104 protein-coding genes, 1 tRNA gene and 1 pseudogene (1 of these 106 cut by a window edge) are annotated in these 115343 nt (G+C 45.7%); 47 read left to right on the plus strand and 59 right to left on the minus strand.

What is annotated here, in order from left to right; genetic code table 11:
* Together QUB68_RS10930 and QUB68_RS10935 are read right to left on the minus strand one after the other, a co-directional pair.
* Nucleotides 1-245, minus strand: partial view of a calcium-binding protein gene (locus tag QUB68_RS10930; protein WP_332992145.1) — the start only. It extends 1114 nt beyond the left edge of the window; 245 of the gene's 1359 nt are visible here — the first part of the coding sequence; it begins with the start codon at nt 243-245; its stop codon lies off the left edge, out of view.
* 356 nt (nt 246-601) lie between these two features.
* Entirely contained in the window at nt 602-1972 is a 1371-nt protein-coding gene (locus QUB68_RS10935; protein WP_332992148.1) for a calcium-binding protein, read from the minus strand.
* 135 nt (nt 1973-2107) lie between these two features.
* Here QUB68_RS10935 and QUB68_RS10940 point away from each other — a divergent pair, with 135 nt between their 5' ends.
* The 4 genes from QUB68_RS10940 (at nt 2108) to QUB68_RS10955 (ending at nt 4730) form a co-directional block, all read left to right on the plus strand.
* Nucleotides 2108-2317 (plus strand): hypothetical protein, encoded by a 210-nt coding sequence (locus QUB68_RS10940; protein ID WP_332992151.1) that lies wholly within the window; start codon nt 2108-2110, stop codon nt 2315-2317.
* A complete protein-coding gene (locus QUB68_RS10945; protein ID WP_332992154.1) occupies nt 2317-2832 on the plus strand; it encodes a GNAT family N-acetyltransferase in 516 nt (171 codons plus the stop codon). The genes QUB68_RS10940 and QUB68_RS10945 overlap by 1 nt, the downstream gene beginning before the upstream one ends.
* A 196-nt stretch (nt 2833-3028) precedes the next feature.
* Nucleotides 3029-3775, plus strand: coding sequence for a HEAT repeat domain-containing protein (locus QUB68_RS10950; protein ID WP_332992157.1), 747 nt, complete (start codon nt 3029-3031; stop codon nt 3773-3775).
* Nucleotides 3776-3830: 55 nt separating this feature from the next.
* Nucleotides 3831-4730 (plus strand): Rpn family recombination-promoting nuclease/putative transposase, encoded by a 900-nt coding sequence (locus tag QUB68_RS10955; RefSeq protein WP_332992160.1) that lies wholly within the window; start codon nt 3831-3833, stop codon nt 4728-4730.
* 94 nt (nt 4731-4824) lie between these two features.
* Here the strand turns inward: QUB68_RS10955 and QUB68_RS10960 are convergent, their stop codons facing one another.
* The 7 genes from QUB68_RS10960 to QUB68_RS10990 form a co-directional block, all read right to left on the minus strand.
* Complete coding sequence (locus tag QUB68_RS10960) at nt 4825-5598, minus strand: class II aldolase/adducin family protein (RefSeq protein WP_332992163.1); 774 nt, start codon at nt 5596-5598, stop codon at nt 4825-4827.
* 48 nt (nt 5599-5646) lie between these two features.
* Complete coding sequence (locus QUB68_RS10965; protein ID WP_332992164.1) at nt 5647-6327, minus strand: hypothetical protein; 681 nt, start codon at nt 6325-6327, stop codon at nt 5647-5649.
* Between the two features lie 144 nt (nt 6328-6471).
* The gene (locus QUB68_RS10970) at nt 6472-7740 is read right to left on the minus strand and encodes an NAD(P)/FAD-dependent oxidoreductase (protein WP_332992167.1); all 1269 of its coding nucleotides are present in this window, start codon (nt 7738-7740) and stop codon (nt 6472-6474) included.
* A gap of 12 nt (nt 7741-7752) precedes the next feature.
* On the minus strand, nt 7753-7911 hold the full coding sequence (gene rd, locus QUB68_RS10975) for a rubredoxin (protein WP_332992170.1): 159 nt from the start codon (nt 7909-7911) through the stop codon (nt 7753-7755).
* A gap of 321 nt (nt 7912-8232) precedes the next feature.
* Nucleotides 8233-9000 (minus strand): ChaB family protein, encoded by a 768-nt coding sequence (locus QUB68_RS10980; protein ID WP_332992172.1) that lies wholly within the window; start codon nt 8998-9000, stop codon nt 8233-8235.
* Nucleotides 9001-9177: 177 nt separating this feature from the next.
* Nucleotides 9178-9546: a DUF5615 family PIN-like protein gene (locus QUB68_RS10985; protein WP_332992174.1), complete on the minus strand. Its 369-nt coding sequence runs from the start codon at nt 9544-9546 to the stop codon at nt 9178-9180.
* Complete coding sequence (locus QUB68_RS10990) at nt 9543-9836, minus strand: DUF433 domain-containing protein (RefSeq protein ID WP_332992175.1); 294 nt, start codon at nt 9834-9836, stop codon at nt 9543-9545. The genes QUB68_RS10985 and QUB68_RS10990 overlap by 4 nt, the downstream gene beginning before the upstream one ends.
* A gap of 80 nt (nt 9837-9916) precedes the next feature.
* On the opposite strand from QUB68_RS10990, the gene QUB68_RS10995 reads away from it, so the two are divergent.
* Both QUB68_RS10995 and QUB68_RS11000 read left to right on the plus strand, forming a co-directional pair.
* Entirely contained in the window at nt 9917-10591 is a 675-nt protein-coding gene (locus QUB68_RS10995) for a polysaccharide deacetylase family protein (protein ID WP_332992176.1), read from the plus strand.
* A gap of 190 nt (nt 10592-10781) precedes the next feature.
* Entirely contained in the window at nt 10782-12263 is a 1482-nt protein-coding gene (locus QUB68_RS11000) for an S-layer homology domain-containing protein (protein WP_332992177.1), read from the plus strand.
* Nucleotides 12264-12455: 192 nt separating this feature from the next.
* On the opposite strand, the gene QUB68_RS11005 is transcribed toward QUB68_RS11000, so the two are convergent.
* The 3 genes from QUB68_RS11005 to QUB68_RS11015 form a co-directional block, all read right to left on the minus strand.
* Nucleotides 12456-13631 (minus strand): sulfotransferase family protein, encoded by a 1176-nt coding sequence (locus QUB68_RS11005; RefSeq protein ID WP_332992179.1) that lies wholly within the window; start codon nt 13629-13631, stop codon nt 12456-12458.
* Nucleotides 13632-13746: 115 nt separating this feature from the next.
* A complete protein-coding gene (locus QUB68_RS11010) occupies nt 13747-14598 on the minus strand; it encodes a hypothetical protein (RefSeq protein WP_332992181.1) in 852 nt (283 codons plus the stop codon).
* A 199-nt stretch (nt 14599-14797) separates the two neighbouring features.
* Nucleotides 14798-15460, minus strand: coding sequence for a glycerol-3-phosphate ABC transporter substrate-binding protein (locus QUB68_RS11015; protein WP_332992182.1), 663 nt, complete (start codon nt 15458-15460; stop codon nt 14798-14800).
* Nucleotides 15461-15664: 204 nt separating this feature from the next.
* Here QUB68_RS11015 and QUB68_RS11020 point away from each other — a divergent pair, with 204 nt between their 5' ends.
* The gene (locus QUB68_RS11020) at nt 15665-16339 is read left to right on the plus strand and encodes an acetoacetate decarboxylase family protein (protein WP_332992184.1); all 675 of its coding nucleotides are present in this window, start codon (nt 15665-15667) and stop codon (nt 16337-16339) included.
* Nucleotides 16340-16382: 43 nt separating this feature from the next.
* Here QUB68_RS11020 and QUB68_RS11025 read toward each other — a convergent pair whose 3' ends face one another.
* The 4 genes from QUB68_RS11025 to QUB68_RS11040 form a co-directional block, all read right to left on the minus strand.
* Nucleotides 16383-16862, minus strand: coding sequence for an orange carotenoid protein N-terminal domain-containing protein (locus QUB68_RS11025; protein WP_332992186.1), 480 nt, complete (start codon nt 16860-16862; stop codon nt 16383-16385).
* Between the two features lie 461 nt (nt 16863-17323).
* Nucleotides 17324-20461: an MFS transporter gene (locus tag QUB68_RS11030; RefSeq protein ID WP_332992188.1), complete on the minus strand. Its 3138-nt coding sequence runs from the start codon at nt 20459-20461 to the stop codon at nt 17324-17326.
* Nucleotides 20462-20913: 452 nt separating this feature from the next.
* The gene (locus QUB68_RS11035; protein WP_332992190.1) at nt 20914-21855 is read right to left on the minus strand and encodes a hypothetical protein; all 942 of its coding nucleotides are present in this window, start codon (nt 21853-21855) and stop codon (nt 20914-20916) included.
* A gap of 66 nt (nt 21856-21921) precedes the next feature.
* Nucleotides 21922-22236: a hypothetical protein gene (locus tag QUB68_RS11040; RefSeq protein WP_332992191.1), complete on the minus strand. Its 315-nt coding sequence runs from the start codon at nt 22234-22236 to the stop codon at nt 21922-21924.
* 86 nt (nt 22237-22322) lie between these two features.
* Between QUB68_RS11040 and proS the strand changes: the two genes are divergently transcribed.
* Together proS and QUB68_RS11050 are read left to right on the plus strand one after the other, a co-directional pair.
* Nucleotides 22323-24128, plus strand: coding sequence for a proline--tRNA ligase (gene proS / locus QUB68_RS11045; RefSeq protein WP_332992192.1), 1806 nt, complete (start codon nt 22323-22325; stop codon nt 24126-24128).
* 140 nt (nt 24129-24268) lie between these two features.
* Nucleotides 24269-27244, plus strand: a complete 2976-nt coding sequence (locus QUB68_RS11050; protein ID WP_332992194.1) for an adenylate/guanylate cyclase domain-containing protein — start codon at nt 24269-24271, stop codon at nt 27242-27244.
* Nucleotides 27245-27326: 82 nt separating this feature from the next.
* Here QUB68_RS11050 and rpmB read toward each other — a convergent pair whose 3' ends face one another.
* The 10 genes from rpmB to QUB68_RS11100 form a co-directional block, all read right to left on the minus strand.
* A complete protein-coding gene (gene rpmB / locus QUB68_RS11055) occupies nt 27327-27563 on the minus strand; it encodes a 50S ribosomal protein L28 (protein ID WP_332992196.1) in 237 nt (78 codons plus the stop codon).
* Between the two features lie 209 nt (nt 27564-27772).
* Nucleotides 27773-29761: a molecular chaperone HtpG gene (htpG, locus tag QUB68_RS11060; RefSeq protein ID WP_332992198.1), complete on the minus strand. Its 1989-nt coding sequence runs from the start codon at nt 29759-29761 to the stop codon at nt 27773-27775.
* A gap of 307 nt (nt 29762-30068) precedes the next feature.
* Nucleotides 30069-31421 (minus strand): two-component system sensor histidine kinase RppB, encoded by a 1353-nt coding sequence (gene rppB, locus QUB68_RS11065; protein ID WP_332992200.1) that lies wholly within the window; start codon nt 31419-31421, stop codon nt 30069-30071.
* Nucleotides 31422-31603: 182 nt separating this feature from the next.
* A complete protein-coding gene (gene rppA, locus QUB68_RS11070; RefSeq protein WP_332992202.1) occupies nt 31604-32293 on the minus strand; it encodes a two-component system response regulator RppA in 690 nt (229 codons plus the stop codon).
* A gap of 300 nt (nt 32294-32593) precedes the next feature.
* Complete coding sequence (locus tag QUB68_RS11075) at nt 32594-33064, minus strand: DUF2808 domain-containing protein (RefSeq protein WP_332992204.1); 471 nt, start codon at nt 33062-33064, stop codon at nt 32594-32596.
* A gap of 172 nt (nt 33065-33236) precedes the next feature.
* Nucleotides 33237-33734, minus strand: coding sequence for a hypothetical protein (locus tag QUB68_RS11080; RefSeq protein ID WP_332992206.1), 498 nt, complete (start codon nt 33732-33734; stop codon nt 33237-33239).
* A 95-nt stretch (nt 33735-33829) separates the two neighbouring features.
* Entirely contained in the window at nt 33830-34315 is a 486-nt protein-coding gene (locus QUB68_RS11085; RefSeq protein ID WP_332992208.1) for a hypothetical protein, read from the minus strand.
* 80 nt (nt 34316-34395) lie between these two features.
* Complete coding sequence (locus tag QUB68_RS11090; RefSeq protein ID WP_332992210.1) at nt 34396-37536, minus strand: efflux RND transporter permease subunit; 3141 nt, start codon at nt 37534-37536, stop codon at nt 34396-34398.
* A gap of 43 nt (nt 37537-37579) precedes the next feature.
* The gene (locus QUB68_RS11095) at nt 37580-39499 is read right to left on the minus strand and encodes an efflux RND transporter periplasmic adaptor subunit (protein ID WP_332992212.1); all 1920 of its coding nucleotides are present in this window, start codon (nt 39497-39499) and stop codon (nt 37580-37582) included.
* A gap of 380 nt (nt 39500-39879) precedes the next feature.
* Nucleotides 39880-40593 (minus strand): DUF305 domain-containing protein, encoded by a 714-nt coding sequence (locus QUB68_RS11100; protein ID WP_332992214.1) that lies wholly within the window; start codon nt 40591-40593, stop codon nt 39880-39882.
* 243 nt (nt 40594-40836) lie between these two features.
* On the opposite strand from QUB68_RS11100, the gene QUB68_RS11105 reads away from it, so the two are divergent.
* From QUB68_RS11105 to QUB68_RS11125, 5 genes are all read left to right on the plus strand, one after another.
* A complete protein-coding gene (locus QUB68_RS11105; protein ID WP_332992216.1) occupies nt 40837-41031 on the plus strand; it encodes a heavy-metal-associated domain-containing protein in 195 nt (64 codons plus the stop codon).
* Between the two features lie 36 nt (nt 41032-41067).
* Nucleotides 41068-43320 (plus strand): heavy metal translocating P-type ATPase, encoded by a 2253-nt coding sequence (locus QUB68_RS11110; RefSeq protein WP_332992218.1) that lies wholly within the window; start codon nt 41068-41070, stop codon nt 43318-43320.
* Nucleotides 43313-43576 carry a hypothetical protein gene (locus QUB68_RS11115; protein ID WP_332992220.1) on the plus strand — a complete coding sequence of 88 codons (264 nt, stop codon included), beginning with the start codon at nt 43313-43315 and terminating at the stop codon, nt 43574-43576. The genes QUB68_RS11110 and QUB68_RS11115 overlap by 8 nt, the downstream gene beginning before the upstream one ends.
* 74 nt (nt 43577-43650) lie before the next feature.
* Nucleotides 43651-44046, plus strand: coding sequence for a lactoylglutathione lyase (gene gloA / locus QUB68_RS11120; protein WP_332992222.1), 396 nt, complete (start codon nt 43651-43653; stop codon nt 44044-44046).
* 125 nt (nt 44047-44171) lie between these two features.
* Complete coding sequence (locus tag QUB68_RS11125; RefSeq protein WP_332992224.1) at nt 44172-44822, plus strand: Uma2 family endonuclease; 651 nt, start codon at nt 44172-44174, stop codon at nt 44820-44822.
* Between the two features lie 241 nt (nt 44823-45063).
* On the opposite strand, the gene QUB68_RS11130 is transcribed toward QUB68_RS11125, so the two are convergent.
* Both QUB68_RS11130 and QUB68_RS11135 read right to left on the minus strand, forming a co-directional pair.
* Complete coding sequence (locus QUB68_RS11130; RefSeq protein ID WP_332992226.1) at nt 45064-46032, minus strand: SGNH/GDSL hydrolase family protein; 969 nt, start codon at nt 46030-46032, stop codon at nt 45064-45066.
* 5 nt (nt 46033-46037) lie between these two features.
* Nucleotides 46038-47453, minus strand: a complete 1416-nt coding sequence (locus tag QUB68_RS11135; RefSeq protein WP_332992228.1) for an MBOAT family O-acyltransferase — start codon at nt 47451-47453, stop codon at nt 46038-46040.
* A 250-nt stretch (nt 47454-47703) separates the two neighbouring features.
* Here QUB68_RS11135 and QUB68_RS11140 point away from each other — a divergent pair, with 250 nt between their 5' ends.
* Complete coding sequence (locus tag QUB68_RS11140; protein ID WP_332992230.1) at nt 47704-50670, plus strand: ATP-dependent Clp protease ATP-binding subunit; 2967 nt, start codon at nt 47704-47706, stop codon at nt 50668-50670.
* 179 nt (nt 50671-50849) lie between these two features.
* On the opposite strand, the gene QUB68_RS11145 is transcribed toward QUB68_RS11140, so the two are convergent.
* Nucleotides 50850-51080 carry a photosystem II protein, Psb35-related gene (locus tag QUB68_RS11145; protein ID WP_332992232.1) on the minus strand — a complete coding sequence of 77 codons (231 nt, stop codon included), beginning with the start codon at nt 51078-51080 and terminating at the stop codon, nt 50850-50852.
* A gap of 433 nt (nt 51081-51513) precedes the next feature.
* On the opposite strand from QUB68_RS11145, the gene treS reads away from it, so the two are divergent.
* A complete protein-coding gene (gene treS / locus QUB68_RS11150) occupies nt 51514-54903 on the plus strand; it encodes a maltose alpha-D-glucosyltransferase (RefSeq protein ID WP_332992234.1) in 3390 nt (1129 codons plus the stop codon).
* Between the two features lie 185 nt (nt 54904-55088).
* Here treS and QUB68_RS11155 read toward each other — a convergent pair whose 3' ends face one another.
* A complete protein-coding gene (locus QUB68_RS11155; protein WP_332992236.1) occupies nt 55089-55409 on the minus strand; it encodes a 2Fe-2S iron-sulfur cluster-binding protein in 321 nt (106 codons plus the stop codon).
* Between the two features lie 155 nt (nt 55410-55564).
* A complete protein-coding gene (locus tag QUB68_RS11160) occupies nt 55565-56212 on the minus strand; it encodes a sigma-70 family RNA polymerase sigma factor (RefSeq protein WP_332992238.1) in 648 nt (215 codons plus the stop codon).
* 221 nt (nt 56213-56433) lie between these two features.
* Here QUB68_RS11160 and QUB68_RS11165 point away from each other — a divergent pair, with 221 nt between their 5' ends.
* Complete coding sequence (locus tag QUB68_RS11165) at nt 56434-57162, plus strand: DUF5131 family protein (RefSeq protein WP_332992239.1); 729 nt, start codon at nt 56434-56436, stop codon at nt 57160-57162.
* A 63-nt stretch (nt 57163-57225) separates the two neighbouring features.
* Here the strand turns inward: QUB68_RS11165 and tcmP are convergent, their stop codons facing one another.
* The 3 genes from tcmP to QUB68_RS11180 all read right to left on the minus strand — a co-directional run bounded on the left by tcmP (nt 57226) and on the right by QUB68_RS11180 (nt 63287).
* On the minus strand, nt 57226-58524 hold the full coding sequence (tcmP, locus tag QUB68_RS11170; protein WP_332992241.1) for a three-Cys-motif partner protein TcmP: 1299 nt from the start codon (nt 58522-58524) through the stop codon (nt 57226-57228).
* A 98-nt stretch (nt 58525-58622) separates the two neighbouring features.
* Complete coding sequence (locus QUB68_RS11175; protein ID WP_332992242.1) at nt 58623-62369, minus strand: hydantoinase B/oxoprolinase family protein; 3747 nt, start codon at nt 62367-62369, stop codon at nt 58623-58625.
* A gap of 54 nt (nt 62370-62423) precedes the next feature.
* The gene (locus QUB68_RS11180; RefSeq protein ID WP_332992245.1) at nt 62424-63287 is read right to left on the minus strand and encodes a M20/M25/M40 family metallo-hydrolase; all 864 of its coding nucleotides are present in this window, start codon (nt 63285-63287) and stop codon (nt 62424-62426) included.
* A gap of 47 nt (nt 63288-63334) precedes the next feature.
* On the opposite strand from QUB68_RS11180, the gene QUB68_RS11185 reads away from it, so the two are divergent.
* The 3 genes from QUB68_RS11185 to QUB68_RS11195 are packed head-to-tail and all read left to right on the plus strand — an operon-like array spanning nt 63335 to nt 65545.
* Nucleotides 63335-64531, plus strand: coding sequence for an AAA family ATPase (locus tag QUB68_RS11185; RefSeq protein ID WP_332992246.1), 1197 nt, complete (start codon nt 63335-63337; stop codon nt 64529-64531).
* A 1-nt stretch (nt 64532) separates the two neighbouring features.
* Complete coding sequence (locus tag QUB68_RS11190) at nt 64533-65204, plus strand: phage tail protein (protein ID WP_332992249.1); 672 nt, start codon at nt 64533-64535, stop codon at nt 65202-65204.
* 50 nt (nt 65205-65254) lie between these two features.
* On the plus strand, nt 65255-65545 hold the full coding sequence (locus QUB68_RS11195; protein ID WP_332992251.1) for a hypothetical protein: 291 nt from the start codon (nt 65255-65257) through the stop codon (nt 65543-65545).
* A 127-nt stretch (nt 65546-65672) separates the two neighbouring features.
* On the opposite strand, the gene QUB68_RS11200 is transcribed toward QUB68_RS11195, so the two are convergent.
* Nucleotides 65673-66743, minus strand: coding sequence for a DMT family transporter (locus QUB68_RS11200; protein ID WP_332992253.1), 1071 nt, complete (start codon nt 66741-66743; stop codon nt 65673-65675).
* A 300-nt stretch (nt 66744-67043) separates the two neighbouring features.
* Between QUB68_RS11200 and sppA (QUB68_RS11205) the strand changes: the two genes are divergently transcribed.
* The 4 genes from sppA (QUB68_RS11205) (at nt 67044) to QUB68_RS11220 (ending at nt 69323) form a co-directional block, all read left to right on the plus strand.
* Entirely contained in the window at nt 67044-67862 is an 819-nt protein-coding gene (gene sppA, locus QUB68_RS11205) for a signal peptide peptidase SppA (protein WP_332992255.1), read from the plus strand.
* A 202-nt stretch (nt 67863-68064) separates the two neighbouring features.
* A complete protein-coding gene (gene aroH / locus QUB68_RS11210) occupies nt 68065-68472 on the plus strand; it encodes a chorismate mutase (protein WP_332992257.1) in 408 nt (135 codons plus the stop codon).
* A 115-nt stretch (nt 68473-68587) separates the two neighbouring features.
* Nucleotides 68588-68977 (plus strand): DUF433 domain-containing protein, encoded by a 390-nt coding sequence (locus QUB68_RS11215; protein WP_332992259.1) that lies wholly within the window; start codon nt 68588-68590, stop codon nt 68975-68977.
* The gene (locus tag QUB68_RS11220; RefSeq protein ID WP_332992260.1) at nt 68964-69323 is read left to right on the plus strand and encodes a type II toxin-antitoxin system PemK/MazF family toxin; all 360 of its coding nucleotides are present in this window, start codon (nt 68964-68966) and stop codon (nt 69321-69323) included. The genes QUB68_RS11215 and QUB68_RS11220 overlap by 14 nt, the downstream gene beginning before the upstream one ends.
* 210 nt (nt 69324-69533) lie before the next feature.
* Here QUB68_RS11220 and crtR read toward each other — a convergent pair whose 3' ends face one another.
* Both crtR and QUB68_RS11230 read right to left on the minus strand, forming a co-directional pair.
* Entirely contained in the window at nt 69534-70424 is an 891-nt protein-coding gene (gene crtR / locus QUB68_RS11225; RefSeq protein WP_332992262.1) for a beta-carotene hydroxylase, read from the minus strand.
* A gap of 155 nt (nt 70425-70579) precedes the next feature.
* The gene (locus tag QUB68_RS11230) at nt 70580-70753 is read right to left on the minus strand and encodes a hypothetical protein (protein WP_332992264.1); all 174 of its coding nucleotides are present in this window, start codon (nt 70751-70753) and stop codon (nt 70580-70582) included.
* A gap of 99 nt (nt 70754-70852) precedes the next feature.
* Here QUB68_RS11230 and pyk point away from each other — a divergent pair, with 99 nt between their 5' ends.
* From pyk to QUB68_RS11255, 5 genes are all read left to right on the plus strand, one after another.
* Nucleotides 70853-72640, plus strand: coding sequence for a pyruvate kinase (gene pyk / locus QUB68_RS11235; protein ID WP_332992656.1), 1788 nt, complete (start codon nt 70853-70855; stop codon nt 72638-72640).
* Between the two features lie 94 nt (nt 72641-72734).
* Nucleotides 72735-72806: transfer RNA gene (locus tag QUB68_RS11240), tRNA-Thr, on the plus strand.
* Nucleotides 72782-72946: a hypothetical protein gene (locus QUB68_RS11245; protein WP_332992265.1), complete on the plus strand. Its 165-nt coding sequence runs from the start codon at nt 72782-72784 to the stop codon at nt 72944-72946. Before QUB68_RS11240 ends, QUB68_RS11245 begins: the two co-directional genes overlap by 25 nt.
* Nucleotides 72947-73209: 263 nt before the next feature.
* Nucleotides 73210-74268, plus strand: coding sequence for a hypothetical protein (locus tag QUB68_RS11250; RefSeq protein WP_332992266.1), 1059 nt, complete (start codon nt 73210-73212; stop codon nt 74266-74268).
* Nucleotide 74269: 1 nt separating this feature from the next.
* Complete coding sequence (locus QUB68_RS11255; RefSeq protein WP_332992268.1) at nt 74270-74635, plus strand: hypothetical protein; 366 nt, start codon at nt 74270-74272, stop codon at nt 74633-74635.
* 145 nt (nt 74636-74780) lie between these two features.
* Here QUB68_RS11255 and QUB68_RS11260 read toward each other — a convergent pair whose 3' ends face one another.
* The 8 genes and pseudogenes from QUB68_RS11260 to QUB68_RS11295 form a co-directional block, all read right to left on the minus strand.
* The gene (locus QUB68_RS11260; RefSeq protein WP_332992270.1) at nt 74781-74939 is read right to left on the minus strand and encodes a hypothetical protein; all 159 of its coding nucleotides are present in this window, start codon (nt 74937-74939) and stop codon (nt 74781-74783) included.
* Between the two features lie 81 nt (nt 74940-75020).
* Nucleotides 75021-76079: a potassium channel family protein gene (locus QUB68_RS11265; RefSeq protein ID WP_332992272.1), complete on the minus strand. Its 1059-nt coding sequence runs from the start codon at nt 76077-76079 to the stop codon at nt 75021-75023.
* An 86-nt stretch (nt 76080-76165) separates the two neighbouring features.
* On the minus strand, nt 76166-79021 hold the full coding sequence (locus QUB68_RS11270; protein ID WP_332992274.1) for an AAA-like domain-containing protein: 2856 nt from the start codon (nt 79019-79021) through the stop codon (nt 76166-76168).
* Nucleotides 79022-79040: 19 nt separating this feature from the next.
* Nucleotides 79041-79571, minus strand: coding sequence for a type IV pilin-like G/H family protein (locus tag QUB68_RS11275; protein ID WP_332992276.1), 531 nt, complete (start codon nt 79569-79571; stop codon nt 79041-79043).
* 106 nt (nt 79572-79677) lie between these two features.
* Nucleotides 79678-79938 (minus strand): annotated as a pseudogene (locus QUB68_RS11280) (type IV pilin-like G/H family protein); the annotation flags it as partial.
* Between the two features lie 12 nt (nt 79939-79950).
* A complete protein-coding gene (locus QUB68_RS11285) occupies nt 79951-80193 on the minus strand; it encodes a hypothetical protein (RefSeq protein WP_332992278.1) in 243 nt (80 codons plus the stop codon).
* Between the two features lie 177 nt (nt 80194-80370).
* Nucleotides 80371-80931: an SPFH domain-containing protein gene (locus QUB68_RS11290; RefSeq protein WP_332992280.1), complete on the minus strand. Its 561-nt coding sequence runs from the start codon at nt 80929-80931 to the stop codon at nt 80371-80373.
* Nucleotides 80932-81048: 117 nt separating this feature from the next.
* A complete protein-coding gene (locus QUB68_RS11295; protein ID WP_332992282.1) occupies nt 81049-81591 on the minus strand; it encodes an NfeD family protein in 543 nt (180 codons plus the stop codon).
* A 174-nt stretch (nt 81592-81765) separates the two neighbouring features.
* Between QUB68_RS11295 and QUB68_RS11300 the strand changes: the two genes are divergently transcribed.
* Complete coding sequence (locus QUB68_RS11300) at nt 81766-83577, plus strand: AAA-like domain-containing protein (protein ID WP_332992284.1); 1812 nt, start codon at nt 81766-81768, stop codon at nt 83575-83577.
* A gap of 7 nt (nt 83578-83584) precedes the next feature.
* Here QUB68_RS11300 and QUB68_RS11305 read toward each other — a convergent pair whose 3' ends face one another.
* Complete coding sequence (locus tag QUB68_RS11305) at nt 83585-84145, minus strand: Uma2 family endonuclease (RefSeq protein WP_332992286.1); 561 nt, start codon at nt 84143-84145, stop codon at nt 83585-83587.
* Nucleotides 84146-84436: 291 nt separating this feature from the next.
* Between QUB68_RS11305 and QUB68_RS11310 the strand changes: the two genes are divergently transcribed.
* From QUB68_RS11310 to QUB68_RS11320, 3 genes are all read left to right on the plus strand, one after another.
* The gene (locus QUB68_RS11310; protein WP_332992288.1) at nt 84437-85000 is read left to right on the plus strand and encodes a type IV pilin-like G/H family protein; all 564 of its coding nucleotides are present in this window, start codon (nt 84437-84439) and stop codon (nt 84998-85000) included.
* A gap of 23 nt (nt 85001-85023) precedes the next feature.
* Nucleotides 85024-86328, plus strand: coding sequence for a sterol desaturase family protein (locus QUB68_RS11315; RefSeq protein ID WP_332992290.1), 1305 nt, complete (start codon nt 85024-85026; stop codon nt 86326-86328).
* 176 nt (nt 86329-86504) lie between these two features.
* The gene (locus QUB68_RS11320; protein WP_332992292.1) at nt 86505-87605 is read left to right on the plus strand and encodes an iron-containing redox enzyme family protein; all 1101 of its coding nucleotides are present in this window, start codon (nt 86505-86507) and stop codon (nt 87603-87605) included.
* 84 nt (nt 87606-87689) lie between these two features.
* Here QUB68_RS11320 and QUB68_RS11325 read toward each other — a convergent pair whose 3' ends face one another.
* The gene (locus tag QUB68_RS11325; protein ID WP_332992294.1) at nt 87690-88409 is read right to left on the minus strand and encodes a methyltransferase; all 720 of its coding nucleotides are present in this window, start codon (nt 88407-88409) and stop codon (nt 87690-87692) included.
* Nucleotides 88410-88660: 251 nt separating this feature from the next.
* Here QUB68_RS11325 and QUB68_RS11330 point away from each other — a divergent pair, with 251 nt between their 5' ends.
* The 6 genes from QUB68_RS11330 (at nt 88661) to QUB68_RS11355 (ending at nt 91976) form a co-directional block, all read left to right on the plus strand.
* Complete coding sequence (locus QUB68_RS11330) at nt 88661-89314, plus strand: hypothetical protein (RefSeq protein WP_332992296.1); 654 nt, start codon at nt 88661-88663, stop codon at nt 89312-89314.
* A 1-nt stretch (nt 89315) separates the two neighbouring features.
* Nucleotides 89316-89471 (plus strand): hypothetical protein, encoded by a 156-nt coding sequence (locus QUB68_RS11335; protein ID WP_332992298.1) that lies wholly within the window; start codon nt 89316-89318, stop codon nt 89469-89471.
* Between the two features lie 697 nt (nt 89472-90168).
* The gene (locus tag QUB68_RS11340) at nt 90169-90801 is read left to right on the plus strand and encodes a hypothetical protein (RefSeq protein WP_332992300.1); all 633 of its coding nucleotides are present in this window, start codon (nt 90169-90171) and stop codon (nt 90799-90801) included.
* Between the two features lie 44 nt (nt 90802-90845).
* Nucleotides 90846-91271 carry a hypothetical protein gene (locus tag QUB68_RS11345; RefSeq protein WP_332992302.1) on the plus strand — a complete coding sequence of 142 codons (426 nt, stop codon included), beginning with the start codon at nt 90846-90848 and terminating at the stop codon, nt 91269-91271.
* Nucleotides 91272-91402: 131 nt separating this feature from the next.
* The gene (locus tag QUB68_RS11350; RefSeq protein WP_332992304.1) at nt 91403-91759 is read left to right on the plus strand and encodes a DUF4142 domain-containing protein; all 357 of its coding nucleotides are present in this window, start codon (nt 91403-91405) and stop codon (nt 91757-91759) included.
* A gap of 88 nt (nt 91760-91847) precedes the next feature.
* Entirely contained in the window at nt 91848-91976 is a 129-nt protein-coding gene (locus tag QUB68_RS11355; protein WP_332992306.1) for a hypothetical protein, read from the plus strand.
* 44 nt (nt 91977-92020) lie between these two features.
* Here QUB68_RS11355 and QUB68_RS11360 read toward each other — a convergent pair whose 3' ends face one another.
* Entirely contained in the window at nt 92021-92389 is a 369-nt protein-coding gene (locus tag QUB68_RS11360) for a Lin0512 family protein (RefSeq protein WP_332992308.1), read from the minus strand.
* Between the two features lie 308 nt (nt 92390-92697).
* On the opposite strand from QUB68_RS11360, the gene QUB68_RS11365 reads away from it, so the two are divergent.
* On the plus strand, nt 92698-93612 hold the full coding sequence (locus QUB68_RS11365) for a branched-chain amino acid transaminase (protein ID WP_332992310.1): 915 nt from the start codon (nt 92698-92700) through the stop codon (nt 93610-93612).
* 251 nt (nt 93613-93863) lie between these two features.
* On the opposite strand, the gene fghA is transcribed toward QUB68_RS11365, so the two are convergent.
* Nucleotides 93864-94718 (minus strand): S-formylglutathione hydrolase, encoded by an 855-nt coding sequence (gene fghA, locus QUB68_RS11370; RefSeq protein WP_332992313.1) that lies wholly within the window; start codon nt 94716-94718, stop codon nt 93864-93866.
* Between the two features lie 154 nt (nt 94719-94872).
* Nucleotides 94873-95982 carry an S-(hydroxymethyl)glutathione dehydrogenase/class III alcohol dehydrogenase gene (locus QUB68_RS11375; protein WP_332992315.1) on the minus strand — a complete coding sequence of 370 codons (1110 nt, stop codon included), beginning with the start codon at nt 95980-95982 and terminating at the stop codon, nt 94873-94875.
* A 78-nt stretch (nt 95983-96060) separates the two neighbouring features.
* On the opposite strand from QUB68_RS11375, the gene QUB68_RS11380 reads away from it, so the two are divergent.
* The 3 genes from QUB68_RS11380 (at nt 96061) to sppA (QUB68_RS11390) (ending at nt 100050) form a co-directional block, all read left to right on the plus strand.
* On the plus strand, nt 96061-96744 hold the full coding sequence (locus QUB68_RS11380) for an SDR family oxidoreductase (RefSeq protein ID WP_332992317.1): 684 nt from the start codon (nt 96061-96063) through the stop codon (nt 96742-96744).
* Between the two features lie 287 nt (nt 96745-97031).
* Entirely contained in the window at nt 97032-98081 is a 1050-nt protein-coding gene (gene fni, locus QUB68_RS11385; protein ID WP_332992319.1) for a type 2 isopentenyl-diphosphate Delta-isomerase, read from the plus strand.
* 148 nt (nt 98082-98229) lie between these two features.
* Nucleotides 98230-100050, plus strand: a complete 1821-nt coding sequence (gene sppA, locus QUB68_RS11390) for a signal peptide peptidase SppA (protein WP_332992321.1) — start codon at nt 98230-98232, stop codon at nt 100048-100050.
* A gap of 237 nt (nt 100051-100287) precedes the next feature.
* Here the strand turns inward: sppA (QUB68_RS11390) and QUB68_RS11395 are convergent, their stop codons facing one another.
* On the minus strand, nt 100288-100563 hold the full coding sequence (locus tag QUB68_RS11395) for a GlsB/YeaQ/YmgE family stress response membrane protein (RefSeq protein WP_332992322.1): 276 nt from the start codon (nt 100561-100563) through the stop codon (nt 100288-100290).
* 298 nt (nt 100564-100861) lie between these two features.
* On the opposite strand from QUB68_RS11395, the gene QUB68_RS11400 reads away from it, so the two are divergent.
* Entirely contained in the window at nt 100862-102049 is a 1188-nt protein-coding gene (locus tag QUB68_RS11400) for a tetratricopeptide repeat protein (protein ID WP_332992324.1), read from the plus strand.
* Nucleotides 102050-102365: 316 nt separating this feature from the next.
* On the opposite strand, the gene QUB68_RS11405 is transcribed toward QUB68_RS11400, so the two are convergent.
* Nucleotides 102366-103076, minus strand: a complete 711-nt coding sequence (locus tag QUB68_RS11405; protein WP_332992326.1) for a carbonic anhydrase — start codon at nt 103074-103076, stop codon at nt 102366-102368.
* 219 nt (nt 103077-103295) lie between these two features.
* Between QUB68_RS11405 and QUB68_RS11410 the strand changes: the two genes are divergently transcribed.
* Entirely contained in the window at nt 103296-104111 is an 816-nt protein-coding gene (locus tag QUB68_RS11410) for an MOSC domain-containing protein (RefSeq protein ID WP_332992328.1), read from the plus strand.
* 143 nt (nt 104112-104254) lie between these two features.
* On the opposite strand, the gene QUB68_RS11415 is transcribed toward QUB68_RS11410, so the two are convergent.
* From QUB68_RS11415 to QUB68_RS11425, 3 genes are all read right to left on the minus strand, one after another.
* On the minus strand, nt 104255-105868 hold the full coding sequence (locus QUB68_RS11415; protein WP_332992329.1) for an adenylate/guanylate cyclase domain-containing protein: 1614 nt from the start codon (nt 105866-105868) through the stop codon (nt 104255-104257).
* Nucleotides 105869-105931: 63 nt separating this feature from the next.
* Entirely contained in the window at nt 105932-106798 is an 867-nt protein-coding gene (ylqF, locus tag QUB68_RS11420; RefSeq protein WP_332992330.1) for a ribosome biogenesis GTPase YlqF, read from the minus strand.
* Between the two features lie 328 nt (nt 106799-107126).
* Nucleotides 107127-107537: a universal stress protein gene (locus QUB68_RS11425; protein ID WP_332992332.1), complete on the minus strand. Its 411-nt coding sequence runs from the start codon at nt 107535-107537 to the stop codon at nt 107127-107129.
* 184 nt (nt 107538-107721) lie between these two features.
* Between QUB68_RS11425 and QUB68_RS11430 the strand changes: the two genes are divergently transcribed.
* Both QUB68_RS11430 and QUB68_RS11435 read left to right on the plus strand, forming a co-directional pair.
* Complete coding sequence (locus QUB68_RS11430) at nt 107722-108921, plus strand: phosphoglycerate kinase (RefSeq protein ID WP_332992334.1); 1200 nt, start codon at nt 107722-107724, stop codon at nt 108919-108921.
* A gap of 314 nt (nt 108922-109235) precedes the next feature.
* A complete protein-coding gene (locus tag QUB68_RS11435) occupies nt 109236-109964 on the plus strand; it encodes a pentapeptide repeat-containing protein (RefSeq protein ID WP_332992336.1) in 729 nt (242 codons plus the stop codon).
* Nucleotides 109965-110112: 148 nt separating this feature from the next.
* On the opposite strand, the gene QUB68_RS11440 is transcribed toward QUB68_RS11435, so the two are convergent.
* The 4 genes from QUB68_RS11440 to QUB68_RS11455 all read right to left on the minus strand — a co-directional run bounded on the left by QUB68_RS11440 (nt 110113) and on the right by QUB68_RS11455 (nt 115136).
* Nucleotides 110113-110781: a response regulator gene (locus tag QUB68_RS11440; RefSeq protein WP_332992338.1), complete on the minus strand. Its 669-nt coding sequence runs from the start codon at nt 110779-110781 to the stop codon at nt 110113-110115.
* Between the two features lie 313 nt (nt 110782-111094).
* Complete coding sequence (locus QUB68_RS11445) at nt 111095-112438, minus strand: EAL domain-containing response regulator (RefSeq protein ID WP_332992339.1); 1344 nt, start codon at nt 112436-112438, stop codon at nt 111095-111097.
* A gap of 434 nt (nt 112439-112872) precedes the next feature.
* On the minus strand, nt 112873-113142 hold the full coding sequence (locus QUB68_RS11450; protein WP_332992341.1) for a hypothetical protein: 270 nt from the start codon (nt 113140-113142) through the stop codon (nt 112873-112875).
* Between the two features lie 80 nt (nt 113143-113222).
* Complete coding sequence (locus QUB68_RS11455; protein WP_332992343.1) at nt 113223-115136, minus strand: serine/threonine-protein kinase; 1914 nt, start codon at nt 115134-115136, stop codon at nt 113223-113225.
* Between the last annotated feature and the right edge of the window lie 207 nt (nt 115137-115343).

Raw genomic sequence — 115343 nt, forward strand, 5'->3', positions numbered from 1 at the left:
TCTGAGTTGGCAGCATCGTCTACAAGCGAGTCGGTGCCGCGAAATACTAAAACGGGGGGTTTGTCTGGGGTGGTGGAAATTAAGCCGATCGCGTGAAAGCCAGTTATCGGATCGTCAAAAGTGCGATCTATTTGGTAGCCAGCAGCCGTCAAGCCAGTTTGAACTAATGTTTGAGACTGGGGATTGTTATCTAGGTAAACAAGTTGCTTGGCGATAGTTTCGTAAGCGGCGGGGGAGGACGGCATATTTTTGATTTTTCCTGTTGTTTAACTGGGAATTGCTTTTTAAGCTAGTTACCTCATTTTACAGTAAGCTGCGTTTATTAACAATATTTATTTTTCTTATTTCCTTGTGTAAAATCATCAATGATTCTGCTTTGTACGGGCGGGTTTAGCCAACAATGTTTGTGAAAAAAAAACTCTTAGGAATGAGAATTAAATAACTTAAAATTTGATGATTCTTGTGGGATGGGCGTCCCGCCCGTTCTTTATGGACGGGCGGGACGCCCATCCCACAAACTTGTGTAAATTATTTAATTTGCGATCCTTAGTACAAAACCCGCCGAGTTTTAGCGCTAACCAAACTACAAACTTTTTTGCACTTAAAGCTGCACAAAATCCTGCCGCGTAATATCGCTCGTCGTCACGCCTGTGAGAGTAGCAAGAATTTCGCCAGTAACCGGGATAGTAATTAAAGCTCCGCCAGCACCTTGGCTGACTCTAATTTGAGCAAAAGTTAGACCCCGCGACAGTGCAATTAAATCTTCACCTTTTGTAAAATCGGCAATCACATCTGCTCCGCCGCCGGATTCCAATACAAAGCGATCGCGCCCTGCGCCGCCAATTAAATAATCGTTGCCAAACTCGCCGGAAATCAAATCGTTTCCCTCGCCGCCCTCCAAATAATCGTTATCTCTGCCGCCGTACAAGAAATCGTCGCCAGCGCCGCCGCTGATGCTGTCATTACCTCGATTTCCTCGGAGAGTATCGTTACCGCCGTTGCCGATAATGGTATCCTCTCCAGGGCCGCCGGTCGCAGTATTATTGCGAGCGTCGCCTAATAAATAATTCGGTTGGAGGGGAGCTAAACCGAATTGCATTTGTCTGATTAAGTCCACAAAAGAAAATTCGGGGGCTGTTCTCAAGCTCTCTGCACCCGCTCGGCTTCTAATTGCCACTGACACGTTGGGTAGGGGAAGATTTAGTGCAGCGATAAATTCGTTAAAATCTGAGTCGTTGTTGCTATAAGTAAAGCCGGGACTGTTTAAGTCTTCGAGGGAAATTTGCCTCTGTACAAAATCGGCGGGTGGAGCAGTTAACAAATTTTCGGTTCGATGTTTTGCTAAAACAGTTAAGGGGTTTATGCTGGGGTCGATAAAACTTTGGAAAAATACTTTTCCCTGTATAAATGCTTCGCCAAACAAGCTGACAATATCTCCGCTGACAATGTAGTGACTGACATTTTTGTTGCCGGCTCTGCTGAGGTTTCTCCGAAAATTGTTGGCGATAGTCGCTGAGACTCCGGGAGAGTTGAAAGTAAAGATATCGCCGGTTATAGATGTGTATTCGCTGGCTACGATTTGAGCGATCGCTCCGCCCCAACTGTGACCGACGACATCGGGCAATAATTTGCTGGGGTTTTTAGCAGGATCTTGACCGATTTGTGTGAGCCAATTTTTGAGATTATCTTTGTTGCTTTCAAATTCGGGCAAGCCAATGTCGCGGGAGGCGGAAAACATCGCGTCGCCGTCGATGAAGTCTGTACCTCGAAATACGAGGACTGGCGCTTTTTTGGGGTCGGAGGAACCGAAGCCGATCGCGTAAAAGCCTGTTTCTTTGTCGTCGAATACGCGATCGATGTAGTAGCCGTTAGTATCCAGGAAACGCGAAACTTGATTTTGCGCGTTCGGCTTTTGATTCAAAAAAACAATTGACTTAGCGAGAGTTTCATAAACAGCAGGCGAGGCACTCATAATATTATATTTTTTGTTTGTTGGTATTTGCGAAAGCGAGATTGTGAGCTAGTTGTCCAATGGCCGCCATTATAACGGACAAGATTTGTATGGTACACTTGATAAGATCAACTCAAGAATCATTTTTTTGCGGTTATGGCTATCATTCGTCAATACATTGCTCCATTTATAGCGATATTAGTATTTTTTGCGGCTCTGGTAGCAGTCAGCGCTCGCATCTTTTTGCCGGCTGACATGGCGGCCCCAGCACCGATTGAGGAAGCGATCCCCCAAAAGCAAGCCGCAGGAGTGAATCCGATTTTCTTGGGGCTAAATTATTCCCCTCTCCGTATCCGTATCCGCTGATGTCGCTTGGGCTGATACCGGGCTACTGGCTGCGATCGGGTTCTGGACTCGATCGCGCAAAACTACTAAAGTTCCTGCACCATACTTACCGAGAGCTTTACCCCGATCGGGAATTGGGACATTTGGCTCAAACTGTCGAGCAGTATTTTTCTAAACAGACGCCGCTTTGGTGGGTAGAGTGCCAGAAAAACAACCCCTTGGAGGCAGAAAGTTTGTCCGCCCTGCCTTCGGGATCTCTAAATCCCAAATCGGTTGTGGGATGTTTGTGGTTGGGAAATGCGATCGACCAAACCACCGGAGAACGCCACGGTCACATTTTTCTGCTCTACATAGCACCGGAACACCGCCGTCAGGGACTCGGTGCAGGTTTAGTTATTCATGCGGAAAATTGGGCGCGTTCCAGGGGCGATCGGCAAATTGGTTTGCAAGTTTTTTTGAGCAATCAGCCTGCGATGAATCTCTATCAAAAATTAGGCTATGAGAGTCATTCTGTGTGGATGATCAAATCTCTTTGAAAAACCAGAGGTATTTGTTTGCAGTCAGGACTTTAGTTCGGATTCATCCACATTATGAGGAGTCTTCGTCCTGACTGCGAACAATAGGAGGACGAAGAGTCTTGAATCGGAATCCTTTTATTGCCCGGAATGCTAATTTATATTGACCGCTGACTGAGTTGCGCCCGTAGCATCCTCTGTGCGGTAAAGTTTTTTTATGAACAATAACGACTACCCCAACGCCCTAGATCTTGATACGGAACTGGAAAGCCCTTTGGATCAATTTGACGAATCCGAGCCCCCGCTACCAGATCCCCAGGAAATGCTGCCTTTGCTGGAATCGCCGGAACCTCAGCACCGGATGATGGCGGCGCGGGCTTTTTGCGAATTGCAGGACGATCGCGCGATTTCGCATTTAATTAATTTGTTGAGAGACGGTTGCCCCTTGGTGCGGGTGAGTGCGGCTTATGCGTTGGGGCGAAATCCGAGTCCCGATGCTGTGGAACCGCTGATTCTTCAGCTCAACCGCGATTGGAACGGTTACGTTCGCAAAGGGGTAGTTTGGGCCCTGGGAAATTGCACGGATCACCGCGCTTTAGCGCCCTTAATTGATGCTCTGAGAACTGATATTTCGGCGGTGCGTTTGTGGGCGGCGAGTTCTCTGGGTCAAATGGCAAAAGTTGGTTACTATGTGGTGATTGCAGCGATTCCGCCGTTGATTGAATCGCTGCGGGGAGATGCTGTATCTGCTGTCCGCAGTAACTCCGCTTGGGCGATCGGGCAACTGGCGCGCGAATTGCCGAATAATGTAGTGTACGCTGGGGCGATCGACGCTCTGATTGAATCATTAGAAGAAGATCCAGATATGGGCGTGCGCGAAGATGCTAAATCTTCCCTATTACGAGTCGGCGATCCGCGAGGCTTGCAGATAATTGAAGACTTAGAAATGGAAGGACTGTTATGATTAAAATTTCCCAATTAAACACCGTTTACCAATTACCCTTTACCCGTTACCAATTATGATATTCATCAATCCCAAGACAGATTTTGGCTTCAAAAAAATCTTTGCCTCGCCCCAGCACAAAGAAGTTTTGATTAGCTTCCTGAATGCCATGCTCTACAACGCAGAGCCGACAATTCAAGACTTAGAAATCATCGATCCCTACGCCGCACCAGCCATTACTGGTTTAAAAGACACTTACCTGGATGTCAAAGCCAAAATTACAGGCAACAAAACTGTAATTATCGAAATGCAGGTAATTAATGTAGAAGCTTTTACGAAGCGCGTCATCTATAATGCAGCCAAAACCTACGCAACTCAACTCAAACCGAGAGAAGGCTACTCAAAATTAAATCCTCTGATTGCTTTAACAATTACAGATTTTGTTTTATTTGAAAATACCGAGAAATTTCTCACCCATTTTGTGTTTAAAGAAGTCGAAGAAAACATCGAGTATTACAGAGAAATAGAGTTAGTTTTTCTGGAGCTTCCCAAATTCAACAAAAGATTAGAAGAAGTTGAAGGTTTGATTCAAAGTTGGGCTTATTTTATCAAAAACGCTCCCGATCTGGAGGAAATACCAGAAAAATTTGCATCTGTACCAGAAATTCAAACAGCTTTTAACATTGCTAATAGGTCTAGTTTAAATCTTGAGGAATTAGGAGCCTTAGAAAAGCGGGAAATGTTCTTTGAAGACCAACGCGGTGCTGTGATTAAAGGTGTCAAAGAAGGTCGGATTGAGGGGCAAATAGCATTGATTTTGCGTCAAATCGCGCGACGTACTGGTGAGATTTCGCCGGAAATTCAAACTCGCATCCAGCAGCTATCTCCCGAACAATTGGATGATTTAGGTGAAATTTTGCTAGATTTTACCAGTCAACAGGATTTGATTGCTTGGCTTGAATCGGTGTCAGCGTAAATTTCTAATTATGTCCGGCAAAAAAGACACGGTAGTGCCGTTTCCCTGCGGATATTAGGACACGGCAGTGCCGTTTCTCTACGGATATCATGTGTTAATCTAATAGGTCGGGTTCCCGGTGCACAATCATGTCATACAGCGGTTGAAAGCTAAACCATCCCATGCGGTGCGAGCCTACTTGCTGCTGCGTTAAACGCGCGCATTCCGGTTTGATGAGAATGGGTTTTCCCGCTGCTTCGGCCATTAACTGCGCTTGACAAGAACGTTCCATCGCAATAAACCACCAAGCCGCTTCATCTACTGTTTGACCTACTGTTAATAGTCCGTGATTTTGTAAAATAATTGCTTTTTTGTCACCTAACGTTTTGGCGATGCGTTTAGCTTCTTCGATTTCCAAAACAACTCCGGTGTAATCGTCAAATAAAGCTTGGTCTTCATAAAAAGAACAAGCATCCTGAGTCAGCGGGTCAAGCAGGCGGCCCAAACTAGACCAACTTTTGCCGTAGGGAGAATGGGCGTGGGCTGCTGCAATTACGTCGGGGCGGGCGCTGTGTACTTGGGAATGAATGGCAAATGCTGCTTCGTTTACGGGTTTATTTCCCTCAACAACTTCGCCTTTGTGGTTGACTAAAATTAGGTCGCTGACTCGAATTAAACTAAAGTGCATTCCAAAGGAATTTACCCAAAAGTGATCGAGGTGTTCGGGGTCGCGGACGGTGATGTGTCCGGCAATTCCTTCGCTAAATCCGAAGCGGGCAAATAATCGGAGTGCGGCGGCTAAACGCTGTTTGCGGTGGCGACGTTCTTCTTCTATTGAGTTGAATATTGGGGGTTGAAAAGTAACTTTGGGAACTTTTACTGCAATCATAGCTGTTTGGTAACTGGTAACTGGTAATTAGTCAGTAGTCAGTAGTCATTAGTCATTAGTCATTGTTTCATATTCGCTGAGGCGCAGGCCTGCTATATTTTTGCAGTCGAAAGTGGCGTTGTTTCCCGGGTGCCGTTCGATTAATTCGATGATTTGTCCGGCGGGATTTTGCAGAAACCACTGGGTTAATGAGCCGTAGTTTAAAGGTCGATCGGACAGCGGTAGAAAGTTTTTGTTTTGCCATATTGTAGCAGCATTCTGCACGTTTTCGACTCGAATCGCGACGTGGTGAACTGCTGTCAATCCCCTTTCTTGTTGGAAGCGGTTTTTTTGGTCGCCTGTGGCGTGGGGCGCATCCAATACTACTAAGCCGCCGGCTGGCATTAATAAGGTCATTAAATGCAGCCACAAATCTGAGGGAATGTTGATGTTTCCGGTACAAAAGTTAATGGGAAACAAGTCTGGCCCTTCAACTATTTTGGCGCCGAAAGGGCGGAAAGATGCGGCGTAGTCTTCGAGTTGAGTGCGACTGGGAAATGTGATGACAAAGTGGTCGATCGCAACTGGTTCGTAGTACAGTTGTGTTTCAAACGTCCAGGTTGTTAAAAATTCGGGAGTGATAAATTTGGGGTTGAATTCCAGCAAGCCATTTTTTTCGATGAAAGGTGAGTCAAGATGGCTGTCAAGGTTGTTGTCTAATTTTAGGGTTGGTAGATTCAAGTTTTTCATGTCTCTCACCCGATGTTACCTCCGCAAAACTGCGAATTTTGTCTGCAATATGAAGTTGACGCACATTGAGTGCGCCTTAATTCAAACGTAACACAAAACTTAATATTGGCAAGCCGATCGCCCGATCGAACTCTCAAACCTCGATCAAAAATCGGCTGATTTGCCGATCGCCATTCCCGCCAACCACGCCGTAGTCCAAGCACTTTGGAAGTTAAAACCACCCGTCACGCCGTCAATATCCAAGATTTCTCCAGCAAAGAAAAGTCCGGGACAGCGGCGGCTTTCCATTGTCTTAAAATCAACTTCTTTGAGGCTGACACCGCCGCAGGTGACGAATTCTTCCTTAAATGCGCCTTTTCCTGAAATCTGATATTCGCCTTGAACGAGCTCTAGCAAGAGGCGATCTAGGGCTTTATTCGATAAGTCAGCCCAGCGTTTTTGCTCGTCAATGCCGATCGAACTTGTCAAACGATCCCAGAGGCGGCGCGGCATCGGAAACGGACAGCTAGAGACGATCAAGCGGTGCGACAACTGCGATTTGACCGCTACCAGTTGCTGCCGCAAAACCTCCCCATTGTACTGAGGAAGCCAATTAATCAGCACAGATGTTCGATAATGGCGATCGTGCAAAAATCTTGCACCCCAAGCCGAAAGTTTGAGTACAGCAGGCCCGCTTAAACCCCAGTGAGTAATTAGCAAAGGCCCGCTTTGTTCTAATTTTGCTCCCGGCAATTTGACCTTAGCATTAGGAACAGAAACTCCGGCTAAATCTTTGATTCTGCCATCAGCAATATTAAAAGTAAATAGAGAAGGAACAGGAACTTCTACGGTATTACCTAACTCTTTTGCCCACTTATAACCCGACGGATTGCTGCCTGTAGCGAGAAGAATGCGATCGGACTTCAATATCTCCCCAGATTTCAACTCAACTTCAAACGTAGGGGCGGTGGATGGTGCGTGCCCGCCCTCTTCTGCTGTTAATTTCTTTACTGAAACAACTGCATCACCCGTGCGAATTTTTACACCTGCATCCTCAGCGGCGCGGATCAAACAGTTAACAATTGTCCCCGAATCATCTGTGATTGGAAACATTCGCCCGTCTTCTTCTGTTTTCAATTTCACGCCGTGACTGGCGAACCAATCAACAGTATCGCGGGGTTGAAATCGAGTAAAAGCACCGCGCAGAGCTTTCCCTCCTCTGGGGTAATTCTGCACTAAAACACCGGGGTCAAAACAAGCATGAGTGACGTTGCAGCGTCCGCCGCCAGAGATGCGAACTTTTGCCAGAAGTTGGCGGCCCGCTTCTAGTAAAGTGACGCGGGCTTGCGGGTAGGTTTTAGCACAGGTAATTGCACTAAAAAAACCCGCTGCACCGCCACCTATGACTGTAATTTTGAGGATTCGATCGGACAAATTTTTTCTCGCTTATTCTGGTTCAAAATCGGATTTTGCCGCCCCGCAAGTGGGACAAACCCAATCGTCTGGGATATCTTCAAAGGCTGTACCGGGCGGTATGTCTCCGTCGGGGTCGCCTACTGCTGGATCGTAGACGTAATTGCAAGTTGTACAAACGTATTTTTGCATTTGCTAATCCAATTTTATATTGTCAGCCTATAGATTGTACTTGACAAAGCGACTTAGTGCAATACCAGAAAAATTAAATCTTTCACAAGTTACAATTCACAATTATAAAATAGACAAGATTGAAAAAATAAATAGGACGGGCTAGAAGCCCATCCCACAATTTTTTTTCTTGTGGGATGGGCTTCTAGCCCGTCCCAAAATTTGATCAAAAGGACTGTTGCAATCTTGTCTAATCTATATAATCTAAAATAATACAAGCCTCTAGAACTTCGGTTCTAGAGGCTGCATTCTATCTTTTATTAGTTTACTACTGTCAGGGTACTAGACTTTCGCTAAAGGCTTAGTCCAAACGCCGCTTTCATCTTCTTCGTACTGCTTGTGAATGGCGTCCCAAGCGGTGTGTTCCGCTTGTATCGAGTCGTTGCTTTCATCAAATGCAGCGTTGTAGGATTCCATAAAGGTTTTTTGTGCTGCTTCCGACAGGTGCGATCGCACTTCAGGAGACAAATCTGCCGGACTATTGCAGCGACCTTTGACGGCGCGCGGCAGCGTCATTTCGCTAACTGAAACTTCTTCACCGCCGGCACTTTCTAGCAAGAGTTGAAATTCGCCCGATTTATCGGCGGGAACTTCTGCCATCACGAGAAATTCGCCTGCTTCGACGCGGGTTTGATAGATAGTTGCTTTGTCTTCGGGCATTCCCAAAGCGACTAATGCCGAAACTAAGCCCGCACCGGCCGAACCTGCGATCGCGCCGCTAGCTGCACCCAACAATACAGCACCCAGCGGGCCTGCGGATACTACTGCACCGACAAAGGGAATAAACAGCACGCCGACGCCAGTTAGCAAGCCCAAAAAAGAACCGAATAAGGAACCAAAAATCGCCCCGCTTCTCAGGCCACCTAAAATCACATCTTTTTTAGTCAGAAAGCCGGCAATTTTAGTTTTGGACTGAAAGTTTTTGCCCATGACTGAGATGTGGTCGCGGGAGACTCCGCGATCGAGCAACCGCCGAATTACGCCGTCTAATTGTTCTTCTTCCTTAAATACGGCTGAAACTGTGCGTTCTGCTAGATATTCCTCTGTCATTGTTCCTCCTTGATGATTTATCAATTATTTATGCTTGTTTTTAGTATAGGAGGACACCGTAGGGCGATCGCATCGATCTTGAGATAGAGGTGAGTGCGATCGGAGATAGTTTGAAGCTCTATCAAAAGAGTTAAATAATTTTGAAATTTGCGATCGCTCATCTCTTACAGACAGTTATTAAGGTCTAATATAACCTCCCATAAACTCCAATTGATTTATCATTTCTTCCGCTGACTTGGCAGCCATCAAATTCAAAATTCCTCGCCATTGAGCGCCTATTGAGTAACTTTGTCGCGTTGCAACAATAATTCCTGAATGAGTCATCTTTAGTTCAGCAAAAGTTCTGTGCAAACGGCAGAAATCTCCCATATTAGCAGTGTAAATGACCCGCCCTTGCTCAGTTGCCCAGATTAGCTGCTCCTCATCTGAAGAGCTAAGTTTGTTCGCGTCTGGAGTAGTCATCACATCTACACCAGAATTCCGCAAAGATTCTACCAACGACAGGTTGCCAGAATCTTCATCAATATAGAGACGAATTTGACTCACGATAAATTACCTGCCATATATTCAGCTTCCCAATACTTGCACTCTTGGTAGTACGCTGCTATATCAGCCTCGATTTCATCTTTATTAGCATGATAATAAGCCAATCCAGCATAAATTTGTGCTAAGGTCAAGTGCGGAAATTCTTCAGCGATTTTTTCAGGAGTCATTCCCGCTTTATAGTCAATGGCTATGCTTTGCACGGACATTCTTGTACCTGCGATGCGGGGGCGGCCGCCGCAAGTTCCCGGCGTGCTGACAATTAGCGTTCCAATATCAACGGCAGTTGTCATATTTACCTCAATTGAGTTAACTTTATTCTATTGTAACGCAGCTTCATTTCTACCCGATCGCACTTTCGCAACATTAACCAATGCCACTAGCACCCCTGTTTCCTGTCGTTCATCCCTTTCTCAAATCTGCTTTTCCCAGATGTCTGTGGACGGGAGATATCAACAGCCGAGAAATAGCCCTGACATTTGACGACGGGCCCCACCGGCAGCACACACCTCAACTGCTAAAAGTTTTAGATAAATACGACATAAAAGCGAGTTTTTTCTGGCTGGGTTTTTGCGTGGACAGGCATCCAGAAACGGCTAAGGAAGTGTGCGATCGCGGCCACTGGATCGGTCTCCACGGCTACCAGCACGTATCGTTTGCAAAACTCAAAACCCACGAACTAAAACACAGTTTAGAAGACACGCAAAAAGCAATTAGCAAAGCTTGCGATTTAGACCCAAAATTAATCCGCGACGTGCGGCCGCCGAACGGCATTTTTACGCCGCGAACATTAGAGTTATTGCAACAGTGGGAATATCGCCCTGTAATGTGGAGTGTCGTCCCGGAAGATTGGGTGCGGCCGGGGGTGATGAAAGTTCTTAGTCGCGTCGTGCAGCAAACAGAAAACGGTTCAATTATTGTATTGCATGACGGCTTTTGCGGCGGCGAAGATGTTGCCGCATCTGCTGATAAAATCATTCCCTTGCTTTTGTATAAAGGTTACAAATTTGTAACAATCGATCGCCTGTGGCAACAAATTTCTGTGTGAGTATGTCAGTGCGATGCTAAGCAAAGCAATCGCCAAGGTTTGAAATTGCTTGGCTTGGGTGCGGAATCATTGCGTGGCTGTGAATGAGCAACTCCTGAGTATGTCAATAGGAACAGGGTAAAATACCTGGTATTGTATAAATTTTACTTCGGTTTCGATCGCAAAGAAAGCAAGTAGAGGAGGCTGTGGTATGGTTCGATCGCACAAACGTCAAGCTGTCATCGCTTTAGTGGTAGCCCTGGGGATAATCATCGGGAATTTAGTATTTCCAGGGCTGAATGTAGCCCCGGCATTTGCTGAAGCCAAATTTAAGGATGTCAAAGACCATTGGGCTCAAGCCTGCATCGAAGAATTAGCCGAGAAAAAAATCATCAGTGGCTACTATGAAGACGGCAGTTTTCGCCCGAACCGCCCAGTCAGCCGCGCTGAGTTTGCGGCGATGCTGCGTAGGGCTTTTCCCGATGCGAAAACCGTCCGCAATCCGATCAATTTTGTAGATATTCCCACGAATTACTGGGGTTATAAACCAATCCGGGAAGCTTATCAGACGGGCTTTCTGTCCGGTTACAGTGGCAGTATTTTTAACGCGACTTTAAACATTCCCCGCTGGCAGGTTTTGGTAGCCTTAAGCAGCGGTTTGAAATATACACCTGCTGGTTCAGCGCCTGAGATTTTAGATGCGACTTTTGAGGATGCGCGAGACATTCCAGAATTGGCGAGAAATGCGATCGCCGCCGCAGCAGAAAAACGACTGGTTGTCAATTATCCCGCCGTCAAACAGCTAGAACCTACACGCAATGCGACACGCGCCGAAGTAGCAACTTTCTTGTGTCAGGCGATCGCCAAACCAGGACAAACAGCCTTAGTTCCCTCGCAATACATCGCGCAAGTTCCGCCGGATATCGGCCCGCCGAGAACCACAGAAATCTCGGAGTCAGGGAAAGTTCGGGCGGAAGTTTCTTTCGTGAAGGAAGCAGAAAATGCTAAAAATATCCGCATCAAAATTATCCGCAACGGTCAAATTTCATTAGAAGAACCAGTCCTAATTCCGACTCGTTCTCTAGCAGACAATCCCGACAAAAAAGCCAGCGACGAAGTATCGGAAGGGCGTTTGTTGTCGGTACGAATCCGCGATTTGGATGGCGACAAGGAACCGGAAGTGCTGGCAGATTTAGTCTCAATCAAAAGTGGCGTCCGCTGCTGCAATTATTCGTTTATTTACCGCTACGACTCAGCGGCGAAGAAATACACTCACATCAAGCATTTCTGGGGCAATGTGAGCTACGAAATTGTCGATTTTGGCAAAAATGATATCCCGGAGTTCAAGAGTCAAGACGGGCGATTTGCCGAGGCTTTTACCAATTATGCTGATTCTCGCTTACCGCTGCAAATTTGGCAGTACCGCCAAGGTAAAATGGAAGATGTTACCAAGCAGTATCTCGTGGAAGTATACACGAATGGTGCTGAGCTGTGGCTGGAATCTCGGAAGCGATCGAGCGAAGATGGAGAGGTAAAAGGCGTTTTGGCGGCCTTCATGGCGAGCAAGTATGTCGCGGGCCAGGAGGCGGAAGGTTGGCAATTATTGGACAAGGTTTATCAAGGAGGCGATCGCACTCAATTTTTTGGGAAGTTGCGCGAGTTTTTGGTGAGCAGGGGTTATGCGAGTAAGTAGATAAAGATCCCCCTAAATCCCCCTTAAAAAGGGGGACTTTGAAAACTCTTGTTTTTGCCTCAATAAAGGGGACTGTGAAGACTCTTGTCCTCCCCTTTTTTAAGGGGGGTTAGGGGGATCGAGCCGTGTTAACGATCGAACCTAATTATATCAGGTGCGTCAGAAGCTGACGCACCCTACAATACATGATACTTACCATCCAAATTCTTTATCCGCATATTCGGCTAATTCTCGATTGTGCGGCTGAAAATACTCGCGCAATCGCTGGCTGACAGCATCATCCGCAGGCTGATAATTCCCGCCGTTATATTGTTTGTAATCGCTGAGTTGATAATCTGGCAAATCTAAAAATTCAAAAACTTGTTTGAGTGTCGCAGCCGGATTGGCATAAAATTCTTCACTCTGCAAAATCAAAAACTGTTCTCTGGGAAAAAGTTTCATCCACTGTTTGAGGCTGCAAGCATAAAGACTCTTGTAAATGTAGTGACAATCTTTCCAAGAACTTTTATCTGCTAAACTAATTTCGGTTGCGCCAGCTAGCAATTGCAACTCGGCATCGATCGCCTTTTCAAACGTCCTGCATTCCGTACCGCGCCTCACCAGCATTTGATAGTGCGAAAAAGCGCGATCGACTGGATTTCTCAAAATCGCAATCAGCTTGACTTTTGGCAAACATCCGTGCAATCTTTCCGCAGCTAGCGGGTGAGTTAGATAAGTCGGAGTTGCTTCTCCCGTCAAAAAATGATGCGCTTCTATTTGCGGCGGAAAATGCGCTTGATACCAAGCTAATCCTTTGTTGAAATGTTCTGAAAAAAAACAGATTTCTTTATTGGCAGCGGGTAAAATCTGAGGGTGCGAAGTGATATATTTGTAGAGAGAAGTTGTGCCGCACCTCGGAGAACCGATGATGATAAAATCGGCTTCACGAGCTTTTGTTGAATTCCATTCTACTTGTGACAGTTCCGGGCGAGATGCTACAGTTTGCAGACGGACTGCGGTTTGAAAAAGGGATCTCGACTCCTGGATTTTTCCCTGCTTGCTCAGCGCCACTGCCAAGTTAATGTAGGCTAAGGGAAAATTTGGCAAAATCTCGATTACTTCGCGGTAAACAGCCACTAAACCATCAATCAGAGGAGAATCTTTGGGCAGGGGCGCGTACATTAATGGGAAGTAAGCGGCGGTAAAGTTTGGTTGCAAGAAAATGGCTTTTTGGTGACAGGCGACGGCTTCGGCAATTTGCCCGTTTTGTTGCAGGGCTTTTCCTAAATCGTGGTAAGCTGAGGGCGAATTGGGATTTTGGGCGATCGCTTGTTCGTAAAGGGCGATCGACTCCTGCAATTTTTCGCGATCGTTTAAGCTGTGCTGCATTTAAATTGTATGTTAATAAACAATCAAATTCTTGTGGGGTGGGCTTCTAACCCGCCCTGAATATGCAATTTTCCCCCATAGTTTAGAGTATCTGTAAAAGTGCGAACGGCAAAACTCATACTGGAATCCTGTAATAACCGCGCATCATCACCTTAACATCCAAATGCTTCATATCTGCCGTTGAAGCATCGTGAATCATATTTTCAGTCGGTGCAATATAAGCCTCGCCCGGTGCAATTCTCAACTTCACCACCGGATATTCTGGGTAGCGCTGCATAAACTCATAAGTTAACTGTCTCGTCCAAGGTTTCCTAATATCGGAATCAGAACATCCCAACATTTCAAAAATGTCAATTTCAGTCAAATTCACAAACAAAAAGTAACGGCTTTCCCGCCCTAAATTCACACAAATCCGATTAGTAGCCTCCTGCTTTTTCGCCAGCGGCAGATTGTCCCAACTATCAGTATGCAAACCGTTGCGACAACCGCGTTTGTTATCAATTGTCGCCGTACTCAATCCCGGCTGTCGGCCTCCCATACCGCTGATAACTGGCGGCGAATCCGACAGACAAAAAGGCTTAAAATAGTCAATTAGTCGATCGAGTATCTGCCCGCATTTTTCCTGAGATTTAAACTCAGCCACCTGTAGGGGAGTCCTTAGCGAAGCGATAGCAGCATCAGCCAACAAAGCCAAAACATCCGCAGGTAAGCGCACAATTCCAACACCAGCATAGGGGGGCGGCGGTTCGTCTGTCCAAAGCAGTGCCGACTCTGCCAGTGTCGGTTCCCTCCAAGGTTCTTTGGGCATAAAAGCACCTTCACAATACTCAAGGCGATCGGGCGCAGTGTCAACAGCTAGCTGCGTGCCCGCACTCAGCCACAATCGGGGAATTTCGCACTCTTTTGTAGTTTCTAACTCCCCATTGTGACAGCGATAAATTACTATACTTTGACGGAGATTGCACATTATTTAATATTGATTAATCGCAATTATTAAAAACCCCGTTCGATCCTTCGGACTTTAGTCCTTTGTCCTAAGTTTCCAGTTCATAGTAAGGACTTTAGTCCTTTCTTTTGAGTTCGCAAAGCAAGGACTGAAGTCCTGACTGCGAACTTTTTAGGACTGAAGTCCTGACTGCGAAATTTTTACACTTTGACAATCTTGCCTAATGAGTGCAATGGGTGCAGTGAGTGCAGTGAGAACACATCGCCCCTACCTCAAACCCTTCAGCATTCGGAAACTGCCAGAGAGTTTGTGTTAAAGTTGTGCGATCGACATTCTGCCGGGGAACAGAAGAAAAAGTCAAGACACGGGCTGCGTCGTCTGTGCTTTCCACCAAAATTTCGCCCTCAGCAACCTTAATTGCGTCTCGGTGCAAAATGCTGATTCCGAACATACCAGTCATTCCCAATTGTGACAGTTTACCTGCAATTTCATTGAGAAAATTCGAGTTATTGACAACTGCTTTTGACCGTTCAACTGCTGCCGATACAGCTTCAGTAACTCGGACAAATTCTAAGGGAAACCAAACCCATTCGCCTGATATTTGATTTTGTTCCACCTTCCACATATACGGAATAGCATCGCCGTATTCTGCGGTCGGCTTGACATAAGCATTGTTGCCGTCAAACTCTTCAACCAACCTCTCGTTATTCGACAGGTCAAAGTGTTTGTGAAGCAAGCAGATACCAACCTGTTTTTGCAAGCCGTGACTGCGGATAATTGCACCGAGTTCGGTCATGTTGTCTGGGGCTTGTTCCAGCAGGTCTCTGGCTGTGAAAAAATGCTCTAAACAATCGAAAACATCTGGTTTGTAAGATGTCAGCATACAGGTTTAGGTTCCCTTCTAAATATTCACTAAGTAGACGATATTTAACTTTTGCTCAAATGTCAACTAATTGCTAGCTGTTCACAGATTAATCTTTCTTATGCGTAGATTTACCAAGATTTTATGAATAACTACCAAAACCTGTTGCTGTTTTAGAGCCTAAGCTAAAATAAATATAAAATATCAGACATAAAATCACTTAAAATGGTATATTCACCTGCTCCTTGGCACCTGCAAGGTTATGCTGTTCAGACTTTACAGTTGGTAGATGTGGCACGAGTGCGCCCCTTGGTTCCCTCTGAGTTAGAAATTGTCTGTTTATTGCCAGGAAAAACCCTAGGCGGCATTTATATATCCTCCTACGGGCTGGGTTCCGTGATGGAGTACAATGAGTTAATTGTCGTAAGTGCGATCGCCAGTTATGCAGGAAAATGGGGCGCTTGGATTTCCCACATCTACGTAGACAACCCTAACTCAGCAGCTGGCGGGCGCGAAATTTGGAAACTTCCTAAAGAATTAGCTCAATTTAGTTGGGAAGGCAGCGATTCAGTAAAGGCATCACCGTTAGGCTACCGCGTTACAGTTAGCCAAGGAAATCTTCAACTGTGCAGTCTCAATTACAGCAAACAGAGTTTTGCCTTACCCGTACCTTTTAGCGGCAATGTTTTTAGCGCTGGTTGCAGCAATTTGCTAATGTTTAAAGGAGAATTTCAGTCTCGCATCGGCTCGATTAAAGGCGAAGTAGAAATACCTGAAGAGAGTAATTTTGCCAGTTTAAAGTTAGGTCAGCCATTGCTTACATTTGGCTGCGAAGATATGCGTTTAATTGCAGGTGCGCCGCAAATTGTCGGGAACAGAGCCGCTGAATTCAGTTATTAGCTGGAATCGGTAGGTGGGCATTGCCCACCTTACTTTACTCAAATTAAATGCCAGCGCCCGGAGCGGCTTCGGCACCCATTTCTAAAACTGTACCGCGCAGGAAATCAATTTGCTGCTGAAAGTCCATGCCTTGAATCTTTCCTAATAAAGCTTTTGCAGCTTCGGGAAGTTGATAGTCTGGAGGCACGGGAATAATGGTGCCTTCGTCCATTCCTACTGCCAGGAAATACCAAAAAGCCAACTTGGTTTCTGGGCTCATCGAGCCGTACATCCGGCTGATTTCAGTATTGGCTTTTGAGGCAATGTCGCGCATTACTTGCAGTTGTGCTTCGTGGGGCAGCGGCTTGACTTGATCGAACAAACCCTGAGCGATTTCGGAACCGGAAGCACCGGGAGCCGCTGGGGTTATTGACTTGCCCAGTTCAGTGTAAACAAACCACAGCAAACCTAATTGGTCGTCTACACTCAAGCTTTGAATATCAGCTTTTCCTTGGTCGTAAGCGCCGGCAGTAGTAAATGCCATTGAAGCCTCCAAAATAATATGTATTGCTCAGTTTTCTTATTGCGAAAACTTTTTTTGCTACTTAATAGAAGTTACCGAATAAAGACCGAGGCTAGAATCTTGCTGAAGGTAGAGATGATCCCCGACAGTAATTCGTGGTGAATGCTAGGAAGGTGTGGCAAAGTTTACAACTAAAGGATGATGCGATATGTCTCAGATTAATTAATTTAAGATCGCACGGGTTCGATCGTTCGGACTTCAGTCCTAATTAATTTTTGCGGACTAAAGTCCTCACTACAAGCCTTACTGGTAATCAAGGTTCGATCGTTCGGACTTCAGTCCTTCTTGATTTTGACGGACTAAAGTCCTCACTACAAGCCTTGTTGTGCTGTGGAAACGGATATCGCAGGATGCCCAAGAAAATAGGCTGGCATACAGCCAGCCTAGAATCAGGAGAACTTTAATGGAAACTTGTGGAAAGTCTAGCTAAACAAACCCGAAATACCGCCGACTGCTATTGCTCCAGCCAAAGCCGAAACAACCACAGAAGTTAGAGCCGTACCGAACAGCCACCAAGCAGCGGTTGCGGCGGCTTCGCGCGCATCTTCTGCTTGCTGCTTGGTCTTGTTTCGGATGTCTTTGATGCGTTTTTTGGCTTCAGTTTGTATGCGTTCTGAGCGCAATAAAACGCTGTCTCGGGCTCCTTCCATTTGGTCAACAATTCGGTGGGCGTCTGTCTCGGAAATATCGGAACGAGAGCTAATGACAGCTACTAAAGTATCGCGATCGAACTCACCCAAACGCTGTTTAATCGCGTCAAATCCCGCCTGCGGATCGTCAAACACTTTGCGGAAGTCCCGCTTGATGCCTTCGTAGTTGAGCTCTGGGCGATCGAGCGAATTGAGGTAATCCCGAATTTTCCCGAAGATACCGTCAATTGTTGACTGGAACTTGTCCTGCACCATTTGAATTTGTTCGACAAACTCGTTGCGGACAGATTCAATGCGATCGGCAATTTTGTTGGCTTCCTCTTCCGAAATGTCTTCCCGCTGCGACAGCAAGGCTACCAACGTACCGCGGTCAAAGTGCTTCAGCCGATCGCCCAAACTTTGCATCCCCGTTCCCGGTTCGCTAAACAGCAACTGCAAATCGCGCTTGATACCGTCTGGATTGAGCTCTTCCTTGTCGGTATTCCGCAAGTAATTTTCCAAACTTCCTTGAAAATCCTTGACAGTTTTTTGAGCGCGAGATGCCAAGCGGCGGGGCGATTTCACGATGCTGCGAAGCGAATCTTGCACGCGATCGATCGTCCGATTGATTTGTTCTTCGCTCAAATCTTCTCGCTGCGAAAGCAACTTGACCAAGGTTTCGCGATCGACCTGAGACAGTCTTTCCCGCAGCGCCAAGGCACCTTCTTTCGGATTTTCAAACAATTTGGTCAAATCCCGATTGATGCCTTCAGGATCGAGTTCTTCCAGGTTGGTATTCCGCAGGTATTCGCCAATCTTTCCAGTAACTTCCTCGTACTGCTCCTTAGCTTTATCTGCAACAATTTGCGGCGCGTGGATAATGTTGTCGCGCACAGATTCGATTTTGTCGATCGCCCCATTGACCTGTTCTTCGCTGAGGTCTTGGCGCTGCGACAGCAGTTGCACTAGCGTATCGCGATCGAATTGAGACAAGCGCTCTGAAAGAGCTTTAAAGCCCGCTTGCGGGTCGCTTAACAGCGTTTGAAACTCGCGCTCGATCGCTTCAGGATTGAGTTCTTCCTGATTAGTATTGCGAAGATACTCTTCTACCTTTTGGCGCACTTCTTGCGCTTTCGATTTCGCTTGCTCTTGCAATTCTTGAGCTTTGGAAATTACGCGATCGCGCGAACTTTCCAGCCGCCCAATTAACTGATCCGCTTCCTCGGGGCTGAAATCCTCGCGCTGACCGAGCAATTGCACCAAAGTATCGCGGTCAAATTGCGACAGGCGATCGCGCAAAGCCTCAAAACCAGCATCGCGATCGTCCAACAGCGCTTGGAAGTCCTTCTCGATACCTTCAGGATTCAATTCTTCCTTGCCAGTCGATCGCAAATAATTCTCAATCCGGCCGCGCAAATCTTGAGACTGTTCGTCACCAGCAGCAGCTTGCACGATTTCCAAAACTTCTTGGCGGACACTTTCAAGTTGTTCGGCAATTTCCGCCGCCTGTTCCTGACTGAAGCCCTCGCGGCGGCCCAGAATCCCTACAAAATAATCAGGATTAAACAGCTCTAACTGGCGCAACACGGCTCCCGGAGAAGCTTCGGGATCGTAAATAACATCCCTAAATTCCTGCTTGATAGTTTCTCGGTTGAGATGCCAAGGTTGAGCATTCAGCAAATAATTTTCCACATCAGCCTTAGCTGTATTGAAAGGCAGTGCAGGCAGTTTATCGCCCACCTTATCAGCCACCGATTTAGCTGTTTCCTTGCCTTTTTCTGTCAGTTGCTGCAACTGACCAGAGATTTTTTCCACATCCAAATCAGACAAATCCGTCCGCGACAAAACAGTGCCGACAAGAGCTTCCACACCCATCTGCATTGCTCGCTTCATGCCGCCGCTGCTGCTGGATGTCGATTTATTTTCTCTACTTTCGAGAATTTGAGATAGTTTGGCGTTAAGTTCGTCAGACTTTAACAAATCGGGAGCCGCAAACTTGAGAAAATCAACTAACTCTAAATTCGGGTCTTTCTTGTCTTGCTGCTTGCCGAAAGTTTGCTTCCATACGCCTTCGAGTTGGTCGGCAACTTGATTGATTTCATCCTTAGAAAAATCACTGCGGCTGCTAATCAAATCCACAAAAGTCTGGCGGTTAACATTCTTGAGAACATCGCTTCCAGCCAGAGATTTGATATCGGCATCGCCCAGCAATTTTTCAAATTGACCGCGAATTTCCTTAACATCCAGCTTCGGCAACTGCAAAGCACCGACATAATCTTGGATTGTTTCGCGAATGCTGTCCGGGTCTACAGCCGAGCCCAACTCGCGGCGCACAGCAGCCACAGATGCTTCTACAGTATTCACCATTTGGTCGCTGGCCATCTTGCCGCCGATCGCAGCACCGGCAGTACCCATCACGCCTTGAATGCCGGAAAAAGCAGTTTTGATCAAGGAACCGATCATCGAACCGACGGCGCTAGAACCGAGCCACACCAGCGTTAAAAAGTACGCCGACCAAATGACCACACCAATAATTGCCGCGCCGTCTACCGAGGCAATTGAAGTTAGTTTGACTGCCAGAAAACAAGCTAAGAATAAAGCTAGGTTAACTGTGACTAAAATCCAACCGCCGACTAAGCCTTCGATCTTGCGAACTTTAGTGCCTAAACTTTCCGACTCATCATCATCGTCAGTGTCGGGTAAAGCCTCATCCCAATTGGAGATTTTGGCGGCAATCGAGAAATTCGTTAACAGGAATTGGAAGCCGAAAGCCATGATGACTCCGGCGATTAATGCCACGAAAAACTGAGGACTCAGAAACATCAGCCCTCCGATATCGGGGTGGTCAAACGGGACATCTATTTCTACTGGCATTTGAGCAATATTGAATTGGGGACTGTACAGCGACATTAATAACTCGCTTTCAAACATAATTACCTCCTAAAGTTTGATGCCGAATTAGGCATATTGAAATTTACCCCTAACTTTTAAGTAGGGGATTTGGAACTTTTTAGATGGTGGTTTGTTTCGTCAGACTTTATCTTGGCTTTATCTTACGGAAGCCTTGATTCGTGAAAGCCGGATAAGTAGTAAATCAGATCTCTAGTTATCTCATCCTTACTGCTGATTATGGCTCTTTAAGCTGAAGAATAAATCCGTCTAAAGTCAGAAATCAGCTTTTCTGCGACTGGTAGCAGCAGAGTTCGCCCAAAAGCGGGAAGTTTGAGGCGGGGGCGATCGCGCTACCAATTATCCATTGATATCTCCCAAAACTCTTGTGGGGCGGGCATCTTGCCTGCCATTGACAGCTTTTTGACTTCAATGTCTGATAGTAGTAAAGTGCGATGCGGCGCACCCTAAATATAGTAGAGTGCGCTACCTAGTTAGGATTCCGTTTGATTTAGTGGCCCAAAACGAGCTAGTAATTCCGATCGCTCTAGCTCCATAATCAGTCGCGTGCGATCGAGGGTTTCTAATTGAATCAAAGGCTCGATTATTTTGGCTAATTCTTCATCAATTTCGCCAAATCTCACTTGTAAAATACTCTCAACCATCAAGCGTTGACTGCGCTGGATACCTTCTTGGATACCTTGCTGGATACCTCGCTGGATACCTCGCTGAGTTGCATCTTCAAGTCGTTGCAAATAGAGGGGTGACAGTTCCATAATTAACTCCCGATCTTCTCGATCTATGTCTTTGCGGACTTCTAAAATCGTTCGCAAGTTGTACAACAATTCTAACGCGCTCAACCGAAAGAAATTATCAGACGGTAATTCTCTCAATTCGGCAATAGCTTGCTTTTGGACGTTTCCCTTCCCCAAAACCCTCAGCCACAGCGTTTCGGGAGTACGGGGGAGTTGGTGAATCGCAATGATTGCTGCTTTCAGAGACGGACTCAGAAAATAAACTCCACTTACCCAATTTTCTGGTTCGGGAATCGCCCCAAATCCAACTAGCATCGCGTCGGAAACCGTCGGCGACAGTATCCAGAGTTGGGGCAAGTCTGCCTCTGCAATCCTGATATTATCTCTGGCTGCGATGCGTTCATATTCGGCGTGGACATCAAAGAGTTTTCCCAGACAACTGCGAATTTCTCCGGTTTGCACTGGACTGCGGAATGGTTCCAACACAGCGGCTTTTACTGCGATTTGACCCAGAATGCCGAGGGCTGTTGGTTCGACATCAGGTTCTGCTTTCGGGGCAAAGAAAACGTCAACCTGTCTCACTTCTCCAGCAATGTCGCGGCTGGTTTCGACTTTGCCGAGAGGCGTTAATAGTTCTTTGAGATATTGTTTTGCGAATTGGTCGTGAATGAATCTGGTCATGAGAATTATCAGCTACAAAATGTTTAAAAACCTCGCTATCAACCGTCAACCGTCAACTGTCAACTGTCAACTATCAACTGTCAACTGTTGGCAGCATTTACCCTCACAGTTGCGCCGGCTGCGAATACAGCCGTACTCCTCAAAACGTTCGCTATGTTTGCGGACAGTAGGATAGGCTACCAAATGTAAAGGAATTCCGATTAGTTTGTACAGCAATCTACCAGCGGCATGAGCAATATCCCAAACCTCACTCAAGTTAGGTTCTCGAACAAATTCTCCTATTTCATCTTTTAAGGCAATCCACTGAGATTGCAGAGTAGGATGGTGACAATTATCAAATGCTGTCATACCTTTTTGGTAATTTTCCCAAATTTTATTCATATATTTATTCAAATCTGGCTCACCTCTGATAATATCAGAAGTTAATCTGAGATTACAATCATCCGGTATTTTAAGGAAATCAGCCAATGCGACTCTCTCAAATGCTTTTCGTCACCCTGCGGGAAGATCCCGCAGAAGCAGAAATTCCCAGCCACAAATTATTACTCCGTGCGGGATACATCCGGCGCATCGGTAGTGGCATTTACGCTTATCTCCCTTTGATGTGGCGAGTTCTCAAAAAAGTCTCGCAAATTGTGCGCGAAGAAATGGACGCTACTGGCGCTCAAGAATGTCTCCTGCCGCAACTGCAACCGGCCGATTTGTGGCGGGAATCCGGCCGCTGGGATACCTACACTCAAGCTGAAGGTATCATGTTTGCGATGACAGACAGGCAGCAGCGAGAAGTCGGACTGGGCCCAACTCACGAAGAGGTAATTACTACAATTGCTAAAGATATGATTCGTTCCTATCGGCAATTGCCCGTACATCTTTATCAAATTCAAAATAAGTTTCGTGATGAAATTCGCCCGCGTTTCGGTTTGATGCGCGGTCGCGAATTTATTATGAAAGATGGTTATTCTTTTCACACTAGCGAAGAAAGCCTGAAAAAAACTTATCAGGATATGGCTCAAGCTTACAGTAATATGCTGCGCCGATCGGGCTTGGAATTCCGAGCAGTAGATGCTGATTCTGGTGCAATTGGTGGCTCTGGTTCTCAAGAGTTTATGGTGCTGGCAGACGCGGGTGAGGATGAAGTTCTTTATACTGAAGACGGTCTTTATGCTGCTAATGTGGAAAAGGCTGTATCGATGCCTGCTGATGCGGAATCGTCGCCTTTTGCAAGTTTTGAAAAGCGGGAAACGCCGGGAACTGAAACCATTGATAAACTTTGCAAGTTTTTGAAATGTTCTCCGACGCAAGTTGTTAAAAATGTGCTTTATCAGGCTGTTTATGATAATGGCACGACTGTTTTGGTACTCGTAAGCATTCGCGGCGACCAAGATGTGAATCAGGTAAAGTTGTTGAATGAATTGACAAAATTAGCGGGGAATTATCAAGCTAAAACTGTTTTGTTTTTGACGGTTCCTGATGCGGAAGCTCAGCGAAAATGGGCGGCTAAATCTTTGCCTCTGGGTTATATGGCTCCCGATGTTGCTGATGATTATATCGCTGGGAGTAAGGAGGTAAATTCTAAGTTTTTGCGTTTGGTCGATCGCACCGCCGTCGATCTGACAAACTTTGTCACCGGTTCTAACGAGTCAGGATACCACGTTGTCGGCGCTAATTGGAATCAAGAATTTCCCCTACCTGCAACCGTTGTGGGCGTTAGAACTGCCGTTGCGGGCGATCGGGCAGTGCACAACCCCGAACAAACCTTGCAAACCGCCCGAGGCATCGAAGTCGGCCACATCTTCCAATTAGGCACCAAATACTCCCAAGCAATGGGCGCCACCTACACCAGCGAACAAGGCGAAGAAATGCCCTTGATCATGGGCTGCTACGGCGTCGGCGTATCGCGGCTAGCTCAATCTGCCGTAGAACAATCCTACGACAAAGATGGGATAATCTGGCCAGTGGCGATCGCCCCATATCACGCGATCATTAGCATCCCCAATATTTCCGAGGCCCAACAAGTAGAAGTCGCCGAAAAACTCTACGCAGAACTCAACAAATCTGGCATTGAAACCTTATTAGATGACCGCGACGAACGAGCCGGAGTTAAATTTAAAGATGCCGATTTGATCGGCATCCCCTATCGCATTGTGACCGGCCGTTCGCTGAAAGTAGGCAAGGTTGAAGTCGTGGAAAGAGCAACTCACAAATCCCATGAAATTCCGATTGAGGAAGTCAATTCTACTTTGAAACAGTGGATTGATGCCGCCATCAAATAAGCCTCGATCGGGGGTTAGGTGCGCCCGGTCGCACCCTACATTTAGGCTCGCTACCCCCACGATCCATCCGTTAAATCCGTTACAGCATCCGTTGCCGAACTTTTTTCTGATGTGAAATTATCTCAAACTTAAAACTCGATATGAATCTGAACCTAAATCAGTTTCTTCGATTCCCTCAATCCCGAATTGGGCGCTACTTAGTCCAAGTAACTGTCGTGGCGATCGCTTACGCCGTGGGGGCGAGGCTAGCATTTGCAATTCAAGGTGTCGATCCCTTTGCTTCTTCCGTTTGGCCGCCCGCAGGAATTGCCCAAGCCGGACTTTTATTGTTTGGCAGAAAAGTCTGGCCTGGGATATTTTTGGGTATATTTTTACTCAATTTAGTTAACCCAAGCGAACAAATATTTGCAATTTGGGTGGGAGGAAACGTCGGAGCTATTTTGCAAGCTGTTTTTGCAGTAACTGCACTGCGTTGGCTCGGGTTTCGTCCCTCTCTAGAACGCTTGAAAGATGTAGTTAATTTAATCTTGTTTGGCGGGATAATTTCTACTCAGATTAGTTGCACTATTGGCGCGCTTTCCCTATATTTAGCAGGCAAAGTAGATTGGGCAGAATATTGGTCACTTCGGTGGAATTGGTGGTTGGGAGACACAATGGGAGTTTTAATCTTAACTCCCTTAATCCTGATATTTTTTCGCCCTAAACTAACGGCAGATCGTTTAAAAAGACAAACAGAGACACCAAAACATTATTTAATTTGGCGGGGAGTCTGGTTGATATTATTAATTGGGGTGAGCTGGCTGGTATTTGAGTCAAAAAATACAGCTTCTATTTCTCGCTATCCCCTGGAATATTTGCCGTTTCCTTTGATAATTTGGGCGGCGCTCCAATTCGGTCAGCGGGGCGCTGTACTGGCATCCTTTATTGTCTCAAGCATCGCTATTTTTGGCAGTTCTCACGGCAGTGGGCCGTTTATAGCCAAAGCCGAAAATATCAGTCAGGCAATTTTATTTTTGCAAGCTTTCATGGCGGTAGTTACGATTACGTCGTTGTTATTAGCAGCGACGGTAGCCGAACGTGCCGAGGTAGAAAATTCCCTGCGAGAAAACGAAATTAAATATCGAGAGTTGGTGGAAAATTCTAACAGTATTATTGTCAAGTTAGCTCCCGACGGCACAATTACTTTTTTTAATGAGTTTGCCGAAATATTCTTTGGATACAATCAGGAAGAAATCATTGGTAAAAATGCCGTGGGAACAATTATTTGCCTGACCGACATCGAAGGAAATAACTTAGAATTAGTTTATAATAAAATTATACAAAATCCCGATCGCTTTACCAGCTATGAAAATGAAAATATCCGGCGCACTGGCGATCGCGTTTGGGTATCTTGGGCAAATAAACCGCTGGTTGATGCAGCGGGAGAACTCTTGGGCATCCTCTGCATCGGCACAGATATCACCGATCGCCGCAAAGCAGAAATAGCCCTGCAAAAGCTGAATGAAGAGTTAGAAATCCGAGTCAAAGAACGGACAAATGCCCTGAAACAAAGCGAACTTCAGCTACAGAAACAAAAATCGGCATTAATCGATTTAGCCAAAAATAAAGCGCTGAATCAAGGCGACTTAACCAAAGCGCTTCAAGAAATCACTGAAACTGCTAGCCGTACTCTTGAAGTTTCGCGATCGAGCGTCTGGCTGTACGATCGCACAAAATCCAAGATGGAGTGCCTGGATTTGTTCGATCGCGCCCTCAACCAGCACGACTACGGTTTGGAATTAGGAGAATCAGAGTATCCTGTCTATTTTCAAGCACTGCGAGAAGAACGCGCAATTGCTGCCTTTGACGCGCAAAAAGATTTTAGAACTAGAGAATTTGTGGAATCTTACCTAATTCCATTGGGCATCACTTCCATGCTAGATACGCCGATTCAAATAGGCGGAGAAACAGCAGGAGTTCTCTGTTTAGAACAGGTAGGAATGCCCCGCTATTGGACTATTGAAGAACAAAGTTTCGCTGTTTCTCTAGCAGACTCTGTAACTTTCGCAGTAGAAGCGCGAGAACGCCAGCGCGCTGAAGCAGCGCTGCGACAAGCTGAAGCCAAATACCGCAGCATTTTTGAAAATGCGATCGTCGGCATTTTTCAAACTACTCCCGATGGGGAATATCTCAGCGTCAACCCTGCTTTAATTCGCATCTACGGCTACAGTTCCTGTGAGGAGATGATGGGAACTTTAACTGATATTAACCGCCAGTTATATGTCTACCCTGAACGCCGCGCCGAAGTCATCACTTTAATGCGAACAAACGGCAAAGTATCGGATTTTGAATCTCAAGTTTACCGCCAAGATGGTAGTATAATTTGGATTGCCGAAAATGCTTATACTGTCTGCGACATCCATGGAAATTTGCTTTATTACGAAGGTACTGTTGAAGATATCACAACTCGGAAACAAGCTGAGGCAGCTTTGCGTTTAGAACAAGAAAAATCCGACCGTCTCCTGCTGAATGTCTTGCCAAAAGCGATCGCCGACAGATTAAAACAAGACCAAAGCATCATTGCCGAGACTTTTGCCGAAGTAACAGTATTGTTTGCAGATATCGTCGGTTTTACCCAAATTAGTTCCCAAATTTCTCCGCCGGAATTAGTTTCCCTGCTTAACGACATTTTTTCCACCTTCGATCGCCTAGCAGAAAAGCACGGATTGGAAAAAATTAAGACGATTGGCGACGCTTACATGGTAGTGGGAGGGCTGCCGACGCCCCGCAGCGATCACGCAGAGGCGATCGCCCAAATGGCGATCGATATGCAGCAGGCAATTATTGAATTCAGCGATACCCACAATCAAGATTTCAGCATCAGAATCGGCATCAACAGCGGCCCGGTTGTCGCCGGAGTCATCGGCATCAAAAAATTTATTTACGATTTGTGGGGAGACACGGTTAACACCGCTTCCCGGATGGAATCTCACGGCTTAGCGGGCTGCATTCAAGTCACATCTGCAACTTATCAGCGATTGCGAGAAAAGTATTTCTTTGAAAGCCGCGGCGCGATCGAAGTTAAAGGCAAAGGCCAGATGACTACTTATTTACTGAAATGCCGAAAATGGCTCTAATCCAGGACGGTTTTTTTGTAAAAGTAAGGGCGATCGCACTTTTAATGTACACGATCGCCCTTTTTTCAATTAACAAGGTTATTTAAAGCTTGAAAAGGTTAATACCAGCTTTCTTCGCCATTACTTCTAAACCCTTGTGTTCCAAGGTTTTAATCGCCTTCGTAGAAAGGTGCAATCTTACCCAGCGCTTCTCCTGTGGCCACCAAATCCGCTTCCACTGCAAATTTGCTTCTTGCAACTTGTGAGTGCGGTGGTGCGAGTGAGAAACCGCAAAACCGTTATTCGCCTTCTTGCCCGTTAGCTGACATTTCCGTGACATATTGCCCTCCAGATTACCGTTTTTTGATGCAGCCTCTCATTATATAGCAACGCCGGACTACCCCCCTAGCCCCCCTTGTTAAGGGGGGAACAAGAAAACCCCTCTAGCCTGCATGGTGAAGGCGGTACAAGAAAATCTGCTGTTTCCGACAGAGACCACAAAAACCAAACTCTAGCTCCCCCCAAAGCATCGGGGGGTTGGGGGGGTTCTTACACTGCACGTTCCGTCAATTTTGTCAACACTTGATTCGAGCGCTCGACAAAATCCTGCATCCCTTCCGCATCGAAACCCTTCTGGGCCATCAAAGCCAAGTCATAAACGTGGTGACAAATCATGCTCGCCAACTGCGCCGACGGAGACTCCCCGCCGCCTTGAATAATCGCACCCTGACTCAAACTCGCCAGATTTTGAATCAGCGGGTGAGACGTATTCACCAGCAAAACGTGTTCCTCGGGGAATTCGGCCGCTTGCTGCTGCAAAAGCGCCGTCATATCCCGCATCCGGCGCAAAGCTTCCGGTAACAGGACGATCGCAGGTGGCGCCCCCTCCGCAGAGTCAGACTTCAAAGCTTCAGTGCGAATGTTCACTTTCGGCTTATTAAGAGCCTTTTGGAACATTTCTTTAACTTGTTCGCTGCGAGTTTTATTAGTCGCCGGATCGACAATTTCCGCTTCTTTTTCTTTGTCAATTAGCGTGTCGTCAATGTCGGAATCAACCCGCGAGAATTTGACATCTGAGTATTCTCGTTCCAAGAAACTGATAAAGTGCGTGTCAATGAAAGAATCCATAAACAGCACTTCTAAACCTTGGCTTTTGTGCAGTGCGACGTAAGTTGCTTGAGACGCAGGTTCCGTGCAGTAAAACACGCGATTTTCGTGACGTGTTTGATTGCGTTCCAAATACTCTTTCAGCGTCGTGTAAGGTTGCGTCGAAGTAGATTTGTCCGACTTCGGAGTCACATCTTGCCACAAATCTCCTTCCTCAGTTTGCACCTGCACTTCTGGCGTTGCAGTTTCTGGCTTTTCTGCTGTTGGCTGGTAAGTGCTGCGGTAGATTAAGATATCTTCGACTTGCTTTTTGAACTTGTCATCGTTGAGAGTTCCAAACTTGACAAAAGTGCCGATATCTTGCCAGCAGCGGATGTATTCGTTGCGGTCGTCGCGGTAAAGTTCTTTCAGGCGATCGCCCACTTTTTTCGCAATATAATCAGCGATTCTCCGCACTGTGCGATTGCTTTGCAAAGAACTGCGAGAAACGTTCAGCGGAATGTCGGTACTATCAATGACTCCCCGCAGCGGCATCAAGAATTTCGGGATAATTTCTTCGCAGTGGTCGCTGACAAAAACCTGATTGCAAAATAGCTTAATATTGCCTTGGGTGACATCGACATCTGGCCGCAGTTTGGGAAAGAAAAGAATGCCGTTGACAATGAAAGGATAATCTGTATTCAGGTGTACCCAAAGCAGCGGTTCATCTTGGAATGGGTAAAGGTAGCGATACAGTTCTAAGTAATCTTCTTTTTGCAAATTGCTGGCTGATTCCCGCCAGATTGCTTTGTGCTTGTTGATTTCCTCTCCCTCAAATTTGATGGGAACAGGCATGAAATCGCAGTAAGTTTTGATTAACTGCTTAATGCGGGTAGCTTCTACATACTCTTGTTCTTCATCTTGGAGTGTCAGAGTAATCGTAGTGCCGCGTTCTGTGCGGGCGGATTCTGATAGTTCAAAAGCGGGAGAACCGTCGCAAGACCAGTGTACTGCTTGGGAGCCTTCTTTGTAAGAAAGGGTGTCAATGTCTACTTTCTTAGCGACCATGAAAGATGAGTAGAAACCGAGTCCAAAGTGACCGATAATTGCGTCGTCGCCACTGCCTTGATATTTTTGAATAAATTCTTCGGCGCTGGAGAAGGCGACTTGATTGATGTATTTTTTTACTTCGTCGGCTGTCATCCCGATGCCGTTGTCGGTAATCGAGAGGGTTTTGTTTTCGTTGTCAATGACAATGTTGATTTGTGGTTCGCCCATGTCGCCGTTGTATTCGCCGGAACGGGAAACCATTTTGAGTTTGGCAATGGCATCGACGGCGTTAGAAATTAGTTCCCGCAAGAAGACTTCGTGGTCGGTGTATAGGGACTTCTTGATAATCGGGAAAATATTCTCGGTATGGATGGAGATTGTTCCCTGTTCTAAAACTGTCATAATTCTTCTCTCTGATGATTGCTGATTGCTGATAAGTAGGTGGTGACAAATAAACATTAGGTGGGGAGGGCGGGTTTCGCACTCATCTTCTGGTTTGTATCATAAATTATTAGCTAAACCCGCCCCTACAAGATACTATGTTTTTTTGCCGTTACCTACTTAGAGGGCGGGTTTTGCACTCATTTTGTCGTTTGTCTCATAAACTATTAGCTAAACCCGCCCCTACTTAATGATTTTGGGTGATCGCGCTACGCTTTACTCAAGGGATTACCCTAAAAAGACGATTCGGTTTCCCTCACATGGTAGCTCACAAAGGCAACCGCAGGAGAAAGGTGCTGCCGAAACCCAATTCGCTGCGGGCGCTGAGGCTGCCGCGGTGCGCGCGGGCGATGGTTTGGGCGATCGCCAATCCGAGTCCCGAACCGCCTGTATGACGCGATCGATCGCTATTAACCCGGTAAAATCGATCGAATATGCGCGCTAAATCTGCCGCCGCTATCCCAATCCCGGTATCTTGAACCTGAATTATCGCCTCTTGGTGACTGCAATCTAAGATGACTGTGACTTTTCCGCCACCCGGAGTGTATTGAATGGCATTCACAATTAAATTAGTAACTAAACGGTAAAGTCGATCGGCATCTCCGACAACATTCAATTGCTGGTGTACGCGGATTTCGGATGTTAGCGCTACCTCGGAGGCGATCGCCAAAGCAGCCAATTCCTCAACTAAATCGCTAACCAAGTCATTCAAACAACAAAGCTGAGGGCGATCCTCTTCGAGGGCTTCGCTAACGGATTTTGGTTGAGAGTCCATCCGCGCCAACAACAACAAATCAGTGACTAACTGAGTCAGTCGGCGGTTTTGGCGATCGACTGTTCGCAAAATTTCCCGCGCTTCTTTCTCATCTAATTGTGGCATCAACAGCGCCGATTCTACTGTAGCTTGAGATGCCGCTAAAGGCGTCCGCAATTCGTGGGCAGCATCGGCTGTAAACTGTTGGATTTGTCGGTAGGAAGAATAAATCGGTTTCATTGCCAATCCCGCCAGCCACCAACTAGAAAAACCCACCAAAATTAAGGCTGTAGGTAATCCCAATTTCAAAATTAATCTCACTGTACTGAGATAATCATTGAAGTCTTGCAAACTCCGCCCTACTTGAAAATATCCCCAATCTTCCAGGGTGTTAGTGTGTAGCGATACAGAAATCTGGTGATAAATATTGCCTTTGCTATCAGCGATTGTTTGCCAGTGTTGCGAGTTAAATGTCGGCGGCAATGCTTCGGGATAAGCGCCTGCTGTTGCAATCAATTTTCCTGAATTGTTAAATAAACGGATATAGTAATAGCTTTGGTTGATCGCGCTTAAAATATGGCGATCGGGTAACTGTTCTTTAACGCCATTAACTCCAATTACGCGAAGATTTGGCAAAAGTTCATTGACTATTGGTTCCAAGCGTCCGGGCTGCTGTAGCTTGATTTCGAGGCTATCGTGGAGTGTCCCCGCTACCGATTCTAGTTCACGATCTATGGCGATCCAGTGCGCGTGGGCGATCGCCCTATATACGCCAAATCCCAACAAGCTTAAAATTAAACCCATTACTGCTGCGTAGGAAATCGCTAATTGCCAGCGAGTGCGGTTAAATAGTTTATTTTGATTCACATTACATAATTGGTAATTGGTAATTGGTAATTGGTAATTGGTAATTGGGCATTGGGCATTGGGCATTGGGCATTGAGAATTGGTAATTGGTAGTTGAGCCTGATGTTTTTTTGTGAACCGCAGAAAACGCAGAGTTTCTGTTTCTTTAGGGGCGGTACTCGTGTCCGCCCTCCGGGTTTCTTTCAATTTCTCATGCGGTATCCTACGCCGTGGACAGTTTCAATTAAATTCGCGCAGCCAACTGATTCTAGTTTGCGCCGCAGCAAGCGCACTTGAGCGGCTACTACATTGCTAAAAGTATCTGCGCTGGCTTCCCATATCTGATTCCGAATTTGGTCGGTGGTGACAATTTGGTTCGGATGTTTCATCAAATATTCTAACAGTTGAAATTCTTTGTTTGTCAGAGAAATTGTCTGGTTTGTGCCGTTTTGATTCAGATGACAAGCAGTTCTATTTCCGCAATCTAAGGCGAGATTGCCGATTTGTAGCTGTTGAGGTTGAATTTGGGGCGATCGCCTTTGCAACGCCCGCAACCTTGCTAACAGTTCCGCCATCCCGAACGGCTTGACCAAATAATCGTCAGCCCCGGCATCCAAGCCCGCGACTTTATCTTCCATCCGGTCTTTTGCTGTCAGCATCAAAACAGGTAAAAAACTATGTTGTGCGCGCAATCTTCGCAGCAATTCTATTCCCGACAATCCCGGAAGCAACCAGTCAAAAATGGCTAGCGTGTATTGCGTCCACTGACTGTCTAGATATTCCCAAGCTTCATTTCCGTCCTGGGCCCAGTCAACTATGTATTTTTCTTGCTTCAAAGTGCGATCGATCGCTTTTCCTAAATCAGGCTCGTCTTCAACTAGCAAAATTCTCATAAAAGTAACCTGTTTTGCATTTGAATTTAACCGTATGGGCGGGCAAGATGTTAAGGTTATGGGCGGGCAAGATGCCCACCCCACGCATAGTTTGAAATGACAGAAATGTACAACAAATTAAATGCGCGAAAGCTGATACCAATTTTCATAATTATTGCAATATTATTCCTAGGGTGTGTCGCCATCCACAATCTATGAATAAAAACGGACAATCTCATAGCGACGCACCTCATGCCAATTATCAAAAATGATGCAACTGTTGCAGAATTTTTGATAACTGGTATTAACTTTAACTTTCGCTCAGTAGGTCTGAATGCCCACTCTACCCAGGGGAATCTCTGCGTTTATCCCCACAATTTTACCAGATATCACGTACCCCCAGTTGTGGCTGTAACCGGGAGCATTAATACCGCCCATATAAATTGAGATGGTAGTGTCAGGCGCGACTGGTTGGACAAAAACTACGGTGGCTTTTTGGTTTTTGACAGATACTTGAGTCTCGATTTTCTGATGGGATTGATTTTTTACCTCAATTCCTCCGCTGATGCTGAGATCGTCTGGAAGGGCGATCGCAATTTCCGAAAGAGCTCTGCCCTGAACGTGAACCTCAAAACGATGGGTAGCACCCTGAAAGCTAGCTTTATTAGGAGTTGCAGCGCTACCAACAAGGTGAGGAATATTAGCATTTTGCATGGCTCCTCCGGCAATAGTAGCGGGGGCATTAGATGCCAGGATGACGGTAAATGCGGCAGCGTAAATTAACTTTTTCATCGCAGTATTCCCTAAAAACTTGACTAATTGTTGTTCTTATTTATTAGCTTGGCTGTCAGGAATGAAATAGCGATGAAATTTTAGATATTTAAAAGTTAATTATTCGATTCTAAGTTAAGAAAAACCCGGTTGATAAAATAAACCGGGTCTCCACAGCTAAATTTAACTCAAACTACCGACTGAAGGTAAATCGACCATCTACCTTTTGACCGCTAATATCAGCAGTAATCTTCATCTGATACTGACCGACAACTTTTCCAGGCAGCAAAGCTGTATAGTGCTGGTCTTTCTGGTCATAGGTGAAGGTAACAGTCTTTTGAGTGCGATCGGGCATCTGAATTTGACTTGTTACCTTAGCATTAGGTATTGTCTGGTGGTTGTCGCCTCTTTGCAAATAGAAATCTAGATGAGTTTTATCAGCTTCTTTTTCGACCACCAACTCTAAATGATAAGGGCCTGATTCTACCACTTGCCCCCCTTTTGATTCCTTAGAATGACCAGTACCAGCTATTAGTGTAGGGGCGGTTGAACTATTTTTGGCGGGAATTTGTGCTAGAAAATCATCGGGTTTGTTAGTGGCATTTGTGGCCTGCACAGTATTGCTATAGGCGGCTAGTAACATCAGTGCTGCACTACCTACAACGATTAAACCTGTCTTCAGAGATTTCATTTGTTTTTGTCCTGTGTTTGTTAGTAATGAACAATGACGGCTCTACAATCAATTTTCAAAGCCAAATTCCTATGCGTTAACAGGAAATAAGCGCTTTACTGAGTGAATGTAAAACGACCATCCACTTTTTCTCCCTTAATATCCGCATTCACCTTCACAGGATACTGACCCGCACCTTTGACTGGAAACACAGCAGTGTAATGTTTGTCTGCCGGATCGTATTTGAAGGCTAGCGTTTGCTGCTTTCCATTCGGCAACTGCACTTGAGCGGACACTTTAGCATCAGCGACTGTTTCCTTTTTATCGCCTTTTTGCAGGTACAAATCTAAGTGAGTTCCGGTAGATTGTTTTTCAGGTACAAACTCTAAATGGTAAGCTCCAGCATTGACAACTTGACCCCCTTTAGCTCCTTTTGCACCAGCAGGAGCGGGCGCGGGAGCGGAAGAGGCAGGTTTTGAAGCAGCAGGAGGGGGTGTGGGAGTGATTTTTGTATCGCTTGCTTCGTCGCCTTTACCGCAAGCTCCCAAAAATAGCAATCCGACACTGCCGAGAATAATTAAACTTGATTTGAGGGTTTTCATGTGCTTTACTTTTTGCTAACAATTACTTGTAAAGTATGACACTTTAAAACAGGGCGTCAAGGAAAATTATCAAAAATTATTCAGCGATTAGCAACATCACTGCTCAAAACTGCTTTAACTGTTTTTCCATCTTTAACAACTGGCTGAGGTTGTTGCGGTCGTAAAAATCTACCGAATTGAGCATACAAAGCTGGTAAAACTAGCAAAGTTAAGGCAGTAGAAGTAAACAATCCTCCCAAAACTACGATCGACAAAGGTTGCAAAATTTCTTTCCCCGGGCCGCCTTCTAAGACTAAAGGTGCTAAACCCAAGGCAGAAGTTAAAGCAGTCATCAGGATGGCGTTGAGCCGTTCCATCGAGCCTTTGACAATAGCTTCTTTAAAGGGCATTCCTTCGGCAAATTTAGAGTTATAGTTGTCTACTAACAGCAAGCCGTTGCGGGTAGCTACGCCGAATAATGTGACAAAGCCAACCAGGGAAGCGACGGAAATTATACCGCCAGTCAAAGCTACAGCAATTACTCCTCCAACTAAGCCGAGGGGCAAATTAATCATAATCATCGCAGTTGAAGCAATTGACTTGACGGACAAGTACATCAATACTGTAATTACCAAAAAGGCGATCGCGCTAAACACCATAATATTCTGCGAAGCCCTTTGTTCCGCCTCAAATTGACCGCCGTACTGAATAAAATAGCCAAAAGGCAACTGCACCTCTCGTTTAACTTTAGCTTGAATTTCATTCACAACCGATCGCAAATCCCTACCTTTCGCATTAGCCGCTGCCACAATCAACCGCGAAACATTCTCACGGTTAATCGTATTTGGCCCAGTACCGTATGTAACAGTCGCAACTTGCGCCAGGGGAATTTTATTGCCGCTGGGAGTATCAACCAACAAATTCTGAATAGTTTCTAGGTTATTTCGAGCTTCTGGCTGCAACCATACAACTAAATCAAAAGTTTGCTGTACTTCCAAAACTTGAGAGACAACTTTGCCATTCAAAGCAGTCTCAATGATTTCCGAAAGTTCTCCAATTTTCAAACCGTATCTACCCGCAGCTTGGCGGTTAAACTTAATTAGAATTTGTGGCACCGGTACCTGCGGTTCGAGTTGCAAATCCACAATTCCCTTAACAGTTTTCATTTGCGCTTCAACTTGAGCGCCGAGGCTGCGAAGCTGATTCAAATCCGGGCCAAATATTTTCACAGCAATTTGACTTCTGACACCAGACAAAACCTCATCCATCCGGTGAGAAATAAAACCGCCGATATTTGGTGCAACTCCCGGCAATTTAGCAAATTCCTGCCGCAGCGACTCCAAAGTTTTCGACCTATTTTTCATCCCTTCCTCACTCAAACCGATATCAATGTGAGCTAAATTCACTCCCGCAGCATCAGCATCGCCCGGAGCTCTGCCCGATCGCACTTGCACGTATTCAAACCTGGTATCCTGCTTAAGTGCATCTTCAATAGCAAAAGCCGCGCTATCCGTCGTCTCCAAAGACACCCCCGGATAAAGCAGAATAGTATTCACCAAAGTTTGCTCCTGAAACTCCGGCAAAAACACCCGTCCAAAGGAAGGCAAAATAACTAATGCAGCCACCATACTAGCAGTAGCTAAAACTAAAATAATCACCGAATAGCGCATTGACAATTGGATGAAAAAATGATAGATGCGCTTGCAAAATCTCGGCAACCAAGGTTCCTCAGCACTCATGCGTTTGCTCGGCAACAAAATAGCACAAAGGGCGGGAGATATTAACAGCGATTCCAGACTAGAAATCACCACAACCACCAAATAAGTAATCCCCATCGGCGTAAAAATTCGCCCTTCTACACCGGGCAAAGTAAAAATTGGCGAAAATACCACAATCCCAATTACCGTCGCTCCAATTAACGAATCGCGCACCTCCTGACTGCCATCAAAAATCACATCCATCACCGGGCGCGGATGCCCAGAAGCCGTGTTTTCTCTCAAATTGCGGTAGGTATTTTCGGCATAGACGATCGCATCATCGATCGCAGTTCCGATCGCCACCGACAACCCCCCCAAAGTCATCGTATTCAATCCCAGCCCCAGCCAATACATCGCCAGCAGCCCAAACAGCCAAGTTAGGAAGAAATCGAGCAAAACCACCGTCAGAGTGCGCCAATTCATCAAAAACGGGATTAGGATGATGGTGACAATGATGCTACCTTCCACTAAAGCCGATCGCACATTTTCCACCGAAGAGTTGATATACTCTTCCTGCCGGAAAGTCACAGTAACTTTAATATCCTTGGGCAGAGCTTGCTGCACCTCAGCCATTGCCGCCTCAACCGCTTTAGTTACCGTCGGAGTATCAGCAACTGGCTGCCTATTTACCATCACAATCACAGCTTTTTTGCCGTTAAAACTGCCGTCCCCCCGCTTGATTGCAGCACCAATCTTGACATCGGCGACATCACCAATTCTGACGGGCGTTCCTTGCCGAGATGCGATCGCCGATTGCTGCAAATCTTCCACAGACTCAATCCTGCCCACCCCCCGAATTAAAGTTTCTTTATCCGGCGTAATTAAATACCCCCCCGGCGCGTTAACATTCGCAGCCTGCGCCGCTTCGGCAACTTGCTGCAACGACACATTAAAAGCTTTCAACTTGGCAGGTTCTACTAATACTTGATACTGCCTCTGATCGCCGCCGTAAGCCACCACTTGAGCAACGCCAGTCACTGCCAAAAGGCGATTTGTGACTTGCCAATCAACCAGACGGCGCACTTCCATCAAAGGAGTAGTTTCTGATGTAAAAGCATAGGTAATTACCAGCCCGACTGGAGAAGTTGTCGGAGAAATTTGCGGTGTTTCTACTCCTGTGGGGAGTTTGCTTTGAGCTTGCTGCAATCGTTCGGTTATTAACTGTCGTGCTTGATAAATTTCTGTTCCCCAATCAAAGATTACCTTAATCGCAGAAAGGCCAACAGCGGAAGATGATCGCACTGCTGTCACCCCTGGAGTTCCATTGATCGCACTCTCGATCGGCAGTGTTACTAAAGACTCGATTTCTTCCGGTGCGAGGCCCGGTGCTTCTGTCTGAATTTCTACCTGCGGGGGTGCAAAAGGCGGGAAGACATCAAGGGACATTTGGGGGACGATATATAATGTCCAAAGACTAACAATAATTGTGGCGAGAACGACTAGCCAGCGGCGGTTTATTACCCATCTCAGAATTGTGCTGAACATTTTATTAGTTATTGGTTATTAGTTATTGGTTATTAGTTATTTGTTATTTGTTATTGACTATCTTAATTTCCGCATCTTCATTTTTAACGTGATGGTTGTCATTTTGTACAAATTCATCGTGCAACATGGGTTCAGAGGTGGAAAAACCATTGTTGGCATGACTTTGAGATGCTGCTATTGTTGGCAATTTGCGCCGATTTCCCCACAATAGCCCGGCGGTGAAAGTCAAGGATGCGATCGCCAATCCTCCCCCGATTCCCGCCCACAAAGGCACGGGTAAATTATTAAAATTAACCTCTGTTGCTTTGGGAGTTGCCTCTTTCTTTTCCTCGCTTGTTGACGGCTTGCTGCCGCCCCGCAACGATTGTGCGTAAAGTTGAGGTGCGCGCTGGGTAACAATCAAATCTCCATCGAATAAACCGCTTTTAACTTCAACTAAATCCCCCGCAGTTTGACCGATTTCAATGTCAACAGCTTGATAGGCATCGCCATTTTGAACGTAAACGGTTTTTTTACCGCTGACATCCACTACCGCTGTACTCGGAATTGCTAAAATATTTGTGGCAGTTTTTTCGGTTAAAATTTCCAACTCAGCAAACAGTCCGGGCTTTAATTCCCCGTTACTATTATCTAGTTCTGCTTTCACCGGTACAACCCGCGTTTCTCCTTGCACGGATGAGCCAATTAAGGTGATTTTTCCTGTGAAAGTGCGATCGGGCCAATTAGCAACTTTTACCCTGACTTCCTGGCCTTGTTTTACCTGATTCAAGTCTTTTTCGTAGATGTTGGCGGTGGCAAAAACGCGGCTGTCATTTAAGATGCTCATCAACGGTTTTTCGGCGTTTACAGACTCTCCTGGGGTGATTTCGCGATCGGCTACCGTGCCAGAAATCGGAGCAATTACGGTGACAAGTCCTCGGTCATTCGCAACAGTCCCTAATTGTTGCAGTCGCGCTTGATAGGCTGCATCGGCTAAACGAATGCGCGATCGAGCGACTTGCACGGCAGTTTTGCCGCGTTTGACCTGATTCTCGGCTTCCAACACTTCCCGGCGGCTCAAAGCTCTGGTGAGTTGAGCTTTTGCTTCTCCTACTTTGCCTTGGGAATCGCGCAATTCTCGCATTGGCAGGTCTACTTCGGCTTGTTTAATTTCGGTTTCGGCTTTGATAACTTCGGGACGGCTTTTTGCCTTCGCAACATTGGCTTTGGCTTCCGCGAAGTGGGATTGCGACTCTAGCATTGTACGCCGCGCGATCGCCCCTGATGCCACTAATTCTTTGTCGCGATCGAACTGTTCTTTAGCCACAGTCAGTTCAGTTTCCGCCCGCGCTATCTCTGCTTGCGATATTTCAATCTGACGCTGATAATTTTCCTTAGCAACTTTGACAACAGAACGCTTATTGACTAATTCTTGCTCTTGCTCGTACTGTTTAGTTGTTGCTGCTAATTGAGTTCTCGCTTGTGCTATTTCAGCTTCAGCTATTTTAATTAGGCGATCGTAATTTTCTGTGGCTAGTTTCAAATCGCCTTGCGCTTGCTGCAAATCCGCCTCAGCTTCCGCTTGTTTCGAGAGAGATTCAACCCGCAACTGTCCTAATTCTGAACTCGACAAAACAGCAACCGGTTGACCTTTTGATACTTTGTCCCCGGGCTTAACTAGCAACTCTACCACTTTGCCAGCCACCGGAGCAGTCACTTCTACCTTTTGGTTGGGTAAAGTTTCAATTTGTCCTGTGGTTTTGATGCCGATATCTAATCGCTGGCGGGCGGCAGGAGAAACTTTAATTCCCAACCGTTTTGCTGTTTCGGCATCCACAGAAATAGCAGCAGGAGTTGGAGTTGTTTCGCCGCTTTGGTGAAATTCATTTCCGTGCCCAGCGTGGGCGAAAACGGCAGCGGGAGAAGCTAGGAATGCGAGGCTGATAATTAACCCAGAAATGCGGTAGAGCTTTATTGGGGGCATGATTGAGTTGGGGCGAATCTGAACTCACAGTTCAGTTTGGCAGATAAATATGAAATCAGGATGAAATAGGTTAAATAAACATCGTTTCTGTAGGGGCGGGTTCACTAACAATACCTACTAATAATCGACAATCTCAAAAACCAGCCCCCACCAAACGATAAATTACTTACGCACGGGTGGTCAGAAACCGGGTTTTTTTACGAAAATACGCGCTGTAGCCTACAGATTAAATAAAAAACCCGGTTTCTTTGGTCTTGATGCGTCCAAGACTGATGTTATCTGTGGTGTGAGGGCGGGTTTATCAAGATTATTTGTGGGAATTACATATTGTTGGTGAACCCGCCCCTACAGATATTGCGATTAATTTATCCAGCCCGTCACTACTGTTTGTACCAAGCTTTGCGCCACTCTTTCATTTGCTGAATTTCTTGCTTTTGCGAAGTCAGAATCTCTTCAGATAATTTCTTCATTTCCGGCCGTTTTGACTTTTTCAAAGCATCTTCAGCCATGACTAAAGCTCCTTCGTGGTGGGGAATCATCGCATTCAGAAATCGCAGGTCAAATTGGTCGTCAGCAGCGCCTAAATCCATGCTCATCATCATGTTTTGCATTTGTTCAGGAGTCATTGCCATCATGTGACCCATTTGAGCATGATAAGCCATTGGCGTATTGTCGGCTTTGGCATACCAAGTTTTTCGCCACTCTTTCATTTGATTGATTTCGCGGTTTTGAGCGGCAATCATCTCATTTGCTAGTTTTTTCATTTCCGGGCGTTTGGATTTATTCAGCACCTCTTTAGCCATGTTTACAGCACCTTGATGGTGTACTGTCATGCCATCAATAAATCGCAAATCGTAGTCGGCATCCGCAGGGCCTAAATCCATTGACATATTATGATTCATGCCACCCATGCCACCCATGCCGCCTTGTGCCGCGTCTTGCTTGTTGTTCGCTTCAGTTGCTGCGGTAACATTTGGGGCTTGAGTTTGGCTTGTGGGAGCTTTTGAACAAGCTGCAAGCACTCCACTGGTTAAAACGGCTGTGGCGGTCAATGTCAGCGCTGCAAAGCCTGTTTTTAATGAAATTGATTTCATAGATTTTTTATCCTTAAAATTGCCATCTTTATTCACTTTCTCACATATAAGTGAAATTAGGATGAAATTATGGATTCTGACTTGTCAACCAATATTGCTGTGCCGCCGGTCAAATAAAGCATGAGTTACAGTAAAACTTAAGAATTAGTTCGGAATTCCCCCTTGACTCTCCTGCTAACTGGAGGCTTTACAATGAAGTTAATTCATTAATTGAGCAGAGTAGTTTCTGCTGAGGTTCCAATTATGACTCTAGAGTTAAAAGTTCCCAAGATGGCTTGTTCTGCTTGTGCGAATACGATCGCAAAAGCAGTCCAATCCATTGACTCAGCAGCCACTGTTGAGGTGGATCTCAAGACAAAACTGGTCACGATTCAAACAGCTAAGCCGGAAAGTGAAGTTAGGAAAGCGATCGCATCTGCTGGCTATCCTGTCAGTTAAACGCAAAAGGTAATTGTCTAATTTAGGAGTGCATTTATGGACAATCTTACACTTAAATTGCGGGGCATGAGTTGTGCTTCTTGTGCTTCCTCTATCGAACAAGCAATCCAATCTGTTCCCGGCGTCATTGAGTGCAGCGTCAATTTTGGGATGGAACAAGCAACCATCCAATATGACTCGAAGCAAACCAATTTAGCAACAATTCAATCGGCTGTTGATGCGGCTGGATACGAAGCTTTGCCGCTGCAAGAAATGGCTACGGAAGATGATGCAGAAAAAGCCGATCGCAAATCCGCATCTCAAAACTTGCAGCGAAAACTCTGGACAGCCGGTATCATCAGCATCCTGCTATTTGTGGGTGGTATTCCAGCGATGACTGGCTTGCACCTGCCATTCATCCCCGCATGGCTGCACAATTATTGGCTGCAATTAGTCCTGACATCACCCGTACAATTTTGGTGCGGCAAATCGTTTTATGTAGGAGCTTGGAAATCCCTAAAACGGCGCGTCGCGACAATGGATACGCTGATTGCTTTGGGTACGAGTGCTGCTTACTTTTATTCGGTATTTGTGACATTTTTTCCCGGTTTATTCACCGCCCAAGGTTTGACTCCCAGCGTTTACTACGAAGTTGCCGCCAGCGTTGTCGCCTTAATTTTGTTGGGGAAAACCCTAGAAAATCGGGCGAAGGGAGAGACTTCGGAAGCGATTCGCAAACTGATGGGTTTACAAGCAAAAACTGCTCGGATAATTCGCAACGGAGAAGAGTTAGAAATGCCGATCGCCCAAGTGGAAATTGGCGACATCGTGCAGGTGCGCCCTGGCGAGCAAATCCCCGTTGACGGAGAGGTAATTGAAGGCTCTTCGACGGTAGACGAAGCAATGGTTACGGGAGAAAGTTTGCCCGCTAAAAAGCAGCTTGGCGACGAAGTGATCGGAGCCACAATTAACAAAACTGGCAGCTTCAAGTTTCGCACTACCAGGGTTGGCAAAGATACATTTTTAGCTCAAATTGTCAAGATGGTGCAGGAGGCCCAGGGGTCAAAAGCACCGATTCAAAAGTTAGCAGACCAAGTAACTGGTTGGTTTGTTCCCGTAGTAATTGCCATCGCTTTAGCTACTTTTATTATCTGGTTTAACGCGACAGGAAACTTCACTTTGGCAACGGTGACAATGGTGGAAGTGCTGATTATTGCCTGTCCCTGTGCTTTGGGTTTGGCGACTCCGACTGCTGTGATGGTTGGCACAGGTAAAGGTGCCGAAAATGGGATTTTAATTAAAGGAGCAGAGAGTTTAGAATTAGCACATAAAATTCAAATTATTGTGTTAGATAAAACGGGAACACTCACGGAAGGTAAGCCGACTGTAACTGATTTTGTGACAATTAAAGGAACTGCCGGCAGCAATGAGTTAAAGTTGCTGCAATTGGCGGCTTCTGTAGAGCGAAATTCGGAGCATCCTGTGGGGGAAGCTGTGGTGAGGTACGCTCAATCTCAAGAGGTAAAGTTGACTGATGTTCAGGATTTTGAGGCGATCGCAGGAAGCGGCGTGCGAGGCGTTTTAGGGGGAAAGTCGATCGCCCTGGGAACACTCAGATGGATGCAGGAACTAGGCTGCGATACTGAATATCTGGAACTGCGCGCGCGAGCTTTGGAAGCTGCGAGCAAAACGGTGGTTTGGATGGCTGTAGAGGGCAAAATTGAGGCAATTCTGGGCATTGCCGATGCCCTGAAACCGTCGTCAGCGCGGGCGGTGAAAGCATTGCAAAAACTCGGTTTGGAGGTGGCGATGCTGACTGGGGACAACCGCGCGACTGCGGAGTCGATCGCCCTTTCTGTCGGTATTACTCGCGTTTTTGCCGGAGTTAGACCAGACCAAAAAGCAGCTCAAATCCAAGCCCTGCAAAGGGAAGGGAAAATTGTCGCGATGGTGGGAGACGGGATTAATGATGCACCGGCTTTGGCCTTAGCAGATGTGGGAATTGCGATCGGCACCGGCACAGATGTGGCGATCGCAGCCAGCGACATTACCTTAATTTCAGGAGATTTGCAAGGCATAGTTACAGCAATTCAACTGTCACGCGCCACCATGCGGAACATCCGCGAAAATCTGTTTTTTGCCTTTATTTATAACATCGCCGGAATACCGATCGCGGCCGGGATTTTGTACCCAATTTTGGGCTGGCTGCTCAATCCAATTATCGCCGGGGGAGCAATGGCTTTCAGTTCGCTTTCTGTAGTAACTAATGCTTTGCGTTTGCGGAATTTTCAACCCAAATCTATTGTATAAATTAGGAGTAATTTTAGAAATGTTTAGCCAGCGTCAAATCTTAGGAAGCGTCGGAAGTTTAGGGATTATGCTCGCAATTGCATCAGGAGTTCGAGCAAATCAAACATCAACTCATCCTGCAAATTCAACCGCTCTATTTCGGCATATCGAACAGCCGTTAAGTTTAAGAATTGGCGTAACAGCAGGCGGATTGACATTAATTGGTTTAGAACTCTGGTGGTTTTTGTTCAGTAAAAAGCAAACTAAAACTAGGTAAAATTTGCGGGCGCGGTTTTTTCCAGTAAGATATCGCTAAAATTGGAGAAAGCTTAAAAATTTGGAGTGAGCTAAATGCAACTACTACACACGATGCTCCGAGTCGTTAACCTGGAAGAGTCCCTCAAATTTTACACCGAAGTGCTCGGAATGAAATTGCTGCGGCAAAAGGACTATCCAGATGGTAAATTTACTCTGGCTTTTGTGGGCTACGGCGATATGTCCGATACTACAGTTTTGGAATTAACATACAACTGGGGCGTCGCAGAGTACAATTTGGGGGATGCTTACGGTCATATTGCGATCGGCGTTGATGACATTTACGGTACTTGCGAAGAAATTAAAGCCCGCGGTGGTACAGTTATTCGCGAACCCGGCCCGATGAAACATGGTTCAACTGTCATTGCTTTTGCACAAGATCCAGATGGATATAAAGTTGAATTAGTTCAACTGGAAAATCCACTCGACTAATCCAAGAAACCGGGTTTCTGCGATATTTTTGGCATCCTCACGAGATTTTGCCAAGAAACCCGGTTTCTGAGGCTCCACACGATCGCTGTTATCATAAAATCACTTCAGAGCAGAAGGGAACGACTATGCAAACCCAAGAAAAACCAGCAATCGCCAAGCAACCACCAACCGAAAAACGCCACTACACCCCGGAGGAATATCTCGCATTAGAAGAAAGTGCGATCGACAAAAGTGAATATCATGATGGAGAAATCATACCCATGACAGGCGGAACAGCAAACCACAATAAAATTGCACTGAATTTTTGCCGAAAATTCCCCTTCAGTGTGAATGGTCAAGATTACGAGACATTTATCAATGATCTGCGCCTGTGGATACCCCTAACTCGCCGCTACGTCTATCCCGATATCATGGTCATTCAAGGAGAACCAGTCTATCAAGCAAGTAACAAAACAATTGTTACAAATCCTCTGCTAATCGTCGAGGTTTTATCGAATTCAACCAAAGACTACGATCGCGGTGGTAAATTTCTCGCCTATCGCTCAATCCCTGAATTTCAGGAATACATTTTAGTAGATAAATATAGCTATCACATTGAGCAATTTGCCAAAAACTCTAACGGGAAATGGGAATTAACAGAATATGATTCAGAGGAATCTCTATTACTCCTAGAATCCGTAGAATTTCAAATGCCACTGAGAGAGATTTATGAACGAATTAACTTTGAAGTTAAAGCAGAGGAAGTAAGCCAGCCAACAAGTAATATTGAAGAATAAGATCGAGTTTGCCCATAGTAGACCTCTTGCAAAAGTCCTTTTAATCAAATTTTGGAACGGGCAAGATGCCCGTTCCACAAGAAAAAATGTTTTTTGTGGGATGGGCATCTTGCCCGTCCTAGTTATTTTTGCAAGAGGTCTAATCCAAGAAATCGGGTTTCTGCGATAATTTTGGCATCCTCACGAAGATTTAGTGAAGAAACCCAGTTTCTGACTCCCAATGGGAACCAGTTATTAAATTTTATGGTTTATTCTTAGGAACCTTTAAGACTTTATCCTTCGCCATTTCGTCAACGATGATGTCGCTAATAATTTGAGCTCCGTGGGAGGTAAAATGCACGCCGTCATAAATTTTTACATAGCCTCGCTTCCCCGATTTATCAGCAACTACTGGAACAAATTTACCTGCTTCTGCAAACGTATCCCAAGTTGAAATAAATTCTATTTTTGCTGAAGATTTGCTCGCATTTTTATAAATATCGTTCATGATGGGAAAAGCTTTGATATAGGAAGATTTGTTAGAGATTGATTGACCTACCCAGTACACTTTTCTCACGGAAGACGAGCCAAGTAACTTGGCATATCTATCTACTCTTTCTTGATAAGCTTTTTGCCATTCTGGTGTCAAAATTGCCCGGTATTTTCCTTGAGAATCAGTGATATCTTGAGTATCATTTCCTCCGAACAAAATTATCACTACATCCGGTCGATAATCCTTAATAATCTCGCTGGTTCTCGCATACCAATCATAATAATCTATCCGATTTAAGCCGCTCGATACTTTGTAGTCAATTTTTGTATCGCCGATATTGTATTTTTCCTTAAGAGTGTACTGGAGTTGAGTTCCTAAGTCGAACATTACGGAATCGCCAATAAATAAAAATTTGCGATAAGGTATGGTTAGTTTTGGTTTAGCTGGAGTTGTTTTTTTGGCAGTTGTTTGGGGTACAAATGCCGATTTTTTTGCGGTTTTGATAGGAGAAGTTTCTGTTTTTTTGGGGATGCTATCGAAGTTAATATCTTTGATTTTGCTCCAAAAATCTTGTTCGGATTTCCTGAAACTGTCTAATTCAATTTGGCGCGCTGCTTGTTTGATTTCGGGACTGGCGAATGGAGTTGAAGAAAAGCTTTTCAGAAATAAGGATAAGTTGGAAAATATTAAAGTGAGAATTACAGAGGTAACGATCAGCAAAATTTCTCTATCTCTCATCTTTCTTAGAAATTAAAGTATATAAAAGGTGGGACGGTACTCGGCCCCAACATCAAAATAGCATACACGAACAGCGAAACTAAGACAACCCTAACGAAAATGTTTTTTAAGGAAAATACTGTTTGCAATAGTTGAGAAATGATCTCGCCCCACAGGTTGATTGCGCCAATGACTCCCATGACTAGATACAATTGCCAAAAGTTGAATTGAACAGTTGCAGCAGAAAAACGGAATATTCCTTGAAAAAACCTCATCGCAGTTTCCCAGTTGGGTGTGCCGAAAAATACCCAGCTACAGGTAAGAAAAGTGAATGTTAACAACCAACTACAAAATTGTGCAAATCGGGGAAAGGGATCGTCTATTTTCCAGCGGATTGCTTGGGGGATGTCTTTACATAAATGGTTGACAACCAATCCTAAACCGTGAATTGCTCCCCAGACAATGAAGTTTAAACCTGCGCCGTGCCAAAATCCGCCGATCGCCATTGTCATCAGTAAATTTACGTACTTCCGCAACTTGCCGCATTTGTTACCGCCTAAGGGAAAGTAAACGTAATCCCTCAACCACTCGGAAAGACTGATGTGCCACCTTTTCCAAAATTCTTGCAAGCTGAGCGATCGGTATGGCATATTAAAGTTGGCGATCGGTTTAAAACCCAGCAAGCAAGAGATGCCGTTAGCTAAATCCGAGTAGCCGCTGAAATCTACATAAATTAAACAGGAATAGGAAATTGCCGCCAGGATTAAATCGATGCTGCTGTATTGCTGCGGGACTTTGAAGGGTAGTTGAGTGAAGTTAAACAAAAAGCTGGATAAAGTATATTTTTTGAAGAGTCCAGACAAAATCAAAACTAGAACTTCTTCGATTTGATAATCGTATTTTTTAGGTGAATTTAGCTGCGGGTAAAATTCGCCAGCCCGCGAGATTGGCCCGGAAGCAATTTGAGGGAAGTAGGTAATGTAGGTGGCGTAGTCTACAAATTTTGGACAGGGGATTTTTTGCTGGTAGCAGTCGATTAAATGGGAAATCATTCTAAATGTGTAGAAGGATACGCCGACGGGGGCGATGATTTGCAAAACTTGAAAGCTGGCGGGAATCTTTAGCTGGTTTAATACCTCAAATAAGGAAGTTACAAAAAAGTTGCAGTATTTAAAGATGCCGAGATTGGCAATGTTGAAAATTAGGCCGGAGATTAAGGCGAGTTTTTGATATCTGCCGTGGCAGACAGCTCGGAGAATGATATAATTGTAAACAGTACCTAAAACTAGCACACAGAGAAAGTCGAAACTCCAAAAGCAATAAAATAATAAACTGGAAATTAGCAAGACAATTTTATACAAATCGACTTGGGGCTTCAAAGAGAGGATTGCGCTAAAAATAATTAGGAAAAATACTAAAAATTGGTAAGTGGGAAATAGCATAAATCTCAGTTACAAAAAACATTAATTGTGAGAATATTTTCATAAGTTCGATCGCCCTATCCGGTCAGACTGCACAAAAAACCGCCAGGGATTGCGGGCTTGCAGATATTGCAAGAGGTCAATTATGTGACAACTTCCGCTGTGTTAACCGCACTCATAGATTCACACATCGTGTTTAAAGATTATGATGGTTGTGAGACGATATATTAACGGATAACAACAGGAATCCCCTTGATTGTGAGGAACCAACGTGCAGCCAACAGACCCTAGCAAATTTACAGATCAAGCCTGGGAAGCGATAGTCAAATCCCAGGATGTAGCCCGCCGCTTTGCCAATCAGCAGCTAGAGGTTGAACATTTAGCGATCGCCATTCTGGAACAGCAAGCCCTAGCAAACAGCATTCTCAGCAAAGCTGGAGTCGATGTCCCCCGCTTGGCGCAACAGTTAGATGCTTTTGCCAAACGACAGCCCAAAGTTGCCAACGCTGACCAACTATACCTCGGCCGCGGCTTAGAAGTGATGTTAGATGCTGCTGAGTCTGCCAGACAGACTTGGCAAGATAATTTTATCGCCGTTGAACATTTATTAATAGGCTTGCTAGAAGACGAACGAGTTGGTCGGCGCTTGCTGACAAAAGGTGACGGCCCACCGGGCCGCCCCGGTTACGATCGCAAACCGGCCCCAGGGACGATCGATCGCCCGAAACTCGATGAAGCAATCAAATCAATTCGCGCTAGTAGCAAAGTCCAAGACCAAAAGCCAAACCAAAGCCCAAACCAAACCCAAACCCAAACCCAAAATCCCGACGCCAACTCCGACGCCCTCAGCAAATACGGGCGCGATTTGACAGAAGCAGCCAAAGCAGGCAAACTCGACCCAGTAATCGGCCGCGACGAGGAAATTCGCCGTGTCGTGCAAGTTCTTTCCCGTCGCCAAAAAAACAATCCGGTCTTAATTGGCGATCCCGGAGTCGGAAAAACTGCGATCGCCGAAGGTTTAGCCCAGCGAATTGTCAACGGCGACGTACCCGAATCTTTGAAAAACCGCCAGCTATTTAGCCTCGACATGGGCAGTTTAATTGCTGGGGCAAAATTCCGAGGTGAATTTGAAGAACGGTTGCGTTCTGTCCTGCGCGAAGTCATCGATTCTGACGGGCAAATCGTCCTATTTATTGACGAATTGCACACCGTTGTTGGGACTGGCGGCGGCGGTAGTTCCGGTTCGGGAATGGATGCGGGAAATTTGTTAAAACCGATGTTAGCCCGCGGCGAATTGCGCTGCATCGGCGCGACAACTCTCGATGAATTTCGCAAGAATATTGAAAAAGATCCTGCCTTGGAACGCCGATTTCAACAAGTATTTGTCGGCGAACCCAGCGTTGAAGATACTGTTTCGATTTTGCGCGGATTGAAAGACCGTTACGAACGCCACCACGGGGTAAAAATTACTGATTCGGCCCTGGTAGCTGCTGCAACTCTGTCTTTCCGCTATATTTCCGATCGCTTTTTGCCGGATAAGGCGATCGACCTGGTAGATGAAGCGGCCGCCCATTTAAAAATGGAAATTACCTCTAAACCCGTGGAATTGGAAGGGATCGACCGCCGGGTGATGCAGTTGGAAATGGAAAAATTGTCGATCGAAGGCGAGGGTAAAGGTGCTCAAGCCCCGGGAATCGGCCCCCGCATCGAACGCATCAAAACTGAGATTGACATTTTAAAAGTCAAGCAGGAAAAATTGTCGTCTCAGTGGCTGGGCGAAAAGCAGTTATTGGATGGCATCAATAAATTGAAAGCAGAAGAAGACCAACTGCGAGTGCAAATCGAACAAGCCGAAAGAGCTTACGATCTGAATAAAGCCGCGCAGTTGAAATACGGTAAGTTGGAGACTGCGGTGCGCGATCGCGAAGCCAAGGAAGCGGATCTTTTGAAACAGCAAGCTCAAGGTTCTTCGCTGCTGCGGGAAAAAGTTACTGAGGGCGATATTGCGGAAATTGTGGCGAAATGGACGGGAATTCCGGTGAATCGGTTGTTAGAATCGGAACGCCAAAAATTGCTGCAATTGGAAAGCCATTTGCACAAGAAAGTCATCGGTCAAGAGGAGGCTGTAACGGCGGTTGCTGCGGCGATCCGGCGGGCGCGGGCTGGGATGAAAGATCCCGGTAGACCGATCGGCTCTTTCTTGTTTATGGGCCCCACAGGCGTCGGTAAAACCGAGTTAGCGCGGGCGTTGGCTGAGTTCTTGTTTGACAGCGATGATGCGATCGTCCGCATCGATATGTCGGAATATATGGAGAAGCACAGCGTCTCCCGATTAGTCGGAGCTCCCCCTGGATACGTCGGCTACGACGAAGGCGGACAACTTTCCGAAGCAGTGCGGAGACATCCTTATTCCGTGGTGCTATTTGACGAAGTAGAAAAAGCGCACCCGGATGTATTTAACATTTTGCTGCAAGTGTTGGATGACGGCAGAATTACCGACTCTCAAGGTCGAGTGGTTGACTTTAGAAATACCGTAATTGTGATGACTAGCAATATCGGCAGCGACCACATTTTAGAGGTGTTTGCGAAGAAGGAAAAAACTGCCAAAAAACCCGCAACTCGCAAGCACGAACCGAAGGAGGTATCAATTCCCAAGACTGATTATAAAGTTGCTGATGACGGTACTGTCGAGGTTTCAGCCCAGCGAGTTGATATTGACAGTGAAGGTAAGACGGAAAGTAAGATTGAAATTAAGCTTGAAAGTAAATCTGAAAACAAGTCTGACAATGAAAAATCATTGACTCAAGAACGGGAGACTGACGAAGAATACGAACAAATGTTGAAACGGGTGATGACTTCGTTGCGATCGCACTTTCGGCCAGAATTTCTCAATCGCGTGGACGAGATCATTTTGTTCCACACGTTGAGCAAGATCGAACTGCGGCAAATCGTCACCATTCAAGTCAAGCGGATCGAGCGGTTGTTGGCGGAACAAAAAATCACTTTGGAACTGTCAGATGCGGCGAAAAACCATATCACAGATGTCGGTTACGACCCGGTTTACGGCGCTCGTCCCTTGAAACGCGCCATCCAGCGGGAGCTGGAAAACCCGCTGGCTAACAAGATTCTGGAAAATGCGTTTGTCGAAGGTGACACAATTGCGATCGACTGCGTAAATAACGCTTTGCAGTTTCGCAAAAAAGACTCTCTCCCCGCGCTAGTAGGTAAGAGTTTGTAGCTGCATTTAGGAACAGGCAAGATGCCTGTTCCACAAAAATAAATCTGCTTGTGGGACAGGCATCTTGCCTGTTATTGAAAAATTAGGAACAGGCATCTTGCCTGTTCCACAAAAATAAATCTGCTTGTGGGACAGGCATCTTGCCTGTTAGTGAAAATATTTAAGCGTGCTACTGAATATTACGAATTGCCCATCATGCGGCTGGTATAAGCATCCATGCTGTACCCTGGAACGCGAACACTGTAATCAATTTCTGTTCCAGTCACCGATTTTGCCAGTTGTTCAAAAGATTCATCGTTCCAATTGCGATCGTGAATGGGCTTGGACTGTTCGCCCAGGAAATATGCTTGAGTACCAATTAAAGCTGCTGCGGCCCAGCCGACGATTAATAGAGCGATTACAATAGTCATTTTTGTTGTTTCCTTAAAGTTTTGTTGCTTTATGTAAATAAATGTAACAGAAATTTACAAAGAGCGTCAACCTAGTCTAGTGTCGTGAGAACCGTCCAGCAGGTAGTAAAAACCGCCCCTAATGCTGAGTCTGTAGGGTGTGCTTAGCAAGCACCAGTATTTAGGGTGTGCTTAGCAAGCACCAGTATTTAGGGTGTGCACCTTACCCCAATTTCACGCTGTATCCGCGATCGCAAAATTCATTTGATCTGGTAAGTTTTCAGTTAAGAAATTATAAGTTTTGCGTTAATAAATTACGATTAAAACTCTGCCGCTGGCATGACGAATCGCGGCAAAATTATGCGTTATGATTTATCAGTTTGGATTTGAACTAACAAATCCCAATTACCAAATCGCCATTACCAAATCAAAATTACCAATCACCATAAAACTTATGCCCAAATCAATGTTAAATAACGACCCCTTGTGGTTCAAAGACGCGATTATTTACGAAGTACCAATTCGCGCTTTTGCAGACAGCAATGCAGACGGGATCGGCGACTTTCGAGGACTCACAGAAAAACTGGATTACCTGCAAAACTTGGGAGTAACAGCAATTTGGGTACTGCCATTTTTTCCCTCGCCACTTCGAGACGACGGCTACGATACATCTCACTATACCACTGTCAACCCAATTTACGGCACATTAGACGACTTTAAAGACCTTTTAGAAGCAGCGCACCAGCGGGGAATTAGAGTCATTATTGAGTTAATTGTCAACCACACTTCCGACCAGCACGCTTGGTTTCAGCGATCGCGCCGCGCCCCAAAAGGCAGTAATGAAAGAGATTTTTATGTGTGGAGCGACACGCAGGAAAAATATCAAGATGCTCGAATTATTTTTCAAGATTTTGAGACTTCTAATTGGGCTTGGGATGCGGTAGCAAAAGCTTATTACTGGCACCGTTTTTATTCGCATCAACCCGACTTGAATTACGACAATCCAGCCGTGATTCAAGCAATTTTAGATGTGGTAGATTTCTGGTTGGAACTGGGAGTAGACGGACTGCGGATGGATGCGGTACCTTACCTGTACGAGCGCGAAGGTACTAACTGCGAAAACCTGCCAGAAACTCACGTATTCCTCAAGCATTTGCGGCAGCACGTAGATGAGAAATTCCCGAACCGGATGCTGCTTGCTGAGGCGAATCAGTGGCCAGAGGATGCGGTTGAATATTACGCGGGTGGGGATGAATGTCACATGAACTTTCATTTTCCGCTAATGCCGCGTTTATTTATGGCTTTGCATATGGAAGATAGCTTTCCAATTAGCGACATTCTCCAGCAAACTCCGCAGATTCCTAATAATTGTCAGTGGGCATTGTTTTTGCGGAATCACGATGAATTGACGCTGGAAATGGTGAGCGATGAAGACCGAGATTATATGTATCGGGTTTATGCTCAAGATACTCAGGCGAGAATTAATTTGGGTATTCGCCGCCGCTTGGCTCCGCTGATGGCAAATAACCGCCGCCGCATTGAGTTGATGAATGCTTTGCTGCTGTCTCTTCCTGGTACGCCTGTGCTTTACTACGGCGATGAAATTGGCATGGGTGATAATATCTATTTGGGCGATCGCAATGGGGTGAGAACTCCGATGCAGTGGAGTAGCGATCGCAATGCCGGTTTCAGTCGCGCTAACCCGCAGCGGCTGTACGCGCCGCCAATTGTTGACCCTGAATATCACTACGAATCTGTTAACGTGGAAGCGCAGCGGGCGAATCCGAGTTCGCTTTGGTGGTGGATGAAACGCTTGATTGCTGTTCGCCAGCGCTTCCAAGCATTCGGCCGCGGCACTTGCGAGTTTCTGTACCCAGAAAACCGCAAAGTTTTAGCTTTTGTGCGAACTTATCAAGACGAACACATCCTCGTAGTCGCTAATTTGTCGCGCTTCGTACAGACGGCAGAATTAGACCTTTCGCCGTTTAAAGGTGCTGTTCCGGTGGAGATTTTCGGTCGCACTGAGTTTCCACCTGTTGGCGAGTCGCCTTACTTTTTGAGTTTGAGTCCTCACACGTTTTACTGGTTCACTCTTACTGTTAAACAAGAAGATTTGTTGCTGCACGGTTTTAAGACAGACTTGCCGAGTTTGGCGGTTGTCGGCAATTGGAAAACAGCTTTTGTAACAAGTCAATTAAGCGAGATGCTGCTCTCTCTTTTGCCAAACTACTTACGCAGCAATCGCTGGTTTATCGGTGCAGATAGGACAATTCAATCGTTAGAAATTAGCGAGATCGTGCCTGTAGAATGCCACAACAGTACGGGAGAGGAATCTACAGTTTACATTCTGTTTTTGTTGTTGAATTATACTGAAGGGATGCCGGAAACCTATGTTTTGCCCGTAGGTTGGGAAGAACTCAAAGGCGAGCCGGACGATCGCGCGATCGCGCGCCTGCACTTCCCAGAAACCAACGAAGTCGGTGTGCTATTTGATGCTGCTGGGGACAAAGGCTTGCTGAGCGCGCTGCTGGGGGCGATCGCCAATTCTCACAGTTACGCAGGTGCCACAGGTCAACTGCTAGGAATTCCCGACATTGCATTCAGCTCAGAACAAGATTTATCGAACCTCGAACCTCACCTGTTCAAAAAAGAACAAAGCAATACATCCGCAGGTTACGGCGATCAATTCGTCTTGAAAATATTGCGAAAAGTCGAGGAAGGAATCAACCCCGAATTAGAAATAGGACGCTTTTTAACAGATCACAACCCGATCCAACACTACGCTCCAATTGCCGGAGCCTTGGAATATCACACAGCCGAAAAACAAGTAATTACAGTTGGAATACTGCAAAAACTCATCCCCGATAGTAGGGACGCTTGGTCTTATACATTAGACACGCTGCGCGACTATTTCGAGCAAGTAATGACAGTAGAAGCAAAGCATTTAGGGGATAATTTATCGACGGCCCCCGAAAACTATTTACCCAGCGCTTTGACCGCACAAATGCGACAGTCAAACTCGCTAGTAGCCGATTTATCCCTAGAAATTCCGGCATTAGCTCGCGAACTTATCGGCTCTTACTTAGCATCAGCCGAACTTTTAGGTCAGCGGACAGCCGAACTCCACCTCGCTTTAGCTTCTGAGACAGAAAATCCGGCTTTTGCTCCCGAAAACTTCACCTCATTTTACCAGCGTTCCATCTACCAAAACATGAGAAATATGGCAGGAAGAACTTTGCTGCTGCTGAAAAAGCGGCTCTCCCAACTGCCGCCAGAAACACAAAAATTGGCACAAAATCTCCTCAACCGCGAAGATTTGCTCATGGAACGTTTCAAGTCAGTTTTGAACTTGAGAATCACGGCCGATCGAATTCGCTGTCACGGGGACTTTCATTTCGGGAAAGTTCTTTATACAGGGAAAGACTTCGTAATTATTGATTTCGGAGGAGAACGGAATCGACCGTTAAGTGAGCGGCGGATGAAGAGATCGCCGCTGCGAGATGTTGCGGGAATGCTGCAATCTTTCAATTATGCTGTTACTTTGGCGCTCCGCAATGAAGTAGAAAGCGGCATGATTCGCCCTGAAAATCTCCAGGAAATGCAGCAGTGGGCGAGCGTTTGGCACCGCTGGGTCAGCCTCACTTTTCTTAACAGCTATTTGGTAACAGCAGCCGATGCAAGTTTCTTGCCAAAATCTATACCGGAACTGCAAGTTTTGCTGGATGCTTACATTTTGGAAAAAGGGGTTTCTGAGCTGACCTACGAGCTCAATTACCGCTTGGATTGGGCGGAAATTCCGCTGAAACGGATTCTAGAATTGCTGAATGTCAATCGCAAGCCGTAGCTGATTTTTAACTGTTGAGTAGGGTGCGCACTGCGCACCTTAATTTAACTCATCAAAGGTTTGTAGTGAGGACTTTAGTCCTTCATGGATGCGGACTAAAGTCCTCACTACAAACCAATCTTATTTGTCAGCAAATTTGAGGGTTCGCGATCGAGACGCTCGCACTATATAAGGCGTACCTCGCATTACTTAAAATAGAGAGCTGCTTGGTATAAAACTTGTTCTTGATGAGTTAACAAAGTGCAATCAGAAAGTGGGTAAGCCACACAGGTAACAGCGTAGCCAGCTTGCAATTCTGACGGCTTCAAAAACTTTTGTTCGCTTTGGTCGATTTCGCCGCTAACCAGTTTGACAACGCAAGCAGAACACTCTCCTTGCTTGCATCCATTCGGCAAGCGGATGCCTGCTGCTTCTGCCATATCTAGGATATACTGGTCGTCCGGTACTGCGATCGCGCGATCGAGCGATCGCTCCTCATTCACCAGCCGAACTTGATAAACTGCCATTTCCACCTCTAATATTATGTCCGAGTATTAGTGCGTTTGAAACCGCTTTTTGCCAAATATAGAAACTCGGCGGTTGAAACCGCTTCTTGTCAAACGAAGTCCGCCTCCGCGGACTGAAGAATAATTGGTATTAGCGGAGTTATCGGATACAATATCTAGACAAGTGCTTCTTGATAATCAAGATGTTCATCTAGGTAAATAGCCCGAATATCCTCCGGCAAATTTGACTCTAAAGTTTGATATCCTTTTTGTAACAAAGCCTTGACTTGAGCGGGCGAAATAGCTTCACCTTCAGCTTGCAAATAAGCTGCAATTCGAGTTTCGCTCCAGCGGAAAGTCTGAGCCATCAACACAACTAAACGCGGCAGCGGCGCTAACAATTCTAAGGCTTGTGTGACGTAACACCACAGGGGAGGTGAAGCCGATTGCAAAGAGTAGTGAATCGACTCAACCGGGGGCAATTCAGCTTGATTGATGCAGACAGCGGTGACATTAATCAGCCAATTTTGGAGACTGAGATTGTCGCCATCAGATTCTTGGGTTTCGCGGCGCAAATCGAGGCCTCGGAGCTCGTGATAGATATGCTGCCAGGTGTGGGCGAAGAGGTAATCGCCTTGTACGGGCGATCGCACGGAATGTCGGATCAGGGAGTGTACAATTTGAGCGTAGCGGCAAAAAATCGCCGTAAAGAAGCGACCCTGATCGGGATGGTTTTGAAACAAAGTCAATAATTCGCGATCGCTGTGATGGAACAGGGATTTGACCACAGGATGGTTGAGTTCGGAAAAAACAGGTGTTTGCACAATTGTTCTGTAAAGGTTTTGGGAATAAATGCTGGTTCAGCCCGATTCTACACTACGATCTACATTTCATGCAACTGCTTAAAAACTGTTGATATTTAAGTCAATTAATTATATAATGGAGTTGTAGGTGATGCTGCATTAATCTAAATAGATACATATAAACTCTATGTATCCAGCGCGCCTCAAAATATAATTAGTTGTTTCAAGGGTCAAGTGTTTCTATGTCTAGCATTAATACTGGTATCGAATGGTGCGATCGCACATGGAATCCAGCAACTGGCTGCGATAAAGTCAGTCCCGGCTGCACCCATTGTTATGCAGAAGCATTAACAAAAAGGTTTCATACTAATTTTCCTAATGGGTTTGATTTAACACTCCATAGGAATCGCTTGGAAGAACCAAAACGCTGGAAAAAGCCTAGCCGTATTTTCGTGAATTCGATGAGCGATTTATTTCATGAAGAAGTCCCAATAGAGTTTCTCAAAGAAGTTTTTGAGGTAATGCGTGAAACTCCTCACCACATTTATCAAATCCTTACCAAGCGAGATAAACGTTTAGTAGAGTTAGCGGATCAACTTGAATGGTCTGATAATATTTGGATGGGCGTGTCTGTTGAAAATCAAAATTATGTTCATCGTGTGGATTCTTTGCGACAAGTTAATGCAAAGGTACGCTTTTTATCCTGCGAACCACTTTTAGGGCCGTTACAGCTTGATTTAACCGGAATTCATTGGGTAATAGTTGGTGGAGAGTCGGGGCAAAAACACCGTCCAATGCAGGTAGAATGGGCGCAAAGTATTCGCGATCAGTGTCAGGATGCTGGAGTCGCGTTTTTCTTTAAGCAATGGGGAGGTAGAACACCTAAAGCTGCTGGGAGACTTCTGGATGATAAAATTTGGGACGAGATGCCAAAAGCTGAAAATAAACAGAGACAAAAATTGCTTAGATGATCGAAGATGAATAAATGCTAGTAACAGAGGCTAAATTATTACAAGTAAAATTTAATAATCATATTATTCTACTATTTTTAGCAAACTATTCAGTGTGTAAGGCTTTTTAGAACCAGGTTTTTGTATCTCTAACATCCCTTCTTGATACAGTGAACCGAGAATATCGTTGTAATGTTGAGTTCTTTTTAAACAACCCAAATCATTCAATTTTAAAATAATATGAGTAATTACATCTTCAAAAGATTTCCATTCAGATTTGATTTCACGCAAGATTTGGATAGATTGTGTTTTAATTATAGCGATGCGTCTTTTCTGTTCTGCTTCCCATTCTTTCTCAAGAAATTTTTCAATTCCTTGATAATTATCTTGAAAAAACAATAATTTATCTTCATCACAAACAAAATCATTCAGAAAATGACCAAATGCTTTTTCTGGATGATTGCTGCCGACTACAATACTGTATTGAGGTCTGACATCATTATAAGTTTCCTTAATTTCAAAGCTAGTTACACCTCTAAAACCTCCTTCTTTTCTCATTCTTTCCTTGAAGTATTCCAGCGCCCACCTTTCAAATTTTTGAGGCTCATTTTTTAGTTCCAGCCACTTTGGTTTCCACTCTATATCAGAATTAACACCTAGAAGCTTAGTCAAATTTTTCATATAACTCTCGGCAGTTTTTTGTTCTTTAGAATCAGCATAGGTAGTTTTATAATGCCCAGCATGACGAGCTACTTGTATATTGTGAAAAAGTAAAAATAGCTCGCCCTTATACTGGCTTACATAGTTTCCTAAATCAGATATCTTATCGAAATTTACTCCTTTAACAGCAAAGGTATCAAGAAAAAACAAGGTAGGATAGTTTTCTAAGTCTTTCATTAGTTCATGAAAAGCAACCTCAAATGTTTGAGGCTTATATATTTTATATGACAATCCCTCAGCTACAGATTCACAATTCTCATGAAGCTTCTTATTGAATTCAGGCTGAGATTCTATAAAGAAACATCTTAAATTTACACGCTTTTCTTGTCTGAATAGTTTAGCACATTTAAGAGCTATTAATGGTGAACCATCAGTATTTTCAAACTCATGTTCATACTTATTCGACCAAAATTTTGAATTTTTTACAAAATCTTCAATTCCTATTCCTTCTGTATATTTTCCTATTCCTGCGAACCCATCGACATAATTTAGATGCTCTGATTGATAATGTTTGTCACCACCAAGATTGTAACAATAAGACTGAATATACCTTAGCATTATCCGATGCTTAGATGCTGACCATGACCGTTTTCGAGTAAAATAATTTTCTGAGTTATTTGGTTCTTCAGGAAATAGGGATAGTTGCTTGTGCTTGGGTTTCATTTTTTGTACCACTATTATAGATTGTATTTAAACTTATTTAATAAAATAAGTTTAGCACAAAAAAGAGATATATCTACATTGAAAAATGTAAATTAATGTTAATTTTTCATACAGCCACCATAACCGCCGCCACCAGGAGTCTCAATTACAAACACATCCCCCGATCGCATTTCCACACTCGCCGTACTTCCCAATTCCTCAACATTTCCATCCACGCGCTCAACATAATTCCGCCCAACTTTCCCCGCTTCACCCCCATCCAAACCGCAGGGAGAAATCACCCGCCGCCCCGATAAAATTCCCGCCGTCATCGCCTCCAAAAACCGCACTCGCCGCACCACTCCATTACCGCCTAGATGATATCCATTCCCGCCGCTATTCGGCCGGATTGCAAAACTTTCTAACAGCACCGGAAACCGCCATTCTAATACTTCTGGGTCAGTTAAACGCGAATTAGTCATGTGAGTTTGAACCGCATCCGTACCATCGAAATCTGCACCAGCACCCGAACCGCCGCAAATAGTTTCATAATATTGATAGCGGTGATCGCCAAATGTGAAATTATTCATGGTGCCCTGAGAAGATGCGATCGCACCCAGCGCACAATACAAAGCATCAGTAATATTCTGCGACGTTTCCACATTTCCCGCAACCACAGCCGCCGGATAGCGCGGATTCAGCATACAGCCTGCGGGATTGATGATTTCCAGAGGTTTCAAACAGCCCGCATTTAGAGGGATATCGTCATCTACCAACGTGCGGAAAACATACAACACAGCCGCTTTACACACCGCAGCCGGAGCATTAAAATTGTTGAGTTGCTGGGGAGAAGTGCCAGTAAAATCTATTTTCGCGCTGCGGGCAGACTTGTTAATTGTAATAGCTACCTTAATTTGTCCGCCACTATCCATCGGATAAGTAAATTCGCCATCAGTCAAAACCTCAATTACCCGCCGCACAGCCTCTTCAGCATTATCTTGTACAAAGCCCATATAAGCTTGCACTGTTGCTAAACCGTAATGTTCCACCATCTCGATCAGTTCTGCTAAACCGCGATTGTTGGCGGCAATTTGCGCGTGCAAATCGGCGATATTTTGTGCAGAATTACGAACCGGAAAATCCCCGGCTGTGAGAATTTTTAGTAATTCTGGTTCTCGGAATTTCCCCTCGCTTACAAGCTGGAAATTGTCAAATAATACGCCTTCTTCAGTTACTGTTTTACTGTTGGGAGGCATGGAACCGGGAGTGATGCCACCGATGTCGGCGTGGTGTCCCCGGGAGGCAACATAAAACAAAGGAAGCGAGGAATCACGATCGAATACTGGAGTAATTACGGTGATATCTGGTAAGTGTGTGCCGCCGTTGTAGGGATTGTTAGAAACATAAACATCCCCCGGTTTAATTGTATTGCTTTGTGCTAAGATTAAAGCCTCAACACTTTCGCTCATCGAACCGAGATGCACGGGAATGTGCGGCGCGTTGGCAACTAATTGCCCGTTTTGGTTGAAGATTGCACAGGAAAAGTCGAGGCGTTCTTTGATGTTGACTGAGGAACTTGTATTTTGCAAAGTTACGCCCATTTGTTCGGCGATCGCCCGAAACAAGTTATTAAATATTTCCAGCAAAACCGGATCTGATTTAACCGCAGATGTACGCGAATGAACGCGGATATTATCTGCGTCCATCTGCGTGCATCTGCGGTTTAAAATTAAATCATTATTTTCGGTGATTTTGGCTTCCCAACCCGGTTCAATGATATTAGTTCCAGTTGCTTCTACAATTATTGCTGGGCCATTAATGCAGTCGCCCGATCGCAAATCGTCTCTTTGATAAACAGGCGTTTCCCGCCACCCTCCAGCAGCATACATTTGCACAGTGGAAATTGGCGTATAATTATTGGGCACGGGCAAGATGCCCGTGCCACAAGATGGGGAAGTTGTAGAATTATCCGGCATATTCATTGTTTCTGCAACTTCCACGGAAACTGCTTCGACAATCAGCGCTTTTTCCGGCATAATAAAACTGTAACGCTGTCTGTGTGCTGCTTCAAAATCAGCCTGCATCTCCTCAATACTGCTAGCAAAATTTACCATCAAAACCGAATCACTTCCCTGATATTTTAGATGCAGCTTCCTCATAACTAAAATATTTTCCTGTATTCCGTCTGACTCTGCATCTGTGCGGTTCAATTCCCTCTTTCCCTCCGCCTCCAATTGCGCTAAAGTATCATGCAAATCAGCGATTAATTCTGTATTTAATTGTTGCTCGATCGCCCTTTCGCGCATAACCCGCACGTCCGCCAAACCCATACCGTAGGCGGATAACACCCCCGCGTAGGGGTGAATAAACACCCGTTTCATGCCCAAACTATCGGCGATCGCACAAGCGTGTTGGCCGCCCGCGCCGCCGAAACAGCACAATGTATACTCCGAAACGTCATAACCGCGCTGAAGCGAGATTTTTTTCACCGCATTAGCCATCTTTTCCACGGCGATCGCCAAAAAACCCTCCGCCACCTCTTCGGCCGTCCTCTCGACCCCAATTTCCCCCGCTAATTGCCCAAATTTTTGCTTTACTACGTCAGGGGCGATCGGCAAATCTGCCGTCAATCCAAACACTTTCGGGAAAAAATCAGGCTGAATTTTGCCCAACATCACATTGCAATCAGTCACCGTCAAAGGGCCGCCTTTCCGATAGCAAGCAGGGCCTGGATTAGCGCCCGCAGACTCCGGCCCGACGCGGTAGCGCGCGCCATCAAAAAATACAATTGAACCGCCACCGGCTGCTACAGTGTGAATTGCCATCACGGGCGATCGCAATCTCACCCCAGCAATTTCTGTCTCAAATTCGCGTTCGTATTCCCCGTTAAAATGGGCAACATCTGTCGAAGTTCCGCCCATATCAAAGGTAATAATTTTGTCAAAACCTGCCTTTTTACTGGTTTGAACTGCACCGACAATTCCCCCAGCAGGCCCGGATAAAATACTGTTTTTTCCTTGAAATTGTGCGGCATCTACTAAGCCGCCATTTGACTGCATAAACATTAATTTTGGGCATTGGGCATTGGGCATTGGGCATTGGGCATTGGGCATTGATAATCCCTCATTCCGAGGATCTACCTCAATTAACTCACTGGTTACTTGTTCGACATAACGGCGTAAAATCGGAGATAAATAAGCATCGACAACCGCAGTATCTCCCCGCGAAACTAATTTCATCAGCGGGCTGACTTCGTGAGATACTGAAATTTGAGTAAAACCAATTTCTCTAGCTATTTTAGCAACTTGTTTTTCGTGTTCCGAGTAGCGGTAGCCGTGCATAAAGACGATCGCACAACTGCGAATTCCGTCATCGTAGGCTTGCTGCAAATACGGGATAAACTCAGGATTGACCGCAGTTAACTCTTCACCTTGGGCGCTGTAGCGTTCTGCAACCTCAATAACTCGATCGTACAACATCTCGGGCAGCACAATGTGGCGGGCGAAAATATTCGGGCGATTTTGATAGCCAATTCTCAGCGCATCCCCGAAACCTTTGGTAATTAGCAGAATAGTGCGATCGCCCTTACGTTCAAGTAAAGCATTTGTCGCCACCGTCGTCCCCATTTTAATCGCTGCAATATCGCCCGCCGGTATCGATTCCCCCGCCCCAATCCCCAAAATATCACGAATTCCTTGCACTGCTGCGTCGGTGTAGCGATCGGGATTTTCCGACAGCAGCTTGTGAATCACTAACTTACCGTCGGGCTGTTGGGCGACAATATCGGTAAAAGTACCGCCGCGATCGATCCAGAATTGCCAGGAAGTGCGATCAGGAAAAACAGCATTCACATCTTTATCTATCATCTTCTTCTTTCTTCCTTCGCGCCCTTAGCGTCTTCGCGGTTCGTTAAAATAAAATTATAGATACCCAATAGCCTCAACCAAACCCTGACAAACACCAGCCAGAAAATCCAAATCCAAAGTCTCAATCTTATCACTCGGTTGATGATAGTTCGGATTCCGCATATTAGCCGTATCCGTCACCATAATCGCCGGATAACCATTATCCCAAAAAGGAGCATGATCGCTGCGGCGAGTATCCGGCACAATCAAACCTCGATTCGGCACCGGCAACCACTCGCAATCTTGACCGGATTTGCGGATATTTCTGCTCAAAATAATCATATCGCGCACAGTCCGCAAGTTTCCAATTAAAGCAATAAAATTGCCAATATTCGGATAAAAATATTTTAGTCCCGCCGGATAGCTTTGGGAGTTCGGAGTGCGATCGCAATAACCCAACATTTCCAAAGAAATCATCAACCGGATTGACTGTTTCTGTTGCTTGCATTTAGCTGCATAATGCTTGCTTCCCAAACAACCAGCTTCTTCCATATCGAATGCAACTAATTGTACTGGATATTTGAGCGGTTGAAGTGCGATCGCCCTTGCGAGTTCCAGCAACACAGCAACACCCGTAGCATTATCATCCGCCCCAGGCGTACCAGGCACAGTATCATAATGAGCGCCTATGATGATAATCGGCAAATTTTCTTGCTTCCCCCCCTTAGCAAGGGGGGGATTGAGGGGGGGTAAATCCAAGATAAAATTGTGATGAATTTGCCCGCGCACTGCAAAATCGTCGATTGCTACAGTACCCCAATGTCCCAACTCTTCGCGGATGTATTGCTGGACATAGAAATGCCCTGCGGATGCCAAGTAAGGATTGCGATCGCGTATAATTTGAATTAGATGGCTGTGCAGGCGTTCTTTGAGATCCATGCGATCGCAGATACAATGAGTACACTCAGATTATATGGGATTGAATTATGATTGGAGAAGTCAGAATCGAAAATTATAAGTCGATTCAAAAGCTGAAGCTAGAATTAGGACGAGTAACTGTATTGATCGGTGAAAATGGCTGCGGCAAGAGTAATATCCTAGAGGCGATCGCCCTTGCTTCTGCTGCGGCAGATGATAAGCTGGATAACGAGTTCTTAGCTTCTCGGGGAATCAGAGTGACAGAACCTCGATTTATGCGATCGGCTTTTGAAAGGAAAAATTTGGTTAAAAATATCAAAATTGATATTAAAGAAAACCAAGGAGAAAACTTTAGTTATCTTTTACACAATGATAACTCTCCCTATTCAAAGTGGGAAAATAAAAATCAGCTCGCTAAGGAAATTTATTTAAAAGATATTGTTTACTACTCTAAGCCAAGACAACTAGAAGCCTTTAAAAAAAGCATAAAAGCATTTGACGGAGCATTAGAAGACGAATTTGAACAAAGATTAAATCCCAAAATCCTACAAGAATTCTTGTTGTTTGTAGAATCAATAGGCAGAATGCTTGCCCCGGATAATTTAATTGACTTCACAATTTACTCTCCGGAAAACCAAGCATTACGAACTTTTGAAAAAGAAGGTCAAATTCAACCATTAGGCATTAATGGTGAAGGTTTGTTTAAACTTATAAAATTTTTAAATTCTGAGGGAAACCAAGATCGACTCACTCAAATCAAAGAAAAGTTGCGATTGATAGATTGGTTTAGAGATTTTGAAGTGCCTGAAGATTTATCACCCATGCAAAGTTCTCTCCAAATAAAAGATAAATATTTAGACATTGATTTAAGTTATTTCGATCAAAGAAGTTCTAATGAAGGCTTTTTATTTGTACTCTTTTACTTTGCCTTGTTCATCAGCGATCTCACGCCTAGTTTTTTTGCAATAGATAACATTGACGCTTCTCTCAACCCTCGATTATGTCGCCGATTAATCCAAGAATTAGTCGAACTAGCAAAAAATAACGATAAACAAGTCATCTTTACAACTCACAACCCGGCAGTTTTGGACGGTTTGGATTTAGAGGATGGCGAACAGCGGCTGTTTGTGATTTCCCGCAACCAATTAGGTTATACTAAAGCTACACGCATTCTCAAACCTCAACCTTTGGAGGGACAAGAACTTGTGAAATTATCAGAGGCATTTTTGAGAGGTTATATCGGCGGACTTCCTAAGAATTTTTAATATGATTAGTTTTGGATTAATTACAGAAGGACTTACCGATCAGATTGTGATTGAGAATATTTTATCTGGATATTTCAATAGTCCTGATCTAGATGTCCAACCACTTCAACCAGAAAGAGATAAAGACAATCAGAATAAATCTAAATACGGCGGTTGGACTCTAGTTTTTGATTATTGCAAGTCAAAAGATTTTCGAGAATCATTTCAATTTATTGACTATATCATTATTCAAATAGATACTGATGTTTCGGAAGATTATAATATCGCTCATCAAGATGAAAATGGTGAGTTTACTCATCAGCAGTTGATTGCAAAAGTTATTGAGAAATTTAGAGGCGCGATAGGTGAGGATTTTTACAGCCAAAATCAACAGAAGATAGTGTTTGCAATCTCTGTACATTCTCTTGAGTGTTGGTTGCTCCCACTGTATTATACAGATAAGAAGAAAAAAGCTAAATCCAAAAACTGTCTCGATACGTTAAATCAGGCACTTTCCAAGAAACATGATTTTACAATTGACGCTAAAAATCCTGATTATTATCGAGAGATTTCCAAACAATATGTCAAGCATACAGTTTTGATGAAGCATTACGAAGATAATCCTAGTTTAAAAACTTTTATAGAAGAGATTAAAAGCAGAAATATTCAAATTGTTGAAGAGGATGACTGGTAACGAGCCAGATTTTTATGTCGTATAATAGAGACAAAGCTTAGGAGATTAGTATGCAAGCATACAAACTTAGAGGTAAAATAGATGAGGCTGGGAATTTGGTAGTTTTGGAATCCCTGGATATGCCAGCCGGAGATGTGGAAATCATCATTTGGCCGGTAGCTGATGCGGTTGTCAGTTCCCCACAGCTAGTAATCCAGTCAGAAGAAGCTAACCCTAAAAGAAAAGTGACAACTAAAATCAAGGCTTTGCAAGCCTGGTTTGAGAATACTCAGTCTGTCCCGCCTGACTTCGATGCAGAGGAAGCTAGATGGGAAGCTTTGAAGGAGAAACATAACTTGTGAAAGTCCTGATAGACACCAAGATTCAAGACTTAACGAATTCTTTCCATAGCAGTTTTCAATTCTCTGAAATACAGGACACGGCAGTGCCGTTTCCCTACCAGAAAACGGCTATAAATTCCCCAAATCCCTAAACTTCCGACTCTAATTCTGTAGCCCGAACTTGTACGGGAAATTCAACTGTATTTAAATCAGACGATTCTAATAACTGCACTTCCTCCTCAGAATTCGCTGCACCATTCCGGCCTTTCCCCAATTTTTCCGCCAAAGTATCCCGCTGATTAATCAAATAAATACTCACCAACGTCAGCCCGACTCCCATCGATTGCAGCGGATTCAACACCTCACCCAACAACAAATTGCCGAACAGCAAAGCAAAAATCGGAGTCAGAAACGTCAGAGAACTTAAACTCGTCAGACTGCCGCTTGAAGCAAAATAAAAGAATAAACCGTAGGCGATCGCACTTCCGAACACTGTAGAATAAGCTAAAGCCATCCAACCGGAAAAATCGATATTCACAAACTGCTCCGACTCAGTAGCCGCCGACATCGCCAACAACGGCAAACCGCCTAAAATCATGTGCCAGCCCGTCGCCACAATCGGGTCAACATAACGGCACACCCAGCGCACCAAAACCGTACCCACAGCCATCGACAAAGCCGCCAACAGCATCAACCATTCACCGCCCTGAAACACACTTTCGATACCCGCAGAAACCTGCGCGCTTTCAGGATGAAACAGCCCTAAAATAAAGCCATCCGGCAACCCAATCAAACTGATGCCGATAACGCCAATTACTAAGCCCAACCAGCCCCAAAAACCAATTTTTTCTTGAAACAGCCACAAACACAAAATCGCCACAGCTAGCGGTTGAGAATCAATCATCACCGAACCCAAACCCGCACCGGTTCTCGCCAAACCTTCCGCTAAAAAGCCTTGAAACAAAGTAGCGTCAACTAACGCAAATACCGAAATCCACAGCCAAGCTTTCCAACCCTGCGGCTGCTGTTTTCCCATCAATGCCGCCGCCAGCAACACCAACACGCCCGCAGGTACTAAACGCACAAATGCCACAAACAGCGGTGTCGTGTGTGGCATCACCCCCTTCATCGCTACCATCGCGGTTCCCCACAGGAAAAACGGCGCAATTAGCAACAGCGGCGCAAAGGGCAGTTTAGAATCGGTAAGTTTTAGCTGCATGGCGGAGGCTCCAAATAATTGATGAGAGTGGCTCTCAAGGGAATAATGTAGATTTGTTAAGCAATTTTTACAATTATATATCGGTGTTGTTCGCGATCGCACTCCTTTGCCAGAAACCGGGTTTTTTCACCCAGATATTTGCCTCAAACCCTAAATCTCTGCAAAAAACCCGGTTTCTTCAGTCTCACCAGTGGGCCTCTCTTTTTACCCTGAGCGAAGCCGAAGGGCCCTCTTCCTTCAAGAGATGAGTCACACTATAAGTTAGCTACAAAAAATCGTAACATTGCCTGTAAACTGCCCATGATTTGGCCATTCAAGCCCCGCTACCGCAAACAAATCGCCCGCATCGAAGTCACCGGAGCCATTGCCGGAGAAACCCGCAAACGAGTTCTAGAAGCGCTCAAAACCGTTGAAGAACGGAAATTTCCCGCCTTGCTGCTGCGGATAGACAGCCCCGGCGGCACAGTCGGCGATTCCCAAGAAATTTACAGCGCCCTCAAGCGTTTGGGCGAAAAAATCAAAATAGTCGCCAGTTTCGGCAATATCTCAGCTTCTGGCGGAGTTTACATCGGCATGGGAGCCCAACATATTGTTGCCAATCCCGGTACGATTACTGGCAGCATTGGCGTGATTATCCGGGGTAATAATCTAGAAGGGCTGCTAGAAAAAGTCGGCGTTTCTTTTCAGGTGATTAAATCGGGGCCGTATAAAGATATCTTGGCATTCGATCGACAATTAACCGATCCCGAACAGCAAATTCTGCAAGACTTAATCGACACCAGCTACCTGCAATTCGTCGAAACCGTCGCCCAAGCTCGTTCCTTGGCAGTTGAAAAGGTCAAAACTTTTGCCGACGGTCGGGTTTTTACCGGCCAGCAAGCCTTAGAATTGGGTTTGGTCGATCGACTGGGAACAGAAGAGGACGCTCGCCGCTGGACAGCCGAACTCGCAGGCCTCGACCCCGAAAAAACCGAATGCTGCACCCTAGAAAAACAAAAACCTTTCCTAAATCGCATCTTGGGGAGTAGTCTGGATACATCCGGGCTTTCAGCTTACAAGAATTTGCTGGAATTCGAGCTTTCTACTAGCGGTTTACCGCTGTGGCTGTATCGTCCGTGATTAAATAGTCAGTTGGCAGTTGGCAGTGGCAGTAGTCAGTTGGCAGTTGGCAGTTGGCAGTTGGCAGTTGGCAGTAGTCAGTAGTCAGTTGGCAGTGGTAATTGGTAATTGGTAATTGGTAATTGGTAATTGCAACTAACAACTAACAACTGACAACTAACAACTCACAACTGACAACTAGCAACTGACAACTGACAAAAAAATGGAGAATATTTGCGTGGAGTGGCAAGTGCGGGCGATTCGCGGGGCAACAACTGCCAGCGATAATTCGGTAGAAGCAATTCGAGAAGCGGTGAGAGAACTATTAGATGAATTAGAAACAAGAAATGATCTAAATCCCGAATTAATTATTAGTGTCACCTTTTCTGTCACCCGCGATTTGGATGCTATCTTTCCGGCCGCAGTCGCCCGCGAACGTCCCCGCTGGTGCAATGTTCCTTTATTAGACGTTCAGCAAATGCACGTTAAGGGTGCTTTAGAACGCTGCATCCGTTTTTTAATTCACATCAATTGGCCCGCACACACTGAAATTTATCATCCTTATTTGCGCGGAGCTCAAAATTTGCGCCCCGATTGGAATTTAGCCGTCGCGGTTGCTGGGGAAAAATAAGAAAATCACTTTTTGATTGATTAAAAAGTTAACCCACCAGCAACGGTGGGTTTATTTTTAACTGAGTTAGAATTGGCAAATCTTTTGTGTTATGCTTAGTAGAGGAGGATGTTTTATGAACAGAACAAATCTATTATCTCGGATTTCGATCGATCCGAATATATGTTTTGGCAAGCCCAGTATACGGGGACATCGCATCTGGGTTTCCCTGATTCTAGATTGCCTAGCTAGCGGAGCAACTATCGAGGCAATTATTCAGCAGTATCCAAGTATAGAGCGAGAGGATATTCTTGCTTGTATTGCTTACGGTGCTGAGCTAATTGATAACAATAGTGAACCTCCGCAGTTAGCAAGTCTCAAGGCAGATAGAGTGATTTATGCCGACTTTTCAGAAATGGCAAACGATACAGAATATCAAGCAGAAGCTTTGACAATTTGTCAAGAATTTGAGGCGGCGGACTGGGAAGCTTTGCTAATAGGTGAGTCTGAATATGAGACGCGGTGAAGTTTATGATGTCAATCTTGAACCCGTTCAAGGCTCAGAACAAGGAGGGACTCGCCCAGCCATTATTGTTAGTAATGATTCGATAAATGCGTCGAGTCAAGTTGTGCTTGTGGTTCCTTGTACCACTTATCGCCCTACACGCCGCATTTATCGCACTCAGGTACTGATAATTGCTCCTGACGGGGGATTCGATCGCGATTCAATAGCACTTGGAGAACAAGTTAGAGCTTTAGCGAAAACTCGCCTCTTGCGTAAACGCGGGATACTTTCTGAGTCTACTTTGGTGGAATTAGATCGTGCTTTGTCGATCGCCTTAAATTTACCCGGTTACAGCGAATCCACTTGAAAAACTCGGTTTCTTTGGTAAGTAGACGGTACAGTGCAAAGTAAACAATGAGATTTTCGCGACTTTCCTCACAATCTTACAACTGACGCACGCCCGGAATAAATGGTGCGTCAGTTGTGATATTTTCGGTGATGATTGAGAATTACCAAACTGACGCACCCTACAATAACTTATAAAAAAACCGGCTTCTCGAAGAAACCGGATTTTTTGTCAATCATTAGCCTTCTTGTGATGCAGCCTAATCCCTAAAAAGATGTCATATATAAAACTCCAGAAGTCCTTCTTCCCTTCCAATATTCCCAGACTTTGAGGAGAACCCTTTTCATCTAATAGCGGCTTCACAGCTTCGTAAGCTGGCTTGTAATTGTACCAAGGAATTGAAGGCCATAAGTGATGGATCAAATGATAGTTCTGCCCCAAAATTAAAATATTCAGAATCGGACTTGGATATACTCTGGCATTTTTCCAGCGATCGCGCTCGTGAAACGGACGGTGCGGCAAATAATCAAAAAATAACCCCAAGGCTAATCCCACCACCAAAGCAGGAGAAAACCAAAAGTTCAGCACATAACCTAAATGGTCATACTGAATGGAGATATAAACCACTCCGATCACAAACAAACGGCTGAAAAACCATTCCCAAAGTTCGTGTTTTCGCCACAGTTTGCGCTTAAAGAAGAAAATCTCGTGGTAAAAAAACCTCGCAGCAATCAACCACAGAGGCCCGCCGGTAGAAACATAATGGTCTGGATCGTTTTCTGGGTCATTGACGTGGGCGTGATGCTGCATATGTACCCGCGCAAATACCGGGTAAGCAAAGCCCAACATCAGCGCGCTACCGTGTCCCAAAATAGCGTTAATCGTGCGATCGCGGTGAGCCGCGTGGTGAGACGCATCGTGAATCACAGTTCCAGCCATGTGTAACGCCAGCACGTTCAGCGAAAAACAACACCAATCCGGCCAGTCCCCGTACCAGTAGCCCACAAAGGAAATCGCGATAATCGCTAATGCACTCAAAAACAACAGCAGCGTCGGATTCAAGTCACCCGGAGGACTCAGAAACTCTTTCGGCACTGTCAGCGGCCGTCCTGCCTCCGACATTTTTGTTAACACTCCTTAATATTTCACACTTGCGTAGTATAAGATACAAGTCTCCAAATAGTAAAGTTTGGTAAAAAAACTGAGTTGGCTCAGAAGACGCTAGCCCCTGCACCACAAGCAAAGTATTGCTGCTCGGAAACCATACCAATGCTAGATTAGTCAAAGGGCAGAGCAGCCCAACTCAAATAAATGGGTATATCTGTATTTATGTCAAGCCTGGGAGCGGAAATATTTTCAAAAAAGGGCGATCGCCAAGAAAAGATTACCGATCGGTAAAAAGTCAGATATTCTATATATTGGTCAATGCCTGCTGTTTTGACCAATATCAAAATTTTTAAGAGTTCAGACTAGCGTCATTGCTGGTATTGAAAGATGAAACATTAGCCGAAATTTCAACAATAAATCCTCCAGCCACCCCATCTCAATTCATGCAACCGCCAAAAGCCCTACGCCGAACTAAAATTGTCGCCACCATTGGCCCTGCCACATCCGACCCACAAGTGCTGCGGAACCTGATTGAAGCTGGTGCGACAACTTTGCGGCTCAACTTTTCCCACGGAACAGAAGAAGACCACCAGCGCAGCATTCGCTTAATCCGGCAAACCTCCTTTGAACTCAACCAGCCGGTCGCCATCCTCCAAGACCTCCAGGGCCCGAAAATTCGTTTAGGGCGCTTTGAAACAGGCTCTATAGTTGTCAAAAACGGCGATCCTTTCATTTTGACCAGCCGCCCGGTTGCCGGTACAGAACTGATTTCCTCCGTCACCTACGAGCCCCTAGCTTCGGAAGTCCCAGAGGGAGCCGTAATTCTGCTGGATGACGGAAAAGTAGAAATGCGCGTCGAAAAAGTAGACCGCGGCGCGGGAGAACTTTACTGCCGCGTTGTCGTCGGCGGGCCGCTTTCCAACAACAAAGGCGTGAATTTTCCGGGAGTTTACCTGTCAATTAAGGCACTCACAGATAAAGACCGCAAAGATTTAATGTTCGGCCTCGACCAAGGTGTCGATTGGGTGGCTCTGAGCTTCGTGCGGAATCCCCAGGATATGCTGGAAATTAAAGAGCTGATTGCCAGTGCCGGCAAGCAAGTACCGGTGATTGCTAAGATCGAAAAGCACGAGGCGATCGAACAAATGGAAGAAATTCTCGCCCTTTGCAACGGCGTGATGGTCGCCCGGGGCGATTTGGGCGTGGAACTGCCCGCCGAAGACGTGCCGATTTTGCAAAAGCGACTGATTGCGACTTCCAACCGCATGGGGATTCCGGTAATTACCGCTACCCAGATGCTCGATAGCATGGTCAGCAATCCCCGTCCCACCCGCGCCGAGATTTCCGACGTGGCCAACGCCATTCTCGACGGAACTGATGCGGTGATGCTTTCCAATGAAACGGCTGTTGGCAACTTTCCTGTCGAAGCGGTGGCGACGATGGCGAGAATTGCGGTGCGGATGGAGAGGGAAGGAATTAAGCGCAATATTAGAAATGTAGAAGATGTTGGTCGATCGATCACCAACGGCATCAGCCAAGCAGTCAGCCAAATCGCCGAACAGTTAAACGCAGCGGCGATTATGACGCTGACCAAAACCGGCTCTACAGCACGCAATGTCTCGAAATTCCGACCAAAAACTCCAATTTTGGCAATTACTCCTCACGTAGACGTAGCCCGACAACTGCAATTAGTATGGGGAGTCAAACCCTTGCTGGTGCTGGATTTGCCCTCCACAGGCCAGACATTTCAATCTGCGATGAATGTCGCCCAGGAAAAAGAGTTACTATCCGACGGAGATTTAGTGGTGATGACCGCCGGTACTCTGCAAGGGGTTGCCGGATCAACGGATTTGATCAAAGTTGAAGTAGTGACAGCCGTTTTAGGCAAAGGCACCGGTGTCGGTTTGGGTTCGGTGAGCGGCATGGCCAGAGTTGCTCGCACTGCTGCGGATGTGGCGAATTTCCACGCTGGAGACATTTTGGTAGTAGAGCGCACCAGCGCCGATTTTGTGGAGATGATTCGCAAAGCAGCCGGTGTGGTGACGGAGGAGGAAAGTTTGACTTCTCACGCCGCGATTATCGGTTTGCGCTTGGGCGTGCCGGTGATTGTGGGTGTGGAGAATGCCACGCGGGTAATTCGGGACAAAACTATGCTGACGCTGGATATGCAGCGGGGTTTAGTTTATTCCGGGGCCCGAGGCGGCTCAACTGACGGCGAACTTGTCGTTTAACTAATTGTGAGTTTTGAGTTGTGGAGTTGTGAATTAAATTCTACAACTCCTTGCTTTTTTCGCTTAGGTTGTGCTATAATTCAAAATTGTCTGTGCCGATGTAGCTCAGGGGTAGAGTATTCGATTCGTAATCGAACGGTCGTGGGTTCAAATCCCACCATCGGCTTTAAAAAATTTCGACCTTTGGGTATTCTGGCGGTTAGCTGTTCCGCGAGGCGCTGGATCTGGATTTTGACGGGTAAGTTTGTTGTGCCGGTGTGGTTGGATGTGATTTATGGGCGATCGCGAGAGAGGGTGAAGGGGTAGAGTGCGATCGCTCCAAATGGTAGAGTTTGATATGGAGAGGGCGATCGTATGACTGAAAACAGGTGAGCCTGTGATTCCGGTATGGTTATATCGGATACAGCATTTGGCAAGTAGGTTAGCAGGGTAGAACGATAGTGCTATTGCCTCTGTTGGAATAATGCGCCTTGTCAGAGATACCAGGCTAGAGATACCAGAAAAATATTTAGCTTTTAAGCCTTTCTCAGGTTAAGATTAAGAAACAATAAAAGCCACTATCTAGAAAAATGTCTCTCGCACAACCCCCAGAAGCAAAAGCCACTATCCGCTTGATGGGTCAGGAAATGGAGAATTGTGAAGTCCCCATCGAAATTTTAGTGCGTGTTCTAGGTGGATTGCAACAAATTATTTACCTACTCGCTACTGTCGAAGAAAAATGGACAGTGAAACAACGATTTAAAGTGCCTTTGGAAATGCAGCAGCGTTATGCTTTACGTGCTAGCATTCCTCAACCTGGAAGCTATACCCTTCCTGTTGTGCTGCACTCTGATTTTAATAGTCACTTGGGCCATTATACAGCAATTATGGAAAAAATGGAGGCATTTTTTTCCAGTTTAATCCATTCAAACTTTAACCAAGTTCAGGATATTTTCCCCGATTCAAAACTCAGGAATAGAGCTTTATTAGAAAGTAAAAGAATCCTACCAAAAGCCGGAGAAAATTGGAGTTTAGGATTTTCACGAGCTGATAGACCTGAATTAAATCTCACCAACGAATCTACCGCTTATATCAATGATTGGCTCAATCAAGAATCCTCTGAAGATACTGTAATGACAGTAACAGGAGAACTAATTCGCATTGACTTTGATAAACGCACGGTAGTTTTAAGGTATCCACCTACTCACCAGGAAATCGAATGTTTTTACCTGGAAGAGTTAGAAGATTCAATGATTGAAAATCGTCGCCAGCTAATCCAGGTAACAGGTCAGTTTACTTTGGATGCTGAGGGTCATCCTACTAAACTAACAGATGTTACCAGAATAGAACCTGTAGAACTATCTCCCATTATTTTGCGAGAAATTTCATGGTTAGAGAGAAATTTTATTTGCAAAAATCCCCTAAGACTGACCCCTAAAATGGATGAAGATACCAGTCAATTATTTGTTGTTGAAGAACCTAACATAGGGATTGACGTTTTTGCTTATACTCGTGATGATTTAATTTATGAAATTAATGAACAAATTGTGATGATGTGGGATGAATATGCCAAAGCGAGTGTTGAGGATCTAGCCTCAGATGCTCAACATTTAAGAGAGCAGTTACTCAACCAAATTGAAGAGGTCTAGAATGCCACGCCCGAAATCAAAAGTTGAGTCTGGATTATTAAAAAAGGGATTTCAAGAGTCAGAAGGAGATCATCATTATTTCATTTACTTTACCCAAGATGGCAAAAAAACAGCAGTAAAAACTAAAACAAGCCATACAAAGAAGATGAAAGATATTCCTGATAATCTTTTGGGTCAAATGGCAAAACAGTGTTATTTAGCAAAGCAACAATTTTTAGATTTGATTGATTGTCCACTGACTCAAGAAGACTATGAAAAAATTCTCCAAGTCAAAGGAATTATAAATACTTCTGATACTTCACCATTTCCCCAAACTCCAGAAAACAATGCTGACACTGGCCATCCACCCAAAGGGCCGACACCTTAAACCGCGCCCCACAATGAGGACACTCCGATCGCATCGCAACCTTAACCCATGCCTCCCACACCCCTGCATCCCCTTAAACTACCACTCAATCCTATGACAAGGCGACTCCCATAACACGCCCCACATAAACGAATTGACTCCAACTTCATCTCCACCCCACAGGTGGCAACATCTCCCTCAACTGTCGCGCCTCCACTCCCAGCACCATCCCCAACGCCTCCAACTGTTCCCCAGACGGAAACGGATTCAAATAGAACTTCTCCCAACGTGCGATCGCACCTTCCAACCCCGCCAACTTCCCCAACCAGCCGGCGTTAACTCATTCGCCCGCCGCAACCGCCCCAAAACAGGACTTGCATTCCGAACGATCAAACCTGAAATCGTATTACTTCGGAGGGCGAGGGACGCGAGAACTCAGCGGGCTGAGGATTTGATTCAGGGCGCGCAATTGTTCAGCAGTGCCCAAACAAATCAGCATATCTCCTCCTTCGATCGCAGTGTCTCCAGTTGGCCCGACAATCAAAGTCCCGCCAGCGCGCCGAATCGCTACAATTAACGCCCCAGATTGCGATCGCAGCTTGGCATTTCTCAAAGTTTGTCCGACGTAGACACAACTATTCGGATCTACCAGAAATTCTTCCATGTAAAAAGCACTCTCGGTACCCGTCAAAACCCCGTCTAAAAAATCCATAACTTGAGGCCGCAAAGCTGCCGCCGCCATGCGTTTTCCCCCCGTAATGTAGGGGGATACGACGGCATCCGCGCCGCCACGCTGCAACTTCTTTACGGCTTCCTCTGTGGTGGCGCGGGCGATCGCCCGTACCTTCGGATTCAGAGTTTTCGCCGACAGCACAGTGTATAAATTCTCGGCATCCGACGGCAAAGCGGCTACTATGCAAATTGCGCGATCGATCCCCACATTCAACAAAGTTTCATCCAGTGTCGCGTCTCCCTGCACCGCCGTGTACCCCAGCGTCAAAGCTGCCTCAACCGAATGCACCGCCGAATCTACCACCACAAAAGGAATATTTTCTGCCTCAAATTCCAGCGCAATCTGCCGCCCAGTGCGCCCGAAACCACAGAGAATGTAATGCCCGATCAAAGAATCCACCAAACGCCGCTGCTGCCTAATTCTTGCTCCTTCTTGAAAATATCCTTGAATCAGCGCTTCTGTAAAGCGGTTGACGATGAAACCAATCGCCACAACGCCCATCAAAATCAGGCACATGGTAAACATTCGCCCGCGTCTGCCGAGGGGGTGAATTTCCCCGTAGCCGACAGTTGCTAAGGTAAATACTGTCATGTAAGCGGCATCCAGCAGAGACCATTTTTCCACCTGCCAATACCACAGAGTACCTGTACAGAAAATGCCGCCAAGGGCGATGATGCCGCCCGTTAACTGTGTTTGCAGGCGCTGGTACTTTTGCTCTAGAGTTGAATACACCGATCGCCCTGACCTATGATTTATTAGCTGCTACCAAATTTAAGCATATCAAGACTTACGCAGAAACCCGGTTCCTCGGAGTAAATCTAAAATCTAAAATCGCCTGATTGACTTTCAATCCCGTCGCAGAGGTGGCGGTTGCTGGAATTGGCGATCGCATTTGTCTGAAAATAATTCCGGGCGACATTGCAACCCTGCACCAACAAATAGTCAAGATTAAGATTCCACAGTATCACCGTACCATCAGCACTCGCACTAGCGATCGCCTTACCGTCAGGACTAAAACTCGCACTCCAAACAGCAGCCTTGTTACCTGTTAAAGTTTTGAGCAATGTACCGTCAATTTTCCAGAGTCTCAACATTTTATCTTTGCTTGCAGATAGCAACATTTGACTGTCGGGACTAAAACTAATATTTGTCAATCCACTTGTATGCTTTAAAATACTCAGCGCTGTGCCGTCTTTGCTCCAAGTTCTCACAGTTCCTCCAGCACTTGCAGCCGCCAACATGGCTCCGTCGGGACTGAAACTTGCACTCACAATTCGATCGCGATCGAACTGTAAACTTCTGAGCAACTTGATATCGCTACTTGCCTCGATTGACTGCTGTTTTTGCAATTTTTGCACAACCTTGGTCAAACTCCACAGTTTAACAGTACCATCAGTACCAGCCGCAGCAAGTATCTGACCGTCGGGGCTAAAACTCAGGCTGGTTATCCAACCTTTATCCACTTGAAAACTTGACAATTCTTGCCCGTTCATCTGCCATAGTTTAACAGTTCCATCGGCACTTGCTGAAACAATAATTTTACCATCTGGACTCAAACTGATGCTGGTTAATTTAGTCCTGTGTCCTGTTAAATCGTGCATCAACTTTCCGTTGGCTTGCCAAATTTTCACCGTTTTGTCGTGGCTGGCGGAAACAACTATCTGACCGCTAGAATTGAAGATTGCACTTATAATTTTATCTGTATGCCCGGTCAATGTTGCTTGTAAAGTGCCATTAGTTTGCCAAAGTTTGATATCATTGCGATCGGTAGCTGTAGCCAGTATTTGACTGTCTGGACTGAAGCTCGCGAAAGCAAGGTTAGTGGCTTGACTCTGCCAGAGGCGACGTTCCCGCAAGCTGTAAACTGCCTGTTCTAGGGCGATCGCCACTCGCGTCTGAATTTCTGAACTCACTCCGAGCGATCGCTGCATTTCTCTGACAGCTTTCATGCTTTCGATTAAAGCTTCCAGTTTTTTGTCCGCTGCAAATAGGGTTTCGGAAAATAAGCTGAGAGTCAGGATTTTGTTATTTCTTTCCTCAATTGATGGCTTGATCCAAAAAGCAGCAATTAAGATGAAAATCATTAATACTGAACTTACCGTAAAAATTCGCACTTTCAGTCGTTCTTCACGCCAGAGTTTAAGTTGAGTAACTTTTCTAAGTTTTTGCTCGGCGGATAGTTTTTCTAATAACTGATTTTCCCGGCGCAATAGTTCTATTTCTGCTTGAGTTTGTTGCTCGCGATCGCACAATTGGGCAAATTCTGCCTCTTGGCTAGCCGCTAAAAACTGATAATCTTGCGTACTCAAGCTTTTACCAGTCGCCCATTCTCGCGCATCTTGCAATGCTTGACCCCGCAACAAGCGAGATTCATCTTGACAATCTGATACTATCCATGCTGTTAGAGATTCCGCATAAGGCCGCAAGTCACCTAGTGCTTTTTCTACCCAATTATGGTTGAATATAGCTGCGTAAATGCGGTTGGATACGGTTAATTTTCCGCCTCGTTTTACCACTAATCCGCTCAGTCGCAATTCAGTTTGCTCGGAACTATCATCCGCCCAGATTCCCCCAGCCAGGGCGGACACGCACCATCCAACGCCCGTACAATCGGGGGGTTCTGAGAGTTGCAATATTTTTTGATATAGCCCTAATAACCTACTAGCGCGGTGCTGACTTCTCAAAAGGCGATCGCGAATTGTTTTCAAATGCGCTGGCTCATCAGCAGCTTCCCAATTCTCAATAATCTGAGCTTGCACAATCTCCCCAATCAACAATCGGTTCTTAGTAAGGATTTCAATCCTTTCTCCATCCGTTAAATCCGTTACAAAATCCGCTGCCGAACCTTTTTCCGTTAAATCCGTTAAATCCGTTACAAAATCCGCTGCCGAACCTTCTTCCTTCCATTGAACAATCAGTTTACACAGCTTTTGAGTCAGAAACGGTTGTCCGTCAGTCCACTCCAAAATCTCTTGTAAAACTTCTTGAGGATTATCAACTTTCCCCTCAAACCCCTTGAGTAAAGGCAAACATTCGTGTAAGCTAAAGCCCTGAAGTTCAATAGCTCGACCAATATTAAACGGCGTGCGAGTTGCATCACTAATTAAATCCGATGGCGTAGCGACTCCCAGCAAAGCAAATGTTAACCGCTGATATTCTGATTTGTGCGCCCGTTTATTGTAGCAAGACCTAATCAAGGCAAAAAAATCATCTAGCGATTCTTTGAAACTGAGAACGCTATCAATTTCATCAATAAAAATGACAATATTTTGAGAAATCTTGACCAGCAATAATTCTTCAATTAACTCTCCTAAACGTTGGACTGGCGACATCAATTCTCTCTCTCGCCACCAAGTCATAAACTCGACTGCGTTAAACAGGTTGAAACTGCACAAAAGTTTGTAAGCGACGCCGCCGTACCACTTGTCTAGAGAGACTTGCTGGTTGCCAATGTCCGAAAGGTCGATCGTAGCACAAGCAATGCGATCGGCCGAGAGCTTTTGTACGGTTTGAACTAATAAGCTAGATTTGCCCATTTGTCGGGAATTGAGCACGTAACAAAACTCTCCGGCTTTGAGAGCTCGATAAAGTTCCGAGTCAGCTTGTCGCACTACATAAGTAGGTGCATCTTGCGGGAGACTACCGCCGATTTGATATTGGTAATCGACTGTCATCAGCTTGCCTCTAGTTAGATTATTTTGTCACTTGTGTTGTGCCTTTACCACAAATCAGTTTACCATTTTGATAAGTTGGTTCCGCTAGTTCAATTGTACCGGGAGAATCAGCTTCGCACAAGATGGATTGTGTTGTCATTGCATTTTTAGGAGCAGTTGGATAATCAGGAACTAAAAACACACCGCCAACATAACTTTTTTCTTTTTTTTGCTTGGAAACTGAATAATTTAAAGCAGCTTTATTTGTCACAAAAAGTAAATACTTGTAGTTGGTGGTTTCTGTTTTAAGTCCAAGTCCTAAAGCTTCAATAGAAGTGGAAAAAGCATTTTTTTCTGCATAATAAGCTTGCTGACCTTTGTTCAGTGAACTAACATACTGTTTTGCTTCCGATTGCTTAGACTTATTTGCCATATTCAGAAAAGATGGCATAGCAATCGCTGTAAGGAACATTAAAATCACTAAGCATCCACAACCATCATATAAAATCCTAGCTGACTTAGAAGCACGCTTATAGAAAAGGCTAGCTGGCTTAAAATCATGTTGACTCATGGTATTATCTCCTCTCTGTTTGTAGTAAGGACTTTAGTCCTAAAAAAGTGAATTAAATGCCGATTTTAACTCGCGATAGGCTGTCATTATCCGCCCTGAAATTCGATTATTCTGTTACTGCTGTCGTGCCTTTGCCACAAACAGTTTTACCATTTTGATAAGTAGGTTCTGCTGGTTGAATTGAACCGGGAGAATCAGCTTTGCACAATATGGCTATTGCCTTGAGTTCATGTTTGGCAGCATTTGGTTCAACTTCTTTAGCAGGAACTACAAAGACACCGCCCACATAACTTGTACTTTTTGGGTGCTTGGATACTCCATAATTAAATGCTGCTTGCTTGGTGGCGCGAACTGAATACTTGTAATTTGGGGTTTCAGTTTAAATGCCTGTTCCTAATGCTTCAACAGAATTAGCCAAAGTGTTTTTTTGAGTAAAATAGGCTTTTTGTTCTCTGTTCATTGAGCTAAGATACTGTTTTGGTTCCGATGTCAGCTCCAGAATTTCGTCGTTAATAAATGAGGGGCTAGCTAGCACGCCAATTACTCCGACGTAGATTAAAAACAACAAGCATTCGTAACGATAAAGTGAAAGGCTAGATAACTGAAATTTTTGTTGACTCATGGTAGTGTACTCTCTGTTTTTCTAGTAAAACCGATAGTTTGAGAGGGAATGAATTGCAAGAATCCCAAGTTGGTAAAGGCGAAGCATTCCGGCAGATATTTTATTCGTTAGCAGCAGAGATTTATTGCCGGAATGCTTCGCCCCTACGGATATATTTGTTGCAAAAATGGGATGTTCCTAATATCGCAACTTTTGTGCTTCTTTTTTGTCGGAATATTCGGGCTTAGTCACTTTACTGCCGATCGCAAAATCGCGCAATTCCACCCTCGTAAACTTCACACCCCACGGATCGGTGGTTGTATCCAACTCCTCCACTAAAGTATTATTGAGTTGATGGCGAGCTGTATGAAGTTCCTCGACAGTTAATTTAGCAATCTGAGTCCGAATGGAAAGAATCAGCATATTGAACATGGCTTCCTTGAGATTCTGAACTTTGTAAGAAGCTTTTTCTAAGTCAATGATTCGCCAGTACACAATAAATTCAAGAGTGACAAAAACCCGATCGCTAGTTGCACATTGTTGCGGTGGCAGTTTTAACATTTGCTCCCGCAGAGTTTGTTTATAAGCGACTGTTTCGACAAACGGAATCAGAAATGTCAAGCCAGGTTCGAGTTTTTTGCGATCGTACTTTCCGAAAATTTCAACTAAAGCCTCATCTCCTTGACGGACAATTTTAACGCTGCTGACTAAAGATACTCCGGTGATTGCAAACAACACCATCAAAAAATACTGATACATACTGAAACTCCTGGTAAATAGTTGACAGTTGAAAGTTAATTTCTTAGTCCGCGAAGGCGGACTTTGCTTGTGTAGAAGCGATTTCAATCGCCGATTGATCGAGAAGCCAACTGAGACTTAGCTGTTGATGTTAATTAATCTGTCAGGTATCACAATCAGCGTGTTGCCTTCGCGACGCAAAACGTATACTTTTTGTCTGGGTGCGATTCCTTGGGAATCTTCGTTGCGAGCTTTCCAAGAAGCACCTTCATAAATCACCATTCCGGTTTCTCCGGGGAAAATCTCAGAGATAGTTGTCGCTTCCGTTGCTTCGGGAATCACAAACTTTTTGCGAACAATGAAAATCGGTCTAATCCAGATACTCAGAGCGAGAGATATTCCCATCCAGTAGGATATCTGCCAGTCAAAATCTTCATACATTACGTTTGCCCAACTGAATTGAAATGCTACCGATCCTCTCCACAAAATAAAGGATGAAATTAGAGCAGCAACTCCCATCATCAGCAGGTAAAACCTGTATTTTTGGGGCTGAGTTTTTTGGATGAAAAGATCGATCGCACTTAGCATAACTCCCAGCACAAACCAAAACATCGGTGGTGTGAAGGCGAAACCCGATCGATTAGTGGCTGATGCCAGCGACCAAATTAGGATAGAATGCACAATGCTTTTACCTCGTTTTGATGCGATCCAACCTTGTTATTTCTCATCTAATCAGGCCGCTATTTGAGTTGACGAGTGACTTATTTGAGAATTCATCGACTTTTCATCGACTTTTTATCGACTTTAGGACAATAGGCATTTATGATGGTTTCAGTGTCTCGATCGTTATAAGCAATGCCTCGATCGCTCAGGCTGCGTCTCCAGTACATTCCCGCAGTTAAATCGTCTCTGCTGAGAAATGGCTTTCCCAGTCAGAAAATCCTGGCTGAGGATTTAGGGATAGCCCAATCTACTGTCAGTCATTTCCTGAATGGCAAACCTGTGGATTATGCTAATTTCATCGAAATTTGTCGCGGCTTGGGCCAGGAATGGCGCGATATAGCCGATTTTGAGACTCAGTGCGAATCGGTAGAAACACAGTCGATCGCAGCCAAAATAGCCAAAATTGCGATCGTCTTCCTTGATCAGCCTCCCGTAGGGGCGGGCTTCGCTAACGCGCGATCGCTCTCAAACAACATTTTTTTCCAGCAGTTGCACCAAACTTTGAGCGCCGCGGGCCACGAAGTCTTTTTAATTAACAACAGCAGCGACTCACGCTCGTATTTAAAGCTTTCCGATTATTTTCTGATGCTGATATCCGCAGAATCTGCTGCGAGCGAAATGGTATTAGAACAAGTGCAGCTAGCCAAACAATTGCACAATCTCACCGCTAACAAACCAGCTATTCTACCAATTTTTATTGAATTAAATACACCGCTTTCCTTTGATTTACTCAGTTATTTACAAGGAATTCAGCCCTGGTTGTGGCGCTGTGCCGACGACTCATCAAAGTTATTATTAGAAATTTTAACTACCATTAAAGAAGGTCGCACATCGTTAAATACTGACAATGAATTCGCTGTAAATTGGAACGAAATTACTAGCACAAAACAGTCAATAATTCAACCCCAACCCGCAGCAGCACCGGAATTGCCGGGAGGACAAGTAGATTTAGCTTCTCGTTTTTATATCGATCGCCCTCCGATAGAATCGCGCTGTTACGAGGCGATCGCCCAACCGGGAGCCCTGATCCGCATCAAAGCACCCAGACAGATGGGCAAAACTTCCTTGATGGCGCGGATTTTGCATCATGCAGAAGTGCAAGGTTCTCGCACGGTAGCGCTGAGTTTTCAGCTCGCAAATCGGAGAATATTCGCTAATTCCGATACATTTTTGCAGTGGTTTTGTGCTAGCGTCGGTCAAGAGTTAGGAATGCTGGAACAGTTGCCGAAGTGTTGGGAATTAGCCGATTTGATTGGCAGCAATCAGTGCTGCAAGGCTTACTTTGAACAGTATTTGCTGTCAGAATCGTCACCACCTCTGACTCTCGGTTTGGATGAGAGCGATCGCCTTTTTGAATCGCCGGAAATTGCCGATGACTTTTTTGGGTTGTTGCGCGCTTTGCACGAAGAAGCGAAGCGGCGAGATATTTGGAAAAAATTTCGTTTAATTGTGGTACATTCCACCGAAGTTTATATCCCGCTGGATGTGAATAAATCGCCGTTTAATGTCGGATTGCCGATAGAATTGTCGGAGTTTAATTCGCAGCAAGTGCATGAGTTAGCAGCGCGACACAAACTGAATTGGAGTGCGACAGAAATTGCAGAATTGATGGCGTTAGTGGGCGGACATCCCTATTTAGTGCGGCTGGCTATGTATCGCATTGTCTGTCAAGATGTGACGTTAAATCAATTGCTGAAATCGGCGACAGCGGAGGCAGGAATTTACAGCGATCATTTGCGTCGGCATTTGTGGAATTTAGAAAAATATCCCGAATTAATCGAGGCGATGAGAGAGGTTGTGAGTGTCTCAAATTCCGTCAGATTGAGGTTAGAATTAGGGTTTAAATTGAACAGTATGGGGTTGGTGAAACTGGATGGCAATTATTGCAGTGCGAGATGCAGTTTGTATGAGGAGTATTTTCGCGATCGGCTAAACTGCAAGTAATCATGATTTAGCCGATCGCCAAATCCACACTAACTACAAATTCGGGAAAAGCCAGCGGCGAAACTTCGTCGCCCCGCCAAAACCTCAGCATTAAACTGTAACCGTTAACCGTTGGTTGGCGGTATACTTCCAAGCAGTTTTCCTGTAAATTGACTATCCAGACTTCCTGAATTTGCGATCGGGCATAAATCGGAAGTTTCACGTCTCTGTCATAGTCTATCGAAGTGTCAGCTACTTCTATTAACAGCAAAACTTCCGATGGTAGGGGATGGGCGGTTGAATAGTAATCGGCGCGAGGTTGCAGCAATACTAAATCGGGTTGCGGTTCAGTTCGCTGACTGACTTGAATGGGGTTTTGTACAGTCACGATCGCCCTTTCTTCTGGAAGCCGGCAAAAGATTCGGGTAATGCGGTTCACACAACCTGCGTGACGAGTTCCAATAGCGGCCATTTGCACAAGTTCTCCTTCTATCAATTCTACGCGATCGCGATCGGAAAGAATCCCAGCTTTACCCATATTATGGTATTCTTCTACTGTGAAAAGTCTTTTGAGCAACTGCACAGCCATAACTCACCGTTCCTCTAATCATTTCTTCAATTATAGTCAGTCGCGCCCTTAAATACCACTAATGTCTAAAGTCGATGAGAAGTCGATGAAAAGTCGATGAAAAGTCTCTTGACTTGTCAAATAGCCTGGTGATTTAATAGAGATAGAAGAGAACCAAGGCGCAGTATGCGAACTTTGCAAACCTCACCGCACTCAAATGAGGCATTTACCTAAAACCTAACTATCCTCGCGCATCTCCTCCGATCGTGACTTGCTTGAAAACTACTCTGCGAACACATTTGGAAAACAACCATGTTGCTTAAAATAAATCTTCCACTCGATGGACTCAAGAAAAAAGCACAATTTTCACAAGCAAACATTACTCGCCACAAAAAAATCGATGGGGGATTCACTTTAGTGGAACTCATTATTGTACTCATGATAATTGGAATCCTTTCTGCGATCGCCCTCCCTTCTTTTCTCGGTTGTGGTAATAAAGCGAAGCAGTCAGAAGCTAAACAATATATTAGCTCAATGAACCGCGCCCAACAAGCTTATTTTGCCGATAAAGGCGCATTTTCCAATTCCATTACTGCCCTGGGCCTCGGTATTAAAACTCAGACAATCAACTATAACTATTCAACCCTATCTACCAAAAATTCTGCGTTTAGTTATGGGGTAGCCCGCAGCAATAATCTTCGTAGCTATGTCGGGGCTGTATTTTTAGTACCTGTTTCCCCAGCAGCTAACAATAAAAAGACTACTGTATCCATTCTGTGTGAAGCAAATTCTCCTGAAAATACCCAACCGCCTAATCCTATCACTGAGAATGATGTTCCTGTCTGCGCTGCTGGTACAGAACCATTGATGAAGTAAATATCCACATTATTAAGAATCTCATGTTACCTGAAATAGTCAAAGGCTTCATCATCTTAGCCTGCATCTTCATTCCCCTCGAAAGAATCTTTTTCTTGCACAGCCAAAAGATATTCCGTCTGGGATGGGCAACCGATGCCACCTATTTTTTTACTGGTCACTTTATTGGTAGATTTGGTGCTATTGTTGTGACTGTAACTTTGTCGCTGATGACTAATTTCATCAACCCGGAATTGCAAATCAAAGTAGCTTCTCAACCTCTCTTGTTACAGCTTGTAGAAGCAGTTGTAGTTTCAGATTTGGCATATTATATCGCTCACCGTCTGCTCCATGAAGTACCCTGGCTTTGGCAATTTCATGCAGTCCATCACAGCATTGAACACATGGACTGGTTGGCAGCAGTGCGGGTGCATCCCTGCGAGCAACTTTTTACTCAGATTTGCAAAATTATGCCTCTTGTCTGGTTGGGATTTACCAAAGAAACTTTTGTAATTTATGCTCTTTATTCGGCGGCGATCGCGTTTTTGATTCATGCTAATATTACTCTGATATTTGGCGTGCTGAAATGGTTTGTGGCTACCCCACAATTTCATCAATGGCATCACAGTAAAATTCCCAAAATAAATAACAAAAACTTTGCTGTTCAGTTGCCACTGTTAGATTTACTGTTTGGCACTCTGTATATGCCAGCAGGGAAAAGACCCCGAAAATATGGTGTCTCCGATCGCATACCTGTTGGCTATCTCGGACAATTACTCTATCCGTTTTTCGGAAACATTAAAATGCTCAATGACAAATTAAAAGAAGGTATGGCTCGCTATTTTCGACCTTTGCCTGTAACGCTTGGTGCGATATTAGTTGCTGTTAGTTCTCTGAGTGCAGTTTCCTTAATTAATCGCATGGATATCCCTACTTTTATTGCCAGTTTGAATTCCCAAAAAGTAACTGTTGCCGAATTGCAGCAGGGTAAGTTGAAACCTGTGATTTTGATTGACGTGCGATCGCCCGAAGAGTACGCAGAAGATCGCATCGGTGAAAGTCCGCTGGTTCCCCTCATTGACATTGAAGCTGGATTCGGTGTCAAGCAAGTGCAAGCTATTGCTCGATCGAGCGTCAAATCCAATCAACCTCATCCAACTATTGTACTTTATTGTGCGCGGGGAGGGCGATCGGTTAAAGCCTACCAAAAATTGCAAAAAATAGGTTTTAATTTAGCTTTCCTCTCAGGCGGGATCGCAGCGTGGCGGGAAGCTGTGCCTGCTAAACAAGATGCTGAAATATTAGCCCCAATTAGTCGATCGCTCCCAGAGGCAGTCAGAAGTAATTAGTTAGTTAAAGTAAGAGCAGAGAACAAGGGTAAGTCAAAAATATCTATCAATAGAAAGGTGTAGGCGGCTGACTGATTCGCTATCTTGAAAATAAGCACCCAAAATCTTCAGCAATCTGCAACGGTTGGCTGTGGTGGCAGGCAGCACAATCATCTGAGTTAACATAACTTGATTCCATGCAAAATACCGCAGACTTACTCCCAAAAATCGACTCGCCGAGTCTTCCTAAAAATCAACCGGCACTCCCAAATTACGAAGCAGCCGATCGCCAATTTGTCAATTTGCTAGAGGTGGAGGATTTAGACAAGACGGTGGCTGCAAAACCGTTACTTGTGAGCGATTTTGAAAGCGCGATCGCCTTTGCGCTCCGATCGGCATATCAGCAACCCGAAGGCGATGAAGCCGCGCACCGCTTCTTGCAGCGCGTACTCTACCGCATCAACCGCCTCAACTTGTTTTGGTACGACGATTTGCGCCGCTACAACAACGAGCGATCGCACTATTTGCGTTCTGTGCGCGATCGCATCGAATCACCCTGGCAGCAGTGGGAAAGCGCCCAAATCGACGTTGCAGCGCTGCAAAACATCGAGGATGTCAAGCAAGCTCTGCGCGATCGCGCGGCCGCCGATGTCGATCCAGAACTCACTGACATCGATCGCTACCTGCGAGAACAGATGACTGAAGGGGGATACAGACACCTGCTGGCGATCGCCTCCTTCGACGGTTTAGTGGAAGCCAGCCGCGTTTCTCGCATCATCGGGGGTGCCGGCAACGAAATTCAGTCAACGCTGACGCGGGTGCTGATCGAAGAATACGGCGGCGGTCGCTTAGCCCGCAAGCACTCGACTTATTTTGCCCAAATGCTGGCAGAATTCGGGATGAGTACGGAACCGGAAGCCTACTTCGATTTAGTGCCTTGGGAAGTGCTCGCCAGCATCAACCACAACTTCTTGCTTACCGAACGCAAGCGCCATTTTCTGCGCTACAACGGCGGACTCACCTATTTTGAGGTGGCGGGGCCCGTGGCTTACCGCAATTATCTAGCCGCCGCCCAGCGTCTGGGCCTCTCCCAGGCTGCGATGGGTTATTGGGAACTGCACATCCGGGAAGATGAGCGTCACGGGCGCTGGATGCTTGATGAGGTGGCGATGCCGCTGGTTGACAGATACCCGCAGGAGGCGTGGGAATTGGTGTTGGGATACGATCAGGAGAAGTCGATCGGCGATCGGGCTGGGTTGGCTGTAATGCGATCGATCCAAGCCGCAGAACACAATTAAAGGGCGATCGCGCGCGGGTGCCGGGCCCCCATCGAGTCAAAGCTCGATCGGCCCGGCACCACACCAAAGTACCAGGGCTGTATTTTACAGCGCTGTCAATAACTGAATTAGCTCGATCGACAAATCTCTGTGGGAGTCGGACTGCTTCTGAAACAAAACTCCCGCCAGCAGATAGATATTTTCCGAATAAAAAGCCATGCCCTGTTTTCTGAGATGGGCGATCGAGCTTTTCACCTTCTGCTCCGAACTGTAATAGCCAAAAGTTAAAGGTGCAATCTCAAAATTCGCCACCGAGTAGCCTCGATCCAAGGCATAATCAATCAAACCCACAGGATTAGAATAGCTAGAAACCATCAGCAAAACTTGGTCGCAGTCCAAAGACAAAAGTTTTTTAGCAATAGTAGAACCATCACTCCCCCCGTGCAGCAGCGGCTGGTAAATCTTGTCATCCGCGGCCGGCAAGTAAGGCGGATTTGAGATTACACAATCCGCCGACTGGTATAAAGACGAATCAAAAAAAGAGCAATTGTGGACAGTGTATTGTTGGCTCAGTTCGTATTGCTTAATTTGAGATTCAGCAATTTTCCAAGCTACATTATTTAGCTCAAATCCCTGTATTTTTCCGTCAAAATCGCTTCTCAGCAAAGACTTAATAACTGGACTTCCCTCACCAGAACCAAACTCTACGATAGTTCGAGATTCGTCGCTGGCATTTAACACTAAACTTTCCAAGCAGTGCGAGTAAAAATCAGATTCTTCCGGGCAGTGAAATACCTGTTTGAGAGGATGGGATGAAGTGAGCATAAATTCTGTAACAAAGTTTACTTTTTTCAAAGTATCCAATAAACAAGAATGCAGCCATCTGTCGGAAGAGCTATTTTATAAGCTCTTTAAATCTCTCTCTTCCTGTTTTACCAAGTGTCAGCGAATAACTGTTACTTGGGACATATCGTAAAACTGACAAGATTAATCCGATTGACTGATTGCAATTATAGCGATTGCTGTTGATATAGGTACATAAGCAACTAATCGTGAATTTTAATTCTGTGAAAAATATGACTTTTTTTAATTATTCAGTTCCGCCTCTGCGCCGCAAACAGCTCAACCTTGACGTTCAGGATTTAGAAGGGCTTTGGCAGGTGAAATTTCCCCTAGGGAAAGAACGATCTTACTCAACATTTTATACTTGCCTAGATCGAGCTTGCCTGATGTGGAGCTTGCTGTTAATACCCATGTTTGGTACGGCACAATTTTTGCCTGTTAGTTGGATGTTGCAAGCAGGTTTGTGGTCAGCACTCAGCCTTGTAGGTACAGTGGCTATGGTAAGCTGGACGTACTGTTGGGTCAAAAAAGAACGCCTGACTTGGGTGCTTTACGGTTGGGTAATACTGATGTTATTAGGATTGCTGCTGACCGACTTGGGCATTTTATTGGGGTGGGCAAAAGTGTTGGCAAATCTCTGTCCTCTGTGGTTGGGACTGAGCGCAATCGGGTATTTGGGGACGGGATTTGCAGTGCGATCGCGTGCGCTGTTAGCTGCAAGTTTCTTTCACCTGTTGGGGATTTTAATTTTGCCTTATATCGGTGGTTTGTCTTTCCTGTTTACAGGAGCCGTAATGGTATTTAGCTTGCTGGTTTTGGCTCAATTGCAATGGGATATGCAACACGCCCGCGTGGGCGCTGTATTAATTCCAAAACAGCAACATTAAGATGGGAACAGCACCGCATCCCACAGATATCCACCTAAATTATTACCAGTCATCCATAGACTGCTTGGAGCTACTTCTGGCCAGAATTCGATGCAGCATAGTTGATGTCGGCTGGGGAAATTTGTTAGAGAACAACCGCTCTCTGGCATACCTGTGAGTTTACTATATCAGGGTTTGCTCGATCGCACTCACCAGCAATTCTGACGGGGGCGCCGCGCCACTGGTTAATGGAATGTCGCGCACGGGAGCCGCTGTCATAGCCGCGCTCTCGCCTTCGGAGGAATGCAGCGTCAGTCAAAGCTGACTCAACAGCCTTGCCGTTGAAAAGTTGCTCGCGTTGCAGGCGACTCTGAGCGATTTTGAGATTGTGTAGTTTCCTGGAAAAGTTTGAGCGGTATGCTGCGAGGGTCAAAATTGCCAGCAGCAAGTTAAGGAAAAATAGCGCTCACAAAAATTTTCAAACTAACTCATCTGGTGGAGCTAAACGAGGGAAACGCTCAGCCAAAATTTTTCCGAAAAACCGGGTTTCTCTGCCCATCCCTAAGTTTTGATGTAGCTAATTAACTGCCAAATCAAATATCATCCACCATCTGAAATAAAACACCATTTTACCAAATGTTCCTAAAGATGAATGGCGAACCTGCACTATAAGTAATACGTTATAAACTATTGACGTTGCGCTGTAACTTCCCCTGGCGAAAATCATTGAAGGTACGGAAATAAAATGCCTCCCTTACCTTTACGATACGGCAGCGAATGTGAGAAAAGTTGCAGGTTACGCTGTCAATTTGACACCGCGGTTTTGGCAATCAAAAGCGCTCGTAGGATTCTCCAAGGTAAAACCAAGCATAACCATGAAATCTTCTAAATTGTTGAAACTTGTTTTAGCAGGCGCTTGTACTTTAGGTTTAGCAACGGTTTCCTTAGCAGTGCCTGCTTCTGCCCAGTCGGGTGGCGGTGCAGGTGGCGGTGCTAGCGGTAGCGTCGGCAGTGGCACAAGCGGTACAACTGGCACAACTGGTACAGGCACAACCGGTACAACTGGCACAACTGGTACAGGCACAACTGGTACAGGCACGGACACAACTGGTACAGGCACGGGCACAACTGGTACAGGCACAACCGGTACAGGCACGGACACAACTGGTACAGGCACGGGCACAACTGGTACAGGCACGGGCACAACTGGTACAGGCAGTGGCACAACCAGTACGGGTACAACAGGCACGGGTACAAGCGGTACAAGCGGTACCACCGGTACGACAGGCACGGGTACAAGCGGTACAAGCGGTACAAGCGGTACGACAGGCACGGGTACAAGCGGTACCACCGGTACGACATCGGCGCCGACTGAGACTAATTCTGGAGTTTTGAGTGTTCAGCGCGATCGCCCCAACAATTTGGGATGGTTAGGCATCCTGGGCGCGTTAGGTTTGCTCAACTTGTTTCGCAAAAAAGGCAATACAGTATCCGATCATCGTCCCTAGTTGCGGGCGATCGTACTCTTGAAAACTTAGAGGCTTAGAAATTCATGACTTCACTCAATCGCAAAAATTTGTTCGTAAAATTGCTTACTGTTGCCGGAATTGCCGGCGTTAGTTCGTTGCTCGCCGTGCCCGGATTCGCAGAATTAAACCGCCAGACTAACGGCTCCCACAATTCAAATTCTGCTAACTTGATAGCGATCGATCCCAACAACAATACCAATCCCGGCGGCCGTCCTTCGGACTCTACTGGTATCGATACCAACACCAATAGCAATTCCGGCGGCAGCCCTTCTGACGATACAAATAGCCCCAGCAACAATAACAATCCCGATCGTTCTTCGGAAGCTCCCGTCAGCGATCCGAACAACAATACCAATCCCGGCGGCCGTCCTTTTGACTCAACTGCCCCCACCAACAATAACGACCCCGGCGGCAGCCCTAGCAACACTCCAAATAGCCCCAGCAAATAACAATCCCGGCCGTTCTCCCAGCTCTTGAACAAACAACAATTCTCCTAATTCTCTCAGCAGAGACAGCAACTTTGTGATCCAAGCAGCTCAAGCTGGTATGCTGGAAGTGCAGCTAGCTCGGTAGGATGGCCGTGCAGCGCAGTTCTAGTGCTGCTGTTAAACAGTACGGGCAAGAAATGGTGACGGAACACACGCAGGTAAATCAAGAACTGATGCGCTTAGCAATGCAAAAGGGCGTAGAATTGCCAAAGCAGATGAGCAGCCAGAACAAAGCTATGACCGATCGACTTTCGCGACTCTCCGGTACAAGTTTTGACGCAGCTTACAAGCAGGCGATGATCGACAGCCACAATCAGGCTGTTGCTCTGTTTAAGGCTCAATCTCAACAAGGACAATATCCCCAGTTGAAGGCTTGGGCTACCCAGAAATTGCCCAACCTTCAGGCCCACTTGCAAATGGTCAACCAAAAGTTGACAGTTGACAGTTGACAGTTGACAGTTGACAGTTGACAGTTGCATAACCCGAATCAAACCATTGATGCAGTACGGGTATCGCCTCTATTCATTCCGGTTATTTATGTCCTCACCGATGTGGCGGTTGCTATATCAGCCAGCCGTAATTTTAGCTAAAGTCCGATCGCACTTTCACGCGATCGGACTTTGCCTTTGCTGCTGGGAAACTTCGCCTAAATTAATATTTTTCTAACGGGCGATCGCACTTCAGCGCCGACTCATTCAAACACTCAAAAATTAGTCCTGAGTCTCCACAAAAACAGTCACAGCCGCCACAGCAATCAGCATTTCATCATTTTTATCATTCAGAGAGGCGATCGCCCTTCCTGGCACAATCATGCCCCCTTGTTCTACAATCAGAGTTTTGCTCCCAAAAGGTAACACTGCCAACACCTCCTCGTGCCGCACTTGTTCCGGGTAAGGAACAGCCACCTTAACCTCAACAATCATTTGATTCGGATCAGTCAAACCCGCGACTTCCCAGACGCCTAGGAGAGCATTGTGGGCGATCGCATTTCGTACAGCCCTAGCCGCCGCTACAGTCGGTTCCTGCCCGTGCTGGTCGATACCCATCCCCATTTCAATGATAAAACACTTACGTGCCACAGTTACCCCTTCGTTAATTTTTATTTTTAGTCGTTAGCGAAGCTTCCAAAAAAGGAGCGCACTCTTTCTCAAAACAATTATCAACCAAATCGACCGCTATTCATATTATTTTATAAATCGATCTAACCATAAAATAATAATCCCACTTAAAAAAACAATGCAACTCTAGGCAAGCTGCAAACCCTGGTAGTTATCACTCATTCTCAATCTCAAATCCAAAATCTCAAATCTCAAATAGTATAACTTATGGTAATATAACCAAATTCACCATTCCTCGCGGACTGCCAAACTCATCGCCAGCTTGAATCATGGATAGTTTTCTCCCCATCGCCTACTTTCAAAACCAATTTCTACCATTTACCGAAGCCAAAATTTCCATCGCCACCCACGCCCTGCACTACGGAACCGGAGTTTTAGGCGGATTGCGGGGAATTCCCGACCCCCAAAATGCCGATCGCATCTTACTATTTAGATTAGACCGCCACTGTCAAAGATTAAGTCAAAGTGCCAGCTTCCTCCACTGCGATATTCCCGCCGACAAAATCCAACAAGTAATCACTGATTTTGTTAAAAAAAATCAGCCCAAAAAATCATTTTACATCCGACCATTTATCTACACATCAAGTTTAGGAATAGCCCCCAGACTGCACAACGTAGAAACAGACTTTTTTGTCTATGGATTAGAACTCTCAGACTATTTGCCCAAGGAAGGAGTCAACTGTAGAATTAGCTCTTGGTACCGCCAAGAAGACCGCAGTTTGCCCCTAAGAGGTAAAATTAGCGGCGCCTACATCACCTCAGCTTTAGCCAAAACAGAAGCAGTAGAATCCGGCTTCGACGAAGCGATTATGATGAACACCCAGGGAAAAGTCAGCGAAGCTTCAGGAATGAACATATTTGTCGCTAGAAACGGCAAATTAATTACTCCAGGTTTCGACCAAGATATTCTCGAAGGAATCACCAGAGATAGCGTGATGACAATCGCCAAAGACTTAGGAATTGAAGTCATAGAAAGACCCGTTGACAAATCAGAACTGTTGATTGCAGACGAGATTTTCCTGTGCGGAACCGCCGCCAAAATTACGCCAATTAACCGAGTAGAAAACTATCAATTGCCCAAAAACCGACCCATCACCGAAAAACTCTTGCACAAAATCACCGGAATTATCGAAAATCGCGATAGTAAGTACAAAGAGTGGGTATTTGCGATCGATCTGAAGTAACATTGTAGGGTGCGTCAGTTTAGTAATTCTCAATCATTACTGCTAATCTAATTCTGACGCACCATTTATTCTCAAGAAACCGGGTTTTTATCGGTTCTAGGGATGCGACGAAGTATTTTCGTAAAAAACCCGGTTTCTGGCCCCGCGCGTTAATTTCTTAGTCCGCGGAGGCGGACTTCGTTTGTGTAGGGGCGGTTTCAACCGCCGACTCTGACTAACTAACGACGGTAATTTGTAACTACAAACAATTTTTACTCACACAAAACAGCCGCATGATGGCGAATGTGATCCTCGATAAAACTCGCCACAAAATAATAGCTGTGGTCGTAACCTTCCTGCATCCTTAAAGTCAGCGACTGTCCCGCTTTTGCACAAGCATCCGCGAACAAATCCGGCAACAATTGCCCCTCAGCAAGATACGAATCATCACTACCGCAGTCAATCAAAATCGGACGATTGTATGGCTTTTCCATAACCAATTCGCTCGCATCCCAAGCCCTCCAACTCTCTTTATCGCCACCGAGGTAGTGTCCGAATATTTTTTGTCCCCAAGGGCTACGCACGGGCGCGCAAATAGGCGCAAACGCCGAAACTGAAAGATAGCGATCGCGATTTTTTAACGCACAAATTAAAGCCCCGTGTCCGCCCATCGAATGACCGAAAATTCCCTGTTTTTCCGGTAGGGCTGGAAAATTTTCAGCGATTAAATTCGGCAACTCATCAACCACATAACTGTACATTCGATAATGAGAATTCCAAGGTGCGGCTGTCGCATCCACATAAAAACCCGCACCGCTTCCCAAATCCCAATTGTCGTCTTCCCCAGGAATACCAGTATGGCGCGGGCTAGTGTCGGGTACAACCAACATTAACCCGTATTTTGCCGCCAATTGCTGCGCCCCCGATTTTGCCATAAAGTTTTCTTCTGTACAGGTTAAACCTGATAGAAAGTATAGAATTGGTACGGGTTTAGTTTGGGCTTGCGGTGGCTGATAAACGGTGAATTTCATCTCGCTGTTGCAGGCGGATGATTGATGGCTATAAAAGCCGAGTTTGCCACCGAAACTTTTATGTTCTTTGTGCAGTTTTAGGGATTCAGATATCATATTAATTCTATTTCATTTCTGAATGGGATTTTTTTTATTAACCGCAGAGGGCGCAGAGAGCACAGAGGAAGAGAGAAGAGAGAAGTTATGTTGTTGCCGAACTTTCTTCTATCCGTTAAATCCGTGGAGCGAATCCGTTGCCGAACTTCTTCCTTCAAAAAGTCAAAACAGTGCGAATTACTTTGCCTTTTTTCATCAAATCAAAAGCTTCATTAATTTGCTCGATCGGCATTACCTGAGTAATCAAGCTATCAATATCAATTTTACCATTCATGTACCAATCAACAATCTTAGGAACATCAGTTCTGCCCTTCGCCCCGCCAAAAGCCGTGCCTTTCCAAACCCTGCCAGTTACTAGCTGAAACGGGCGGGTGCTAATTTCTTGACCTGCTCCGGCTACCCCGACAATCACGCTCACCCCCCAACCTTTGTGACAGCATTCCAAAGCTTGGCGCATCACATTAATGTTGCCGATACATTCAAATGTGTAATCCGCTCCGCCTTTGGTTAAATCTACCAGATAAGGAACTAAATCGCCCTCAACTTCCCGGGGATTAACAAAGTGAGTCATGCCGAATTTTTCCGCCATTGCTCGCTTGTCAGGATTCATATCTACGCCGACAATCATGTTAGCTCCCACCAGGCGCGCCGCTTGAATTACATTTAGCCCCACGCCGCCCAAACCGAAAACTATGACATTAGAACCTGGTTCTACTTTCGCCGTATTGATGACAGCGCCGATGCCCGTGGTGACGCCGCAGCCGATCAAACAAACTTTATCAAAGGGAGCGTCATCGCGAATTTTTGCTACCGCAATTTCTGGCAATACTGTATAATTAGCAAAGGTAGAAGTTCCCATGTAATGGAAAATTTTCTCGCCATTAATTGAAAACCTGCTCGTGCCATCGGGCATTACGCCTTGCCCTTGAGTGAGGCGAATTGCTTGACAGAGATTCGTTTTGCCGCTCAAACAATATTCGCAGTTGCGGCATTCGGGAGTGTAAAGTGGAATTACCCGATCGCCCTTTTTGACACTTGTGACTCCCGCCCCAACATCCGCGACAATCCCGGCTCCCTCGTGGCCCAGAATCGCCGGAAACAAACCCTCAGGATCGGCGCCGGAAAGAGTATAAGCATCAGTGTGACAAACACCCGTCGCTTTGATTTCCACCAGCACCTCACCAGCCTGCGGCCCGTCGAGATCCACCATTTCAACAGTCAAAGGTTGTCCGGCACTGCGAGCAACTGCTGCTTTTACTTTCATGCTTTCCCCCTGCGATAGTTTATTAAATGCCCCGCCAATATGTATTCTATTACTTAATTTCAAAATTGCACCAACTCTATGACAAAATTAATTGTAATTACCGGAGTCAGTCGCGGTCTCGGTCTCGCCATGACCGAAAAGTTTATTGAATTGGGACACACAGTTTTTGGATGCGCCCGCTCTTCTGAAGCAGTGGAAAAACTCAAACAAAAATATCGCGCGCCCCATCATTTTACTTGTTTGGATGTCGCTAGCGACGAGCAAGTCAAAGCTTGGGCGACAGAAATTATTGCAAACAATGAGCAGCCAGATTTGCTCCTTAACAATGCAGCTATCACTAATTATTCCGCGCCGCTTTGGAAGGTCAGCAGCGAAGAGTTTTCTCAGGTAATTGATGTTAATATTAAAGGTACAGCTAATGTGATTCGCCACTTCGTTCCGGCAATGATTGCCAGACAAAGTGGCATAATTGTCAACTTTAGTTCGGGTTGGGGAAGGTCAACTTCGCCACAAGTTGCGCCCTATTGTGCTTCTAAGTGGGCGATCGAAGGACTGACGCGATCGCTCGCTCAAGAACTCCCGCGAGGCATGGCGGCGATTCCTTTGAATCCGGGGATAATTCACACCGATATGCTGGAAATCTCTTTCGGAGAACACGCAGCAAGTTACACGCCTGTCAAAGAATGGGTGCAAAAAGCAGTACCTTTTTTGCTAAAATTAAAACCTTCAGATAATGGCGTGCCGATGACTGTTCCTGGTTGATAAATAAGTTGGTTACAAATAAAGATTAGATGGGGAGAGGGCGGGTTTTGCACTTTTCTACTGGCTTGTATCAGAGATCCTACGCTAAACCCGCCCCTACAATATATTAGGGAGGGCGGGTTTTGCACTTTTCTACTGGCTTGTATCAGAAATTATTAGCTAAACCCGCCCCTACAATATACTAGGGAGGGCGGGTTTTGCACTTTTCTACTGGCTTGTATCAGAGATCCTACGCTAAACCCGGCCCTACAATATACTAGCCAGAACTCTTTCCCCAAATAGCCACTGTGAACTTGCCGCTAACCTCGCCCTCGCAAACCGAAACCCGCAAAGCAGACCACCTCAGGATCTGCCTCGAAGAAGACGTACAATTTCGCGAAACTACCAGCGGACTAGAAAACTACCGTTTTGCTCACTGCTGTTTGCCAGAACTCGATCGCACCCAAATCGATTTAACCTCCACATTCCTCGGCAAAAAACTCGCTGCTCCCCTGCTAATCTCGTCAATGACAGGCGGCACAGAACTAGCCCAGACAATCAACTATCGCCTCGCCGATGTCGCTCAAACATACAAACTGGCAATGGGAGTCGGTTCCCAGCGCTGCGCCGTAGAAAGCCCTCAACTTGCTCCTACATTTGCCGTCCGTCGTCACGCTCCCGATATTCTGCTATTTGCTAACATTGGAGCCGTTCAGTTAAACTATAATTATGGTTTGGAAGAGTGCCAAAAAATCGTTGATATTCTCGAAGCAGATGCCCTAATTCTGCACTTAAATCCGCTGCAAGAATGCGTTCAAACCGAAGGCGATACTAATTTTAAAGGACTGCTCGATAAAATTGCCAAATTGTGCGAGACATTACCAGTACCGGTGATTGCGAAAGAAGTCGGCAACGGTATTTCTGGAAAAATGGCACAGAAATTGCTCGCGGCTGGAGTAAGCGCGATCGACATTGCCGGAGCCGGAGGCACTTCTTGGGCGAAAATAGAAGGAGAGCGAGCCAAAGACGGCAAGCAGCGCCGGTTGGGCGCCACCTTTGCTGACTGGGGAATCCCGACAGCCGAGTGCATTGTCAGCACCCGCGCCGTAGCGCCAGATGTTCCCCTGATTGCCTCTGGAGGCTTGCAAAACGGCTTGGATGCAGCAAAAGCCCTCGCCCTGGGCGCGGATGTGGCGGGACTGGCGCGACCGTTTTTGCAAGCCGCAGCGGAATCGGAATCAGCCACAGCCCTCCTAGCTGAGGTTTTGATTGCAGAGATTGCTACAGTTCTTTTCTGTACCGGCTGCGCTAACTTGGATGAGTTAAAACATTCTGGGGTTTTGGAAAGGTTAAGATAGAAAGATGTCAGTTGGCAGTCGTTAGTTGTTAGTTGTTAGTTGTTAGTTGTTAATTGCTACCAATAACCAATAACCAATAACCAATAACCAATAACCAATAACCAATAACCAATAACCAATAACCAATAACCAATAACCAATTATCTAAATGAAAGATTTTCTAAAATATACTTGTGCAAGTTTGCTGGGAACCTTCCTCGGACTTTTGCTGCTGGGCGGCGTTGGATTGGGGGGACTGGTACTGCTAATTGCTGTCGCGGCATCATCGTCTAAAGATTCAGGCCCTCAAGTTAAAGATAAGTCTGTATTGGTATTAGACCTTTCTTTAAATATCACCGATAGCAAACCGAGCCGCAGCACCACCGCGGCGATTCAAGAAGCGCTTTCGGACGAATCCGGCGATGCTGTGACGCTGCGGACTGTTTTGGATGCGATCGAATCTGCGAAAAAAGACCCGAAAATCGTGGGGATGTATCTCGAAGGCAGTTCGGATGCCAGCAGCAGCGGGTTTGCTAATCTCAAGGAAGTTCGATCGGCATTACAGCGTTTCCGAGATGCCAAAAAACCCATTTTTGCTTACGAAATGGACTGGAGCGAGCGAGATTATTACCTCGGTTCAGTTGCAAATACAATTGCTGTCAATCCTTACGGCTCTGTAGAAATCAACGGTTTTAGCAGTCAAGCCATGTTTTTAACCGGTGCTTTGGAAAAATACGGCGTGGGAGTGCAAGTGACTCGCGTCGGCAAATACAAGTCAGCCGTGGAACCATTTTTGCTCAAAAAAATGAGTCCCGAAAATCGCCAGCAAACTCAAAAGTTGCTGGGAGATATTTGGGGCGAATACCTGAAAACTGTCGGGCCAAGCCGTAAATTGACCGTTCCCCAACTGCAAGCGGTTGCAGATCAGGGCGGAACTTTGATGGCTGATGAAGCTCTCAAAGGCAAGCTAGTTGATAAGGTTGTATATTTTGACGAATTTGCGGCGGAACTTAAAAAACTCACAGGAACCGATGGAGAAAACAAATCTTTCAAGCAAATTAGTCTGAAAAACTACGCGAGAGTTGCTGAGAGTAAAAACTCAACTCGCGCTAACAAGAAAAATCAGATTGCTGTACTTTACGCCGAGGGAGAGATTGTAGACGGGGAAGGCGGCCCGACTCAAGTAGGGGGCGATCGCATCGCTGAAGAATTGCGGAAAATCCGAGAAGATGACGACGTAAAAGCCGTGGTTTTGCGCGTCAACAGTCCCGGAGGCAGCGTGACGGCATCGGAAGTCATCGGGCGCGAAGTCGCGCTGACGGGCAAAAAGAAGCCAGTTATCGTGTCGATGGGTAATTTAGCAGCTTCCGGCGGCTATTGGATTTCGATGGGTTCTAGCAAAATCTTTGCCGAAGCAAATACGATTACTGGTTCGATCGGCGTTTTTGGAATGCTGTTCAACGCCGAAAAGTTGGCTGCTAACAACGGCATAACTTGGGACGTGGTGAAAACCGCCCGCTTTGCGGATACTAACACGGTTTCTCGCCCGAAAAATCCTCAAGAATTGGTGAACATTCAGAGAATAGTCGATCGCATTTACGATCGATTTATCACTAAAGTCGCCGACTCCCGCAAACTGCCGAAAAACAAGGTGCAAGAAATTGCTCAAGGCAGAGTTTGGTCTGGTACGGCAGCGAAACAGTTGGGTTTAGTCGATGAAATTGGCGGGCTAGAAGATGCTGTCAGAGAAGCGGCCAAGCAAGCTAAACTTGGCGACGATTGGCACTTGGAAGAATATCCAAAACGCCGCAGTTTCGAGGAGCGAATTTTGGAAAGACTTTCAGGCGTTCGCGTTTTGCAACCAGCCACCAAACTCGACCCGCTAACAGCCGAATTTAAGAAAATGCAGGATGAATTGGCTGTTATCAAGTCGATGAACGACCCGCAGGGAGTTTACGTTCGCTTGCCTTTCAACTTGCGGATTAATTAACTTTACCCTTCAACCCGCTTGCAGCGGGTTTTGTTTGTGTAGCAGCGGTTTCAACCGCCGAGTCTAATCTTCAACCCGCGGAGGCGGGTTTTGTTTGTGTAGTAGCGGTTTCAACCGCCGAGTTTCAACCGCCGAGTTTCAACCGCCGAGTCCGATATACTGAAAAACCCGGTTTCTTGAAGAAACCGGGTTTATGAATACCCTAAAAGTCGATCGACTGGGAATTGGCAATATTTATTATGCTGCACGCTGAGTTAACAATCCCCAGATGAAAAGTACCACGATCGCACCTATGACTGCAAAAGCTATGCTAGCTAGACTAAATGCTCCGGCGGAAGCTCCCGCCGCACTATAGAACCCTAAGCTTTGACCTAGATAACCTCCCACTATGGCACCCACAATTCCTAAACCTGTTGTTGCCAGAAAACCGCCACCTTGAGTTCCCGGATAAATGGCTTTGGCGATCGCACCGGCAATCAGTCCTAAAACAATCCAAGCAATAATATTTCCCATTTCTCTTTCTCCTGAGTGCTTAACTTTTGTCTGCCTTGTCTTATGTTCTAAGAATAACAACTGATATCCCGCCCTTTCCTCTACCGTAGGGAGGAACCTAGAGTGGTAGGATGTCTCATGAATCCTCCGAGTTTGAGGCTTTCTAATATCTCAAAAGAGTTAACCCAATTTTTCTAGGCAACAAAGGTACTTATGCTCAAGGCAAAAGGGAAATAGGAGAATTTTTTCTGGGAGTTTTTGTGTTTTAGTGGTAAAAAAAATTACAATATTTCTGTCAAATTAGGAAAGTTTGCCCCCGATGAATCTGACTCTGTGCACGATCGTGAAAAATGAAGAAGCAACACTGTCGCGGACTTTGGACAGCGTGAAGGGTATTGTTGACGAAATGGTTGTAGTAGATACCGGTTCGCGCGATCGCACCCGTGAAATTGCCCGAGAATCCGGGGCCAGAGTTTATGACTTTGAATGGTGCGACGACTTCGCAGCGGCGCGCAACGAGTCTCTGAAGCACGCCCAAGGCGACTGGATTTTGGTGTTGGATGCCGATGAGGTTTTGGTACCGGAGATTGTACCTCAAATTAAGCAGGCAATTAAGAGCGATCGACTGCTGCTAATCAATCTCATCCGCCAAGAAATCGGCGCATCTCAATCTCCCTATTCCCTAGTGTCGCGCTTGTTTCGCAATCGCCCCAACCTCCGCTTCTCTCGCCCGTACCACGCCATGGTTGACGACAGCGTGGCTGAGATTTTGCACAGGGAACCGCAATGGAAAATAGCTTCTCTCCCCGATGTGGCGATTTGGCACTCTGGTTATCACAAAGATGCGATCGCAGCCAAAGGTAAATTCCAAAAAGCTCAAGCAGCAATGGAACGCTACATAGCTTATTATCCAAACGACGCTTATGCTTGCAGCAAATTAGGCGCGCTGTACGTAGAAAGCGGGCAACTTCAGCGCGGAATTAATTTATTAACTAGGGGCTTGACAGCTACCGCAATTGATGATTCTATTGTTTACGAACTCAACTATCATTTAGGCATTGCTTACCGCCAGCAGCAGCAATTCGTCAAAGCCAAAGAACACTATCAAGTCGCAATTAATACAGATGTATTCCCGGCGATTAAGTTAGGTGCTTACAATAATTTGGGCAATTTGCTCAAAGATGAAGGAGATTTCAACGCCGCTGAAAAAGCTTACAAAGCAGCCTTAAAAATTGACCCCAATTTTGCAGCAGGTCACTACAATTTGGGACTGACGCTAAAAGCAGCCGGAAATTTGGCAGATGCGATCGCCTATTACCGACAAGCCATTAAAATCGATCCTGAACACGCCGAAGCCCATCAAAATTTGGCAGTAGCGCTGCTGAAAATTGGCAAAATGCCAGAAAGCTTAGCAGAATTCAAAAGAGCGATCGCCCTTCACGAACAGCGTCGCCCCTTTGAAGCAGAACGCCTGCGCCGGGGACTGCAAGAAATGGGTTTAATCTAAACTTGTTACGAAATAATTTGTAGGGGCAATCCCCCGTGGTGGCCCCTCGATCCCCGAAGGGGTAAGCACGGCGGGGCACATTGGTGTCAACTTAATATTAAACGTAGTTCCAGCCTGCTCTCTTACGATTAACCCCTCGATCCCCCCTAGCCCCCCTTAAGAAGGGGGGGACAGGAGCGTCAAAGTCCCCCTTTTTAAGGGGGATTTAGGGGGATCGGGACTAGGCTAAAAGCGAGATTTATCAAGGGCTTTAGTCTTAAGTTGACACCAATACTCTTGGCACTACCCCTACAAATTCAGAAAAACACCAGCCAAATCAAGCAATTATCTCTACTTTGCCGCTATCCAAATCGTAGTGCCCTCCAACAACTTTCAGCTTGCCCGCTTTCACGGCTTCAGCCAAAAGAGGCGACGCAGATTTTAACTTATTTACGTTCATTTTCACATTAGCTCTGACTGCGTTATCCCAGGCATCGCCCAATCGATTTTTTGTAGCATCAACGGCTGGTTTAATCGCTGCCACCAAAGTGCTAATGTGACCCGGAACAGCTTTGCCATCTAAAGCTGCTTTCACAGCACCACAACGTTCGTGACCCAGAATTACTAATAGCGGAACCCCTAATTCTAGTGCGGCATATTCCATATTTCCCAGCACCCCATCGTCGAGAAAATTTCCCGCTACTCGGATATCAAATAAATCCCCTAATCCTTGGTCGAAAATAATTTCCGGGGCAACCCGCGAATCAGAACAAGCCAGGATGGTGGCAAACGGATGTTGACCCTGTGCTACTTCGACAATTCGCGATCGGGCTTGGTCAGGAAAAGTCCGTTTTTGCTGAATGTAGCGTCGATTCCCCTCCATCAATTTCTTGAGTGCGGCGTCGGGAGTGATGTTTGAGAGTGCCTCTGCATTGGCGGCTTCAGTTTTGAAGAGTCCTGGTGCAATACTTGCCGCCAGAATCCCTGCACCAGCCCTCAACATCAGATTACGTCGCGAAATCCTGTCTGTTCTTTCGCTTTCAGTCATTGCTTGCAACTCGGTTCAAATTTTTCTATTCATTAGCATAATATCTACCACAAACTCAGCCAGAATTCTTTAATTTTTCTTTAGAAGTAGCTTGGGCAAAATCAAAACTTCAAAAAAGTTGCCCCTTTTTGTTTCATAAACTCAACGGCGGTCATCCTTCTGCCTCCGGGGGAATGCTATAGTGTATCTAAAACGACAATTATTTATCAATGAATCACAATGTCTTACGTCGCCAGCATTCATATCTATCCGGTCAAGTCCCTTGACGGCATAGCTGTCAGTCAAGCCACTATTCTAGCCAGCGGAGCTCTAGAAGGCGATCGCTCTTTGGCAATCTGCGACGAAGCAGGAGAATTTGTTAACACTAAGCGCAACAGCGGAGTCAATTTTCTGCGCTTATCATTTGATATCAAACAGAGAATTGTTGGCCTAAAAATTCAAGACACCGAACAAGAATTTTTTTTTAATGTAGATAGAGAACGCCCAGGAATAGAATATTGGTTGAGCAACTACTTCGGTTTCCCCGTCAAGTTAATTGAAAACTTGCTGACAGGCTTTCCCGACGATACCGCAGCACCGGGGCCAACCATTATCAGTACCGCAACAATTGCCGAAGTAGCATCTTGGTTTCCGAGGGTTTGTGTTAACGAGATGCGCCATCGCTTGCGAGCTAATATTGAAATAGGAGATGTCCCACCTTTCTGGGAAGACCAACTTTTCGGAGCAGCCGATGAAGTTGTGAAGTTTAAAATAGGCTCAGTAATATTTGAAGCTATTAATCCCGGTCAGCCCTGTCTCCTATCTACGCGAAATTCTGCGGCGAAAGAAGCTGCTCCCAATTTAAAAAATTTACTAATAGCCAAGCAGAAGGACATCATGCCTGACTTGCTAAAAAAATGGCATTTAAATCAATTTAGTCGGCTGATAGTTAACACGCGAGTGCCACATCAAGCAGGCAGAAAAAAAGTACATATAGGAGATGAAGTTCAAATCCTCAGCGTCAGCAAATCCCTATTTAATACCATTCCTGATTAGTTTTATGAGGATTTGATTCCAAATTCAGTGGCATCGTCAGGTGACTGTTGACTGTTGTTACCAATTCCCTGTTTGGCCCATGCCCGATGCCCCATGCCCCATGCCCGATGCCCCATGCCCGATGCCCCATGCCCCATGCCCAATTACCTTAGATTTCTGTTGGTATGATAAACTGCGATCGGTCTGTCAATTCCTTTAAAGCGGAAATCTCCCATCGGCTCAAAACTTTCGGGAAATCGCAGCAACTTGTAAGTAGCTTCGCTCACCACGCATTCCCCCGGGAGACAAATTCGCTCCATCCTAGCAGCCAGATTAATTGTCGAACCCAACACAGTATAATCAACTCTTTTAGAACTGCCAACATCCCCAATAATCGCCTTACCGCTGTTAATAGAAATCCGCAATTGCAGCCGTTCCCCCAAACTATTATTTGCATTGAGTTCGTCAAGGCGGTTGAGCATTCCTAAAGCGGCCGCCACAGCGCGATCGGGATGATCGAGTTGAGGTTCCGGCGCTCCAAAAAATGCCATAATACAATCTCCAATAAACTTATCTAAAGTTCCTCCTTCCCCAAAAACTTCTTGCAGCATTTCCTCAAAAAAATTGTTGAGCAATCCGGCAATTTCAGGGGGACTCAACCGTTCCGACATCGCAGTAAAGCCCACAATATCTGCAAACAAAATGCTGATTTCGCGTTCTACAGGGGGCAGGCGGTGGTTAATTAAAGTCCCCGTATTCATTAAATGCTGCACCACAGCCGGAGAGTGATAGCGTTCCAATCTTTGCCGCATCGTTTCTTCGGTGCGGAGTTTCTGTGTCAGCAGCCACCGCTGCACGCTGGAAGCGACGATATTTCCTAAAGCTGAAAAAAAGCTCAAGTCTTCATCTCCGCCCTGACGCCACTCTCTAGAAGTCAGTTGAGCGTCGCCATAAAGCACTCCAAAAACTGTATTTTCATCCCAGAGAGGAACAGCGATTGCCGTGCGAATTCCTTTGTCGATCATACTCATATTGTCGTCAAACTGTTCGTCAAACTGAGCGTCGGCAGTTTTGAGAGCAACTTGTTCCTCCAATACTTTGCGGCAAATAGTGCGGCCGATCCAACTGCCGTCAGCGGGGATATATTTATTTTTAGCTGTGGTTCTGGCGGCAGTTTTAACTACTTCCAATTCGCCGTTATTTTGGAAGTCTATCAATAGGGCTAAACGTTCAATATTTTTGATGTCGCGGAACACGATTTGCTGGACTTGATCGAAAATTGCTTCGATGGATTCAGCGGTGTTCAAATACTTCGCGATATCGACCAAGTATTTTAAACGCGAGATAGCTTGTTCGTAGTTTCTTTCGATTTTTGTGTCTGGTTCTATCCACTGTTTTTGCAGTTCTTTGGCTTTGCCGAGGATGGTAACTCCTTCGGGCATGGTGCCGATTTCGGGAAGTTGGGGGTCGGAGCGATCGGGTAAAACGACAATCAAATTTATCCGGTGTCCCAGATAAATCACATCCCCCTGATTGACTAAGTGACGGTGCTTGAGGGGACTGTTGTTCAATAGCGTCCCGTTGGTACTGCCCATATCCTCCACTAGCCAATTCCCTGAAGCTATTTTAAACAAGCGGGTGTGGTGCCGGGAAATGTCAGAAAAAGGCAGTTGCAAATCGCATTCAAGCAACCTACCGATAATAAATTCGTCGCCTTCGACAGGCACGGTTTTTTCGACGATTCCATTAACTTGCAGTTCCAGATTCAGTTCATTCATATACAGCACCACTGTTGAATTTTCAAGGCTTTGATAAGACTTGAATTCATCAGATGAAATCTTTTACGAGTCCGATCGAGCCGGCGGCAACTCCAAAGTAAGCTGACCCAACACACCTGTTCTAAAATCGTTTAACATCTGCCGCGCCGTTCGTTCGACATCTCCTTTATACCTGTCTTTTGCTACCTCATGCAAATAATCTTCACCATTACTAGATGCTATATCTAATTTATACCTGGATTTAAAACCAGCTACTGACATCAAAGTTTCATCAGCAGCCTCAAGCTCTAGGAGCAAATCTACCATAGCCGCAGCTACTACCTGATTGTCGTAAGCTGCTTCGCCAATATCTTCGCAAATAGCTAATTTTATGGCATTTTCTTGATTGTTAATGCGGGTGGGGATGATTCCGGGGGCGTCTAATAACTCAATTTCGTCAGAGATGCGAATCCATCTGAGCGATTTAGTTATTCCAGCTCTGCGGGCACTGTCCACTACTCTCTGCCCTAACAGCCGATTGATTAAAGCAGATTTTCCGACATTGGGAAAGCCCATCACCACGGCTCGGACTGGACGGGGCAGCATACCTCGATCGAATCTACGCTTATTTAACTGCACCCCAGCCTCCTGGACAGCATCGGAAACATCGTGTACTCCTTGCCCGTGTTCGGCATTGGTAAAATAGGCAGTTTCGCCCTGAGATTCAAACCAGGTTTCCCACGCATCGCGGGTTCTAGGCGTAATCATATCCATGCGGTTGATCACCAATACTCGCGCCTTGCCGCCCACCCAAGTCGGCATTTGCGGGTGGTAAGTCGCTAGTGGAATGCGGGCATCTCGGACTTCGAGCACCACATCTACGCGCTTTAGCTGTTCTTTTAATGCCCGTTCAGCTTTGGCAATGTGACCGGGATACCAGTGAATTTTCATTAGTTATTAGTAGTTAGTCATTAGTCAGCAGTCATTAGTCAGCAGTCATTAGTCATTAGTCATTAGTCATTAGTCAGGAGTCATTAGTCAGGAGTCATTTTACCCGCTCGCGAAGCCGAAGGGTAGTCATTAGTCATTGGTCATTAGTCAGGAGTCATTAGTCATTAGTCAGCAGTCATTAGTCAGGGCGGGTTTACGCATACCCTGGATTTACACATATAGATACGGGTGAACTCGCCCCTAAAGAATCTACGTTGATGTACTCGGACATGACATAACAGGTAACTTAATGACTAATGACGAATGACCAATGACTAATGACTAATGACTAAGGCACAATCAAAACTGCACAAGGAGACAGATTGATCACCCGATTGGTAACGCTGTCAGACGCCCCATCATCGGTTAAACCCATCCCCCGACAGCCCATCACAATCAAATCTGCCCCAACTTCGTCAGCCACATCACAAATCGTGAAGGCCGGTTTGCCTTCTCTTTCTATGATTTCAGCTTCAATTCCCTGCTGGGAAAACATCGACTGAGCCTCAGACAGCAGTTTGGCGACGGCTTCGGGGGAACTCATCACCTCTCGCGGTGCCTCGCCCTCCTCGGCTGGGGGTTCGACTACCGAGAGAATAACTAAACGAGAGCCGTAGGTTTTCACAATATTGACAACCTTTTCCGCGGCTTCGCGGGCTTCTCGGCTTTGATCTACAGGAAATAAGACAGTCTTGAACATAGTTCGCATTTCCCGGACGCGGACTCCGATAAAATATTTACGTTGAGCCAATCAGTGCCGTTTGTTTCATCTTCCGTTTTTTGTACGGGCGCGGTTGAATGCGTCCGAGGCCCCAAGTGCAAGTGACGAGTGCCGCCATTTCAACGGAATTAGACAAAAACACAAATATTAGGAGGTTAATCCTGTGACCAAAAAAACTGTAGCAAATTTATCGGCATCGGACTTATCGGGCAAGCGGGTATTGGTGCGGGCGGACTTTAATGTGCCGCTCGACAACGGCAATATCACCGATGATACTCGCATCCGGGCGGCTCTGCCGACTATTGAGGATTTAGCGTCGAAGGGCGCTAAGGTCATTTTGTGCAGCCACTTCGGCCGTCCCAAGGGTGTGACGGAGAAGTTGCGCTTGACTCCGGTTGCTAAGCGGCTGTCGGAATTGTTGGGGAAGGAAGTCAAAAAGACTGACGACTGCATCGGTGATGAAGTGGCTGCTACTGTGGCGGCGATGGCTGATGGCGATGTGGTGTTGCTGGAAAATGTCCGCTTCTACCCTGAAGAGGAAGCAAATGACCCAGAATTTGCGAAGAAGTTGGCTTCTGTTGCTGATTTGTATGTGAATGATGCTTTTGGTACGGCTCACCGGGCTCACGCTTCTACTGAGGGCGTTACTAAGTATCTGAGTCCTTCTGTGGCTGGGTTTTTGATGGAGAAGGAATTGCAATATCTCGGTAGTGCGATCGACAATCCTCAGCGTCCTTTAGCTGCTATTATCGGCGGTTCTAAGGTTTCCAGCAAGATTGGAGTCATTGAAAAACTGCTCGAAAAGTGCGACAAATTGCTGCTGGGAGGCGGCATGGTGTTCACGTTCTACAAAGCTCGCGGTTTGAGCGTTGGTAAGTCTTTGGTAGAAGATGACAAGCTGGAACTGGCGAAGTCTTTGGAAGCTAAGGCGAAGGAACGGGGAGTTACTTTTCTGTTGCCTACTGATGTGGTAGTTGCTGATAAGTTTGCTGCTGATGCTAACACTAAAATTGTCCCTGTTGAGAACATTCCCGACGGTTGGATGGGTTTGGATATTGGCCCGGATTCTGTGAAAACTTTCCAAGATGCTTTGGCAGATTGCAAAACGGTAATCTGGAACGGGCCGATGGGCGTGTTTGAGATGGAGAAGTTTGCTGCGGGAACGGAAGGAATTGCCCATTCTTTGGCGGGGATTACTAAAACTGGTACTACCACAATTATCGGCGGCGGTGACTCGGTGGCGGCTGTGGAACAGTTGAATTTGGGCGAACAAATGAGCCACATTTCTACTGGCGGCGGTGCTAGTTTGGAATTGCTCGAAGGTAAGGAATTGCCTGGTGTTGCGGCTTTAGATGAGGCTTAAATCTTCGGATAGCAGGTAGAAGATTGAAGGCAGAATTCAAGACAATTGTCAATTAAAAAAAAACTTATTTTTTTAGTTTTCTATGCTATTGAAATTTCTGCCTTCTCCCGACTTACATTGTCTCTACTAGAACCAGCTTCATAAAATTGGTTTGTAGTGAGGACTTTAGTCCGCATTCAGAGGACTAAAGTCCTCACTACAAACCTTTTATATTGGAGTTATTCAGGGACATAATATTACTTTTACCAGCCGCAAGTCTAGCGATCGCAAATTTTGGGAGTATAATTGGTCTGAAGTGGCAGTGAGGTTTGTTTGTGAAACTTAAAATCTTGGCAAGTGTAACGGCAACTGTAGCAGTTTTAGCCCAGTTTTTGCTGGCAGCTCCCGTCAAAGCTCAAAATCCAGATCATGTCAGGCAATTGCTGGAAACTAAGGAGTGCGAGGGCTGCGATTTGAGAAATGCTGATTTGTTTAAGGCTAGTTTGTACAGAGCTAATTTAAAAGGTGCTGATTTAAGCGGTGCAAATCTTTATGAAGCTAATTTGCTGGAAGCTGATTTGAGTGGTGCTAATTTGGCGAATGCTAATTTAGTTAATGCGGAGATGTATGGGGCTGATTTGGACAGTGCTAATCTGCGAAATGCGGATTTGTCTAATGCTTTTTTGGGGCGAGCAAATCTGACGAGAGCTGATTTGCGCGGTGCTAAACTTTTTAATGCTAACTTGGGCGAAGCTTATCTGCTGCAAGCTAATTTGTCGAATGCGGATTTGCGGCGTTCGCTGCTGTTTAGAGTGAATTTGAGTCGCGCGAATTTAAGCGGGGCGGATTTGTCTTTTGCTGACGTGCGCGATACTAATTTGCAGAATGCTATTTTGTCAAATACTCGGCTTCCTAAGGCTCAATTGAGTGGCACAAATATCGATGCTGCTAATAATGTGCGGCAGGCTGATTTGGAGCGTGCCAACTTGCGGGGTACGAATTTGGGGCCGGGGGTTTGTGTGATAACTACTTTTCCTTATTGTGTTTTCAATAATGTGGAATAGTCTCGTCTCCCAAGAGAATTACCACAATCAGTAAGGTTTGTAGTGAGGACTTTAGTCCTCAGATGGATGAGGACTAAAGTCCTCACTACAAACCATTTTTATGAGGGGTAATTAAGGGCAGGCGCGCCCTAGGTTGTTGAGATTTTAGCTAAGTTTGTGGTGGTTTGTATCCTCTTTCTAGGGCAAATTTCACAAGCTGGGCCCGATTTTCTAACTGTAGTTTGCTGAATATGCTGCCTAAATGAGCTTGTACAGTCCGGGGGCTAATAAACAGTCGATCGCTAATTTGTTTGTTAGTATAACCTTGAATCACCTCCCAAAAAACTCTTTCCTCGGCTGGTGTTAGAGGTAAAGGTGCTGGTGCTGCTGGCAATACTGCGACAACTTTTGGCTCCGGCGCCCAGGCGGTAGAAGTTTGCAGCAGTCGGACAATCTCGGCGTGTATGCGGTGGGAGCGCTCTAACTGCGCTTTCACTTTAGCTAAGATTTCTTCAGACTGAAAAGGTTTTACCAGATAATCGTCAGCGCCGATCGCATGACCTTCAACTTTTGACTCAATCTCGCCTTGACCTGACAAAAATATAAACGGGACTAACTGTCCCAAACGGGTAGTACGCAGGCGGCGGCAAAACTCAAACCCGTCCATTTCCGGCATCATCACATCTGAAATGACCAAATCTGGGGGGGCATTTTCAAAAATTGAGAGCGCTTCAACGCCTGAATTAGCGCATTCAACCCGGTATCCTTGGCTTTCCAGGTACATTGCTAAGACTGTTTGACAGTCTGCTTCGTCGTCAACCACTAATATTCTTTCCATGAGGGCCTTGCACCAATTCACAGTTGACAGTTGTTGAAACTGCGGCTCCAAAAGTAGGAACTTAATTGAGTTTAGCTGCTGCAACTTGATAAAGGTTCCCGCTTTCAAGACGCCACAATTCCTCAAATAGTCCAATTACGGGCGCCGATCCAATAAAATGGTAAGAATTTAGAGGGATGTTGCGGTAAAATCTCCTTCTTCTATTCGTCTCTCTAAAAAGCTACAACTTTTTACAAGAGAGCGTCAACTTTCCCTCAGAAAATAGCAGCTAAAAGAACGAATTTTATTCTATTATACAGAAATCCTGTGAGACTTACACTATTCCTAGGCCCGACATGGAAAGGTTTTTAGATTTTTCGGGTTCGGACAGGGGTACAAAAGGGACAACGCGAACAGGTGCTGCTAGGGGCGGCGCCAACAAACGCTGGCCGGCAACCAGCATACTTTCAATTATCGGTGCGGGTTGGGGGCGGCTGAACAGATATCCCTGCATGATATCGCAGTTGTGCTGTTTCAGAAAAGCTAGTTCTGCTTCTGTTTCTACTCCCTCAGCAATTACTGTCATCTTCAGACTGTGACCCAGTAAAATTACTGCTGTGGTAATTGCAGCATTTTGAGCGTCTTCGTTGGCGTTGCGCACGAAAATGCGATCGATCTTTAAAGTGTCAAAAGCAAATTGCTTCAGATATCCTAAAGTAGCATAACCGGTGCCGAAGTCGTCAATGGCAATCCGAATTCCTAGAGCTTTGAGTTCGTTTAATGTAGCGCCTGCGACTGTGGCATTTTCCACCAAAGCGCTTTCGGTCATTTCTAATTCTAAATTAGCAGGCTCCAAGCCTGTAGTTTCTAATATTTGCACGATTCTGGCCTTGAGTTCCGGGTCGGACAACTGCCGGGCCGACAAATTTACGGATATTGTAAAGGGCGAAAACCCCGCAGCCAGCCAGCTAGCGGCTTGAGCGCAAGCTGAAAGCAGTACCCACTCGCCAATCTGAATGATTAAACCTGTTTCTTCTGCTAAGGGAATAAATTCGACCGGAGAAATTATACCTCGATCGGGATTTTGCCAGCGCACCAGAGCTTCGGCGCCGATAACTTGTCCGGTAGCAATGTTCACCTGCGGCTGGTAGTATACCTGAAACTCACCTTGTGCTAAAGCGCGGCGCAGCAGAGCTTCCAGAGCTAACTTTTCGGGACAAAGTACCGGAACTTTGGTCGATTCGTTAACTAAATCTTTGAGTCGGGCTTCTGCTTGGTGAAGTGCGACTGTCAGCGGTTGGGTAATTGTTTGCCGTTTCGAGACGCGAGAATCAATCGCTCCCAGCAGTTCAGCCTTAGTAAACGGCTTTGTCAGGTAATCGTCGGCTCCCAATTCCATCCCCCGACGAAAATCGGTTTTGGCACTTTGAGCCGTGAGGAAAATAAATGGAATTGTTGCAGCTAGGGAGTTTTGCCGCAGCGTCCGCAACACGTCATAACCGTCGAGTTCCGGCATCTGCACGTCGCACAAGATTAAATCGGGTATCTCCGCCAGTGCCATCTGCACCCCAAATCGACCGTTTTCTGCCACAATCACCCGGTAACTGTGAGATTCCAGGAGTTGCAGAAGAGTTTCCCGGATTAATTCGTCGTCCTCAATGACCAAAATTTTGAGCATGATACTTAGATTACAGATGGCACTATATATCAGAACCTGACTAACTCTAGCATACTCAAACTAATGAGTTACTGATTAGGCCAATTAGCCAATAAATCATTAGCCATTTGGCTAATGGTTTTCCATTGGTTCTTAAGTCACAGTTAAAGAACTGGCAAAAATCGGAAGAGTTCGATCGCTTTCAAGAGCAGAAAACTGCTGCGCCAGACTATTTTGATAAATTTTTATGAGAAAATATCGGTTATTTCTCCTAAAAAATGCCGTCAACACTTTCGCGCGGATGGTGGCAAGCTTTATATAATGTCCGGTCAATTCGCCATAAAAAAAGTGTTCGTAGTGAGGACTTTAGTCCTCGGATTTTTATGAGGAATTTATTCCTCACTACAAACCTATTTTATTGTGTCGTTCGAGCGGACATCATGTTATGGACTGCCTTAATTCACAGGCTTAGTGGACGTGGCGCAAAACTTGTCATCTACAATTGCAGAATTGATACTAACAGCCTGCATTGAGGATGAGGGAAGGATCTGGTCTTGCGGAACTACAATTGTCTTTTTGCAAACCAGCTCGCTGCTACCTACAGAGGCAAAGTTCCAAGCATAAAATTCGGGATTGCTGACTGTGGCAGTGGCGGGATATAAACCAAATGCGGTCACTAATACTAATCCCAAAGTTACTAAAGCTACGATCGCGAATCTCAGCATATTCTTTGTTTGAACCGGAAAATTTACCCGATCGGGATTACCTCATTATCGCCCGATCGCACTCGTAGCGTCAATAGCCCTTATTCCGTCGCCAGATTCAATTCGTAGGCGATCGGCTCTGATGACTGAGAAACCACCACAAATTCATAAAAACCAGCATCATCCAGCAATCCAGACCAACTCAGATCCTCTGCATCTTGCAGCAAAACCCGAGCTTTGGTTGTGCTCCCAGGAGAATAAATTGACAGCAGAGTAGATTTGCGCGGAGCTTGCAAATTCACGCGCAAAGTCTGATTTTTAGCGAACCGGGCAATGTAAGCTTTGCCTTCTCCGGGCTTGAGATTGCCCGTGAGGGTTTTGCTGGCAGCGCGACGGCCAAATTCAACGCTTTCGACAGTTGATCCTGCTTGCAAAGCTGTGAGCGCGTCGGCGGTGATTGCTTGCCAAATTTGTCCGATCGGCAAATCGATGATATTGCGATCGCGCGACTGTTGCGGAAACCAATAAAAGAACTTAGCATCAGCCAAATCGTACAGCGCCCGACTGCTCAAATTCAGCTTGTTAACTGCCGTTTTCCAGCGATCGCGATCGGCGGTGTCGTAACTGCCCAACCGCGCTCTAGCGTCGCTGCTGAGGTTTTCCAGCTTGTCGAGCAACTCGTCGCCAATTTTCTGCCATCTTTCGCGCCATTGGCGATCGTCGTCGCCTTCTTTTAACAGCCGCCCGCCCAATTCCGGGTATTTGGCATAGAAAGTCTCGTCTACAAGGTTGACGTAACCGCTATAGAATCGATCGTCAATTTTGAGCTTGGCAAAGCGATCGCGCAAAGCATCCTCTTGCTGCTGTTTCGGGCCTGGAGTCACGGGAATCTTCTGCACTTTTGATTGCAGATTTAACACATAATTGCCCGCAAACCAGCCAATTCCCCCCATACTTGAAAGCACCGCCACCACAAACAAAACCATTTTCCAAGCAGGCATCTTTTGCTGATTGTTAATCGCAGAACCTCGCACCGGAGTTCCCGGCAGTTTCGGGACGGGGGCGGCCAGGGGTATGGGCGACAACTCCGGCGGTTGCTGTGTGGGCACAAAATATGCAGGTTGCGATGGCTGGGGTTGGGGCTGTAAAGGCGGATTGCCAGAGAGAGCGAGCAAAACCTCGCGAGCCGAGGAGTAACGCTGGCTCGGCTGGTGAGCGAGCATTTTATCCAGCACCAGGGACATATTCGGAGATAGGGAACATTCCGCCCGCCAGTTCCAATTCAGCGTCTGACTGTCGAGCAATTGATGCGGTTCCTTCCCCGTCAGCAACACCAAAACCGTAGCCGCGAGAGCGTACAAATCGCTGTGCGGATACACGATACCCATTTGCATTTGTTCGACGGGAGCATAGCCGAGTTTGCCGATCCGAGTCGCGGGGGCGGGAGTATTGTTAGTTTCAGCAAACAGAGATTCTACGGTGGCGGCGACTTCTTTGACTCCGCCGAAGTCAATCAGCACGGGCATTCCGTCAGACAGGCGCAGGATCAGGTTATCCGGGGAGATGTCGCGGTGAATCACTCCCAAGGAGTGAATGTATTCGAGCACTGGCAAAATCTGGATCAGCAGTTGATTGATTTCTGCTTCTATGAACCGCAAACCCTGACGCTTGCGGGCATCCAGTAAAAAGCGGTAGTTTTGACCTGGTACGTAGTCTTGGACGAGAAATAGGTAGCCTCGATCGATAATACTGACTCGAAACATTTCGCGGAAGCGCGGGATTTGATTGTGTTGCAGCTTGTAGAGCACTCCGGCTTCGCGCTCGAAGAGTTCCTCGGATTTTTGTAAGGCGTAACTTCCTTGTACTTGGGGCGCAAATTCTTTTAAAACGCAGGGTTCGTTAAATCGGTGGGCATCTTCAGCGAGGTAGGTGCGCCCGAAGCCTCCGTGTCCCAATTCGCGGACGATGCGGTAGTGGTTGTTGAGAGTTATGTCGGGGTAGATGGGATTGTTCATTGAAACTTGCGTCGGATTGTTACGCTTGATTGAGGCTGGGAGTTTTGGGCGATCGCGCTAATTAATCGTGAGATCAATCTTGACATAGTTTGTCTGTGTTGATGAGTCGATCGCCAGCGTAGCTATCCCCTGCGGTCATTGTCAAAAAAGCGGTTTCCTGCTATAAAAGTCGAGCGACTGTGCCATTTGTGCGATCGCACTCAAATA

Origin of the sequence: Microcoleus sp. A006_D1, assembly GCF_036702805.1 — a bacterium.
Classification (GTDB): Bacteria; Cyanobacteriota; Cyanobacteriia; order Cyanobacteriales; family Microcoleaceae; genus Microcoleus.

What these genes read in the sequence shown, in the direction of transcription:
- QUB68_RS10935 (WP_332992148.1), bottom strand. Translation starts at nt 1,972, where the DNA reads ATGAGTGCCTCGCCTGCTGTTTATGAAACTCTCGCTAAGTCAATTGTT.
- QUB68_RS10940 (WP_332992151.1), top strand. Translation starts at nt 2,108, where the DNA reads ATGGCTATCATTCGTCAATACATTGCTCCATTTATAGCGATATTAGTA.
- QUB68_RS10945 (WP_332992154.1), top strand. Translation starts at nt 2,317, where the DNA reads ATGTCGCTTGGGCTGATACCGGGCTACTGGCTGCGATCGGGTTCTGGA.
- QUB68_RS10950 (WP_332992157.1), top strand. Translation starts at nt 3,029, where the DNA reads ATGAACAATAACGACTACCCCAACGCCCTAGATCTTGATACGGAACTG.
- QUB68_RS10955 (WP_332992160.1), top strand. Translation starts at nt 3,831, where the DNA reads ATGATATTCATCAATCCCAAGACAGATTTTGGCTTCAAAAAAATCTTT.
- QUB68_RS10960 (WP_332992163.1), bottom strand. Translation starts at nt 5,598, where the DNA reads ATGATTGCAGTAAAAGTTCCCAAAGTTACTTTTCAACCCCCAATATTC.
- QUB68_RS10965 (WP_332992164.1), bottom strand. Translation starts at nt 6,327, where the DNA reads ATGAAAAACTTGAATCTACCAACCCTAAAATTAGACAACAACCTTGAC.
- rd (WP_332992170.1), bottom strand. Translation starts at nt 7,911, where the DNA reads ATGCAAAAATACGTTTGTACAACTTGCAATTACGTCTACGATCCAGCA.
- QUB68_RS10980 (WP_332992172.1), bottom strand. Translation starts at nt 9,000, where the DNA reads ATGACAGAGGAATATCTAGCAGAACGCACAGTTTCAGCCGTATTTAAG.
- QUB68_RS10990 (WP_332992175.1), bottom strand. Translation starts at nt 9,836, where the DNA reads ATGACAACTGCCGTTGATATTGGAACGCTAATTGTCAGCACGCCGGGA.
- QUB68_RS10995 (WP_332992176.1), top strand. Translation starts at nt 9,917, where the DNA reads ATGCCACTAGCACCCCTGTTTCCTGTCGTTCATCCCTTTCTCAAATCT.
- QUB68_RS11000 (WP_332992177.1), top strand. Translation starts at nt 10,782, where the DNA reads ATGGTTCGATCGCACAAACGTCAAGCTGTCATCGCTTTAGTGGTAGCC.
- QUB68_RS11005 (WP_332992179.1), bottom strand. Translation starts at nt 13,631, where the DNA reads ATGCAGCACAGCTTAAACGATCGCGAAAAATTGCAGGAGTCGATCGCC.
- QUB68_RS11010 (WP_332992181.1), bottom strand. Translation starts at nt 14,598, where the DNA reads ATGTGCAATCTCCGTCAAAGTATAGTAATTTATCGCTGTCACAATGGG.
- QUB68_RS11015 (WP_332992182.1), bottom strand. Translation starts at nt 15,460, where the DNA reads ATGCTGACATCTTACAAACCAGATGTTTTCGATTGTTTAGAGCATTTT.
- QUB68_RS11020 (WP_332992184.1), top strand. Translation starts at nt 15,665, where the DNA reads ATGGTATATTCACCTGCTCCTTGGCACCTGCAAGGTTATGCTGTTCAG.
- QUB68_RS11025 (WP_332992186.1), bottom strand. Translation starts at nt 16,862, where the DNA reads ATGGCATTTACTACTGCCGGCGCTTACGACCAAGGAAAAGCTGATATT.
- QUB68_RS11030 (WP_332992188.1), bottom strand. Translation starts at nt 20,461, where the DNA reads ATGTTTGAAAGCGAGTTATTAATGTCGCTGTACAGTCCCCAATTCAAT.
- QUB68_RS11035 (WP_332992190.1), bottom strand. Translation starts at nt 21,855, where the DNA reads ATGACCAGATTCATTCACGACCAATTCGCAAAACAATATCTCAAAGAA.
- QUB68_RS11040 (WP_332992191.1), bottom strand. Translation starts at nt 22,236, where the DNA reads ATGAATAAAATTTGGGAAAATTACCAAAAAGGTATGACAGCATTTGAT.
- proS (WP_332992192.1), top strand. Translation starts at nt 22,323, where the DNA reads ATGCGACTCTCTCAAATGCTTTTCGTCACCCTGCGGGAAGATCCCGCA.
- QUB68_RS11050 (WP_332992194.1), top strand. Translation starts at nt 24,269, where the DNA reads ATGAATCTGAACCTAAATCAGTTTCTTCGATTCCCTCAATCCCGAATT.
- rpmB (WP_332992196.1), bottom strand. Translation starts at nt 27,563, where the DNA reads ATGTCACGGAAATGTCAGCTAACGGGCAAGAAGGCGAATAACGGTTTT.
- htpG (WP_332992198.1), bottom strand. Translation starts at nt 29,761, where the DNA reads ATGACAGTTTTAGAACAGGGAACAATCTCCATCCATACCGAGAATATT.
- rppA (WP_332992202.1), bottom strand. Translation starts at nt 32,293, where the DNA reads ATGAGAATTTTGCTAGTTGAAGACGAGCCTGATTTAGGAAAAGCGATC.
- QUB68_RS11075 (WP_332992204.1), bottom strand. Translation starts at nt 33,064, where the DNA reads ATGAAAAAGTTAATTTACGCTGCCGCATTTACCGTCATCCTGGCATCT.
- QUB68_RS11080 (WP_332992206.1), bottom strand. Translation starts at nt 33,734, where the DNA reads ATGAAATCTCTGAAGACAGGTTTAATCGTTGTAGGTAGTGCAGCACTG.
- QUB68_RS11085 (WP_332992208.1), bottom strand. Translation starts at nt 34,315, where the DNA reads ATGAAAACCCTCAAATCAAGTTTAATTATTCTCGGCAGTGTCGGATTG.
- QUB68_RS11090 (WP_332992210.1), bottom strand. Translation starts at nt 37,536, where the DNA reads ATGTTCAGCACAATTCTGAGATGGGTAATAAACCGCCGCTGGCTAGTC.
- QUB68_RS11095 (WP_332992212.1), bottom strand. Translation starts at nt 39,499, where the DNA reads ATGCCCCCAATAAAGCTCTACCGCATTTCTGGGTTAATTATCAGCCTC.
- QUB68_RS11100 (WP_332992214.1), bottom strand. Translation starts at nt 40,593, where the DNA reads ATGAAATCAATTTCATTAAAAACAGGCTTTGCAGCGCTGACATTGACC.
- QUB68_RS11105 (WP_332992216.1), top strand. Translation starts at nt 40,837, where the DNA reads ATGACTCTAGAGTTAAAAGTTCCCAAGATGGCTTGTTCTGCTTGTGCG.
- QUB68_RS11110 (WP_332992218.1), top strand. Translation starts at nt 41,068, where the DNA reads ATGGACAATCTTACACTTAAATTGCGGGGCATGAGTTGTGCTTCTTGT.
- gloA (WP_332992222.1), top strand. Translation starts at nt 43,651, where the DNA reads ATGCAACTACTACACACGATGCTCCGAGTCGTTAACCTGGAAGAGTCC.
- QUB68_RS11125 (WP_332992224.1), top strand. Translation starts at nt 44,172, where the DNA reads ATGCAAACCCAAGAAAAACCAGCAATCGCCAAGCAACCACCAACCGAA.
- QUB68_RS11130 (WP_332992226.1), bottom strand. Translation starts at nt 46,032, where the DNA reads ATGAGAGATAGAGAAATTTTGCTGATCGTTACCTCTGTAATTCTCACT.
- QUB68_RS11135 (WP_332992228.1), bottom strand. Translation starts at nt 47,453, where the DNA reads ATGCTATTTCCCACTTACCAATTTTTAGTATTTTTCCTAATTATTTTT.
- QUB68_RS11145 (WP_332992232.1), bottom strand. Translation starts at nt 51,080, where the DNA reads ATGACTATTGTAATCGCTCTATTAATCGTCGGCTGGGCCGCAGCAGCT.
- treS (WP_332992234.1), top strand. Translation starts at nt 51,514, where the DNA reads ATGCCCAAATCAATGTTAAATAACGACCCCTTGTGGTTCAAAGACGCG.
- QUB68_RS11155 (WP_332992236.1), bottom strand. Translation starts at nt 55,409, where the DNA reads ATGGCAGTTTATCAAGTTCGGCTGGTGAATGAGGAGCGATCGCTCGAT.
- QUB68_RS11165 (WP_332992239.1), top strand. Translation starts at nt 56,434, where the DNA reads ATGTCTAGCATTAATACTGGTATCGAATGGTGCGATCGCACATGGAAT.
- tcmP (WP_332992241.1), bottom strand. Translation starts at nt 58,524, where the DNA reads ATGAAACCCAAGCACAAGCAACTATCCCTATTTCCTGAAGAACCAAAT.
- QUB68_RS11175 (WP_332992242.1), bottom strand. Translation starts at nt 62,369, where the DNA reads ATGATAGATAAAGATGTGAATGCTGTTTTTCCTGATCGCACTTCCTGG.
- QUB68_RS11180 (WP_332992245.1), bottom strand. Translation starts at nt 63,287, where the DNA reads ATGGATCTCAAAGAACGCCTGCACAGCCATCTAATTCAAATTATACGC.
- QUB68_RS11185 (WP_332992246.1), top strand. Translation starts at nt 63,335, where the DNA reads ATGATTGGAGAAGTCAGAATCGAAAATTATAAGTCGATTCAAAAGCTG.
- QUB68_RS11190 (WP_332992249.1), top strand. Translation starts at nt 64,533, where the DNA reads ATGATTAGTTTTGGATTAATTACAGAAGGACTTACCGATCAGATTGTG.
- QUB68_RS11195 (WP_332992251.1), top strand. Translation starts at nt 65,255, where the DNA reads ATGCAAGCATACAAACTTAGAGGTAAAATAGATGAGGCTGGGAATTTG.
- QUB68_RS11200 (WP_332992253.1), bottom strand. Translation starts at nt 66,743, where the DNA reads ATGCAGCTAAAACTTACCGATTCTAAACTGCCCTTTGCGCCGCTGTTG.
- sppA (WP_332992255.1), top strand. Translation starts at nt 67,044, where the DNA reads ATGATTTGGCCATTCAAGCCCCGCTACCGCAAACAAATCGCCCGCATC.
- aroH (WP_332992257.1), top strand. Translation starts at nt 68,065, where the DNA reads ATGGAGAATATTTGCGTGGAGTGGCAAGTGCGGGCGATTCGCGGGGCA.
- QUB68_RS11215 (WP_332992259.1), top strand. Translation starts at nt 68,588, where the DNA reads ATGAACAGAACAAATCTATTATCTCGGATTTCGATCGATCCGAATATA.
- QUB68_RS11220 (WP_332992260.1), top strand. Translation starts at nt 68,964, where the DNA reads ATGAGACGCGGTGAAGTTTATGATGTCAATCTTGAACCCGTTCAAGGC.
- crtR (WP_332992262.1), bottom strand. Translation starts at nt 70,424, where the DNA reads ATGTCGGAGGCAGGACGGCCGCTGACAGTGCCGAAAGAGTTTCTGAGT.
- pyk (WP_332992656.1), top strand. Translation starts at nt 70,853, where the DNA reads ATGCAACCGCCAAAAGCCCTACGCCGAACTAAAATTGTCGCCACCATT.
- QUB68_RS11250 (WP_332992266.1), top strand. Translation starts at nt 73,210, where the DNA reads ATGTCTCTCGCACAACCCCCAGAAGCAAAAGCCACTATCCGCTTGATG.
- QUB68_RS11255 (WP_332992268.1), top strand. Translation starts at nt 74,270, where the DNA reads ATGCCACGCCCGAAATCAAAAGTTGAGTCTGGATTATTAAAAAAGGGA.
- QUB68_RS11270 (WP_332992274.1), bottom strand. Translation starts at nt 79,021, where the DNA reads ATGACAGTCGATTACCAATATCAAATCGGCGGTAGTCTCCCGCAAGAT.
- QUB68_RS11275 (WP_332992276.1), bottom strand. Translation starts at nt 79,571, where the DNA reads ATGAGTCAACATGATTTTAAGCCAGCTAGCCTTTTCTATAAGCGTGCT.
- QUB68_RS11285 (WP_332992278.1), bottom strand. Translation starts at nt 80,193, where the DNA reads ATGAGTCAACAAAAATTTCAGTTATCTAGCCTTTCACTTTATCGTTAC.
- QUB68_RS11290 (WP_332992280.1), bottom strand. Translation starts at nt 80,931, where the DNA reads ATGTATCAGTATTTTTTGATGGTGTTGTTTGCAATCACCGGAGTATCT.
- QUB68_RS11300 (WP_332992284.1), top strand. Translation starts at nt 81,766, where the DNA reads ATGCCTCGATCGCTCAGGCTGCGTCTCCAGTACATTCCCGCAGTTAAA.
- QUB68_RS11305 (WP_332992286.1), bottom strand. Translation starts at nt 84,145, where the DNA reads ATGGCTGTGCAGTTGCTCAAAAGACTTTTCACAGTAGAAGAATACCAT.
- QUB68_RS11310 (WP_332992288.1), top strand. Translation starts at nt 84,437, where the DNA reads ATGTTGCTTAAAATAAATCTTCCACTCGATGGACTCAAGAAAAAAGCA.
- QUB68_RS11315 (WP_332992290.1), top strand. Translation starts at nt 85,024, where the DNA reads ATGTTACCTGAAATAGTCAAAGGCTTCATCATCTTAGCCTGCATCTTC.
- QUB68_RS11320 (WP_332992292.1), top strand. Translation starts at nt 86,505, where the DNA reads ATGCAAAATACCGCAGACTTACTCCCAAAAATCGACTCGCCGAGTCTT.
- QUB68_RS11325 (WP_332992294.1), bottom strand. Translation starts at nt 88,409, where the DNA reads ATGCTCACTTCATCCCATCCTCTCAAACAGGTATTTCACTGCCCGGAA.
- QUB68_RS11330 (WP_332992296.1), top strand. Translation starts at nt 88,661, where the DNA reads ATGACTTTTTTTAATTATTCAGTTCCGCCTCTGCGCCGCAAACAGCTC.
- QUB68_RS11335 (WP_332992298.1), top strand. Translation starts at nt 89,316, where the DNA reads ATGGGAACAGCACCGCATCCCACAGATATCCACCTAAATTATTACCAG.
- QUB68_RS11340 (WP_332992300.1), top strand. Translation starts at nt 90,169, where the DNA reads ATGAAATCTTCTAAATTGTTGAAACTTGTTTTAGCAGGCGCTTGTACT.
- QUB68_RS11345 (WP_332992302.1), top strand. Translation starts at nt 90,846, where the DNA reads ATGACTTCACTCAATCGCAAAAATTTGTTCGTAAAATTGCTTACTGTT.
- QUB68_RS11355 (WP_332992306.1), top strand. Translation starts at nt 91,848, where the DNA reads ATGTCCTCACCGATGTGGCGGTTGCTATATCAGCCAGCCGTAATTTTA.
- QUB68_RS11365 (WP_332992310.1), top strand. Translation starts at nt 92,698, where the DNA reads ATGGATAGTTTTCTCCCCATCGCCTACTTTCAAAACCAATTTCTACCA.
- fghA (WP_332992313.1), bottom strand. Translation starts at nt 94,718, where the DNA reads ATGATATCTGAATCCCTAAAACTGCACAAAGAACATAAAAGTTTCGGT.
- QUB68_RS11375 (WP_332992315.1), bottom strand. Translation starts at nt 95,982, where the DNA reads ATGAAAGTAAAAGCAGCAGTTGCTCGCAGTGCCGGACAACCTTTGACT.
- QUB68_RS11380 (WP_332992317.1), top strand. Translation starts at nt 96,061, where the DNA reads ATGACAAAATTAATTGTAATTACCGGAGTCAGTCGCGGTCTCGGTCTC.
- sppA (WP_332992321.1), top strand. Translation starts at nt 98,230, where the DNA reads ATGAAAGATTTTCTAAAATATACTTGTGCAAGTTTGCTGGGAACCTTC.
- QUB68_RS11395 (WP_332992322.1), bottom strand. Translation starts at nt 100,563, where the DNA reads ATGGGAAATATTATTGCTTGGATTGTTTTAGGACTGATTGCCGGTGCG.
- QUB68_RS11400 (WP_332992324.1), top strand. Translation starts at nt 100,862, where the DNA reads ATGAATCTGACTCTGTGCACGATCGTGAAAAATGAAGAAGCAACACTG.
- QUB68_RS11405 (WP_332992326.1), bottom strand. Translation starts at nt 103,076, where the DNA reads ATGACTGAAAGCGAAAGAACAGACAGGATTTCGCGACGTAATCTGATG.
- QUB68_RS11410 (WP_332992328.1), top strand. Translation starts at nt 103,296, where the DNA reads ATGTCTTACGTCGCCAGCATTCATATCTATCCGGTCAAGTCCCTTGAC.
- QUB68_RS11415 (WP_332992329.1), bottom strand. Translation starts at nt 105,868, where the DNA reads ATGAATGAACTGAATCTGGAACTGCAAGTTAATGGAATCGTCGAAAAA.
- ylqF (WP_332992330.1), bottom strand. Translation starts at nt 106,798, where the DNA reads ATGAAAATTCACTGGTATCCCGGTCACATTGCCAAAGCTGAACGGGCA.
- QUB68_RS11425 (WP_332992332.1), bottom strand. Translation starts at nt 107,537, where the DNA reads ATGTTCAAGACTGTCTTATTTCCTGTAGATCAAAGCCGAGAAGCCCGC.
- QUB68_RS11440 (WP_332992338.1), bottom strand. Translation starts at nt 110,781, where the DNA reads ATGGAAAGAATATTAGTGGTTGACGACGAAGCAGACTGTCAAACAGTC.
- QUB68_RS11445 (WP_332992339.1), bottom strand. Translation starts at nt 112,438, where the DNA reads ATGCTCAAAATTTTGGTCATTGAGGACGACGAATTAATCCGGGAAACT.
- QUB68_RS11450 (WP_332992341.1), bottom strand. Translation starts at nt 113,142, where the DNA reads ATGCTGAGATTCGCGATCGTAGCTTTAGTAACTTTGGGATTAGTATTA.
- QUB68_RS11455 (WP_332992343.1), bottom strand. Translation starts at nt 115,136, where the DNA reads ATGAACAATCCCATCTACCCCGACATAACTCTCAACAACCACTACCGC.